This is a genomic window from Amycolatopsis stemonae (genome assembly GCF_054781455.1).
Window position 1 is genome coordinate 390,694 of the sequence record NZ_BAAGUJ010000006.1, and the last position, 112,892, is coordinate 503,585.

Consider the following 112,892-nt stretch of genomic DNA (forward strand, 5'->3'; position numbering starts at 1 on the left):
GGCCAGTGCGTCGGCGCAGTCCGCGTCGGTCGCGGGGCCGCGGTAGACCAGTGCTAGCGCGCCCGATTCCGCATTGGTGGAAAGGGTTTTCGGCTCGGCGTCGGGCGTGGTGCACCCGGTCACCGCGGGGAGCCCGCCCAGCGCGCAAGCGACCGCGATGATCTGCCGGCGCTTCAGCGTGAGATTTCCCGTTGGTCGAGAAGGTCTCGTCACGTGACGTTTCCGGACTGGTGGGGCGGCAAAGCTTCCTGCTCCTCGGTCTGATTTTTCCTGCGGTGCCAGCGGCGACGGTAGGTTATGGATCAGCTGCTGTGAGGACACTGAGAGAGTTGTGGTTATGAGACGTAAGTGACAGGCACGGAAATATGAAGGAAATTTGTGGGTGAATCGTCCGTGTCGTCTTAATGCTCACTGTCGGGAACCTCGCGCCCGCGGCTCGGCGCGCGAGGCACGGCGGGCTCGGCAAGAATCGCGGGTGTGATGACTCAACGTGACCCGGCCTCACGCTCGTCGAGGCCGGGGGCCGGATCGGGCTGGGCGCACCGCCACCGGGACGTCTCCGGCGGCTGGCTGCGGCCGACTGTGTTCGGGGCGGTGGACGGGCTGGTCACCAACGCCTCCCTGATCGCCGGCGTCGGCGGCGGCGGGGTCGCGCCGCACACGATCGTGCTCACCGGCCTGGCCGGGCTGGTCGCCGGGGCGTTCTCCATGGGTGCCGGTGAGTACGTCTCGGTCACCAACCAGAACGAGCTCGTGCACGCCGAGGTCGCCCTCGAGGCCGACATGCACGCCCGGTTCCCGCAGCAGGAGCACGACGAGCTCGTCGACCGCTTCGTCTCCTACGGCGCCGACCGCCGGACCGCTTCGACCATGGCCGAAGCGGTCGCCCGCGACCCGGAACAGGCCCTGCGCCTGCACACGCGCGAAGAGCTCGGCGTCGATCCCCACGACCTGCCGTCCGGGTTGCTGGCCGGCGGAGCGTCGTTCGTCGCGTTCTCGGTCGGGGCGCTGCTGCCGCTGCTGCCCTACCTCGTCGGCGGCCGGACCCTCGTCGCGTCGCTGGTCATCACCGCGGTCGCGCTCCTGGCCGGCGGGATGACGGTCGGCAAGCTCACGGGCCGGCCGCTCCTGCGGTCCGGGCTTCGCCAGCTCGTCCTCGGCGGGCTGGCCGTCGCGGTCACCTTCGGCATCGGCCAGCTCATCGGCGCCCCGGCGGCCTGACGTCGGCCCCGATCCCAGCGGTCAGGGCGCGCGGTGCCCCTGGTAGCCGACGACAGTCCCGGCGAAGCGGTCGGCCTCGGCGCAGGGGTCGGTGTGGGCGCTGAGTGCCGGGTCGGCGACGATCTCCGGGGACAGGACAGGCGCTGCGGGCCGGACGGAGCCGGGGTGCAGGCCGCGACGGCGGCCAGCAGGACGCCCGCGGTGAGCGTGGTCGTGACGATCCGCACGGCGGTCTCCTCTCGACGTCCGGGATCCAGGATGGCACGGCGGCGGGGCGCCCGGTGCCGGTTCCGGGCGCCCCGTCCGGTTCTCACGCAGACGCCCGACGTGCGGCCGGAGCCGCCCAGTGGGCCGGGTCGAGGGTGATCTGCCCGGAGTCGGTGTCGTAGTCGAACAGCTCGGCGTAGCGGCCCCAGTCGATGGCGGTGTTGAGCTGCTGCTGGGCGTCCTCGGGCGAGAAGCCGCGGCGGAGCAGGTCGAGGAAGAACCCGGCCCGCAGGTTCCCGTCGGCGCTGGCGGCCAGTGCCTTGTAGATGGTGCGCACCAGGGGAGCACGATCGCGGGCCTGCTCGGCGAAGATCTTCTTGCTGTCCTGGATGTCGGCGGTGGTGAACGTTTCCCCGGTAGGGGTGAGGTGCAGGTCGCCGCCGGCGACGAACAGGAAGTCGAGCATGGCCGCGGCGTCGACCAGGGGAAGCAGGTCGTCGACTTCGAAGCCGATTTCGGCGGCGATGTCGGGCAGGTCCGCGCGGCCCCCGCGGGCGTAGACGATCTCGACGAGCCCGGCGAGCCCGCCGACGGACGCGGCCGGCAGGGGGCGCGCGGTGGGGGTGGCCTGGGTGGGCTCGGGCACGGTCTCGCCGGGCTCGCGGCCGGTGAGCAGGTCGTAGAGCCGGTCGACGAGCGCGGCGAACGCGGGGGCCTTGCGGTCGCGGGGGCGGGCGAGGCCGACGGTGACCTCGGCGCGGAGGTGCCCGGGGTTGGCGCCGAGGACCAGGACGCGGTCGGCCAGCTGGACGGCTTCTTCGATGTTGTGCGTGACGATGCAGATCGCCTTCGTGGGGAAGCCGTCCTGCGCCCAGAGCGTCATGAGCTCGGTGCGGAGGTTTTCGGCGGTGAGGACGTCGAGGGCGGAGAACGGCTCGTCCATGAGCAGCAGGTCCGGTTCGAGCACGAGGGCGCGGGCGAAGCCGACCCGTTGGCGCATGCCCCCGGAGAGTTCCTTGGGGTAGGCGGATTCGAACCCGTCGAGGCCGATCATGTCGATGGCTTTGAGCGCGCGTTCCCGGCGTCGGGCCGGGGGGATCCCCTGGGCCGTCAGGCCGAGTTCGACGTTGTCCTGGACGGTCAGCCAGGGCATGAGCGCGAAGGTCTGGAAGACCATGGCGGTGCCGGGGTTGGCGCCGTTGAGCTCGGTGCCGCGGTAGCGGACGCTGCCGGTGGTGGGGCCGATCAGCCCGGCGATGGTCCGCAGCAGCGTGGACTTGCCGGAGCCGGAGCGGCCGAGCAACGCGACGATCTCACCGGCGCGCAGGTCGAGGGTGATGTCGTCGAGCACGCGCAGCTCATCGCCGGCCGGGCCGGTGAAACTCTTGCTGACCTTCTCGACGGCGACGAGAACTTCGGAGCGGGACACGGGGAACCTCGTTTCAGGACAGGGAGAAGCGGCGTTCGGCCAGGGCATACAGGCGCCGCCAGAACAGCCGGTTGACGCCGACGACGTACAGGCTCATCACGGCGACACCGATCAGGATCTGTCCGGCGTTCCCGGCGCTGGTGGCATCCTTGATGTACGCGCCCAGCCCGGTCGCGGTGAGGGTGAGCCCGTCGTAGGAGACGATCTCGGCGACGATGGAGGCGTTCCACGCCCCGCCGGCGGCGGTGATGCCGCCGGTGACGTAGCTGGGGAAGATCGCGGGCAGGACCAGCCGGCGCCACCACAGCTTCCGCGGGAGCCGCAGGTTGGCGGCGGCTTCGCGCAGATCGTTCGGAATCGCCGACGCCCCGGCGATGACGTTGAACAGGATGTACCACTGCGCGCCCAGCGCCATCAGCAGGATGCCGCCCCAGTCCAGGGAAATCCCGGTGGCCACCAGCACCGCGGTGATGAGCGGGAACAGGAAGTTCGCCGGAAAGCTCGCGAGCACCTGCACCACCGGCTGCGCGAGCCGGGACACCTTCGGGTTGAGCCCGATCCACACCCCGACCGGCACCCACACCACCGTCGCGACCGCCACCAGCACGAGCACCCGGCCGAAGGTGATCAGCCCGAGGAACAACGCGTGCGCGACCTCACCGAATCCGGCGGTGTGCACGACGAAGGTGACGGCCTGGATCAGGCCGTAGGTGATCAAGGCGAGGATCGCGACGGCGAAGACGACGTCGCCGGTACGGCGGCGCACGGGGGAGACCCGCAGCGGGTGTTCGGCCAGGCCGAACACGGCCATCATGCGGTCGAGCGGAGCCACCAGCGGCCCGAAGGCCCGGCCGAGCAGTGCCGGGATGCGGGAGCGGCGCAGCAGGTCGAGGGTGACGCTGCGGGGCGCGTGCGCGGCTTCGGACTGCTCGATGCGGAATCGTTCGGACCAGGCGGTGAGCGGGCGCCAGAACAGGGCGTTCACCCCGACCACCATGACGATCATGACGGCGATGGCGAGCAGGACCCTGCCGAGGTTCCCCTCGTCGGAGGCGGCGGCGACGTAGGCACCGATGCCGGGCAGCGCGTAGGAGCGGTTGTTGACGCTGAGGGCTTCGGAGGCGGTGAGGAAGAACCAGCCGCCGCCGAAGCTCATCATCCCGTTCCAGACCAGCGGGATCATCCCGCTCGGCACGTCCACCCGCCAGAACCGCTGCCAGCGGGACAGGCGCAGGTCGCGGGCGGCCTCGTCCAGTTCGCGGGGCTGCGACACGAGCGAGTGGTGGAACGCGAAGGTCATGTTCCAGGCCTGGGACGTGAAGATCGCGAAGACCGACGCGCATTCCAGCCCGAGTTCCGAGCCGGGGAACAGGGCGATGAACCCGGTGATCGTCACCGACAGGAACCCGAGGATCGGCACCGACTGCAGGATGTCCAGCACCGGCAGCAGGACCTTCTCCGCGCGCCGCAGCCGCGCCGCGGCGGTGGCGTAGGCGAACGTGAAGAGGATCGACAAGACCAGCGCGGCGAACATCCGCAGCAGCGAACGCCCGGCGTAGTAGGGGAGTTCGGCTGGATCCGTGGACACTGTGGACGGTGCGGTCGCCGGTGTCCACGGAACCGCCGTCCCGTGGGCCAGCCGCACGATCAGCCACAGCAACGCGGCCGCGCCGAGGAACACGGCGACGTCGGCGAGCGTGCGCCGCGGCCGCGCGAGCACGCCTTCGGTCGGGAAGGTGCGGAGCAGGGTCATCGGTTCACCTGTCCTCGGTGTCGTCGTGGTCGGGGGTGGTGACCTGCCAGCGGACGCTGGTCACCGAGGGCTCCAGGGAAAGCCGGCTGACCGCGGACTCCATCTGCTTGTCGTCGCGCTGCTCGGCCGACAGCGCGGCCCGCACCTCCACCTGGCCGTCGGTGGCGGCGTTGAGGCTCTCGATGGACTGCAACGCGAAGTCCGTGCGGGACAACGACTGCACGAGCAGGTTGCGCACGTGTGCCTCGGCGTCGTCGCGGGTCACCGCGCGGAAGGTGTACGTGGCGGGAGTTTCGGTGCGGGTGTCGGGGCGCCGGTCGACCACGCGCCCGAGCGGGCGCAGTGCCACGTTCACCGTCACCACCACCGCCGTGCCCGCCAGTGCGGCGGCATACAGCCCGGCGCCGGCGAGTGATCCCACCGCCGCCGAGCACCACAGGGTGGCCGCGGTGTTCAGGCCCCGCACGGTCAGGCCCTCGCGCAGGATCACCCCGGCGCCGAGGAACCCGATCCCGGACACGATCTGCGCCGCCACCCGCGTCGGATCGGCGCCGGCGCCGGTGAACCCGTGCGCGGACAGCAGAACGAACAACGTCGCCCCGGCCGCGACCAGCGCGTTCGTGCGCAACCCGGCCATCCGGGCCCGGTACTGGCGCTCGAACCCGATCACCGTGCCCAGGCCGACACCGGCTCCCAGGCGCAGCAGCATCTCCGCAGTCGTCATCTGCGCTCACTCTCGTTCTGGTCAAGCAGGAAAGGGGTTCGTCACCAGGCGGGGCGGCGGCGGGCACAGCGCCTTTTGACCAGCTGCGCGGCGAGGGCGTAGGTCGCGAGCACGAGCACCAGCCACAGCCCGTAGCCGCCCGGCAGCGGACGCATCAGCAGCGGCCCGGACAGCGGGGACATCGGCAGCAGCAGACCGATCAACCCGGCGGCCGCCGCCGCGGCCACGACCACACGTGCCGGGCGCGCGCCCCGGCCGCGCAGGACCAGCACGACGAGCAGCTGCGAGAGCAGGCCTTCGACGAACCAGCCGGTCTGGAACAGCAACGGGTCGGTGCCGGCGCCGAACACCTGCCACAGCACCGCGAACGTCGACAGGTCGAACACCGAGGACAGCGGGCCGAACACGAGCATGAAGCGGGTCAGCCCGCGCGCGTCCCACCGGCGCGGCGCGCTCAGGTACTCCTCGTCGACGCGGTCCCAGGCCAGCGCGAGCTGGGCGAGGTCGTAGAGCAGGTTCGCGACCACCAGCTGGATCGGCAGGATCGGGAGGAAGGGCAGGAACGCGCTCGCCGCGAGCACGGTCAGCACGTTGCCGAAGTTGGAGGCGGCGGTGATGTAGACGTACTTCAGCGTGTTGCCCAGCGTCCGCCGGCCCTCGGCGACACCGCAGGCGAGCACGCCGAGGTCGCGTTCCAGCAGCACCAGGTCGGCGGCGTCCTTCGCCGCGTCGGTCGCGGTGTCCGGGGCGATGCCGACGTCGGCGGTCCGCAACGCGCTGACGTCGTTGACGCCGTCGCCGATGAACCCGACCGCGTGGCCGTTCGCCCGCAGCGCCGCCACGATCCGCGCCTTGTGCGCGGGGGTGAGCTTGGCGAACACCGTCGTGCGCTCGGCGAGCGCGCGCAGATCGGCGTCGTCGGCCGACTCGACGTCGCCGCCGAGCACGACCTCCCCGACCGGGACCCCGGCCTGCTCCGCCACGCGCGCCGCGGCATGCCGGTTGTCGCCGGTCAGGATCTTCACCGCGATCCCGTGCCCGGACAGCCTCGCCACGGCCTCGCCCGCGTCCTCGCGCACCGGGTCGACGAACCCGACGAACCCGACCAGGACCAGCCCGGTCTCGTCGTCCTCGGTGTAGCGGCCGGGCCGGGCCGGCGTTTCGCGGGCCGCGACGGCCAGCAGCCGCATGCCGTGCTGGGTGTGGGCCCGGACCAGATCCGCCAGCTCGGCGCGGGCGGCGCCGGTCAGCTCGACGACGTCGCCGGCGCGGCGGGCGTGGCCGCAGCGGGGCAGGACCTCGTCCGGATCCCCCTTGGTGACCAGGAGGTGGGTCTCCGCGCGGCGGACGACCACGGTGGCGCGGCGGCGCGCGTGGTCGAAACCGAGCTCGCCGACCTTGGTGAACAGCGCTTCGGTCACCAGGTCGTCGTCCGGCTCGGCCAGCTGCGCGACGATCGCTTCGTCCAGCCGGTCGTGCTGGTCGGCCTGGAAGTGCACGGCGAGACCGGCGTACTCGGCGGCTTCGCCGTCCGGGCGGCCGTCGGGGTCGATGCTGTGCGCGAAGGCCACCCGGTCCTCGGTGAGGGTCCCGGTCTTGTCCACGCACAGCACGTCCATCGCGGCGAGGTCCTGGATCGCGTTGAGCCGCTTGACGATCACCTGCCGCCGCGACAACGCGGCCGCGCCGCGGGCCAGGTTGGTCGTGACGATCACCGGCAGCATCTCCGGCGTCAGCCCGACCGCCACGGCGACCGCGAACATAGCCGCCTGCGCCCAGTTCCCGGTCACCGTGCCGTTGACCACCAGCACGATCGGCACCATCACCAGCATGAACCGCACCAGTGTCCAGCCCACCCGGCGGACCCCGGCGTCGAAGCTGGACTCCGTGCGCGGGGCCGCGGCCTGCGTGGCCAGGGAACCGAAGCAGGTCCCGGCGCCGGTGGCGACCACGACCGCGGTCGCGGTGCCGCCGACCACCGACGTGCCGGCGAACACGACCGCCGGCGCGTCCACGAGATCCGGCGACGAGGCCGGTCGTCCTCGACGCGGTGCGGGCAGCCGCTTCGCGACCGGCAGCGCCTCGCCGGACAACGCCGACTGGTCCACCACCAGGTCGGCGGCCGCGACCACCCGGACGTCCGCGGCCACGACGTCGCCCGGGCCGAGCAGCACGACGTCGCCGGGGACGAGATCGGCCGTCGGCACCTCGCGCTCGGTGCCGGGGAACCCGGCGCCGGCCCGGCGCCGGACGGTGACCGTCGTGGTGACCCGGGCCCGCACCGCACCGACCGCCCGCTCGGAGCGCGCCTGCTGCCAGAACCGCAGCAGCACGTTCAGCGCCACCATGACCGCCACGGTCACCGCGCCACGCCCGTCGCCGACCACTGCGAAGACCACGCCGAGACCGGCCAGCAGCGCCACGAACGGGCTGCGTGCGGCGGTCCACGCACGCCGCACCGCCCCGGCCGGGACGACCGGATCGAGGTGGTTGTCGCCGTAGCGGCCGAGCCGGTCCGCGGCCTCGGCTTCGGTGAGGCCTTTCGGCGAGCTCTCGAGCCGGCGGAAGACCGTGATGACGGGTGCGTCGCCCAGCTCGGGCGGCACGCCGGGGAAAGGGGTCATGGGGAGGTCCTGTCCATCGAGGTCACAGCTGTGCGAGACGACAGCGGCACGACCACGCGGACCAGGTCCTACCCCAGCGTGGCCGGGGCGGGCCGGACGTCCCCGCGGTCGCGGCGACTACTTCCTTCGCCGGTCACCCGGCTCACCTCCCCTCCACCTGGACAGACCACATCGCCCGGCGGGCGACGGCCGGACCCAGTACACCGCACCCGCCCACAACAGTCAAACACTTGTCGAAGTGACGGGTCTTACGTCAGACTCGGGGCAGACCCGGAAGGATGACCCCGTGCCCGCGCCAGCCGACCCCCCGCCACCCGCCCCCCTGCCGCCGGACCTCCTGCAGGACGCCGCCGTCACCTTCGGCCTGCTGTCGGCCACCGTCCGGCTGCACCTGCTGTGGCTGCTCGCCCACGGCGAACGCGACGTCGGCACCCTCGCCGAGGAAACCGGCCAGAGCGTCGCCACCGTCAGCCACCACCTCGGGAAGCTCAAGCTCGCCGGCCTCGTCCGCGCCCGCCGCCACGGCAAGCACCAGATCCATTCCATCGACGACCCCCAGGTCGCCGACATCGTCCAGCTCGCCGTCCGGCACCAGCAGGAACTCCGCGCCGGTTCACCCCGGACGCGCCGTACCCGGGGCGCCTGAGGTCTCTCAGTGTCCTATCAGGACACATCTGAGCGTCTCCCGACGCCGGTCCGACGGGAACCGATCGACAGCCGGGCGGCGGACGTGGTGGCCGAGGGGAGCGGTGGCCGGGTGCACGGCTGTGTTCGGGTGGCTTTCTCGTCCGCCGACGTCGTTCCACCTGGTGTTGTGCCTGTGCGGGCTGTTGACGTTGCTCGGCGCGGTGATGGTGCTGTCGGCGTCCTCGGCCCTGCTGATGTTCGCGCTGGTGATGGCCCAGCCGAACTTCGGCGGCACGATCACGCTCGGGATCGTCCTGATGGCCCTGCTGTGGTTCGCCGGCGCGCCGAAGCGGCTGTTCGCGGCATTGCTCCTCGGGGCCGGCTCCTGCGCCTGCCCGCCCCGGGGCTCTCGGCACCACGCAACCCGCCACGAAGCGAACGGCGGCGTGGGCGAACCGATCGTCGTCCGGTCGTGCCGACCGGCGAGCGTGGCAGCGGGCGGCCGCCCAGGTAGTGCGCACCGACCGGGGGATGCCGGCTCGGGTTCTCAGCGTTTTGCCAGCACCAAGCGGATACGATCGCGCGTCTCGGGACCGCTGACGCCCCCACGCGCGGATGTTGTTCCCGGGGATCACCGTGAGGAGCGCGTTATGTCCGAAGTGGACCGCAGGGCATGAGGCTTGTCGTGTGGGCGGTGCTGTGCGTCACTTGCCTCGCCTCGGACCACGTCGTGCTCGGCGTATTCGGATTGCTCGTGCTCGGCGCCGCTCACGGGGGCTCCGCCGATGTTCGCCGAGTGCGTCGCGGCATGACCGGCACTGTCCAGCCGGTGTCCGGCCCGCCGTGCCCCGAACCGCGACGCGTCGGCGCGCCGAGCTGACCGCGCTGCGCCTCGGAACCACCGCCCGCATCCGCTCGATCCTTCTTCCTGCTTGAACTGGCGATTCCGGCCCCGTGTGACGACACTCCGGAGAGAGCGCGCCGATGAACCTGTCCACACTGGCGCTGGTCCTGCTGGCCGGACTCGCACCGGGCCGGGCTTCGCGCTCGTCATGCCGGTTGCCGGCAGTCACGTGCCGCAAGGCCGCGGACATCCTGCGGGCCGGCCGCCTGGAGCTGCTGGACGCAAGGCCCTCTCGCCGGTCCTGCTCGTGCACGGACACGGCCAGCCGGGCTGGGAGACCGCCGACGGCTATCACCGCCTCTCATCACCTCGGCGAAACTCCGACATCCCGTGCAGGCAGATCTGATCCGGCGGCGTCGCTCGGCTTCTCAGCGATTTGCCAGCGAACGGTGCCTAGGATCGGGAACCAGCTCGGCTCCGGCTGTCCGTGTTCTTCGTGACGATGCAGGTGCGCCCGGGCCGTTCAGGTATGTCCACACAGGACACCACGTCCGCTGGCTCCGGTGAGGTTCTCGGGATCGATGATTCCCCGTCCGAAAAGGACGGTGACGGGCAGCCCGCCCGTAGCGCCGTCCCGGCAGTCCATGACGCGTCGTGGTACCGAGCTGCTGATGCTCGTCTTCGCCGCCGTCATCGTGGTGTGCGCTTTCGTTCTCGTGGAAAGCAACCAGGACCACGAGCTCACCGCGGCCGTGGCGTGGTACGGGCTCGGGTACTTCGCGATCTTCGCGATCGCCCACTTCGCCGCCCGCCGGTGGGCACCCCACGCGGACCCGCTCATCCTGCCGTGCACGGCCCTGCTCAACGGGATCGGGCTGGTGATGATCTACCGGATCGATCTGGCGCAGGCCGCGAAAGCCGCCCAGAACAACGACACCGTCGCGGCCGAGGCACCGAAGCAGGTCCTGTGGACCGTCCTCGCGCTGGCGCTGTTCCTGCTCGTGCTGATCGTGGTCAAGGACCATCGGCGGCTGGCCCGGTTCGGGTATACGGCCGGACTGGCCGGGATCGTCGCCGTCGCGCTGCCGGCGGTACTGCCCAGCTCGATCTCGGAGGTGAACGGGGCGAAGGTGTGGATCAAGCTCGGCCCGTTGTCGATCCAGCCCGGCGAGTTCGCCAAAATTCTGCTGCTGGTGTTCTTCGCGTCGTTCCTCGTCACGAAGCGCGAGCTGTTCATGTCGGCGGGCAAGAAGGTGTTCGGCGTCGAACTGCCGCGCGCCCGCGACCTCGGCCCGATCCTGATCGCCGCGCTGGGCTGCATGGCGATCCTGGCGTTCGAGAAGGAGCTCGGGGCCGCGCTGCTGTTCTTCGGGATCGTGCTCGTGCTGATCTACGTCGCCACCGAGCGCGGGATCTGGGTCGGGCTCGGGCTCGTCGTGTTCGCGGCCGGCTGCGTGCTCGCGTACCTGCTGTTCAACCACGTCCGCCAGCGCGTGATGAACTGGATCGATCCGCTGGCCACCTACGACCAGCCCGGCGGGGGTTACCAGCTGGCCCAGGGGCTGTTCGGGATCGCGACCGGCGGGGTCGGCGGCACCGGCCTCGGCGCGGGCCGGCCGGACATGGTGCCCGAGGCCAGTACCGACTTCATCACCGCCGCGATCGGCGAGGAACTCGGGTTCGTCGGTCTCGCGGCGATCCTGATGATCTACTTGATTCTGGCGATGCGTGGCGTGCGGGCGGCCCTGTCGGTGCGGGACACGTTCGGCAAGCTGCTCGGTGTCGGCTTGTCCTTCGCCGTCGTGATGCAGATCTTCGTCGTCGTTGGCGGGGTCACGAAGCTGATCCCGGAAACGGGGATCACCGCGCCGTTCCTGTCCAAGGGCGGCTCGTCGCTGCTGGCGAACTACATCCTCGTGGCCCTGCTGATGCGGATTTCCGACACGGCCCGCCGGCCCGCGGCCGTCCCGGCGGCGTCCCGGCCACGCCAGGCCCCGCTGGCCGACGCGCACACCGTGCTGGTCAGCGCCCCACCGGGCTCCTGGTCCGGCCGCGCCGAGGACGGGACGCCCGGGCCGTGACCGCCCACGCACGGCAGCGCGGTCGCGCCTTGCCCCAGGGCGGCGAGCTCACCGTCCGGCCGGGGGCAGTCGGTCAAGACAGCCGGACCAGTCCCCGGCCGGGCAGATCCCGACATCGGTGATCGTCGTGTCGAGCGTGACGCGGTGCCCGGGGTCCAGGCAGGTACTCCAGGATTCCCGGCCGACGCACGCGGTGTAGGCACCGGACTCGAACACCGTGACCACGGTGGCCGGAATGACCACGGCACCGACGCCGCCCGCGAAACACAGGTCGGGCCGGGGAGGATCGACCCGCACGACGACCGGAGCCGGATGCTGGTCGGCGCCGCAGTCGCGGCGGACGATGGCCGAGCCCGTGCCGGGCGTCGCACCGCATCCGGTGAGCAGGCTGATCGTGATCCCAGGGGCCACCAACAGCGCCGCGCATCGGCGGAACTCATTCACCACAGGCCCTTCCGCCCTCGGCCGGCCCGTGACTGTCGCGTTCGACCATCGGGAGGTTTCCTGTCCGCTGCGGGCGAGTGTTCGAACCGAGTGTGCGACCGAGTCGTTGAGAGGACGTTGAGACGCTCCGGTTTGCCCGGATCGGTTGCGAGACAGCGCGGAATTCACAGGGCGTTCACTCATCAAACCCTCAGCACGTTCCGGGTACGGTCGCGAAGCGCCGCGCGCGGCACAGGTCCCGGGCAGGGGCGCCGCGCGCGGCGTACTGGAGTGTCCCAACAGGACCGGAGGTCAGCTCCGAGCGCGGCGACGGGGGTTGACAGGTGGATCACGAGCAGCGATCGACGCCGTCCGCCCGTCGCCGGCCCACCCCGCAGCGATCGGTGACCGCCCGTCCCACAGCGGCTGATCGTCCCGTGGCCCGGGAGGCCCGCACGGTACGCGTTGCTGCCGTGTCCACGGCCGCGGCACGTCGCCGGCGGCGTCCGGCCCTGGTCGTGGGCCGGGTCGCGGTCGGGCTGGCGTCGGTGCTGGTGCTGACCGGCACCGGGGTGGCCTCGACCATGCTGACCAGCCTCGTCAACGGCCTCAACACCTCCGACGCGCTCGACGCCAACGGCCCGAAGTCCATCGGCAGCGACCAGAACATCCTGTTGATCGGTCTGGATTCCCGCAAGGACCAGGACGGCAACCAGCTGCCCAAGGACATCCTCGACCAGCTCCACGCCGGGGACGGCGCCGAGGGCGGCTACAACACCAACACGCTGATCCTCGTGCACATCCCCGGCGACGGCGGCAAGGTCTCCGCCGTGTCGATCCCGCGCGACGACTACGTGCCCGTGTCCGGCATTCCCGGCTACACCCACGCCAAGATCAAAGAGGCGTACGGGCTGGCGAAGTTCTACGCCGAACAGAATCTGGCCAAGCAGGGCGTCTCCGGCGCCGACCTCGAGCACAAGGGCCGCGAAGCCGGCCGCAAGAAAACCCTCGAAACGGTCCGGAACTTCCTGGACGTGCCGATCGACCGGTTCGCCGAAATCAATCTGGCCGGCTTCTACGACCTCGCCACCGCCCTGGGCGGCGTGGAAGTGTGCCTGAACCACCCGGTGAAGGACAGCTACTCGGGCGCGGACTTCCCGGCCGGCCACCAGACGTTGAACGGGTCACAGGCGCTGTCGTTCGTGCGGCAGCGGCACGGTCTGGACAACGGGGACCTGGACCGCACGCACCGGCAGCAGGCGTTCATCGCCTCGGCCGCGCACAAGCTGCGCAGCGCCGGCACGTTCACCGACCTCGGCAAGCTGCAGGACCTCATCGACACCGCGAAGAAGGACGTGGTGATTTCGTCGGGGTGGGACATTCTGGCGTTCGCGCAGCAGGCGCAGAACCTCACCGGCGGCAACCTCGAGTTCACCACCCTGCCGATCGCCGGGTACGACAAGGTCGACGGCCAGGACGTGAACAGGGTCGACACCGGGCAGGTCCGCGCCGCGGTCCGGGCCGCGTTCGGCATCGCGGCGCCGCCGCCGGCGACCCCGCAGCCCAAGGCATCGGCCACGATCGACGTCCGCAACACCACCGGTAAGCCCGGGCTGGCCTCGACCGTCGCGACGGCGCTGGCACCGTACGGGTTCCACACCGGACAGCTGGCCAATTCCGCCGCCGCCGCATCGTCGGTCGCGTACGGCGCGGGAGCGAAGGACGATGCGGCCACCGCGGCGTCACTGCTGGGCGGTCTGCCGGTCACCGCCGACTCCCACCTTCCCCAGGGCCGCCTCCGGATCATCCTCGGCACTGGGTTCAGCTTGCCAGCAGCCCTCGGCCCGCACGGAGCCGGCGCTCCCGCAGCCACCGCGACGGCAGCCGTGCCGACGTCCCCGGCCGCGCCGCCCCCGGCCGCCGGGCCGCAGGGAGGCACGGTCGACGGCAGCGGCATTCCCTGCGTCAACTGATCGCTCCGAACGCGGTTCGCGCGTGTCCTTGCCCTCGCGCTCGTCGCCGGCTGTTGCCTTGCTCGCCGGCCGCCGCTGTCGAGTGGGGACGGCGGCCGCGCAGGACTTCCCGGTGCCTGGAAGCCCGCGTTCGCGTCGTACCCACGCGCGGGCACGCTGCGATGTCGGGGTGAGGTTGCGGAAAGAGCCTGGGGCGGCGGCGGTCTCGGGGGAGGAAAGCTGCCGCCGGTCCCAGGCCCGCGGCGGAGGCCGCAGAGCCGATGTCGACCGAGCGCTGCCGGTTGTTACGACCTCGGGTCAATGCTGGGAGTGCCCGCTCGGGGCGCCCAAGATCCTCGGTGCTGAGCGCTCGTCGCCGTCACGCCAGGCGGTGGGCCGGGCTCGCCCCCTACGCGAGCCCGGCACGCCGCATCCCCTGGTGGTGCCCTCCGGCTCCCCAGCCGTCGGTGAGGACTCCGGTCCCCGCGCGGTCCCGACAACCGCACGCGCCGGTGAAACCTGCACGACGGCGGTCCGTGACGAGATTGCAGATCATGAACACCCGACTGGGGGATATCCGGCGCCCCCATGCGCCGCCGGTCCGCGCCGATAACTACCGACTTCTGCAGGTGGGCTGGCGTAAGGTTTTGTCTGGTGGCTGAGAAACAAGGACGACCGTTCTCCGATGCCCGCTCGATGGTCGAAGGGATCATCTGCCGGGTATCGGTGCGGGATTGCCTGGCGGGACGTGCCGGAGGTGTTCGGTCCGTGGCGGACGATCTGGACCTGGCACCGCCGGATGGCCGGCGACGGCACCTGGGACACCGTCCTGCAGCGCTTGCACGCCGAGGCGGATGCAGCGGGCTTGGTGGATTGGTCGGTGTCGGTGGATGCCACGATTGCGCGGGCGCATCGCACGCCACCAACATCACCCGCCCCACAGGGGGCTGGGTCGAACTACAAGATCTGCGTGCCGAGCCGCCTGATCATGCGATCGGCGACTGGAGCACCAAGGTGCACCACATCGTCGACGGGAACGGCCGGCCGCTGGTGACGTTGGTCGGGCCTGGCCAGGCCGGGGACGCACCGATGTTCCCGCACCTGGTGCGGCACCTGGCGATCCGTCGGGCGGGGCGTGGTCGCGCCCGCACCCGGCCTGATCGGCTTCGAGGCGACAAGGCGTATTCGTTGCGTGCGATCCGTCGGCATCTGCATGACCGCGACGTCACCGCAGTGATCCCCGAGCCGGCCGATCAGATCGGGCACAGCAAACGGCGGTGACACCTCGAACCTGCCGACCCGGCTGCAGCAGCTCAACACGCAGGTGCTTCCGGCGGCCAGGTGCGCCGACGCGCAGCAGTCCGCCGGGAAGATCTGCACCGACAACCCGTACGGCACGGACGGTCCCGGCGGAGGTGACTCCGGCGGCCCGGCCGTTAAGATGACGGACACCGTGCCGCAGCTCGTCGGTACGTGCAGTCGGGCGGCGGCGCAGACCCCGGCGAGGCCCCGACCGTCTACACCAGCTCACCGGACTTCCGGAGCTGGCTCTACGACACGGCGCGCGGGGTCCCGGCAGCGGCATAGCTGAGGTGGCGCTGGTCGTGGCCGATGGGCCGGTGGCGACGCGGACCGGCCCGAAGATGGCCGGCCAAAGCCGGGTCAGGTGCTCTCGTAACGGCGCACGCCACCGGTATCGCCGAACTTGAGCTTTTCCTGTTGTGCGAGCAAGTCCAGGTGCGCGCCGGTTTCCAGGACGGCCAGCATCTGGTTGAACGGGTCCAATGTGGCGAGCCGGCGGTTCCGTTTGGTCCAGCTCATGCGGGTCGCCGCTTCGAAGGCCGTGCCGGCTCCGGCCTGGACCTGAGCGAGCATCAGGTCGAGCCGTTGCCGGTGGTGGGCCAGGAGTTCGTCGATCCGGGCGTGGCCGCTGGCGGAAACGGGGCCGTGGGCTGGTAGCAGGCGCCGGTCGGGCATGGCGCGGACCACGCGCAGGGACTCCAGGTAGTCCTTCAACGGCAGGTCGGGAGGGGCCGCCTGAAACCCGATGGACGGGGTGATGTGGGGCAGGATGTGGTCGCCGGAGAACAGGAGATCGGCGGTGCTGTCGACGAAGACGACGTGGCCCTCGGTGTGGCCGGGGGTGGCGACGACGGCGAACTCCCGGTTCGGGAGGACGCGGCGGTGGCCGGGATTGAGCCATTCGTCGGGCTGTTCCCAGATTTCCGCCTCCTCGTCGTCCATGACCGCCGTCAGGCTGGGGATGAGGTGTTCGGCGCCGCCGAGGCGGAGCAGGTCGAGCTGGGTGCGAATCGGATCCTTGGCGGCGTCCGCGACGATCCGCAGGCTGGGGCGTTCGCCCGACCCGAGGGAGACCTTGGTGCCGAACTCGCGCCGGAGCGCGACCGCCTGGGTGTAGTGGTCGCGGTGGATGTGGGTGACGAGGAACTCCCGGACGTCGCCCAGTCCCGCGCCGAGGGCGCCCAGTGCGTCGGCGAGCAGTTTCCGTGACTCCGGCAGCGCCCAGCCGGAGTCGATCAGGACCAGTTCGCTGCCGTCGGTGACGGCGTAGACGTTGACCGCGCGGAGCCCGTCGCCCGGCAGGGGCAGCGGAATCCGGTACACGCCGTCGGCCACCTCGTAGATGCCCGGGGCGCTCCAGTCGGGATTCTCACCGTCCGGCGTCGGTGCGCGGGTGCTCATCGGGCGCTCCATCCGCCGTCGACGTACAGGTCGGATCCGGTGGTGTAGCCGGAGTCGTCGCTCGCGAGGTGGGCCACGGCCGCGGCGACTTCTTCCGGCCGCCCGAGCCGGCCCATCGGGGTGTTGGCCAGCATCGCGGCGTGGCGCTCGGTGTTCTCGAAGCGCTCCAGCAGGTGCCGGGTGCCGATGAAGCCGGGGACGACGGTGTTGACGCGGACTCCGGCGGTGGCCCAGTGCAGGGCGGCGTTCATGGTCATCGAGCGCACCGCGCCTTTCGCCGCGGCGTAGGAAAAACTGTTCGCGAGGCCGCCGGTGTGCCCGAGGATCGAACCGACGTTGACGATCGCTCCGCCGCCCGCGCGGGCGATGGCGGGGCCGGCGTGCTTCATGCCGAGCCAGGTGCCCGCCTGGTCGACGGACACGACCTGGTCCCAGCGGTCCTTCCCTTCGGTTTCGACCGTGCCGGTGCTGCCGATGCCGGCGTTGTTCACGAGGACGTGGAGAGCTCCCCAGCGCTCCTGCACCGCGAGCACCGCGGTCCGCCAAGCGGATTCGTCGGCGACGTCGAGCGTGACCGTCAGCGTGTCGGCGTCGAGGCGGGCCGCCAGTTCCGCGCAGGCGTCCTTGTCGACGTCGCTGAGTGCGAGGGATGCGCCTTCGCCGGCGAGGCGGGTGGCGATGGCCGTGCCCAGCCCGCCGGTGGCGCCGGTGATCAGCACCCGGCGGTTGTCGAAGCGTCGCACGCGGTCTCCTCGGTGGTGAAGTGGTTTCCGCCGGTCATGACGGCGACCCCGACTTCTCCGCGGGGCTGTCGTCCCGGGGGCGGCCCGACAGTTTCGAGGACGCGGTCTCCTTCATGGTCGCGACCACGAGCAGGCCGACAAGAGCGGCGAAGATGATGTAGAACGCCGGGGCGATGGTGATCCCGGTCGTGGAGACGAGCCAGGTCGTCACCAGCGACACGATCCCGGTGCCCAGCACACCACCGATGTTGAAGCCGAGGGACACGCCCGTGTAGCGCACGCGGGTCGGGAAGAATTCGGCGTACTGGGCGTAGACGACACCCTGCTGGACGCTGAACGGCACGTTCAGGATCAGTGCGGCGACGATCGCCAGCGGCAGGGATCCCTGCTGCATCACCCAGAAACAGGGGACGGCGAGCACCACGAAGCCCGCCATGGCGGCGGTCAGCACGCGACGGCGGCCGAAGCGGTCGCTCAGCGAACCCGCCCACGGGATGATCGCCAAGGGCATCAGGACGATGAGGACGATCAGCCACAGGGCGCCGGTCAGCGGGTAGTGCAGCACCGCGGAGAGGTGGACCAGGAGGTAGACCGAGGCGATGCCGCCGGTCGTCTGCGTCGAGTAGGCGATGCCGACCAGGCGCAGGAGGCCGGCTTTGTGCTGGCGCAGCACTTCGGTGACCGGGGCCTTCGGAGGCGCCTGTTCCCGCACCATCTGCAGGAAGAGCGGCGAGTCCTCCACCCGCATGCGGTAGAGCACGGCCAGCACCAGCAGCGGCGCGGCGATGAGGAAGGGGATGCGCCAGCCCCAACTGCTCAGCTGTTGCGCCGAGGTGAACGCGCTCAGCGTGCCCACCGACGCGGCGGCCGTGGCGAGGCCGAGGGAGATGCCGATGGCGGTGGCCGAGCCGAACAGCCCCCGGCTGCGCGCGGGGGCCGACTCCGTGGACAGTGAGGCGGCGCCGCCGATTTCGCCGCCGGCGGAGAGCCCCTGCAGGATGCGGAGCGCGGTCAGCAGGACGGGGGCCGCGATGCCGGCGCTGCCGTAGGTCGGGAGCAGCCCGGTGAGCGTGGTGGCGACGCCCATCAGGGTCACGGTCGTCATCAGGACGGTCTTGCGGCCGCGGCGGTCGCCGAGCCGGCCGAAGATCAGCCCGCCGATCGGCCGGGCCAGGAAACCGCTGGAGACGACCCCGAGGGTGCTGAGCACCCCGAGCAGTCCGTTCTGGCCGGGGAAGAACAGCGGGGCCAGCACGACGGCCAGGTAGCCGTAGATCGCGAAGTCGTAGTACTCGATGGCGGTCCCGACGGCGGCGGCCACGCCCGCTCGTCTGGCGACTCGATCCTGATCGGGAAGCGATGGTGTCGGCATCGGCGCTCCTTTGCGCTTTCGCAGCTCGGCTGCCGCGGGGTCAGCCGCCGCGACGGGGCTCACAGTAAGCATGAACTGAGGTCAGTTCAAGTAGGCGAAGCCATTTCTTGACTTACGCTGAGCTCGCGTGTCAAGGTGACCTGAAGTCAGTTCAGTTTGGGAGGATTTCATGGCAGTCGAGGACGACATCCAGTTCGAGCGTGACGGGCACATCGCGCGGATCTGGTTCAACCGGCCGCACAAGCGCAACTGCATCACCGTCCCGATGCTCCACCGCCTCGACGAGATCATCACCGAGATCGAAGCCGACCCGGAACTGCGCGTCGTGGTCGTGCGCGGGCGCGAGAACACCTTCTCTTCGGGGTTCGACCTCGACAGCCTGCAGGCCGACTTCATCGGCTCGAGCACCGCGATGGACGTCGCGGTCGTCTCGGCGAAGGTCTGCGACCGGCTCTACAACATGTCGAAGCCGTCGGTGGCGGTGCTCGAGGGGTACGTCACCGCGGGCGGGTTCGAAGTCATGATTTCGTGCGACTTCGCGATCGCCGACGAGGACGCGAAGATCGGCGACTTCCACATCCGCCGCGCGCTGTTCGGCGGCGCGGGCCCGATCTACCGGCTCCCGCGGATGCTGGGCATCCGCAAGACGAAGGAGCTCATGCTCACCGGCAAGCTCCTCTCGGGTAAAGAGGCGGACGAGTTCGACCTGGTCAACGCCAGCGCGCCGGCCGCGGAGCTCGACGCGACGGTCGACGAGTTCATCAGCCACCTCACGGACAAGAGCCCGTTCCAGCTCAAGCTGACCAAGATGGCCGTCGACCGCGGCCTGGACGCCGACATCGCGTCCCTCATGGTCCTCGAGCACCTCGCCGTCGGCGTCACGCTGAACTCGCAGGACGCCGCCGAGGGTGTCGCCGCGTTCCTGGAAAAGCGCGAACCGAAGTGGACCGGCCGCTGACGCGGAGAAGACGAGATGAGCACCTCGACAGTGGAGACGGACGCCGACCCGCAGCTCGGCGCGCGCGTGCGCACGGCGCTCGGGCTCACCGGGCCGTTGACCGTCCTGGACGGCGGGCGCTCGGGCCTGACCTACGCCATCCGGGGCCCGGAAGCCGGGTACGTCGTCAAAGCGGTGCCGCCGGGCCGGCGGGCCGCCGGGCGCCATGACGTGCTGCGCCAGGCCGCGATCCTCGAAGCGGTGGCGGGGACGGGGGTGCCCGTCCCCGCCGTGCGAGCCGTGGACGGGGGAGAACCGGCGTGGTTCGCGATGGACCTCGCCGACGGCGAGGCCGTGGAGCCGGTGCTGGAACCAGGCCGGGCGGTCGATCCCGGACTGGCGCACGCGCGCATGATCACCGCCGCCCGGATGCTCGGTGCCCTCCACACCATCCCTGTGGCGAGCATCGGCCGATCGCTGGCCGCGGCGGCACCGGACCCGACCCCGCTGGACGCGGAGGTCGAAAAGTGGGCGCGGACCATGCACGCGGTGCCGGACGACCTCCGGCCGGGCGGAGCCGACCTGGTCAGCGTGCTGGCGGACGACATCCCGGACGCGATCGAGCCCGTGCTCGTGCACGGTGACTTCCGCCTCGGGAACGTGGTGTTCGACGGTCTCGTGCCGACCGCGCTGATCGACTGGGAGATCTGGAGCATCGGCGACCCGCGGGTCGACCTGGGCTGGTTCGGGGTGTTCACCGACGGCACGCTGTTCCCCGGCGCCGGGCACGCGGTCGACGGGCTGCCGACCGGAGACCTGCTGGCCGAAACGTATCGCGAAGCGTGCGGGCACCGCGGCGACGTGCTTGCTGCGACGGAGTGGTTCGCGGCGTTCGGCCGGATGAAGATGGCGGCGATCATGGCGCACAACCTGGTCCGGCACCGCACCGGAGCCCATCACGATCCGGTCCAAGAACAACTGCCGCCGACGATCGCCAAGATGATCTCGGATGCCCGGGGTCTGCTGGCCGGAGGCGAGCGATGACCGTCCGCGCTCCGGCTGAGCTCTTCGACTTGACGGGACGCACCGCGATCGTCACGGGCGCGTCCTCCGGGCTGGGGGAGCGGTTCGCCCGCGTACTCGCCGCGGCGGGGGCGACGGTGTGGGCGTCCGCCCGTCGCAAGGATCGGCTCGACCGGCTGGCCGCCGACGTGCCCGGCGTGCGGGCGGTGCCGTGCGACGTGTCGCTGGCGACCGACCGTGCGGCGCTGGTCCAAGGCGCCGTGGCCGAAAACGGCCGCGTCGACATCCTGGTCAACAACGCCGGTACCGGCAGCAAAGCACGTCCGCACGAGGAGACGCCGGAGGCGTTCGCCGACGTGCTCGAAACGAATCTCGTCGCGCCCTTCCACCTGGCCCAGCTCGTCGCCGCGGCGGCGGCCGGGCGGCCGGTGTCGGTCGTCAACGTGAGCTCCATCGTCGGCGTGGTCTCGACCGCGCCGCGGGGCGGCGCGAGCTACGCGGCCGGCAAAGCCGGGCTCATCGGCCTGACCCGGCAGCTCGCGGGGCATTGGGGCCGCAATGGCGTCCGGGTCAACGCCCTGGCGCCGGGGTGGTTCCGCACGGAGATAAACGACGCGATGTTCGAGGACGAGGCGTCTCTGCGCTGGATCGAGCGGAACACCATGGTGCGCCGGCCGGGCGGACCGGACGAGCTCGACGGTGCCCTGCTGTTCCTCGCTTCGGCGGCGTCCACGTACTGCACCGGACAGGTGCTGGCCGTCGACGGGGGGTGGACCGCACGATGACCGGAGAACTGGAAGAGTTCGCCGAGAATGCGCGCGTCTGGTTGTCCGGACGGCTGCCACGCCGGGACGGTGCGCCACGCCGTTCGGTCGCGGTGTTCCACGACCTCGCCCACGACGACGAGCGCGCCCTCATCGACCGCATCCGAGACTGGCAGCGCACGAAGTTCGACGCCGGGTACGGCGCCCTGTCGTGGGCCGTTGAAGACGGCGGAGCCGGGTTGACGCCGCTGCACGAAGAAGCCTTCGCCGATGTGGAGCGGGAATTCGAGACACCGGGGCAGCACGAGCTGACTTCGGTGAGCACCGCGCTGATCGCCCCCACCGTGCGGATGTTCGGCACCGCGGACCAGAAAGCGCGCCTCGTGCGGCCGCTGTTGCGGGGGGACACCCTGGCCTGTCAGCTGTTCTCCGAGCCCGCCGCCGGCTCCGATCTGGCCGGGCTGGGCACCCGCGCGGTGCGCGAGGGCGACGAGTGGGTCGTGACCGGGCAGAAGGTCTGGAGTTCGGGCGCCCAGTTCGCCGGCTGGGGAGAATTGATCACCCGCACCGATCCCGAGGCGCCGAAACACCGGGGCATGACGGCGTTCCTGCTGCCGGTGGACACGCCCGGGGTGGAGGTGCGACCGCTGCGGCAGATGTCGGGCGGCTCGTCCTTCTGCGAAGTCTTCCTCGACCGGGTGCGGATCCCCGACGCACTGCGCCTCGGCGACGTCGGCGGCGGCTGGGCGGTGACCCTCGCGACCCTCGGGTTCGAGCGTGGCCACTCCGGGGCCAACGCGGATCTCGGCGGCGGGTTCGCCGAGCTGCTCGACGACGCGCGCCGGCTCGGCCGGGTGCACAACCCGGAGGTGCGCCGGCTGCTGGCCGAGGTGTGGGCGGCCGAGCAGGTGGCCGCGGTGTCCGCCCAGCGCGATCGCGAGTCGCGACAGGCCGGCCGTGACCCGGGGCCACTCGGCTCGCTGCGGAAACTGGCCTGGGCGCAACGGCTCAAGCTGGTTTCCGAAGCCGCGGCGGCGGTGCTGGGGCCCCGGCTCGTCGCCGATTTCGGCGACGGCAGCTACCGCTGGACCGAGCACGTGCTGGGCGCACCCGGCTACCGCATCGCCGGCGGCACGGACGAAGTGCAGCGCACGATCATCGCGGAGCGCCTGCTCGGTCTGCCACCGGAACCCCGAGCCGATCGCGGCATCGCCTGGAAGGACATCCCGAAATGACCACGAGCATCAAGGAAGCCGTAGCCCGGGTGCGGGAAAACGGGCAGCCCCTTGACGGGCGGACCGCACTGGTCACCGGTGGCTCGCGGGGCCTCGGCCGCGAGATCGCCATCGCCTTCGCGGCGGCCGGTGCCGACGTCGCGGTGGTTTCCCGCAAACTCGACAGCTGCGCCGCCCTCGCCGACGAACTCGCCGCGGAGACCGGGCGGAAAGTCACCGCGCACGCGGCGCACGTCGGTGACTGGGACCGGCTCGGCGGCCTGCTCGACGAGGTCGAGGCGGCGCTGGCCCCCGTCGACGTCCTGGTCAACAACGCCGGGATGGCGCCGCTCTACCCGAGCCTGGCCGAAGTCGGCGAAACCTTGTTCGACAAGGTCATCGCCGTGAACCTCAAAGGGCCGTTCCGCCTGATGGCCCTGGCGGGCGCGCGCATGGCGGAACGCGGCGGCGGGGTGATGCTGAACATCTCCTCGATGGCCTCGGGACGTCCGACCGCAGGGGATCTTCCCTACGCCGCCGCGAAAGCGGCGCTCAACACGCTCACGGCCGGCTTCGCCCAGGAGTACGGCCCGTCGGTCCGGGTCAACACCATCGTCGCCGGACCTTTCCGCACCGACATCAGCAAGGCGTGGGACATGGCCGCCGTCGACGAGATGGCCCGGAGCTGGCCGTCGCGCCGGATCGGCGAACCGGGCGAGATCGTGGGCGCGGCCCTCTACCTGTGCGGGCCGCACGCGAGCTACACGACCGGTTCGCTGCTGACGGTCGACGGCGGAAGGCTGGCCGCGCCGTGAACTTCGTCGACGACACCCTCGTGATCGACACCCCCGAAGGGCCCGCGTTGCGGGGAAGCGAGTGCGGGGACTGCGGCGCCCACACGTTCCCCCGGCAGGACGGCTGTCCCCGGTGCACGGGAACGGCGATGCGCGAGGTCGCGCTGGCCCGCCGGGGCACGCTCTGGTCGTGGACCGTCCAGGGGTTCCGCCCGAAACCGCCGTACACCGGGTCCGCGGCCTACGAACCCTACGGGATCGGCTACATCGCCCTGCCCGGGCAGCTGATCGTCGAGGCCCGGCTGGCCGAGTCCGACCCGGCGAAGCTCGCGATCGGTACCGAAATGGAGCTGATGTTCGTGCCCTTCCGCGACGACGCCGAAGGGCGTCCCGTCCACACGTTCGGTTTCGTGGCGGTGGACCATGCCTGAGGTCGCGATCGTCGGGATCGGCATGCACCGGTTCGGCCGCACGGACGGGGTGTCCGGCCGGGCGCAAGCGGTGCACGCGGCGCGTGAAGCACTGCGGGACGCCGGACTGAAGTTCTCCGACATGCAGTTCGGGTTCGGCGGCTCGCACTCCGCGGGAGACGCGGACACGCTGGTCTCCGAGCTCGGCCTGACGGGGTTGCCGTTCGTCAACGTCGCCAACGGGTGCGCGACCGGCGGCAGCGCGCTGATCGCCGCCGACGCCGCCATCCGGTCCGGGAAGCACGACGTCGGGATCGTGATCGGCTTCGACAAGCATCCCCGCGGCGCGTTCACCACCGACCCGGCCGAACACGGGATCGGCGCCTGGTACGGCGAGACCGGGCTGATGGTCACCACCCAGTTCTTCGGCATGAAGATCCAGCGCTACCTGCACGACCACGACATCGACCCGGCGGTGCTCGCGTTGGTCGCCGAGAAGTCCTTCCGCAACGGCGCGCGCAACCCGATGGCCTGGCGCCGCAAGGAGATCAGCGCCGAGGAGATCGCGGCCGCGCCGATGATCTCGCACCCGCTCACGCAGTACATGTACTGCTCGCCCGGGGAAGGCGCGGTGGCGCTGGTGCTGTGTCGGGCGGACCGGGCCCGGAGCCACACCGCCCGCCCGGTCTTCCTGGCCGCCGCGGAGTTCCGCAGCCGGAAGTACGGCTCGTTCGAGGTGTTCGCTCCGTGGATCGCCGCCGAGCGTGCCTCGTCACCGACGGTCGAGGCGTCGGCCGCGGCGTTCGGGAGCGCCGGGATCGCACCGTCCAATGTGGACATCGCGCAGATCCAGGACACCGAGGCCGGCGCGGAGCTGATGCACCTGGCCGAAACCGGGCTGTGCGCCGACGGTGAGCAGGAGGCGCTGATCCGGGACGGGGTCACCGAGATCGGCGGCCGGTTGCCGGTGAACACCGACGGCGGGTGCATCGCCAACGGCGAGCCGATCGGCGCCTCGGGGCTGCGGCAGGTCTTCGAGAACGTGCTCCAGCTGCGCGGCGACGCCGGGGAGCACCAGGTCCCGGGCGACCCGCGAGTCGGGTTCACCCACGTCTACGGCGCACCGGGCATCTCCGCCTGCACGGTGCTGACGCGTTAGGAGCGGTTCATGAGCTGGGGATTCGAGAACGATCCCGAGATCCAGGAAGAGCTGGACTGGGTCGAGGACTTCGTCCGGTCCGAGGTCGAGCCGGTCGACCAGGTCATCGCGCACGCCTGGAACCCGCGCGACCCGGTGCGCAACGCGCTCATCAAGCCGTTGCAGCAGCGGGTGCGGGAGCGGAACCTGTGGGCGGCCCACCTCGGTCCGGAGCTCGGCGGCAAGGGTTTCGGCCAGCTCCGGCTCGCGTTGCTGAACGAGAAGCTCGGCCGGACCCACTCCGGCCCGGTGGTGTTCGGCTGCCAGGCACCCGACTCGGGCAACGCCGAGATCCTGGCCCACTACGGCAGCGAGCACCTGAAGGCCACGTACCTGAAACCGCTCGTCGACGGCGAGATCGTGTCGTGTTTCTCGATGACCGAGCCGCACGGCGGGTCCGATCCGACCGGCTTCCGCACCACCGCGCACCTCGACGGCGACACCTGGGTGATCAACGGCGAGAAGTGGTTTTCCAGCCACGCCCTGTTCGCCGAGTTCCTCATCGTCATGGCGGTCACCGAACCGGAGGCGCCGGCGCACAAGTCGATGTCGATGTTCGTCGTCCCGGCCGGTACGCCGGGGGTCGAGCGCGTCCGCGACGTCTCGGTGTGGGGCCACGAGGAGCCGGTCGGCACCCACCAGTACCTGCGCTACACCGACGTCCGCGTCCCCGCGGAGAACCTGCTCGGCGGCCGCGGTGAGGCCTTCGCGGTCGCGCAGACCCGCTTGGGCGGCGGCCGCATCCACCACGCCATGCGGACCGTCGGGCTGGTGCAGACCGCCTTCGAGATGATGAAGCGCCGCGCGGTCTCCCGGACCACCAAGGGCGGCAAGCTCGCCGACAAGCAGCTGGTGCAGGAAATGATCGCCGACTCCTGGATCCAGCTGGAACAGTTCCGGCTGCTCGTGCTGCGCACCGCGTGGCGGATCGACCGGTTCAACGACTACAAGAAGGTCCGTGCCGACATCTCCGCGGTGAAGGCCGCGATGCCGAAGGTGCTGGCCGACATCGCCGGCCGCGCGATCCAGATCCACGGCTCGCTCGGGATCTCCCAGGAGCTGCCGTTCGGCAAGTGGGTCATGGAGTCCTTCCACATGGGACTGGCCGACGGCGCCACCGAGGTCCACAAGGTCAACCTGGCCCAGGCCCTGCTGCGCGGCACCGAACCCGACGACGGGCTCTTCCCGCCCTACACCCGGCCGAACCTGCGGGCCGAGGCGCGGCTGCGGTTCGCCGACGTCCTGGAGGCCGGAGCATGAGCCCGCGCATCACCCCCGACGCCGAGGCCGAAGAGCTGCGGGCGGTCGTGCGCGAGTTCTTGGCCAAGCACGCCGAACCGGCGCGTGATCCGGACCAGGGCTGGGATCCCGCGATCTGGCGGCGGTTCGCCGCGGAACTCGGCGTGGCCGGACTCGATGTGCCGGAGGAGCACGGCGGCGCCGGCGCCGGTTTCCGTGAGGTCGCGGTCGTGGCGGAGGAGCTGGGCCGTTCCCTGGCGAGGCTGCCCTGGTTCACCACCGCCGTGCTCGGGGTCGGGGTGCTGCTGCACACGAGCGGCGCCCGGCGGCACGACTTCCTCCCGGCACTGCTCGACGGCACGGTCACGGCCACCCTCGCCTACCGTGAGCACAGCCAGACCCGTGCGGTCCCGGACGCGCGGGGGGAGTGGTTCGTCTCCGGCGAGAAGGTCCTGGTGCTCGAAGGGGCGACCGCGGATCTGCTGTTCGTCACGGCGGAAACCACCGAGGGCCCGTCGCTGTTCGCCGTTGAAGGCGCGCGTCCGGAAGTCAGCCGTCGTCCGGTCCGGGCCATCGATCCGAACCGGCAGCCGGCGAGCGTGGCCTTCGACGGCGCGCCGGCCGTCCTGCTGGGCGCCACCGGCGAGGCCGCGCCGGTGCTCGAACGGGTGCTGCTGCGTGCCTCCGCCGCGCTCGCCGCCGAACAGACCGGCGGGGCCGCCGCGGCCATGGAGCTCGCCGTGGACCACGCGGCGAACCGGCTGCAGTTCGGCCGGCCGATCGCCACGTTCCAGGCGATCAAGCACCGCTGCGCCGACATGGCCGTCCAGGTGGAGGCGGCCCGGTCGGCGTCGCTGTGGGCGGCCGCCGAGATCGCCGGGGACACGGCCGAGGCGGCCCGCGCGACCGCGACGGCGGCGCTGGTGTGCGGGGACGCCTACCGCTGGGTCGCCGACGAGAACGTCCAGGTCCACGGCGGAATCGGCTTTACCTGGGAACATTCCGCCCACCTGCACGTCCGGCGCGCGCTCAGCAGTGCGGTCCTCTTCGAAGGGAGTCGTCGTGATGCCCTCCTCGACGCCATCGGGGTCTGACGCCGGCGGCGACCCCGGGCCGGCGGTCGCGGAACACGCGGTTCGGCGAATGACCTGAAGCCGGTTCAGGTGACCTTTAGAGTGTGGTGGTCACCAGCCCAGGGAGCCCAGCGTGAGCATTGAGTCATTGACCGAGTCCGACGACGGCCCGCGGTCCAAGCGGCCGGCGATCCTGGCCGTGGCCGTCGAGCGTTTCGGGGAGGTCGGCTACGAGGCCACCAAGTGGTCGGAGATCGCCGAACGGGTCGGCATCGGGCACACCGCGCTGTACCACTACTTCGAGTCCAAAGCGCACTGCCTGCTCACGATCATGCGGCTCGGGCTGCGCAACTCCGACACCGCGTTCCACGAGGCGACGAAGGAGACCCCCACCGCGGTGGCGGCCCTGCGCGCGGCCGTGGCCGCCGCCTGCGCGATCCCGCCGTGGGAAGTGCAGCAGAACCGCATTCTGCAGGCCAATATCGCGTTGCTGGCCAACGAGCGGGCGTCGGAACGCGAAGAGACCGAGCGGCTGGCGTGCCGCGCCCTGGTCGTGAAGATCGAACACAACTGGGCGGAACTGCTCGAGCGGGGGATCGCCACCGGCGAGTTCCCGGACCGTGATCCGCTGCTGATGGCGCGCAGCATCCTCGGGATGATCGTCGGGGTGTGGCGGTGGTACCGGCCCGGCGGAACGCTGGACCTCGACGCCATCGCCGGGTTCGTCGAAGGGTGCTGCGTGCGCATGGTCGCCGGGACCGATCCGGCCCCCTGAGCCCGGCCCCGCGGGGGACGCCACAAAGTCTTGCTCTTCGCTTCGAGGCTGCTTAGAGTCCATGAAGACGAACTGACTTCATGTCAGTTTGGAGTCCGTCAAGGAGGACGGTGCAGTGATCATCGAGGACTACTACGCCCGGCTCGACGGCCCCGAGCCGCTGAGCGCGCTCGACCTGGTCGAACCGGAGGTCGAGTTCCTGATCGCCTTGCCTGGGAAGGAGATCCGTGGCAGCGGTCCGGCCGATCTGAAGGACTACATCGCGGCCCGGCCCGATGTCGGGCGCCGGCACCACGTCCGGCGCCGCGGCGTGGACGGCGACCTGGAGCTGGTCTACGGGATCATCACCGAAGGCGACGGCCGGGGAACCGGCTCGTTCTCCGCGGCCGCCGAGGTTTCCCCCGCCGGACGGGTGCGGCGCTACCAGGTTTTCTTCCACCCCGAATTCAGCTTGTTCCCCCTGCCGCAAGGAGGTGTCGCGTGAGTGACGCCCCGACGCTGGATCGCTGGTTCACCGCGATCGACTCGGACCGCCCCGAAGGCATCCTGGACCTGATCGCTCCCGCGTTCCGGTTTTCGATCGTGTTCGGCACCGGCGGCGGCCGGGCGACCGACTTCGCCGGCGGCCGCGCGGCCATGGAGGAATACCTCGCTCAGCGGGAAAAAGGCGTGCTCACCCACCACGTCCTGACCGGCTCGACGTGCGGCCGCGACGAACTCGTCCTGGGGCTGACCCGCCGCGGAGCCGAGTTCGAGTCCACCTTCGTCGCCGCCGCCAGGCTCGACGAAGACGGCAACGTCGTCTCACTGATGATCGGGCGCTCGCCGGAGCTGGAGCTCGACGCGGTCTGACCCACCCGCACCCGCAGGAGGCTGTGATGTTCAACCTTGTTCTGCTCGCCGCTCGCCCGCCCGAGTGGACCCACGACCGGTTCATCGAGTGGTGGCGCGGCGAGCACGCCGAACTGACCTACCCGCTGCCCGGCCTGCGCGCCTGGCGGCACACCGCCGTGTCCAGCGCGCTCGAACCCCGCTCGGAAGGCTGGGACGGACTGTCCGTGCTGAGCTTCGACGACGAAGCCGCGGCCCGTGCCGCGCTCGCCAGCCCCGAGTGGGACGCCGCGGTCCGCCACGTCGGCGACATGCGCGGCAAGCGGATCGCGCTGCTCGGCGACGAACGCGAGATGTTCCCGGCATGAGGAGCCCGCGATGAGGGAACTGGTCGCGGAGCTCGACGCACGCGTGGTCACCGAACCCGGCGCGGTCGTGGCGATCGACGCCGATGGCGCGCACACCTTGTCGGCCGTCCTGAGCGCCGCCGACGACTTCGCGAAGGTACTGGCCGAGGTGGCGGGTCCGGGGAGCACGCTGCTCGTCCAGGCCGACAACACCTGGCGCACGGTCGTCGCCGCGCTGGCGGTCGGCCGGCTGGGCGGAACCCTCGCGCTGATCAGCCGGCACAGCACCCGCGAGGAGTTCGCCGCCGCCCACGAGGACATCGCTCCCGATGCCGTCGTGGCGGCCGCGGAGGTGCTGTCCTCTTGGGACACCGAGCCTGCTGGCGGCCCGGTCCTCGAAGGCTGGGGGCTCGCCGCCGCGGGGCGGTCCGCGCCGGACCGCTGGGCGGGCGGGGTCGTCATTGGGCTCACCTCCGGTTCGACCGGCCGCGCCAAGGGAGTGGTGCAGAGCGAGGCCGCCCTCCGGTACGCGAGCCGCCGCACGATCGAGGCGGTGGGGCTGCGGCCCGGCGACCCGGTCGGCGCGCTGGTGCCCCTGTCTTCCGCCGCGGCGATCTGTTTCGGCCTCTACCTGCCCCTGATGCTGGGCGGGCCGATGCTCCTGCTGCCGAAGTGGGAACCGGGCGCGGCGGTCCGGCTCATGGCCGAGCACGCGGCGCGGTGGACGATGTGCGTGCCCACCATGGCCCTGCAGATGGGCTCGGCGGAAGGCGCCGACGGCGCGCTGACCGCGATGACGGCGATGACGGTGGGTGGCGGTCCGATGGACGCCGGCGCGCTCGGGCGCGCCGAACGACGGCTGGGCACGCGTCTCCTGCGCGTGTTCGGCATGTCCGAGTGCCTGGGGCACACCACGTCGTCGCCGTCGGACGCGGCGGATCATCGGCTCGGCACCGATGGCCGGCCCTTCCCCGGGACCGAACTGCGCGTCGTGGACGAGCTGGGCGCACCGCTGGGGACCGGCGTGACGGGCCATGCCCAGGTCCGGGGTCCGTCGCTGTTCCTGGGCTACGCACGCCAAGGGACGGTCGAGCGCCCGCCGCTGACCGAGGACGGGTTCCTGGCCACCGGTGACCTGATGGAAATCGCGCCTGACGGCTCGGTGAGCGTGAAGGGGCGCGAGAAGGACATCGTCATCCGCGGCGGTCGCAACATCGACATCACCGAAGTCGAGAGCGCGATCGCCCGGCACCCGGAGATCGACCAGGTGTGCGTGGTCCCGGTCCCCGACGCCGTGCTGGGCGAGCGCGTCGCGGCCTTGCTGGTCACCGCGCGCGAGGACCTCGACGTGCCGGCGCTCCAGCGGCACCTCGACGGCGAGGGACTCGCGAAGGGAAAGTGGCCCGAGTACGTCTTCCGCGTCGACGCGCTGCCGCAGAACCGGGTCGGCAAATTGGCGCGACGCGAGGCCGCGGCGATCGCGGATCGCCTGCGTGGTGCGGAGGACCGTGATGGATGAGGTATCCGTGGTCGTCGACGGTCCGAAGACGACGATCGCGTTTTCCCGGCCGAAGGCGCTCAACGCCCTGACCACGTCGATGCTCGACCACGCCGCGGACGCCGTCGAAACCGCCGCGAGCGGCACCCGGGTCATCGTGCTCACCGGCGCCGGACGGGCGTTCAGCGCCGGCGCGGATCTCGCCGCCGAACCCGGCGAACGCACGATCGCGGCCGCGAACCGGCTGACGTCGGCAATCGTGCACAGCCCGAAGATCGTGGTCGCCGCGGTCAACGGCCCTGCCGTCGGCGTCGCCTGCTCGTTCGCGCTGGCGGCCGATGTCGCGGTCGCGGCGTCGTCGGCGTACTTCCTGCTCGGGTTCGCGACCGTCGGCCTCATGCCCGACGGCGGGGCCACGGCCCTGCTCCCGGCGGCGGTCGGGCGCGCGAGAGCGGGACGCATGATGTTCCTCCAGGACCGGATCCCCGCACGCCTGGCCGAAGAGTGGGGCATGATCGCCCGCGCGGTCCCGGACGACCAGTTCGCCGGCTTCGTCGATGAGTTCGCCGAGCGGTTCGCGAACGGCCCGGCGCTTGCCCACGCGCAGGCGAAGAAGGCGATGAACGCGGCCGTGCTCGACCGGCTCGACGACGCGCTGGAGCGGGAAGCGGCCGGGCAATCCGCGCTCTTCGCCACCGGCGACCATCGCGAAGGCGCGGCCGCCTTCCGCGCGCACCGGCCGCCCCGGTTCACCGGGAGGCCGTGATGCGGGCGTTCCGGTTGACCGGACCGAAATCCGCGCGGATGGAAGAGGTCGAGACCCCGGCGCCCGGGCCCGGGCAGGTGCTGCTCGACGTCCTGGCGGCCGGGGTGTGCCGATCCGATCTGGCGGTCCTCGATCGGGTGCAGGCGCTCGGGTATCCCGTCCCGTTCACGTTCGGCCACGAGATCTGCGGCCGGGTGGCCGCCCTCGGTCCCGGCGTGGATGGGGTCGAGGTCGGCACGGAGGTGGTGGTGCACGCGCCGGTCGGCTGCGGCCGCTGCCGTCGGTGCGACCGCGGCGAAACCCAGTACTGCGACACCGGGCACGAGAGCGGGGTCGCCGGTTTCGGCCTGGGCCTGGACGGTGGAATGGCGGACGCCGTCGTGGTCGATGCCGCCCGGCTGGTGCCGAGTGCGGGCCTTGCTCCCGCGCACGCCGCTGTCCTGGCCGACGCCGGGCTGACGTCCTACCACGCGGTCGCCGGGTCGCTCTCGCGCTTGTCCGACCCGGACGCGGTGGCCGTCGTGATCGGTGTCGGCGGCCTGGGGCACATCGCCTTGAGCATCCTGCGCGCCCGGACCGCGGCGACCGTGGTGGCGGTGGACATCCGTGAGCCGGCGCTGGAACTGGCTCGCGCGCTGGGCGCCGACCACACCGCGACCATCGACCGCTGTGCCGAGGTGGTCCGGGCCGTCACCGGCGGGCGCGGCGCGGACGTCGTGTTCGATTTCGCCGCGGCGCCCAGCACCGCGGAAGTGGCGCCGTCGCTGCTGCGCAAGGCCGGAGACCTCGTGATCGTGGGCAGCGGGGGAGGCGTGCTGCCCGTGACCAAGCCGGGCCCGCTGCCCTCCGGCACCCGGATACGCCTGCCGTACTGGGGATCGAAAGACGAGCTGGCCGAGGTCCTCGACCTCGCTCGCCAAGGGGCGCTCCCGGTGCGCACGGAGGAGTTCGCGCTGTCGGAGGCACCCCGGGTGTTCGACCTGCTGGCCGCAGGAGCGGTGGTCGGTCGCGCGGTGCTCGATCCGCGTCTCGGTTGACCGGCCCGGGGTGCGGAGCGAGCACCCCGGGCCGGTCCGCGCGGTCAGGACCAGGCCGGATCCGACAGCGCACCGATCCCGGCGGCCAGGAGGCGCGGTACGGCGTCGCCGACGCTGTCGAACCCGGTTCCCACCGTGAGCCCGCCGCGGTGCCGGGCGTGGATGCCCTCCGCGATCACTGCGGCCTTGAAGTAGCCCAAGCCCAGGTAGAACGCCATGGTGGGAACCTCGCGCCCGGTCGTCTTCGCGTAGCGTTCGACGGTGGCGACGGCGTCAGGTAGCCGAGGGCTCGTCGATGCCGCCGCCCCGCCGAGCACGGGATCGAACGCGGGGTTCGAGTACGCGACGTGCAGCCCCAGATCGGCGAGCGGATCACCGATCGTCGCCATCTCCCAGTCGACCAGTGCCCTGACGACGCCGGGATTCCCCTCGGCGAGGATCGCGTTGTCGATGCGGTAGTCGCCGTGCACGATCGAAGCCCCGCTCTCGGCCGGGCAACGGTCCTCGAGCCGGCGGTGCAGCGTGGCGAGGTCCGGCAGGTCCCTGGTCGCCACGTGCTGCCACTGATCCCGCCACCGGCGCAGCTGCCGGGCGAGGTAGCCCCGCGGCTTGCCGAACCGCCCGAGCCCGACGTCGTCGACGTCGACGGCGTGGAGGCGGCCGAGAACGTCGATCAGCCCGGACGCGCACCGCCGGATGTCCGCATCCGCGAGTTCGTGCAGCTGGTCCTGCGACCGGATGACCGGCCCGGGCACGAACTCCACGATGGAGAACGGGAATCCCAGTACCTCGGTGCTTTCTTCGAGCGCGACCGCCGCGGGCACGGGCACGCCGGTTCCGGACAGGGCCGCGACGACGCGGTACTCGCGGGCCACGTCGTGCGCGGACGGGGTCAGCCCGCCGAGCGGTGGGCGGCGCAGCACCCAGGAGCGGTCTCCGTCGGTGAGCCGGTAGGTCAGGTTGGACCGGCCGCCTTGGATCAGGGTCGCGGTGAGTTCGCCCGCCTCGGGGACCAGCCGCGCGAAATACCGGTGCAGGGCGGTCAGGTCGAGGTCCGCCGGGCCGGTCATCGGCCGGCTTCGCTGTGCCGCAGGGCCCGGCGGGCGATGGACCAGCGGTGCGTTTCCGAGGATCCGTCGTAGATCCGGAAGGGGCGCACCTCGCGGAGGAACCGGCTCAGCAGGACGTCGCCGGACACGCCGAGCGCGCCGCAGATCTGCAGCGCCCGGTCGACGGTGCGCCACACGGCTTCCGCGGTGAAGGTCTTGGCGATCGAGGTCGCCTGGCTGCCCGACCGTCCTTGGTCGATCTCCCAGCAGGCTCGCAGCACGAGTCCCCGGGCGGCGGCGATGTCGATCTCGCTGTCGGCGATCATCTGCTGGACCATGCCGAGATCGCCGAGCCGGGAGCCGAAGAGGCGGCGTTCCCCGGCGCGCCGCAGCGCGATGTCCTGTGCCCGGCGGGCGATGCCGAGCCAGCGCATGCAGTGGGTCATCCGCGCCGGCCCGAGCCGCACCTGTGCGTAGCGGAACCCCTCGTCGACCTCGCCGAGAACCGCGTCGTCCGGCACGAAGCAGTCGTCGAACAGGATCTCCATGTGGCCGCCGTAAAGGCTTTCGTCAAGAGTTTCGATGTGCCGGACCAGCTTCATGCCGGCGTTGCCGGCGTCGACGAGGAACATCGTGGCGCCGTTCTGGTCGCCGGGGGAGCCCGACGTACGGGCCATGCAGATGGCGAACCCCGCGCCGTCGGCGCCGGTGATGAACCACTTGCGGCCGCTGATCTTCCAGCCGCCTTCGGTCCTGGTCGCCGAGGTGGTCAGCGCGGCGGGATCCGAGCCCGCACCGGGTGCGGGCTCGGTCATCGCGAAACACGAGCGGATCTCGCCGGCCGCGAGCGGAGCGAGGTAGTGCTGCTTCTGCTCGGGTGTCGCGATGCGTTCGAGCAGGTGCATGTTGCCCTCGTCGGGCGCCGCGATGTTCAGCGCCAGCGGGCCGAGCAGGGAGTACCCGGCTTCTTCGAAGACGACCGCCCGCGATCGCATGTCGAGCCCGTGCCCGCCGTACTCCTCGCCGACGTGCGGGGCGAAGACCGCGGCGTCCTTGGCCGCCCGCTGAAGTTCCAGCCGGGTGGACTCGCTGCGCACGACCCCGCCGTCGCGCTCCTCGATCGGGATGACGACGTCGCGCACCAGCGCCGCGGTGCGCTCGGCGAGGGCCGCGACGGCCGGCTCGGGGGAGAGATCAATGGCCATCAGGACTCCAGTGGCTAATAGGCATTAGCCTAATGGAACTGTTTGCCGCCAGCCATGTCAAGTACGATGTGACCGATTCGGGTACAAGTCGCTAGCCAGCTGAGGGGGTGCCGTGGCCGACGGCATGACGGCGCGTCAGGCGGAGATTCGCGAAGCGGCGCTGGAGCTGTTCACGCGACTCGGGTACGAAGCGACGACGATGGCCGACATCGGAGCGCGGGTGGGCATCCGCGGCCCGAGTCTCTACAAGCACGTCGGGTCCAAACAGGAGCTGCTGGCGGGCATCATGGCGGGGACGATGGACGCGCTGCTGGCGGAGCACGCGCGGGCGACGGCCGGGATCACCGATGTCGGCGCGAGCCTGCGCCGGGCGGTCGAGGCCCATGTGCGGTACCACGCGCGGCACCGTCTCGAAGCCTTCGTCGGCAACCGCGAGCTGCGCAGCCTGGAGGAGCCGCACCGAACCGAGATCCTCGCGCGCAGGTCGGCCTACGAGTCGGCGTTCCGGCGCCTGGTCGAGGCCGGCGTGACGGCCGGCCGGTTCCACGTGCGGTCGGTGAAGCTGGCTTCGTACGCGCTGCTCGACCTGGGGATGGGCGTGGCGACCTGGTATCGGGAAGACGGCGAGCTCACCGAAAACGAAGTGGTCTGGGAGTACGTCGAGTTCGCGTCACGGCTGGTCGGCGCTTGACATTCCCACCAAACTGAGTTTGGTTCAGTTCATGGATGCCGACGAGATGCTGGCCACCACCCGCGCCGTGCGCAAGCGGCTCGACCCGGGCCGCGACGTCCCCGAGAGCCTCATCCGCGAGTGTGTCGCCCTCGCTCTTCAAGCGCCGGCCGGGTCCAACCTGCCCCGGACGAGGTTCGTGGTGATCCGCGATCCGGGCCGGCGGGCGGCGGTGGCGGAGATCTATTCCGAGATCTACCTCGGCTCCTACCGTGCTTCGGCCGGCTACATCGGCCGGGTCGAGGTGATGGGCGACGAGGCCGCCGGCGCACAACAGCGAACGGCACGGTCGGCGGACGCCCTGGAGCGGGCGTTGCACGAAGTCGGAACGATCGTGATCGCGTGCCTCGACGGCGTGCGGCTGGACGGCAGTTCCGCGTTCACCAGCGCGTCGATGCTCGGCGGTGTGCTGCCGGCGACGTGGAGTTTCATGCTCGCCGCCCGGGCGCGCGGGCTCGGAACCTGCTGGACGACGATGCACCTGGCCCGGGAGAAGGACGTCGCCGACGTGCTGGGCATTCCGTACGAGCGGGTCCAGCAAGTCTGCCTGACCCCGCTCGCGTTCACCCGAGGGGAGAAGTTCGGTCCCGCCGCGCGGCCGGAAGCGGATGAGGTCATCCACTGGGATGGCTGGGACACCGCCAAGCTCACCGCGCCTCCGCTCGGCGGCATCGCCGCCTCGCCTGCTTCCTGACCGGTGATCCCTCCACGCCGTGATTTCGGCGCGTTGTGGTCCGTGGCCCGGGCTGACGGATCCGCGGCTACTCACGCCTGGCGTACACCGAATCCCTGCCTGATGAGAAAGCCTGGACCGCGACCGGACTTCGCCACCGTCCTGCGGGGGCCGGCACAAGCGGATCACGCCCCACCGCACCGCAGTCCTGGGCACCGGGAACAGTCACTACAACGACCATCGACCACTGCCGCCGGAAATCAGTTACCAGTCATCCGGCTCCACCGAGGCGCCGCGGCGCACCGAATCGGCCGGGCAGCGGATAGTGCAGGTGGCAGGTGTGATGAACGCGCCGCGACCTGGTCGGGCGGACAGGTGTGCTGATCGAGCCTGTCCGCTATCGCAGAGGCGACCCATCGGGACGGGGCGAAGCGGCGGACGTCGGGGATGACCGCGACGTATGATCACGAGAAGGACGAAGCGCCACGACGAGGTCGCAGCACTGGCGGGCGGAAGAGGGGGCAGGGTGTTCGGTCGGAAGAGGAAGGTCAACGGTCTGAACGATCTGATGGCGCAGCTCGGGCCCGACCTGACTCGGGAATCGCTCGGCGTCGGGCCCGAATTCCCAGGCGTCACCCCGAACCCGTTCCTGAGCCGCGACGCAGGCAAGCGGAACGCGGAACTGCGTACCGGGGAGCTTGCGCTCGGCGTTCTCGTCGATTGGCGGGAGATCAACAGCAATCCGCGCGTGGTCCTGATGTTCGACGTGGAGACCTCCGACGGCAGCACGTTCCGAGGTATCGCAGACGAAGACCTCACGCTCACCGAGCTCACCCGACTCGTCCCGGGACAGACGTTGCCCGTGCGCTACCGACCGGCCGTCATGGACCACTACGTCGCTCTTGCCCGGGACGCAGACCCGGCCCGTGTCCGGCAGCTCGCCGACGAGATCGCGAGCCGCAAGCAGACCTGACTCGAGGCCATTGGCCGCATGCGGCCCGCGTGCTCAGCACGGCGTCGAACTGGTCTCCGCGGAACGCTCGCTCGTACTCTCCAATCACGACCGCGTCGAACGGACCGTTCGGCTGTTTCGCGGCCGCGATCAGCTGGGCTGCGGCCGGGCGTTCGCGCCAGGGCGGTCGGCGTGAGCATCCGTAGTCGAAGTACTCCGCCACGATCACGCCGCGCCCGTGGTATCTGCTCGGCGCGGGGAGACTGCGCGTGTCATGGTGTCGAGGGCGGACCGCGGTCGCCCTGAACAGATGACGAGACCGGGGTTGACCTGCACCCGAACGGCCGCATTGCCGCCCGTATCACCCATGTTGGGCTGTAAGTGGCCGCCCTTTGTCCGCGGATAGCCGCCGGCCGAACTCCTCCGGGTGCCACGAGGCCCGGGTGCGGCGCCGGCCGGCGGTCAGGACGGTGGCATGGCGGCGGCCAGCACCCGCAGGGCCAGATCGAGTGCGTCGGACAGCCGCCGGATTGAGCGCGAGGCCTGCATGAGGACGAATCCGCCCTGGACGATGGTGAGGATGTTCTCGGCAAGGGCGGTGGGATCCGTGTCGGGCAGCAGGTGCCCGTTTTCCCGCATGCGGCTCAAGCCGCGTGCGAGGTACCCGGTCCACTCGTGGAACCCGGCGTCGATGAGGCGACGTGCTTCGGGATCTTCCTCGGCGAGCTGAGCGGTCAGTGACCCGAGCGGGCACCCGCCCCTCGCGCCGCGCTCGGTGTGCACCGTGAGGAGCCGGTCCTTCCAAGCGAGCCAGGACTCCCACGTGTCCAGTTCTTCGAGCGGCGGCTGCTGGTCCTCGAGCGCCTGCCGGGCCTGCCGTTCGACGACTGCCTGCAGGAGCTGCGCGCGTCCGCCGGGGAAGTAGTGGAAGACCTGCCCGTGGCTGGTCGAGGTGGCCTCGCGGATGTCGTTGATCCCCACCTGATCGATGCCACGCTCGTACAGCAGCGCCGCCGCGGCGTCGATGATCCGTGCCCGGGTCGCCGCGCCCTTCGACGTCCACGCCCCTGTCTCCATGGTGCTTCCTTCTTCGTCGTCGATGACCTGCCGCCAACTTTGGAGTTGCGTCTCCATTCTACCGGGGCGTAGTTTGGAGAGAGCGCTCCAGAAAGGCGCGGAAGGAGAGACCTCATGACGAAGATCGACGTCCACACCCACTTCCTCCCGGACTCCTACGTCGAGACGCTCAAGCGCCACGGCATCAACTGGACCGGCGGCGTCGGGATGAGTGCCTGGACCCCGGAGAAGCATCTGGCGTTCATGGACGAGTGGAGGATCGAAGTCGGGGTACTGTCCTGCCTGGCCGAGACGGGGATGTACTTCGGCGACCAGCAGGAAGCGAACGAGCTGGCGCGCAACGTCAACGACTACGGCGCGCAGATCGTCCGCGCGCACCCCACGCGCTTCGGCATCTTCGGCGCCCTGCCGTTGCCGAGCGTCGACGCCGTCCTGGCCGAGGTCGACCACATCTACGACGGGCTCGGTCTCGACGGCGTCTACCTCGTGTCCAATGTGGCGGGTACTTACGTGGGCGACCCGGCGTGGGAACCGCTGTACGCCGAACTCGACCGCCGTCACGCAACCGTGCTCGTGCATCCCGTCGAGCCGCGGGAGACCCCGGACCTGCCGTGGCAGCACTGGATCGGCGAGTACGTCTTCGACACGACACGGGTGTTCATGACCCTGGTCTTCAACGGGGTGCTCGACCGCTATCCGGGGATCAACTGGATCATGTCCCACGGAGGCGGGACCGTGCCTTACATCAGTGGCCGGCTCGCGACGGCGCCGCGGGTCAACGAGCAGTACCGCGCGGCCGGGAAGCGTCCGATGTCGGAGTACCTGCGTTCGGTCTACTACGACATCGCCGTGGCCGATGCCCCGGTCATGGTGAACACCATGGTCGATGCCGTCGGGGCCGACCGGATGCTGTTCGGTACGGACTGGCCGTACTCGCACGATGTGTTCGACATCCCGGAGCCCGGCGAGCACGACCCGGTCAAGCTTCTGGGCGTCGAACTCGGCGCCCGGGTCGGGCGGTCCACGGCCTTGCGGCTGCTGCCGGGCGTCAGCCGTCGGCTGGGGCACGCCGACAACCCCGCCGCCGTCGCCTGATCCGGGGACTGGCCGCCTGAGGCATGCCGCCCAGCGCAGGGCCGTCGCGCTACCCGTGCTGAGCGCGCGCGTCCGTCATTGGTGCGACGGGCTCTTGTGCCAGCCCTTCCGCCGCGTACGCGTCTCCGCCGAGATTAGCGCAGGCGGCCCAGCGTCACGTCAGGTCTGGTCGCGTCGTTGGAGTCCATCCTCGCCATCGAGGTGTCGCTGCCGGTGGATTCCCCGTGCCCGTACGGGGATGGCAGTCACGCGAACATCTGCATGCCGCCGAAGAACAGCACCAGAAGCGCCCCGATTCCGAAGCCTGTCAAGAGCGCGCCGCCCAGGCCGGGGCGAATCCGGACGCCCCCGTAAGCCAGGCCCAGCACGAACATCATCCAGGCGCCGACGAAGGCGAGGTGCGTCATCATGGTGGTGCTGAGGTCGAAAGCGGCTTTAGCGCCACCGGCGACGATCAGGGCAAAGACGATCGAGATTCCCGCGCGGGTCCACCGGTTCTTGGCAACGCTGCCGGTCGAGGCCGGGTGTGACTGACTGCGGGTCATGGTGTCCTCCTCGTCGGGTCACTCCAGTCTCACACGCACCGCGACCGGTGATCCTTACCGTGCGGTTACCGGTGTTCGGGAATCCGGGTCACGACGACTCGCGCGGGCCGGCGTCTGCGGGCAAGTACCGGTCAGGGGAAGTCACGAGGGGAGCGGCCGATGCGAGTTCGACGGGATTCGGCGCAAAAGCCGGTCCATGGAGAGCCTGGCCGCCGTACGGGTTGTAGGTCCATTTTGTACTGCACGTGCTCCACCGCTGGTCGCTCCATCTCCATCACGGGGCCAGGGCCGGCGTGGCGAGTCAGGGCTGCCAGGTGAGTGGCGCGCCGCCGTAGTCGGTGTTGGGGGCGACGCTGGTGTACTCGCTGTTGTCATAGCCGGCGCCGCTGACCGGGGTCGTGCCGGGAGCGAGCACCAGGACGCAGGTTTGGTAGCCGGCGCCGGTTGTGGTGAAGTCCCGTCCGGCGCCCGCGTTGTCGCATTTGTCGAAATGGGTGAACACCGCCACCTCTTGGGCGTCGGAACCGTCGGGGAGGAGGCCGCGCAGCGGTGGCGCGGCGGTGTAGGCGAAGTTGCCGCCGGAGTCGTCCGTCACGGTGACCCGCAGGTAGTACGGCGTCAGGCCGTTCGCCTTGTCGCCGAGTCTGAGCGGCGCGAGGTCGGAGGGTGCGCCCTTGTCGATCCCCGTCACCGCGAGGCCGAGGGTGCCGGTGACGTTTTCGGACTTGAACGGCACATCGGCCTTTTGCCCGAAATGGAACTTGGCGCCCGGCTGTGCGTAACCGACGGAGGCGGTGCTGCCGGTCGTGGCCGGCGCCGCGGTGCTCGACGTGGGGACCGGTGCGGTCGACGGGGGAAGCGGCTGCGCTGCGGGGGTCGCGGCCCCCTGGGTGGTGCTGGAGCAGGCGGTCAGCAACAGCAAGCCCGCTGCGGCCGCGGTGTAGGACTGCATCCGGCGAGACATGGCGGAACTCCTCGGGTTCGTACGGCTGGGTGCTTGGTCCGGAAGCTTGCCGGTGGCCGGTATCCGGCTGTTTCCTTTTCGGTAACCCCGCACGCCCGGGCGCTTTAGAATCACTTTCGGCGGGCTGAGTCACGGGGGGATGAAATGGCGGCCGATGCGGCGATGGCGTTCCGGGTGCTCGGCCCGGTCGAGGTCCGGCGGGCCGGGGTGCCGGTGCCCCTGCCCGAGGGGCAGGTGGCCCAGCTCCTCGGGGTCCTGCTGGTCAACGCGAACCGGCTGGTGCCGGTCGACACCCTGATGGCGGTGCTGTGGCCGGACGAAGCTCCGGCGACCGGGCGCAAGATGGTGCAGGTCCGGCTGTCGCGGCTCCGGGCGCTGCTGGCGGGCACCCCGGCCGCGATCATCGGCGGCCGCGCCGGGTACCGGCTCGACGTCCGGGCGGACGCGGTCGACGTGGCCGAGTTCCGCGCCCGCGTCTCCGCCGCGCGCAGCGCACCGCCCGCGGACGCGCTCGGCCTGCTCGGCTCGGCGCTGGACCTGTGGCGCGAACCGCCGTCCGGCTGGTTCGGCGAAACCCTTGCCGGGCAACGGATTGCGGCTTCGCTCGAAGGCGAACGACTGGCGGCCGTCGAGGCGCACGTCGACGCCGCGGTGGCCGCGGGGCGCCAGCAGGAGGCGATCGACCGGGCCGTGGACACCCTGGCCGCGCATCCCTTGCGGGAAAGCTTGCGCGCCCGGGTGATGTCGGCCCTGTCCACCGCGGGGCGGCAGGCCGAGGCACTGGCGGTGTTCGACGAGGGCCGGCGGCTCCTGGCCGACGAGCTGGGCGTCGACCCGGGTGCGGAGTTGTGCGCCGCGCACGCCGCCGTGCTCGCCGGGACTCCGCCGGAGCCGCCCGCGCCCGCCGTTCCCCGGCAGCTGCCCGCACCGCTGACCCGGTTTGTCGGCCGCGAAGCGGAGATCGCGGCGCTGACGACGATCGCGCACCCGGCGGCCGACGAGCCCGCGACGGTGGTCGTGCACGGCCCCGGCGGGCAGGGCAAGTCCGCGCTCGTCGTCCGCGTCGCACACCGGCTGGCCGGAGAATTCCCGGACGGGCAGCTCTACGCGGACCTGCTCGGCGGGACCGCGGGCGCCGTGCCGCCGACCGCGGCGGACGTGCTGCGCCGCTTCCTGCGGGCGCTGGGCCTGCCGCTGCCCGCGATCCCGGACGATCCGGCCGAGGCGGCCGCGGTCTACCGGTCGGCGCTGGCCGGGCGCCGCGTCCTGGTCGTGCTGGACAACGCGGTCGACAGCGGGCAGGTCCGGCCCCTGCTGCCGGCCACCCCGGGTGCCGCCGCGCTGGTGACCAGCCGGCGGCTGCTGGCCACCGTGGAGGCCCGCCACGTCGCGCTGGAGCCGCTGCCCGAGGAGAACGCCGTCGACCTGCTGGCCCGCTACTCCGGCCGTCCGGTCGACGACATCCGGGACGGCGACAAGGAAAGCGTGGCCGCGATCGCCCGGGCGTGCGACCACCAGCCGCTGGCGCTGCGCATCGCCGCGGCGCGGCTGGCCAGCCGTCCCGACTGGACTCCGGCGACGCTCGCCGCGCGGCTGGCCGACGAACGGCATCGCCTCGACGAGCTGCACTTCGACGATCTCGCCGTGCGCTCGAGCGTGGAACTGGGCTACCGGGACCTCGATCCGCCGACCGCCCGCGCGTTCCGCCTGCTGGGCCTGCTCCACCTGCCGTGGCTGGGCGGGCCGGTGGTGGCGGCGCTGCTGGGCACCGACGCGGCCGGCGCCGACGACGCCCTGGACCGGCTGGTGCGCGCCACGCTTCTCGACGTGCCGGAGCCCGGTCGTTACCAGCTGCACGACCTCGTCCGGTTGTTCGCCGCCGAACAGGCCGCCCGCGAGGAATCGCCGGCCGCGCGGGAGGCGGCGCTGAGGGCCGCGTACGAGCACTACCGGGCGCGGCTGGCCGCGGTGCACGCCCGGCTGCGTCCCCACGCGTACTCCGCGCTGACGGACCGGGAAGAGCCGAGCGGGGAGTTCGCCGACATCGCCGCCTGCGTCCAGTGGATGGACGACGAAACCGACAACCTCATCGCCGCGGCGCGCTCGGCCGCCGATGCACCCGAGTTCGCCCCGTACGCCCTTGACATCACCGAGCGCCTCTATTCGTACCTGTGGAAGCAGGACGCGCGCGCCGACCTGCTCGAAGTGGGCCGCATCGCGACCGCGGCCGCCCGCCACGTCGGCACCGACCAGGCGACGGAGCGGGCGACCGGCATCCGCGCCGCGGCCCACCGCCGGGTGGGCCGGCTCGACCAGGCGCACGCCGAGTTCCTCGCCGTGGTCGAGAGCCGGCGCCGGCGCGGCGACCTGTTCGGCGAAGGCCGCGGTCTGACGAACGTCGGCATCGTGCTGAAGGAGCTCGGCCGGCTGGACGAGGCGGTGGCCTGCCTGGCGGACTCGATCGAGCTCGTCGAACGGCACGGCCCGGCCGGCGCGTCCCGGGTCGCGCTGTGCTGCATGGCGGAGGTCCACCTGCAAGCCGGCCGCTACGCCGAGGCAAGCCGCTACGCGGGGCAGAGCCTGGCGCGCTCCCGGGCCCACGACGACGTCACCGGAGCGGCGTACGGCCTGGCGGTGCTCGGCCAGGCCCAGTACGGCCTCGGTGACCTGGCGGCGGCCGAGAACGCGCTCGGCGAGTGCATCGCGGTCTGCCTGCAAGCGCACGAGCGAAGCGATGAATGGGAGGCGCGCCTGTCGCGTGCCCAGGTGCGGCTGCGGCGGGGAAACCCGGACGGCGCCGCCGAAGACGCCCGCCGCGCCTTGGAAATCCTCGGCGACCACGGCGACGCCTACGGCCGCGGCGCGGCGCATCGCCAGCTCGCCAGGGCCCTGCACCTGCTCGGTTCGCCGGCGGCCGGGACCCACCACCACACGGCCGCCGCGCTGCTCGGCGCGTCGGCGACCGTTCCCAACGCCACCTTGGAAACCCTCCTGGGCCGGGCGCCGTAAGCCGAACGGGAAGCTGTTGCGCGGAAAGAACCGTGCGAGAACCGGCGAGATACCGGCGTGGCCCAGGCTGTTGCCTCATGACCGGAGAAACCGACGGAACGGACGTGCGTGCCCGGTACCGGGCACGCGCCATCGAGCTGGGGGCGCTGCTGGCCCAGGCCCGGTACACCGGGCGTGCCGACGAGGCGGGCGTGACCGCGGTGGTGGACGGGCGCGGCACGCTCCTGGACGTGCGCATCTCGGCGGACGCGGTGCGGGGACCGAAACCGCAGCTGATCGGCCCGGGCGTGGTCGAGGCGGTCGGGCGAGCCCGCGCGGTCGCCGCCGAGCACGCCGCCGGGCTGGTCGCCCGGACCGAGCCGGCCGCGGACGTGTTCGCCGGCCTGCACGACGAGGAGGCGTGGTGAATCCGTACGACCGGTTGTACGCGCGGGTGGCCGAGCTGGAGAACGGGTTGGCGCGCAGCCGCGCCACGATCACTGGTTTCGCCGATGTCCGGCTCACCACGCCGATCGGCCGGGACCTGGGCACGGTCGTCATGTCCGGCGAAAGCCGGTTGCTGGCCGTGGATCTCGACCCGGCCGCGGTGCGTTACACCACCGCCGCCGCGCTCGGCGAGGCCGTGCTCGCGGCCATCCGGCAGGCCGAAAAGGACAGCAAGGATCATCGGGCCGAAGCACTCGCACGGGCGCGGGGAAACACGTTCATCTGACCGAAGGGAGCAGCGCATGCACGAGGCGCCGGGTGGCGGATTCGAGGTCACCGCCAATCAGCTGGAGAACGCGGCGGTCGCGTTCGAGGACGCGGCGGCCGACTGGGGACGGTTGCACATCGACATGTCGGGCTGGGCATTGGCGGACGACGCGCTGGGCTTCCTCGGCCGGCAGGCGGGCGTGGTCCAGGAGTACAACGCCGCGCTGTCAGTGGTTCAGGGCAAGACCGCGAACGGCGTGGCCGGCCTGCGCCAGGCCGCCGACGAACTGCTCCACTCGGCCCGGAAGTACACCGCGGCGGAAAGCTCGATGCGGGAGGAACTCACCCGGGTGGGAACCACGATTCCCGAGGGGCGGGGACGGAGATGACCAGCGGTCTGCAGCCGTCGGCGCTCGTCCGGCAGCCATACCCGGTGGACAACGACAAGCTCGTCCGGAACTGGGCACAGATGTGGTTCATCGGCAACGACGACGCGGTCAGCACGCTCGACCGGATTCGCGACGAAATGTTCGGCAACGCGGATCAGGTCTACGCCCTGGCCGAACAGTGGGTGGCCAACCCGGTGATGTCCGCGGACAAGCAGAGCATCACCACCGCGACGGTCAACCTCGCCGGTTACTGGCAGGGACCGGCCGCGGAATCGTTCAACACCTGGGTCGGCTCGAACGGCGGAGGCGTGTTGTCGGTGTTCGAGAGCAACGGCTCGGCCATGACCGACATCGGCACCACCCTGGGCAACTGCGCGGCGGCGGTGTACGAAACCTATGGCAACGCCATCAACGCGATCGGCCAGTGCGCCGGCGCGCTCGCCGGGATCGCGACCGACCTGATGCTGACCCCCGTGCCGATCATCGGCGAGATCGCCGACGCCGACGCGGTCGACAAGGTGTCCAGCGCGCTGGACACGTTCGTGACCGCGGTGGCCGGTTTCGTCGCGGACGCGGTGAAGCAGATCGGCGTGTACAAGGCGCAGGGCGTGACGGTGACCGCCGCCGCCAACAACGGCTTCACCGCGGTGCCCCCGCCCGGCACCCTGCTCGGTGACCCGGACAAGTGGTGGAGGGAACCACAGCAGCAACAGCAGTGACGCCCCCCGGACCACGTCACCCGTCGGCTACGGTCTGGGGTGTCAACGGCCCTTGCTGAGGCTTGGGCTCGCGTTGCGATCCGGGGAGCACGTGCCGGATCACCAGGCTGCTTCGAGTGTTCAGCCGAGGGAATTCCGGCCACGGTGGCGGCGTCGGGCGATCATCGCCGCAGCGCCGGGACACCGGCGGCGCTGTCGGCGGAGAAACCGGTGCCGTGGAACCCGTTGACGCGCCGTCCGCGGCCGGCACCATTCGTCGTTCTGCTGGACCTGCTGGCTGTAGTTCAGGTGCGTCAGCGTCAGGCCGTTCGGCACGGAGCGCCGTCACCGTTCACCGTCGCCGCACCGGCCGCCGGGCTCAGCGCCGTTCCCATCAATTTCCTGCCGAGAGCAACGGCCACGTCATGCCTGGTCAGGGCGCGTGTTCGGGTGATTTTTGCATGCCGATGTCATGGCAGGAGTTATGCCGCCGATCCGGCTGTCCTTCTCGGCTCTCTCCGTTCGTCCACTAGGTGAATGACCAGAGGCACGAGGAGGGACTCGGATCATGCGACTCCACACGATGGCCATCGTCGCGGCCGTGGCCGGCGTCGTCATCAGTACGACCGCCGCCACCGCCTGTGATGTGACGGTGTCCAACCCCCACGTAGTGGCGCACCTCGACGAGGGCGCCGGGCAGACGCCGGAAGCCGTCGAGGTCGAACCCGACGGCTCGGCGGACGTCTCGTTCTCGGCTGCCGGCCAGGTCGCCCGGGTGACGCTCGGCGGCCAGGTCCAGGTGCTGGGCCGGCTCCCGCGCACGGGCAACTGCCCGGTGGCCGGCGCCCCCAGCAGCATGGGGCTCGCGCGCTCGTCGGACGGCGTGCTCTACGTGCTCGACTGCACCGGTGACGCGAACACCGGCGTCTGGCGGATCAGCCGCGGCCGGGCGCCCGTCCAGCTCGCTGCGCTGCCGCCGAGCGGGTTCCCGAACGGCATGGTCCTCGATCAGCTCCGCGGGCAGTTGTACATCGCCGACTCCACGCTGGCGACCGTGTGGCGTGTCCCGATCGGCGGCGGAACGCCCGTGGCCTGGGCGACCGACCCGGCGCTGGCGAGAACCTCGTTCCTGGGCGCTAACGGCATCAGCCTGCACGGTGGCGCCGTGTGGGTCGGCAACACCGACCACGGCACGATCCTGAGGATCCCGGTGCGGCCCGACGGCGGTGCCGGAGCCGTGCAGACCGTCGCAAGCGGGCTGGGTGCCGTCGACAGCTTCACCTTCGTGCCCGGCACCGACCTCGTGCTGATGGCGCTGCCCCTCGCTGATCAGGTCGTTCTCGTCCACCCGGACGGCCGGGTCCGCACGCTGCTGACCGCCGCCGACGGCCTTTCCGGTCCGACCGCGGTCAAAGTGCGGAACGGCACCTTGTATGTGTGCGACGGGGCGGTGCTCAGTCACCTCGACCCGAACCTGCTCGTCGCGCACATCGACTACTACTGACGCCTGTTCCCGGCTGTGGACGCGGGGAACAGGTCCCGGGAGGATCAGTTCGCCGGATCCGGCACGCGTGACTCCGCTTTCTGTCCCAATGGGATTGCCGCCGCTGAGTGACCTCCATGCGTCGGATGGTCCGCGGCTGTCGATCGCGCTGATGGACGGGGGGAGGGCGGCTGCAGGATCGCGGCCCTCGGCTGGAACGCGGGCGGCCGCCTGCTGGTCACGCTGATCCGGACCTCGGTGGTGATCCGCCGGCCTCATGCCCCGCAAACCCGACGTCGCGCTCCCGGCTCCGGTGCGCCGCGGCTGCGGAGCGCTGGCAGGCAGCCGCCTGGTGCTGACCCCGTCGACGACGGCCGAGTCGGCCGGCGACTTCCGCGTGGGCCGTCCGGCTCGGAGGACGACGTCTTCGTCGTCTACTGCCCTTGGTTTCACTATGTGAATCCCAGGAACCACGATGTGACAAGAATGGCCTCACGGGCATTGACCGTGGTGAGCGCTGGTGACTATCTTCGATAGATAATGGAATCGAGGAGTCATATAGTGAAACCAACGGCCGCCTTGGCGGAGTGGGTGCGGGTTCTGCGGGCCGAGGATGTCCCCGAGCGGGTACGCGCCCGCGCGAAGCACCTGCTGCTCGACGGGTTCGGGGCCGCGCTCGTCGGTGCCCGGCTGCCGTGGTCCCGCGTCGCGACCGATGCCGTGCTGGCCTTCGAAGGCCGCGGTGACTCGGTTGTCGTCGGCACCGGCAAGACCACTGCCGCACCCGCCGCCGTACTGCTGAACAGCACCTTCATCCAGGGTTTCGAGCTCGACGACTTCCACCCGATCGCGCCGCTGCACAGCACCTCGCTGATCATCCCGGCGATCCTCGCCACCGCGCAGAGCGGCCAGGTCGTGACCGGGATCGACGCGGTGACCGCCGCGGTCGCGGGGTTCGAGGTCGGCCCGCGCGTCGGCCGCGCGCTGCACGGCGCCCAGATGCTCTCGCGCGGCTGGCACTCCGGGCCGGTCTTCGGTACGCACGCCACGGCCATGACCACGGGCAAGCTGTGCGGCCTGACCGCGGCCGAGCTGGAGGACGCGCTCGGCATGGCGGGTACACAGTCCGGAGGGCTGATGGCCGCGCAGTACGAGGCCATGTCCAAGCGCATGCAGCACGGGTTCGCCGCGCGCAACGGCTACTACGCCGCGCACCTCGCCGCCGGCGGCTACACGGGGATCAAGGCGGTTTTCGAGCGGGAGTACGGCGGCTTCCTCGCCGTGTTCGGCGAAGGCCACGACCCGGTCCCGGCAGAGATCACCGCGGAACTCGGGCAGCGCTGGGACACCGAGCTCATCATGGTCAAGTCGTTCGCCGCGATGGGCGGGCTGCACGGCGCCATCGAGGCCGCGCTGAAGCTCCGCGCGGACCACGGCGTCGACCCGGCGGAGGTCGCGGAGATCGAGGTCGCCGTCGGCCACACCGTGTACCACCACGGCTGGTGGGAGCCCGAGCGCCCGCTGACGCCGATCGGCGCGCAGATGAACATCGGCTACGCCGTCGCCGCCGCGCTGTGCGATGGGCAGGTGCTGCCCCCGCAGTTCACGACCGAGCGGCTCGACGCCGACGACATCTGGGCCCTGGTCGCCAAGACCCGGGTGCGGCACGAGACGGCGTTCGACGATCCGGCCAGGCGCGGCGCCACCGACCTGCGCCTGACGCTGACCGACGGCACCGTCCTCGAGCGGCACGTCGCGATGCCGCACGGCTCGCCGTTCGACCCGGTCACCGCCGAGGAGATCGTCGCGAAGTTCCACCACCTCACCGAGCGCGCGGTCGACCCGCGCGACGCACCGCCATCGAGGCCGCTGTGCTGGGCCTCGACGAAGCCGCCGATCTCACCGAGCTGCTCGACCTCCTCGCGGCGCCTGTCCAGAGCGTCCTCGACTGATCCCGATTGCGAGAACCATGACCACGGCACGTAAAGCCCTGCGCCGCAGGCTCGATTCCGGGGAGCTGATCGTGGCACCCGGGGTGTACGACGGGATCTCCGCACACCTGGTGGCCCGTCTCGGGTTCGCGGCTGGGTACCTGACGGGTGCGGGTGTCGCGGCGTCCGGCTTCGGGCTGCCCGACATCGGTCTCGTCACCCAGACCGAGATGACCGAACGCGCCCGGATGGTCGCCCGCGTGCTCGGCGACATTCCGCTGATCGCCGACGCCGACACCGGTTATGGCGCCGAGCTGAACGTCGTGCGCACGGTCCGGGAGTACGAAGCCGCCGGCGTCGCCGCGATCCAGCTGGAGGACCAGGCGTTCCCGAAGAAGTGCGGGCACCTGCCGGACAAGGAGCTGATCCCGGCCGGGGACTTCACCCGCCGGCTCGGCGCGGCACTCGACGCCCGCACGGACCCCGACCTCGTGCTCGTCGCGCGCACCGACGCCCGCGGTCCGCTCGGCATCGACGCCGCGATCGAGCGCGCCAACGCCTACGCGGCCGCGGGCGCGGACGTCATCTTCGTCGAAGCGCCGCAGGGGGAAGACGAGATCGAACGCATCGCCCGCGAGGTCGAGGCGCCGCTGCTGCTCAACCTCGTGATCGGCGGCCTGACCCCCGTGCAATCCTCGGAACGCCTGCGGGAACTGGGTTTCGCGATCGCGATCCACCCGTCGGTCGCCCTCGGGGCCGCGGCTTTCGCGATGCTCCACGGCCTCGCCGACTTGGCGGGTGAAGATCCGAAGACGCTGATTCCCGGAAAACCTGCGGAATTCTTCAACCTCGTCGGCCTCGCCGAGTGGTCCGAGATCGGCGACCGCCACCGCGTCGCGGAAGGAGCCTGAACCATGGGCATGACGATGATCGAGAAACTGCTCGCCCGCAAAGCCGGGCTGACGCAGGTGAAAGCGGGCGACACGGTCACCGTGGACGTCGACATGTGCGTCCTGATCGACCTGCAGTTCGCCACGCTGTGGCTTCCCCCGTCGCGGATCCACGACCCGGACAAGGTCGCCGTGGTCATGGACCACGCCGTTCCCGCGCCGTCGCTCAAGGACGCCGAGGGCGGTCCTCGTGCCCGGAAGTTCGCCCGCGACTTCGGGATCGAGCGGTTCTACGACGTCGGCCGGCACGGCATCTGCCACCAGGTGATCGCGGAGAACGGCCTCGCCCGCCCCGGCGAAGTGCTCGCGTGCACCGACTCGCACACGTGCGCGGCCGGCGCGTACAACACCGCCGCGCGCGGCCTCGGCCCGGCCGAGGTGTACTCGATCATGTGCACCGGCAAGACCTGGTTCCAGGTCGCACCGACCATCCGCTACGAGCTCACCGGCGGCAAACCCGACGCCGTCGGCGGCAAGGACATCTTCCTCTACATCGCCGACAGATACGGCGACGCCACCAACATGAACCTCGAGTACGGCGGCCCCGGGCTCGCGAGCGTCCCGATGAACGACCGCCGCACCCTCGCCACCCAAGGCGCCGAGGTCTCCGCCGACTTCAGCACCTTCGGCGTCGACGACGTGCTTCGCGAGTTCCTCGCCGAGCGCGGGGTCGAGGGCTACGAGGCCGCCGACGCCGATCCTGACGCGTCGTACCACGCCGTGCGCGAGGTGAACCTGTCGGAGCTGGAGCCCTACGTCGCGCGGCCGGGGACGGTCAGCCACAACGGCGTCCCGGTGTCGGGCATCGAGAACCGCCGGATCGACCAGGCGTTCATCGGCTCGTGCGCCAACGGCCAGCTCGAAGACCTGCGCGTCGCCGCGGAGATCCTGCGCGGCCGGACCGTCGCGCCCGGCGTGCGGCTGCTGGTCACGCCCGCGTCGCAGCAGGTGTACCGCGACGCGATGCGGCTGGGCTACCTGCAGGACATCGCCGATGCCGGGGGCGTGGTCACCAACTCCACGTGCGGCGCCTGCTTCGGCTACCACATGGGTGTCGTCGGCCCGGGCGAAGTGTGCCTGACGTCCTCGACCCGCAACTTCACCGGCCGCATGGGCAGCACCGAGGCCGAGATCTACATGGCCTCGCCCGCGACCGTTGCCGCGTCCGCGATCGCGGGCGTCATCTCCGACCCGAGGAAGGTGACCGCGTGAGCACGGTTTCCGGCCGCGTCTGGGTGTTCGGCGACTCGCTGAACACCGACGCGATGTACCCCGCCTTCGCGATGAAGATGGACATCCCCGAAGCGTCGCAGCACGTCTTCTACGACGTCCGCCCGGAGTGGACGAAGCAGGTGCGGGCCGGCGACGTCGTGGTCGCGGGCCGCAACTTCGGCGTCGGGTCGTCGCGGCCGGTCGCCGCACTGTTCCGCCACCTCCGTGTGGCCGCGCTCGTCGCCGAGGAGTTCAACTCGCTGTTCCTGCGCAACGCGGTCAACGCGGGCCTGCCCGCGATCACCGTCCCCGGCGTGACGGAGGCGTTCGAGGACGGCGACACCGGCCGGTTCGACTTCGCCGGTGGACACTGGGCGAACGAGACGAAGGGCACCAAGGGCGACTTCGCGCCCCTGCCCGAGCTGGTGCGGGAAATCCTGGCCAGCGGCGGGGTGCTGCCGCGCCTGGCCGAGCAGGGGTACCTGCCCATCGAACTGCTGGACGTGCTCAAGGCCGGCGCGATCCCGACGGAGGCAGGCGCATGAGCATCGAGCGGTTGGCCGAAGGAGTGTGGCGGATCCCGACCACGGCCCGCGACAACGCGTTCCTCGTCGAAGGCGATGGCGGCTACACGCTCGTCGACGTCGGCTGGGCCAAGGCGCCGGCGGCGATCCTCACCGCGTTCGAGGAACTCGGCCGCAAGCCGCACGACATCCGGCGCGTCGTACTGACCCACGCCCACCCGGATCACGTCCAGGGCGCGGCCGAACTGCGCGAACGCACCGGCGCCGAGCTGCTGATCCACGCCGCGGACGCCGAGTGGCTCAAGGCCGGCCGGGTGCCGCCTTCCGGGCGGCAGGGCACGCTGGGCAAGCTGATCGACAAGCTGCCCAAGCTGCACTGGCGTCCGTTCACCGCGGACCGCACGCTGGCCGACGGCGAGGTCGTCGACGGCCTGGAAGTGATCCACACCCCGGGCCACAGCCCCGGCCACATCGTGCTGCGGCACGAGGTGACGCGGACGCTGTTCGTCGGCGACGCCGTGTTCCATCGCGGTGCGGAGCCGGCGCAGGGACCAGCCGCGCTGTCGGCGGACGCCGGGGCGCGCGACGCGAGTCTGCGCCGGTTGCCGACCGACGTGGCGGCGGTCGGGTTCGCGCACGGCAGCCCGCTGTCGGGTGCGGGGGTCGAGACCTACCAGCGCTGGGTCGCGGCCACGGCTCCGGCATAATCCGGACCGCGACTTACCAAAAGGGAGCAGTGGGTGGAGGACGAAACGCCGGGGCACACCGAAGGCGGGGAGACCGCGCGCCGGGCACTGCGGCTGATCGACGCCGTGGTCACCGCCGGCGAGCCGATCGGCCTCAACGACCTGGTGGACCGGATCGGGCTGTCCAAGAGCACCTGCTACCGCCTGCTGCGCGTGCTGCAAGAGGAGCGGTACCTCGACCGGGGCGAGGCCGGCGGCTACACCGTCGGCAGCCGCCTGGTCGGGGTCGCCGCCGCGGTGCTCCCGCAAGCGGCGCTGTACCAGGCAGCACGCCCGGTGCTGCGCGCGCTCGCCGACAGCGCCGGCGAGACCTCGACCCTGCACGTCCGCAGTGGCCATCACGCGGTCCTCGTGCTGGGCGCGGAAAGCACAGCCCAGGTCCTGCGCCGCGCGGCGACGATCGGTGAAACCACACCACTCACCCGTGGCGCGGCGGGCCGGGCGATCCTCGCAAGCCTCTCCGCGGCCGAGGCCGCTTCGGCCACGGCCCACCTCACCGACGCGACGAGTGTCCTGAGCGGATTGGACGAAATCCGTCAGGACGGCTTCGTGCTGTCGTTCGGTGCCAACCACCCGGGCGTGGCCGGCATCGCGGCTCCGGTCACCGGTGGCGCCCACGGCATGTCCGTCGCGGTGGCCGGCCCCGCGGAACGCTGGACCGAGCAACGGATGCGCGATTTCGCCCCGAAACTGGTGGCCGCATGCGAACAACTGGCCGGGCTCTTCACCTGAGCCGCGAGAACAGTGGCCGTTCGGGACAGTTCGCACTGCACCACGCCCTGGAGCACGCGGGCACCAGCGAACGTGAGCGCAGCTTGCTACACCTGCAGATCAGCTTCGATGCGTCTGAGCTCGTGGCGGGCCAGCGCGAGATTGGCCCGTTCCCGGTTCAGTACCAGGTAGAGGAACAACGAATTCCTCGAGGAGTTCAGCAACCGGATCAGGTGGTACTGGCGGTGCAGCGTGATCAGGAAGTCCTCGATGGTCTCGTTGAGCGACAGCGACGACATGACCCGCAGTTTCGACCGTACGACCTCGGTGTTGCCGGCGGCGGCGACTTCCAGGTTCAGCCAGTCGCCACCCCCGCTGGTGCCGAGCGACATCCCGCTCTCGTAGTCGACCAGTGCGACGCCGACGGCGCCGGTGATCATCATGGCTTCTTTCAGCGCGGTCTCGATGCTCATCATGATGATTTCTTCCCTTCCCCTCAATTTGCGAAGTCCGATACTCTCCGGCACTCCATGAATTAATCAATCATTTCAGGATCACTTTCGGAGTCCGACCTTACTGGCGTCATTGGTTAGGGACAATCAAGGCGTCTAGTCAGTTCCGAGCATCACACGATAGAGTGAAACATAGTGGATCTCGAAACGGGCGAATTCGATCGACGTTCTTTGATCACGTGCATTTCGGTGTTGATGTTCCCGATTCCTGGCCGCTGGTGTGACGTGCCGCGACGAGACTTGTCCGCGGACAAGCGGCTTGGGGGACCGCCGACACGGAACCGTTTCCGCCCGGCGGGACGCCGCTAGACGGCGGATACGGTGCGCGACGGGACTGCGGCCGTCGTCGCCTGTTCAGCTCACCACGGAGGGTCATCGACCTTCAGGGCACGCTGAACCCGGGCTCCCGCTCCTCTGTGCTCGCGGCTCCGTGCGAAGGAGGAGATCAGCTCGGCGGATTCGGCCGGATCAACTCGAGGTCGTAGGCGAAGATCACCGCCTGGACGCGGTCGCGGGCCCCCAGCTTCGCCAGCACCCGGCCGACGTGGGTCTTGACCGTGGATTCCGAGAGCACCAGACGTTCGGCGATCTCGCCGTTGGTCCACCCGTTGCCGATGGCGAGCAGGATCTCCTGTTCGCGTTCGGTCAACGACAGCCAGCGGGGATCGGTCCGGGACGGCGGATCGGCACTGCCGGCCGGAAGCCGCTGGGCGTAGGTGTCGAGGAGCCGCCGGGTCAGCGCCGGGGCGATGACGGCGTCGCCGCTCGCGACTGCCCTGATGCCGGCGAGCAGCTCTTCGGGATGGGCGTCTTTGAGGAGGAACCCGCTCGCTCCGGCGCGCAATGCGGCGTAGGCGTACTCGTCCAGGTCGAACGTCGTCAGGACGAGGACGCGGGACCGGCCTCCGGCAGCGAGGATCCGCCGGGTGGCTTCGATGCCGTCCATGCCGGGCATGCGGATGTCCATGAGGACGACGTCCGGTCGCAGTTCCGCGGTCCGGCGCACGGCTTCGGCCCCGTGGGCGGCTTCGCCGACGACTTCGGTGTCCGGCGTGGCGTCGAGCAGCATCCGGAAGCCGAACCGCTGCATGGGCTGGTCGTCGACGATGAGGACGGTCGTCACAGCGCGCCGCCGGGCGGGACGGGCATCGGCGTGAGGTCCAGGACGGCCTGTACGGCCCACCCGCCGCCGGAGGTGGGGCCGACGGTGAGCGTGCCGCCGTAGAGGGCCGCGCGTTCGCGCATCCCGGCGATCCCGTGCCCTTCCGCGGCCGGTGGCTCGCGCGGCGTGGCGGCGTCGGGCGGTCCGGTGTCCTGGACGCGGATGCGCAGCGCCGGCCCCTCGACGGCGATCAGGACGTCGGCCCGGGTGCGCGGGCCGGCGTGCTTGAGCGTGTTGGTGAGCGCCTCCTGGACGATCCGGTAGGTCATCAGCTGCACTCCGCGATCGAGGGTGTCCAGCTCGCCGGCGGAGCGGAGGAGGATCTCCGGTCCGGCGGCGCGGATCCTCGTGCACAACGCGTCGAGGTCGCCGATCCCCGGTTGCGGGTTCAGCTCGGGTGCGTCGGTTTTCTCCCGCAGGACACCCAGCATGCGCCGCAGTTCGCCCAGCGCCTGCCGGCCGGCGTCGCCGACCAGCTCGAGCGCTTGCTTGCTGCGTTCGGGGGTGACGTCGGCCGCGTAGGCGCCGCCGTCGGCCAGCGTGATGATGACCGACAGGTTGTGGCCGATGATGTCGTGCATCTCGCGCGCCATGCGGGTGCGTTCGGTGGCAGCGGCCAGCCGGCTGCGTTGGTCCCGTTCGATCTCCAGCTGCCGCGCGCGCTCGCGCAGGCTCACCAGCTGGGCCCGGCGGATCCGGACGGCCAGTCCGAGCGCGACGGCCGCGGTCACGGCCGTGAGCAGGAAGAACAGCGCCTCCCAGAACGACACCGCGCGCGAAACCCGGGCCGCCACCGGCAGCAGGAGCGCGACCACCCCGGCACCCGCCCACGGCAGGTGCCGCAACCGGCCGTGCAGGGTGACGCTGTACAGCGCGACGAGCAGCGCGACGTCGGCGCGCAGGAACACCCCGAGCGACCACTGGACGACGAACACCACCGCGGTCAGGGCCAGTGCGGCCGAAGGCGCCCGGCGCCGCCAGAACAGCGGCAGCAGCAGCCCGGCCTGCAGCGCGAGCGTGCCGGCCGCCGGCAGGCGGACGAACGCGAGCTGCAGCTCCTCGGGCCCGCGCCCGTCGTCGTGCGGGACCAGGTCGGGCACGCAGAACAGCAGGAACAACGCGGCGATCACCGCGAGGTCCAGCGCCCACGGGTGGCGCCGGTCCCACTGCCGCAGCCGCTGGCCGTACGCCGTCAAGCGTGCGACCAGTGGAGATCCGGTCCACGACGGCGCCGCGGCGGGGAAGTCGTCGGGCACGGGCGTCACCTGCTCATCGTCGCGGAAAACCGCCGGCGCGGCACCAGGGCCGCGCCGGCGGCGGTGTCAGGCGTCGGAACGCACGAGCCGGTACGCGGCGCCGCCCAGCGCCAGGACCGTCCAGCCGACGAAGACCAGCATCCCGGCCGTCGGTGCCAGTGTGGTGGCGTCGTGGGTCAGGGCGAACATCGCTTGCCCCGCGTTGCTGGGCAGGTACGGGCTGATGTCGCCCTGCCACGACGTCGGCAGCAGGGAGACCAGGCCCGGGATCAGCATGAGCACGGCGACGAGGACCGAGATGCCGCCGGCGACCGAGCGCAGGAGCGCGCCGAGCGCGACCCCGATCACGCCGACCAGCCCCAGGTAGAGCCCCGTGCCGAGCAGGCTGCGCACGACCCCCGGGTCCGACAGCGACATCGCCGCGGGCGTCCCGGCCACGATGGCGTTGCCGAAGACGAAGGCGAGGAACGCGCCGACCGTGCCGACGAGCAGCGCGACGACCCCGAACACGGCCGACTTGGACCACAGCACCGGCAGCCGGCGCGGGACCCCGGTCAGCGTCGAGCGGATCATGCCGGTGGAGTACTCGCCGGCGGTCACGAGCACGCCGAGCACGCCCAGCGCCAGCTGCGCGAAGTTCGTGCCGAACAACGAGAGGCTCAGGGCGGTCGCGTGCGCGAAGTCCGGGTCGAGCGGCTGGCCGGAGCTGATGTTCGACTTGTACCGCGCGGCGGAGATCAGCCCGAACGCGACCAGGAACACCAGACCGAGGACCAGGGTGATCCAAGTGGAGCGCAAGGACCAGAGCTTGGTCCACTCCGAGCGCAGGACGTGACGTCCGGTCACCCGGTAGACGGGCCGGCCGGTGCGGGCGGGGGCGTCCGGGGTCAAGGTGGTCATGCCGCCCTCCCGAGCGCGTCGATGCCGGTGGTGACGCCGTGGTACTCGACGGCGTCGCGGGTCAGGTCCATGAAGGCCTCTTCCAGGGAGACGGTCCGGGCGGACAGCTCGAACAGGGCGATGCCGTGCTCGGCGGCCTTGGTGCCGATCGCACGCGCGGAGAGTCCCTTGACCTGCAGTTCCTCGGATCCGGAGCGGCCGGCGATCTCGACGCCGGGACCGGCCAGGACCTCACGCAGGCGCGCGGGATCCGCGGTGGCCACGTGGACGGTGTCGCCGCCGGCCTCGCGGACGAGGTCGTGCACGGTGGTGTCGGCGAGCAGGCGACCGCGGCCGACGACGATGAGGTGCTCCGCGACCAGCGCCACCTCGCTCATCAGGTGCGACGAGACGAACACGGTGCGCCCGTCGGCCGCGAGCCCGCTGAGCAGGTTGCGGATCCAGAGGACGCCCTCGGGGTCCAGGCCGTTGACCGGCTCGTCGAGCATGACCGTGGCCGGGTCGCCGAGCAGCGCCGCGGCGATCCCCAGCCGCTGGCCCATGCCGAGGGAGAAGCTCCCCGCGCGCTTCTTCGCCACCGACTGCAGCCCGGTCAGCTCGATCACCTCGTCGACCCGCCGCCGTGGGATGCCGTGCGTCTGGGCCTGCGCGAGCAGGTGGTCGAACGCCGACCGTCCGCCGTGGACGGACTTCGCCTCGAGGAGGACCCCGACCTCCTGCAGCGGCGAAGCGTGCTCGGCGTAGCGGCGGCCGTTGACCTTGACCGACCCGCTGGTCGGCGCGTCCAACCCGACGATCATCCGCATGGTGGTGGACTTGCCGGCACCGTTGGGCCCCAGGAACCCGGTGACCGTACCCGGCCGGACGGTGAAGTCCAGGTGGTCGACCGCCGTCTTTTCCCCGTACCGCTTGGTCAGCTGGTGTGCTTCGATCATCGCTCATCCCCTGGATCCGCGGACCGGTCACCCCGGCCCGTTCGTCGTCAACGGTAGGAAGGAAGCAGCGCCGGAACGTCGTACCGGGGGAGCCCATCGGCGGCGGCGAGTAGTACCGCGGTACCACTGGCGCCCGCCGCCAGGCGTGCGGGGCAGGACACAGGAGAGCGTATTCACGGACGGGCGCAGCCGCGGACATCCGGAGGGCTGGTGAAGCCGTGCTGCTCGGGCGCGAGCGCTGGGCGGTTGCCATATCCTCGCGTCGTGGTTGCCAAGTCGAACTCGGTCGTGACGGAGCTGCGCGCGGAGATCATCGCCGGCACGATCCCGGCCGGAACGCGCCTGAAGGAAGAGGCCATCGCCACCCGCTTCGGGGTCTCCCGGGTGCCCATCCGCGAAGCCCTGCTACAGCTGGAGAGCGAAGGCTTCGTCACCACCGAGAAGTACAAAGGCGCGACCGTCTCCGCCCGCTCGCAGCACGACGTCGTCGAGCTGATGCAGATCCGGCGCGGCCTGGAGGTCCTCGCCGCTTCGCTCGCGGCCGAGGCACACGGGGGTGATCAGGCCGAGGCGCTGCGGGCGGTCGTGGCGCGCGGCCGCCAGGCCGGCGAGGACGGCGCCGTGGCCGACCTGCCGCCGCTGATCATGGAGTTCCACGAGGTGGTCGCCCGCGCGTCGGGCAACACCGAGCTCGCCCGCATGCTCGACGCGCTGCTGCGGCGGATCTCGTGGGGCTTCGAGCTCGAGATCGAGGACCGCATCGACACCTCGTGGGCCGACCACGCCGCGATCGCCACCGCGATCCTCGGCGGCTCCCCGGTGCAGGCGGGCTACCTGATGGGCGAGCACATCCTCAAAGATGAGCTGATCTACCGGCGCCGGGCCTATGCAGCACACTGATTCGTATACAAAAGATCGACATTGTTGACGCTGTTCACGTGATTGGCATGGTCTGTAACGTCCGAGCAACACTTCTCGTATACAAAACAGGGGTTCGTTGCTTGGCCGTTTCTCCCGATGGGAGCCCAGCCCATGACCTCGACCCCCACCCCCGAGCGCACCGCGTCCGGCACGCTCGCCCTCCACCTCGACCGCATCGGCTTCACCCGTGCCCAGTTCTGGGTGCTGATGCTCATCCTCGCCGGGATGTTCTTCGACACCCTCGAACAGAACTCCGTCGGCGCGATGGGCGCGAACCTCAAGGCCGCGCTCGCGATCACGGACACCCAGCTGACCGCGATCAACACGGCCACCGTGCTCGGCGGGCTCGTCGGCAGGCTCGCCGGCGGGTGGCTCGCCGACCGGTACGGCCGCCGCGCGGCGCTGTCGCTGAACCTGCTGCTCTACACCCTCGGCGGGCTGCTCAGCGCCCTCGCCGTGGACTACGACATGATGCTGGCCAGCCGGTTCGTCGTCGGCATCGGGCTGGGCGGCGAGTTCACCATCGGCATCGCCATGCTCGCCGAGATGGTTGCCACCCGCCACCGCGGCGCGCTCGTCGCGACACTCAACATCGGCTCCGGCGGCGTCGGCAACTTCCTGTCCTACGGCCTGTTCTTCCTGCTCCTCGGCCCGCTCGCCCCGGCACTCGGCGGCGACCACCTCGTGTGGCGCTGGACGTTCCTGTTCCTCGCGCTGCCGGCGTTGCTGGTCATCCTCTACCGGCGCCGACTCCCGGAGACCCCGCGGTTCCTGCTCTCCCGGGGCCGCGTCGAGGACGCCAACCGGTCACTGGCCATCCTGGCGTCGGGTTCCCTCAAGTCGTCGCCGGCGACCGCGACCGGCGGGCCGCTGACGGCGGCGGACATCCCCGCCCGTCAGCTCAAGTCCTCCCCGGCGGCCGTGTTCGCCCGCGCCGTCCTGCCCCGCACGCTCTCGATCGGCGCCGCGTCCTGGATGGCGTTCGGCGCGCAGGTCACGCTCAACTTCCTGATGCCGACCCTGCTCGTGGAGCGTGGTTACTCCATTTCGGACAGTCTGCTGTTCACCATGATCATGAACGTCGGCTCGCTGCTCGGCGCCTGCGCCGCGGCGTGGCTGGCCGGCCGGGTCGGCAGGCGCGGCGTGGTGGGCGGCGCGGGCGCGCTCGGCTGCGTCACCGCGGCCGCGTTCGCGGCCTTCGGGGACTCGACGGCGTTGATCCTCGTCCTCGGCGCGCTCTTCCAGTTCTTCACGATGATCACCAACACGACGCTGGCGGTCTGGTCGCCGGAGCTGTACCCGACGTCGATCCGCGCGACCGGCACCTCGATCGTCAACGGCATCGGCAACATCGCCGGCGCGGTCATGCCGTTCCTCGCTGTCGCCCTCTTCGCCGCGTTCGGCCTCGCCGGAGTGTTCGGCATGGCCGCGGCCATGTACGCCCTGCTCGTCCTGGCCTCGCGGTTCGCTCCCGAGACCCGTGCCCGGACGTTGGAACAGATCAACGAAGACGCCTGACCACGAACCGGAGGATCCCTTGGAAACCCTGCGCATCTCCGCGACCGCCAACGGTCTCAACTACCTGCCCGAGTACCTCGCCGACACGACCGGCCTGTTTCACGACGCGGGTCTGTCGGTGACTGCCCGCGCGTGCGACCCGTGGACCGGTGTCCTGGACGACCTCGCCTCCGGCGACGCCGACCTAGCGCTCGGCGGGCTCTGGGTGCCCGGCATGTACGCCGGCAGCACCCGCGCGCTGACCGTGGTCTGCCAGCTCAACCACCAAGCGCCCAAAGCGATCGTGCACCGCGGCGCCCCGGATACCTTCGCCCTGGGCGACCTCGCCGGAAAGGTGGTCCTCGCACCCGGCATCGGGGGCAGCGCGCCTTACGCGGTCACCGCCGGGCTGATCCGGGAGGCGGGCGCCGACCCCGGCGACGTCACGTTCGTCCGGGACCTCTCGACCCCGATGCTGGTCGAGCTGTTCGGCAGCGGGCTCGGCGACGCGATCATCCTGGACCTGGTCTCGGCGCTCGAACTCGAAGCCACCGGCCAGGGGCGGATCGTGTTCCGCAATCTCGACGAGGGCGGGGTCATGCCCAACAGCGTCTACTACTGCCGTACCGACCGAGTCGAAGAGCTGCGCGATCGCTTCACCCGTTTCGTCGCCTGCATCGACGCGGCGATGACGCGCCTTCCCGCCACCCCGGCCGCGACGATCGACGGGATCCTCGCCGCGCGCTGGCCGGGCAAGGACCTCGGGATCCTGCGCGAGGCCACCCGGCAGATGACCGACAGCGCGGTCTGGGAGACCGTCGCGATCGACCCCGCGGGCAGCGACCGCTGGATGCGGATGCTCGCCGAAAGCGCCATGCTCACGCGAATCCCCGCCTACGACGAACTGGCCGACGACAGCTTCACGAAGGCCTACCGGTGACCTTTGTGCTCCGCGACGACGCCCTGGCCGAACTCGTCGACCTCGGCGACCTGATCGACGCCGTCCGCGCCGCGCACACCGACCTCGCCCTCGGGCGGGCCGAACAGCCGGTCCCGGCGATCAGCCCCACGGCGGGCGCCACCATCGTGCTGCCGATGGTGGCGACCTCCCACCGCCTCGGGCTGACCGTCGTCAAGGTCCTCACCGACGCGCCCGGCAACTCCGACGTCCCCGTCCAGCAGTCCACCCTGGTCGTGCTGGACGCCCGGACCGGCACCCGGCTGGCCGTCATGAACGGCGGGACCGGCACCCGGATGCGGACGGCCGCCGCCAGCGCCGTGGCCACGGATGCCCTGTCCCGCACCGATTCGCGGGTCCTCGGTCTCGTCGGCGCCGGACCGCTCGCCGTCGAGCACGTCGCCGCGATCCGCGCCGTTCGGGCGATCGGCGAAGTCGTCGTGTGGTCTCGCTCGGCCGCCCGCGTCGCCGAGTTCCGTCGCGCGCTGCGGCGCCGGGAACACGCTGACGGCGTGCCGGCCCTCGACGTGACCACCGCCCTTGAACCGCGCCGGGTGGTCGAAGCGGCCGACGTGCTCTGCACCCTGACACCGTCACGCGTGCCCGTTGTCGAGGGCGCGTGGTTCCGGCCGGGGCTGCACGTCAACGCCGTCGGCGCGCCACCCCGGCCCGACCACCGCGAGATCGACTCCGCGGGAATGGCCCGCGCGACGGTCTTCGCCGACAGCGCCGCCGTCCAGCTGCAGAAGTCGGGCGAAGCCGTGCTGTCGGTGCAGGACGGCACGACGACAGAAGACGATTTCCGGCAGGAGCTGGGGGCGGTGCTGGCCGGGCTGACGCCCGGCCGGACCGAACGCGACCAGATCACGTTGTTCAACTCGATCGGTATCGCTCTGCAGGACCTCGCCTTCGCCGCACTGGCCCTGCAAGCCGGCTCCGTCGAAACCCGGTTCCGACCGACCCTCACCTCGCCGGAGTATCGAGCGACGTCCGTGGAGAACGTCAGCCCACCGGCACATCGCTCACCCACGCCGTGCGCCACCACGACAGGACTCAATCGACAGTGAGGTCGCCGGACACGACCCAGCCCGGATCGGTCCTGCAGACCGTAGAGCTTGTCTCCTGCCGTCAGGTACACGCATCCACGGGCATCGGGTGACGGCGGCCTGCTCGCCCCGCTCGGCGATACCCCGGCGCCGCTCCCTGCCCGATGGTTTTCGGCCTTGGCCGCGGCGAGGCCGGGAGCGTCTGGCCAGGAATGCAGGGCTAGGCGGCAAACGGGGGGCGTTCTGCCGCCTAGCCACGCTGCCGTGATCAGGACGGTCGGGGGGCGTGCCGGACCAATCACCTCAGCACTTGGACAAGAGGTGGGGCCGCGCTCGAAATGACGGCCCGGACCGCAGATCACCGAGATGGGTGACGCCGGTGCCCGGGAGGTCGGCGGGACGCCGGCCCCCCGACCCTGCCGAGCCGCCCCGGGCACCGACCGGCCTCTTCTACCGTTGACCGGCAACGCATCCGCAACGCCCAGCAGCGTCGTCCCTCGAACGCGCGCCGGAGTTCACCCGGTCGTGACTCCGTCGCGGCGGCACGATGGCCGGCGGCGGGTCCACGGCTCTTCGGCCCGTGCCCGGTCCATGCCGAACACGAACACGCCTGCATCCGCTGTCCCGTCCTGCGCGTCGACCCGCGCCGGCGCGAGTGGCCGGCTGAGGTGGTGCACGATCTCGGCCAACCGGCGTCACCGGAGCTCGGATGAACAGCCGGCTGGGCGAAGATGAGGGCCTGACTGTCAGCCTGCGCGCCGCAAACCACCGCAAGTGCGCCCGTTGCGGGGTGGTCACCGGATGCGGCGACGCCATCCCGTGAGCCCGTCGTCCGGATCCACTGGGCCGGCACCGAGACCGCCACCCGCTACCTCGGCTACTTCGAAGGCGCCCCCTGGAATCGGACGCGGCTGACCCGGCAGCACGGATCGGCAAAGGTCCGTCGAGGCCGAGACCGCTGGGCGCACACCACACCGTGGACCCGACCTGAACGGCGAACCCAACCGGGAAACCCAGGTCAAGGGGTTCGCGCGCCACGACCGGCCATGACCCGCTCGGCGCGCAAGGCGATGCGGAGGTTGAGGCGTTCTCCGGGCTCGTCCAGGCGCGGTCCGAACAGGGCGCGCAGCCGGTGGAGGCGATTGCGCGCGGTCTGCGGGTGGATGCCCAGCCGCGCCGCGACTTCGGGGGCGCCGCCGCGGGCGTCGAGCACCGCGTCGAGGGTTTCGGCGAGCTTGCCGCGCTGGGTGCCGGACACGGTGGACAGCGGCTCCAGACTCCGCGCGGCGAGCACGCCGGTCAGCAGCTCGTCGGCGAGCAGCCAGTGGGTGACCAGGTGATCGGACCAGCGGATGAGGCCGTCGCGGGGGAGCAGGCCGCCGCCGCGCAGGTCCCACGCTCGCCGGGCCCAATGCAGTGAAGTGGCCGCTTCGGCGGGGGTGACGGCCGGTCCGGTCGCGGCCGGACCGCGGCCCAGCAGCCGCGCCAGGTCGGTCTTCTCCGGCACCAGCAGGTACGGCTGCTCGGCGACGAGGTCGGCGAGCACCGCGGAATCCGGCTGCGCGACGCGGGTGCCGGGCGCCACGACGACGGCCACCACACGATCCGGTGGGTGCCACCTCGCGCGCGTCGCCAGCCCGGTCCACGGCCGCCCGGCCACCAGCTCGTGCAGCAGCTCCCGGCGCAGCTCGGCGACCGACGGCGGGTGCGCGGCCCGGAACGCCTCGGTGGAGAGGCGGATCAGGACCTCGACGCACCGCAGCACCGCGTCCACCCCGGTGGCGACGACACCGGGCTGCCCCCGGCGGCCCAGCTCGGCCAGGATCGGCAGCGCGCACCGGCCGCCGGCCTGGTACGCGCGGGCGAGGCGGTCGGGCTCGCCGCCGGCCGCGTGCTCCGCGACGCCGGCGCGGCGGAAGGCGTCCGCGCCGGTGGCGATGCCGAGCGGGACCGGCCGGCAGCCGCTCAGCAGCGCGGCCACGAAATCCGTGGCGCTCGCGTCGAAGAACGCGGCGTGCTCGGGAACCGCGTGCCGGACACCGGCGACGACCGCGCGGGCGATCACGGCCGCGGCGCCGTCGGCGAGGGGCTGGGGGACGGTCATCGTCGACCTCCGGAGCGGGCGGGCATCGCTGGCGCGTCGAGTCTGGTCGGCCGGGTCCGCAGTCCGCGTCGATGAAAAGACGTATCCGGGCTACGTAGCCGCCGTCCGGTCGGCGCACCGGCGCTGGGCCACATGGACACCGGCGCCGCGACCGATCAAGATGGGGCCGGAGGCACGGCAGGTGAGGGATGACGGCGGCGCGGCCACGCGACGGGACCTGACGAGTTACGTGGGCCGCATCGAGGACGAAGCCCGGGTGCGGCGCCTGCTCGGCGAGGCCCGGCTGGTCACGCTGACCGGACCCGGCGGCGTGGGCAAAACCCGGCTCGCCGGCCGGGTGGCCAGCTCGGTGACCAGGGCTTTCCCCGGCGGCGTGGCCACGGCCGGCCTGGCCGGGCTGCGCGACGGCAGCCTGGTGACCCGCACCCTGGCCGACTGCCTCGGGCTGCACGACACGGCCGCCCGGACCGGGCTGGACACCCTCCTGGCCCACCTGCGCGACCGGCGGGCCCTCCTGGTGCTGGACAACTGCGAACACCTCGTCGCCGACTGCGCCGAGCTGGCCGACGTCCTGCTGCGGCAGTGCCCGGACCTGGTGGTCCTGGCGACCAGCCGGTGTTCGCTGGGGGTGGCGGGGGAGCGGATCACGCCGGTCGCGCCCCTGGCCGTTCCGCCGGAGAACGTCAGGACCGTCGACGCCGCGATCGGCTACGACGCGGTGCGGCTCTTCGTCGACCGGGCGGCGGAAGTGCTGCCGTCGTTCCGGTTCGCCGAGGACGACGTGGCGGCCGTGGTGGGGTTGTGCCGGCAGCTGGACGGCCTGCCGCTGGCCGTGGAGCTGGCCGCCGCCCGCATCCGCGCGCTCTCACCCGGGCAGATCGCCGACCGGACGAGCCGCAGCCTGGCGCTGCTGACCACCGGGGCGAGGTCGCTGCCGGAGCGCCACCGCAGCTTGCGGGCCACGATCGAGTGGAGCCACGCGCTGTGCACGGACGCCGAGCGTGCGGTCTGGGACTGCTGTTCGGTGTTCGCGGGCGCCTTCGACCTGCCTGCCGCGGAGGAGGTCTGCGCGATCCCGGGGCTCGGCGGCTTCGCGGTGCTGGACGCGGTGGACGGCCTGGTCGACAAGTCCGTGCTGCTGCGCGTCGAAGGGCAGGCCGGTGTCCGCTACCGGATGCTGGAGGCGCTGCGCGAATTCGGTCAGGAGCGGCTGGCCGCCACCGGGACCGCCGAGGCGGTCGCCCGGAGGCATCGCGACCACCACGCACGGCTGCTCGAGCAAGCCGACGCCGACTGGTTCGGTCCCCGGCGCGACGACTGGTTCGCCCGGCTGACCGAACGGCACGCGGACGTCCGGGCGGCGCTGTCGTGGTCAGTGCGCGACCCCGGCGAGGCCGCGGTGGCGCTGCGGATGGCGGGCGGCGTGATCGAGTACTGGCTGGCCCGCGGCGCCGCGTGGGAGGTCCGGGAGTGGCTCGACCGCGCGCTCGCCGTCGCCGCCGAGGACGCCCCGGGGCGGGCGACGGCGCAGGCGCGGGCGGCCCTGTGTGCCGCCCTGCACGCGGATCTGGACGGAGCCAGGCAGCGGCTGGAGCTCGCCGAAGCCGCCGGCGACGAGCACGCCGTGCCCTACATCCGCCACGCACGGGCGTTCGTGGCGTTGCTCGCGGTCGAGCCGCACGCGCTGGAGAACGCCGCCGAAGCCGTGCGGATCTTCGACGAGCGCGGTGCGCTCCGGCAGACCCTGCACCCGATGTTCATCCAGGCGGTGGCCACGGCCTACCGCGGCGATCTGCCCGGCGCCCGGCACCTGCTCGAGGAGATGTTGCGGCGGTGTGCGTCGGCGATGGACGAGTCCTACCGGTCCATGGCCCTGTTCGGGCTGGGCACGGTCGAGATCTTCTTCGGCGGTGACCTCGACGCCGGCGAACGGGCGATGCGCGACGCGCTGGAGATCGACCTGCGGGGCCCCGACGTGCTGTCGGCGGCGTACCGGGTGGACGGGCTGGCGTGGGCGTCGGCCCGCCGGGAGGACTGGGCGGCCGCGGCGAGGTTGTTCGGCGCGGCGGCGACGTTGTGGGACCGGTGCGGCGCGGAGCCGGACATCGCCGTGTCGCTGGCGCACCGGCAGCTGCTCGCGGCCACCCGCGCCGCGCTCGGCGAAGCGCGGTTCGAGCACGCGTTCACCGAGGGACGGCGGTGGAACCCGCACGACATCCTGGCCCCCGCGGCGGCCCCGGGAGCGGCGGAGCCCGAGGAAGCCACCGGCTGCGCGGTGCTGCCGCCGCTGACCCGGCGCGAGTCGGAGATCGCCCGGCTGGTCGCGACCGGGCTGAGCAACCGGGAGATCGCCGTCCGCCTGGTCATCGCCCAGCGGACCGCGGAAACCCACCTCCAGCACATCCTCACCAAGCTGGACCTGGGGAACCGGACCCAGGTCGCCGTGTGGGTCAACGAGCAGCTCGTCGCCCGGACGGGACCCGGATCCGGCCGGCGGTGATCAGCCCAGCGGGCAGGTGCCCCGGTAGGCCGCGATGGCCGGATCGCCCGTGGGCAGCGGGCAGAGGAACTGCTCGTACCGGGTGTCCTCGTCGACGAACCGCTTCAGCCAGGAGATGCTGTACTCCGCGATCGTCGGGTTCGGCTTGGTCGGCGCCAGGTGCCCGACGCCGGCGAGCAGCAGGTACGCTTTGTCCAAAGAGGACGGCAGGCTTTGGTAGAACGGCCGCGAGAACGTCCCGTCCGGGGCGATGAGGTCGTTCTGGGCGCTCACGACGAACGTCGGCACGCTCAGGTCGGAGAACGTCGTGTTCGGGCTCCAGCCGGCCAGCGGGATCGCGGCCTTGAGCGTGGGCGCCTTCCGCGCGGCGATCAGGGTTCCGCCGCCGCCCATCGAATGGCCCATCACGGCCAGCCGGGTGCGGTCGACCCGGTCCTTGACCTGGCTCGAATCCGTGACGTAGCGCAGGGCCGCGAGCAGTTCTTCGGAGCGCGCGTCCGGCGTGTCCCACACGCTGGTGGTGGCGATCGTGATGACGACGAAGCCCTGCGAGGCGAGCCGCGGGCCGTACCAGGCGACCGCGGCTTCGGACTCGAGGAACCCCGGCGCGACCGCCACGGCACCGAACGTGCCCTGGCCGGTGTCGGTCGGGTAGGAGATCGTGCCGCCGCCGAACCCCTGCCCGGCGCCGACCTTTTCCGTGCTGATCGCGAAGGGGCCGCGCTCGGCTTCGACGGAGGCCCGGGTCGGGGCCGGTCCTCGCGCGTACGGGTTGTCTCCGGTGAAAGCCGCCGACGCCGACGCCGGGCTCGGGCCCGAAGCGGCGAGGAGAACAGCGGTCAGGGCGCCGGCGATCAGTGGTGCCCATCGTGGTTTCCGCGTCATCGCGAATGTCCTCTCGGGAATCTCCCGCCGAGCACGGGAGGACCCAGGTATAGCGACGGCGTCGGCGATCCCGCGTCGGGGAAACCACGTATAGGGGGGTCGAGAAATCCGTCACCCGGCCGCGCGGCGCCGGAGGGGGCGCAGGCCGGTGCGGATTTCGCGGACCAGGATCCCGGGCTGTTCCAGGGCCGCGAAGTGCCCGCCTTCGTCGGCTTCGCCGAAGTGGATGAGCGTGCTGTAGGTATCTTCGATCCAGCTTCGGGGCAGGCGCGGGATGTCCCGCGGGAAGGTGGTCACCGCGACCGGAAGCGCCAGCTTCGGGCCGGCGAACGTGGCCCCTTTGTTCTCCCAGTAGATGCGGCCGGACGACGCCGCGCTGTTGGTGAACCAGAAGAGGGATATCACGTCGAGCATGTCGTCCACGGCGAGGGCGTCCTCGGCGAGCCCGCGGTTGTCGGTCTTGGACTGGAACTTCTCGTAGATCCAGGCCGCCTGACCGGCGGGGGAGTCCGCCAGGGCGAATCCGACAGTCTCCGGCTTCGTGCCCTGAAGGTGGTTCGACCCTCCGAGATCGCCGGTGTAGCGGGCGAGGGTCTCGACGGCGTGGCGCTGTTCGGGTGACACCGTGTCGGGTATCTGCGCGGGAAAGGCGTACTGGGTGTTCAGGTGGATTCCGAGAAGGCCCTCGGGGCGCATGGCACCGAGGGCGGTGGTGACGACGGCACCCCAGTCGCCGCCCTGGGCGGCCCAGCTCGGGTAGCCGAGACGCGTCATCAGCTCCACCCACGCGCTCGCGATGCGCGATACGTCCCAGCCGGTTTTCGCGGGCTTGTCGGAGAACCCGAACCCGGGCAGCGACGGGACGACGACGTCGAACGAGTCGGCGGCGTCTCCCCCGAACGGAACGGGGTCGGTCAGCGGGCCGACCAGCTTCAGGAAGTCGGCGTTCGAGCCGGGCCAGCCGTGGGTGAGCAGCAGCGGCATCGCGCCGGGGTTCTCGGACCTGACGTGCAGGAAGTGGATGTCCAGCCCGTCGATCTCGGTCAGGAACTGGGGGAAGCGGTTGAGTTCGGACTCGAAGCGCCGCCAGTCGTAGCCGCGCTCCCAGTAGCCGACGAGAGCTCGGGCGTTCGCCACGCGCACTCCTTGCGACCAGTCGCCCACCGTTTCCGGGTCCGGCCACCGGGTTCTGGCCAGCCGCTGCTTCAGGTCGTCGATCTCCGCGTCCGGGATCGAGACGGTAAACGGGCGGACGAGGGTGTCGGTCGGTGTGGTCATGGCTTTCTCTCTTTCCCCGGTTTCGCGCCTTCGTTGCACACTGGTGTGCAGCCTACGTCGTTGCACACCCGTGTGCAACAATGAAGCGGTGCCTGCCGAGTCGTCCCGCGTGCGCTCGATGAACGAGACACGCGACCGCATCCTCGACGTCGCCCTCGACGTGCTGGGGGAGAACCCCGACGCCGGGATGGGTGACATCGCCGTCGCCGCCGGGGTCGTCCGCCGCACGGTCTACGGCCATTTCCCCGCACGCCTCGAGCTGATCCGGACCCTCACGGAACGGGCCGTCGCCGAGATGACCGCGGTGCTCACCGAGATCTCCGCCTCCGGCGCGGACGCGGACACGGCGTGGGTCGAGTTCATCGCCCGCGTCTGGCCGGTGGCGCACCGGTACCGGGTGCTGCTGGCGCTGCGGCGCGGCGAGTACGGCGAGGAGATCCACGGCCTGCTCGGGCCGGTCGATGACCTCCTCGCCGACCTCGTGCACCGCGGCCAGGACGACGGCGTGTTCGCGCGGCACCTGCCGGCGGGCGTGCTGAGCCAGATCGCCTACGGCGTCGTGTTCGCCATCGCGGACAGCGACGTGTCACCCGGTGCGCGGGCGGCGACGATCACGACCCTGCTGATGCTGGGCGTTCCCGAGGCGCGCGCAATCGCTCTCGTGGGCGACCGGTCCTGACCGGTCCGCGGCTCCCCGGTGGTGGCGGGCGGTCAGCGGAAGAGGCGGAAGAACCCGCGTACCTGCTCCGCCAATGAATCCGGCTGCTCCAGTGCGGCGAAATGGCCGCCCCGGGGCATTTCTTCGAACCAGCGCAGGTCGCTGAACCGCAGCTCGGCCTCGCGACGCGAGGGGCGGGTGATGTCGCGGGGGTAGATCGACAGGCCGGCCGGTGCGGTGACCTTGTCCCGGAAGTTCGCGAAGCTCTCCCAGTACAGGCGCGCCGATGACGTGGCCGACGCGGTGAACCAGTAGACCGAGATCTCGTCGAGGATCTTCTGTCGTGTCAACGCGTCCTCGGGGTGGCCGGTGTTGTCGGTCCAGGCCCAGAACTTCTCGGCGATCCAGGCCGCCTGGCCCGCCGGGGAGTCGGTGAGGCCGTAGCCGAGCGTCTGCGGCCGGCTCGACTGGATGGCCGAGTACCCCCGGCCGGTGCGTCGCATCTCCTTCTCGGCCTCGAGGTTCGCCAGCTCCGCGGGTGTCGGGTCGTCGAACGTGCCCGCCGCCACGGACGCCAGGTTCAGGTGCACGGCAGCGACGCGCTCGGGCGCCACCTCGCCCAGCGTGCCGGACACGGCCGAACCCCAGTCGCCGCCCTGCGCGCCGTACCGGTGGTATCCCAGCGAGACCATCAACGTGTCCCAGGCCCGCGCGATGCGCCGGAGGCCCCACCCGGTCGTCGACGGCTTGTCACTCCAGCCGTACCCGGGCAACGACGGCGCGACGACGTGGAACGCGTCCGCCGGGTCCCCGTCGTGCGCGCGCGGGTCGGTCAGCGGGCCGAGGACGTCCAGGAACTCGAGGACCGAGCCCGGCCACCCGTGCGTGAGCACGAGCGGGAACGCGTCCGGCTCGGGCGAGCGGACGTGCAGGAAGTGGATGCCCAGCCCGTCGATCACGTCCCGGTACTGCGGGAAGGCGTTCAGCCGGCCGGCGAACCCGAAGTCGTAGTCCTCGGCCCAGCTGCGGCAGAGCTCCTGCGTGTAGGCCAGCGGAATGCCCTGCGACCAGTCGTCCACCGGCTCGGGCTCGGGCCACCGCGTCCGTCGCAACCGGTCACGCAGGTCCGCGATCTCCGCTTCGGTGACGCTGACCTCGAACGGCTCGGCGGCCATGGCGGGGCTCCTTTCGTCGGAGGGGGCGAGCGGTCACCGGCCTCGCGCGGGAGGCGCCGCCAAGGAGGTGAAGAAGTGTTCGGCCGCCGCGTCGACCTCGGCGGCCGGGGTCAGCAACCGCTGCAGCAGCAGTCCTCGCATGCCTGCGACAGCGATGACGCTTCGCTGCTTCGCGTCCGCCGTCGTGGCCCCCTCGCGCAGAGCCGCCGCTTCGAGGAGGCGTGCCAGATCGTCGAGGTCGGCGATGAATTCCTGAAACGCGTCCGGTTCGTAGACGGCGAGTCCGGCCAGGCGGAAAAAGGCCCGGGTTCGGTCGTCGTGTGCGGCGTTCGCATAGAAGTTCCAGATGATCCGGCACAGGGGCACGAACCCGGGTTCGTCGTCGGCCGCGGCGATGACACGGTTGTCGCGGCGGCGGGCTTCCGAAAGCACGGCGCCCAGGAGACCCGGCCGTGATCCGAAATGGTAGGTCAGCAGCGTGTGGTGCACGCCGAGCCGCTCCGCGACCTGGCGCATCGACAGGTTCGGGGCGGGGCCGCCCTCGCCGAATTCGTCGAACAAGGCCTGCAGCAGGCGTTCTCGTCCTTCTCCGACCGGCGATCTCACGCTGCCTCCCTTGACGAGTTCACCACTGTTGAGTACGTTACCGCACATCGAATTCACCAGTGTTTAGGACGCGGCGGGAGGCTTGTTGACCGACATTTGGTTCGCCGGCGGCGTGGTCGCGGACGGATCGGGTGGCGACCCGTCCGCGGCCGACGTGTGCGTGACGGACGGCATCATCACCGCGATCGGACCGGCGCCGCCCGGGGCGACGACGGTCGACCTCGACGGCATGCTCCTCACCCCGGGACTGATCGACGCCCACGTCCACCTGGGCCTCTCGAGCCCGATCCGAGCGCAGTTCGGGTTCCAGCTCTCGGCCGCCGAACTCGCGGCCGACATCTTCGCCACCGCGGGCCACACGCTCGACGCGGGTTTCACGACGGTGCGCGACACCGGCGGCATCGACGCCGGAGTCGTCGACGTCATCGCGCACGGCAAGGTGCGGGGGCCGCGGGTCCTTGCGTGCGGACCCGTGCAGTGCCAGACCGGCGGCCACGGCTACTACGGCGCCGCGTGGGAACCGACCGAGCTGTGGACCACGCACCACATCCCCGGGCTCTGCGCCTTGTCGCTGATGTCGGGCAACGCCGACGAGCTGCGGCGCAACGTCCGCGAGTCGTTCCGCCGGGGCGCGACGTTCGTGAAGCTGTGCGTCACCGGCGGTGTCGTCGGGGGACACGACCGCCTCGCCGACACCCAGTTCACCCCCGAAGAGATCGCCGTGGCGGTGGAAGAAGCGGCGGCGCGCGGCACCTACGTCACGGTGCACGCGCACAACGACGCGGGCATCCGCAACGCGGTGCTGGCCGGCGTCCGCTGCGTGGAGCACGGCACCGGGATCGACGAGCCGACGGCCCGGTTGATGCGGGAGCACGACGTGGCGCTGGTGCCCACCTTCGCCGTGGTCGAGCAGCTCATGGACACCGAGAGCATGGACTTGGATCCGGCGACGCGGAACCGCGTCGCCGGCGTCCGGCAGCGCATGGCCTCGGCGCTCGGGTTCGCCCGGGCCGCGGGGGTGAGAATCGGCCTGGGCTCGGACCTCATCGGGCCGGACCAGCGGCGCCGAGGTGACGAGCTTCGCCTTCGCGCCGAACTGGAGTCACCCATGCAAGCGCTGGTGTCGGCCACCAGTGTCAACGCCGACATCGTCGGTCTGGGCGAGACCACCGGGACGATCGACGTCGGGAAGCGGGCCGATCTGGTCGCGTGGCAACGGGATCCCCTGCGGGACGCGAAGGTGTTCGCAGATCCGGAGATGGCCGTCCTCGTGGTGAAGGACGGCCGGATCGTGAAAGGAAAAGCTCGATGAGCGGAATGCTGCACGGCTGCTTCGCGGACACGGAGTACCTCGAAATCACGGCGCGGTCGGGACACCGCTACGGCGCCTGGGTCACCACACCCCCTGGCTACGCGGAATCCGCGGACCCGTTGCCGCTGATCTACGTGGTGGACGGCAACTGGGCCGTCGGCCTCACCGCGCCCCTCATCGTCACCCAGGCGGACCCCTACCTGAGCATCGCCCCGTACATCCAGGTGAGCGTCGGCTACGCCGGTGAGGAGGCCGCCGACTGGGCTCGGCTCCGCAACCGCGATCTCGTGCCGCCGGGGGAGCCGGTCAGCGACCAGATGGTGGCGACCCTCGCGGCGGCACGCGAATCGGGCGTGATGACCCAGGAGTACATGGACGCCTACCTCGCCGAGCTGGCGGACACCCACGCGGACACCTTCCTCGGCTTCCTGACCGACGAGCTGCACCCGCACCTGCGGTCACGCTTCCGGATCAGCGAGTCCGGGCACGGCCTCTTCGGCTACTCCTACGGCGGTCTTTTCGCCCTCTACGCATGGCTGCGCGAAGCGGTTCCGTTCGCGACCTTCGGTGCCGGGAGTCCCGGTGTCGTGGTTGCGGACAGCCAGGTTTTCGGCCTGGTAGAAACCCTGCCGGCGCCCCGCGAAGACTCGCCCGCGCGCCGGCTGCACGTCACGCTGAACGAAGCCGAACTATTGGGAGCCGTCCCGGTCTACCGCGAACTGGCCCGCAACGCACTTGCGGTCGTGGAGCACCTGCACGGCAAAGGACGGTCGCGAGACGTCTCGAGCGCGATGATGCACGAGACACACCTGACCGGGCTTCAGGCCTCGTTCCTGAGTTACCTGAAGACCTGCCACTCACGCTGAACGCCGGCGGCCGTTCTCACGGCGTGCCCGGTCGGCACCCCGGTCCACCGGCGTCGGCGGTGACGCAGACAGCGCGCCGGATTGCTCGTCGTGGTCTGTCGGATCCCCCGCGGCCCGTTCGTAGATGATGTGAAGCCCGGCGCCAGGCCGGACCGCGGGGAAGGGGCCTCACCATGACGGGAAACTCGACACGCCGGAACAGGCCGTTGCGGTTCGGGGCCGTCGCGCCGATCACCGCCGACCTGCCTGCCTGGCGCGACCAGTTGCGTGGGCTCGCTGACAGTGGGTACTCGACGATCTTGCTGCCCGATGTGCCGCAGTGGCAGCCGGCGCCGGGCCCGGCGCTCGCCGTGGCGGCGACGATCACCGGCCTGCGGGTGGGCACCTGGGTGTACGCGTCCCCGGTCCGGCCCGCGTGGATCACCGCGTGGGAGGCGCACTCGCTGTCCGTGCTGACCGACGGCCGGTTCGAGATGGGCATCGGCACCGGCCGGCCCGGGCTCGCCGGCCAGCTCCGGGAACTGGGCCTGCCGGTCATCCCGGCGGACCGGCGGCCGAGCCAGGTGCGCGAGGTCGTCGCGGCCCTGCGCGAGCTCGACGGCCCGGACCGGCACACTCCGGTCGTCATGGCCGTGGCCGGCCCGAAGGCGCAGGCGCTGGCCGCCGAAGTCGCCGACACGGTGACCTTCGTGACGCCGCAGATCGAGACGCGGGCCGCGACGACGCAACGGGTCCAGCGCTTCGACAACCCCCGCGGTGCGGAACTGGCGTCGCACGTCCCCGTGATCGGCGACTCGGTCGCCGCGTTCATGGCCGGACCCGACACCGACCCCGCCGCGGTCCGAGCGGCGGACTCACTGGCCTACCTGCCCACCGATCCTGCTGCCGCTGCCGAGGAGATCCTGCGACGGCGCGAGGAGATCGGGTTCTCCTACTTCGTGTTCGGCGCGCACGTCGCCGGCGCTCTCGCACCGGTGGTCGCCGAGCTGGCCGGACGGTGAGACGTCACAGAGTGCGTGGAGTTCCGGTGGGCCCGAGTGGCCAGCCGTTCGCGCTTTGAGGAGGATCCGGGCGCCGGTGCCGTAGTCGCGGGAATCGACCGCGTCCGGCACTGTCCGGAATCCCATGTTCCGTCCCCGTAGTCGCCGAGTCACACTACGGGTCTCCAGCGGGCCGTCTCAACGTTTCGCGGTCACCCGGCAGGTCGATAAGGGCAGGTCAAGTGATTGCTCAGGGCGCGGGGAGCGCGTCGGCGATTGTGTCTAGTAGTAATGCGAAGGTAGGGGGCGTAGTGCCTGGGGCGAGGGCAGCGGAGTTGGCTTCGGCTTCGAGCGTCGGCACCCAGTCGAGTGATCTGCCATACAGCCACGCAAGGCCGCGGCGACTACCCGCACCGTAGTCCGAGCACGGCATCGAAGCGATTCTGTGGATCGCCGCCCGGGAACTCGCCCGGCAGGGTGCGGGATTGAGGTTCGCGGGCGTTGACGGTTCGCCCTGCCGAAACCGCGCCGTGGATCCGCCGAAAACGGACATTCGGGATTCGAAGATCTTGATCAACGGTTGCGGTAACTCGATCTCGGCGGTCACGGTGTGGTTGTTCCGAAGGGGAGTAGCCCGCGAGTCCACTGTCGACACACCGAGAGCCCGGCTCTCCGGCGGTGGCACCCACTCCACGTGGGTGGGCAAGACCTTCGGCCGGTTGATCATGCCTGGCCGGGGCTCCTGGACGTCGCGGCGGGGCGTGCGCGCGTCCAGGAAGGAACCACTCCGTGCTCGCCAAGTTGCTGCGCCCGATCGGGCTCTGCGTGGCCCTCGTCGTCCCGGCTGTCGCGCTCCGGGTCACCGGAGCCGAGCTGAGCCCGGTGCTCGGGTTGCTGCTGTTCGGCATGGCCGTGGTGGCCGCGTCGTTCGTCCTGGCCTGGGCCGCCGAGGCCGCGCAGGTCGACATCTCCGGCGGGCTGGCGATCGCGATCCTCGCCGTCATCGCCGTGCTGCCCGAGTACGCGGTGGACCTGTACTTCGCTTACACCGCCGGGTCGAACCCCGAGTACGTCGCCTACGCCGCGGCCAACATGACCGGCTCCAACCGGTTGCTGCTCGGCCTGGGCTGGTCGCTGGTGGTGCTCGTCGGCCTGGCGATCGCGAAGAAGCGCACCGGCAGGACGGTGCGCGAGCTGACCCTGGACTCGCCCTACCGCGTCGAACTCGGCTTCCTCGCCATCGCTTCGGTTGTCGCCTTCGTGATTCCCGCGATCGGGCAGATCCCGCTGCTGCTGGGCTTCGCGCTACTCGGGTTCTTCGCGTTCTACCTGTGGAAGGTCTCCCGCGCCGAGGCGGAGGAGCCGCACCTGGTCGGCCCAGCCGCGACGATCGGTGCCCTGCCCCAGCGGTCCCGCCGGATCCTGGTCGTGACACTGTTCGTGTTCGCCGCGGCGGTCATCCTCGCCTGCGCCGAGCCGTTCGCGCACAACCTGATCGCCGCCGGCACCCAGCTGGGCATCGACCGGTTCCTGCTGGTGCAGTGGCTGGCTCCGCTGGCCTCGGAAGCACCCGAGTTCATCGTGGCGATCCTGTTCGCACTCCGCGGCAAGGGCGACGACGCCATCGGCACCCTGATCTCCAGCAAGGTCAACCAGTGGACCCTGCTCGTCGGCAGTCTCCCGATCGCCTACCTGGCCGGCGGCGGAGGCGCCGCCCTGCACCTGGACGGGCGCCAGGTCGAGGAGTTCCTCCTCACCGCTGCGCAAACCCTGCTCGGCGTCGCGGCGCTGCTGGCTCTGCGGTTCCCCCGCTGGGCCGCGTGGACGTTGCTCGGTTTGTTCGCGGTGCAGTTCGCGTTTCCCGGGCAAACTGCCCGATACGTCCTGTCCGCGATCTACGCGGCGATCGCGCTGGCCGCTCTGCTGCGCAATCGACGCCACATCCTGCCGACGCTGGCAGCGCCCTTCCGCCGCACACCCGACGGCCGCGAGGACGGTGAGCGCCCGTCCGTCAGCTCGGAAACCGCCGGCGCGGCCGGCCGCTGACAGGAGCCGAACACCCCTTCCGAGCCATGTCCGGGCGACCACCGTCGCGACCGCCACCGAGCCGCACGACGCCGGGGCCGCAGACACGCCGAGCGACGAAGAAGCCGGGCGCACGTTCCTGCAGGAGTTGCGCGACGCGCTGCCGCCGGCGCTGCTCACCGCACTCCCGCAGATGCCGGTGAGCCTGTTGTTCGTCGTCTACAGCCAGGCCAAGGCCAGTGTGGACACTGAGACGCTCAGGCGAACTGAGCGGCCCGCCCGGCGCGCGAGACACACGGCGCCCTCGGCAAGAATCGGCCTGTGATGTCTCAACGTGACCCGGCCTCACGCTCCTCGAGGCCGGGGACCGGGGCGGGCTGGTCACCAATGCCTCCCTGATCGCCGGGGTCGGCGGTGGCGGGGTTGCGTCGCACACGATCGTGCTGACCGGCGGACCGCTTCGACCATGGCCGAAGCGGTCGCCCGCGACCCGGAACAGGCCCTGCGCCTGCACACGCGCGCGAAGAGCTCGGCGTCGATCCCCACGACCTGCCGTCCGGGTTGCTGGCCGGTGGGATGACGGTCGGCAAGCTCACCGGCCGGCCGCTCCTGCGGTCCGGGCTTCGCCAGCTCGTGCTCGGCGGGCTGGCGGTCGCGGTCACCTTCGGCGTCGGCCAGCTCATCGGCGCGCCGGCGGCCTGATGCCTGGGCCGACGCTGGGCCGAACCAGGCGGTCAGCCGCGACACGCGCTACGTCGGCATGCCGTTCCACGAACGGCGACCTCCTCCAGGCAGGCGCCCAGTTGTCGCGCCGACACCGCCTCCGAGCCGACGGGAGCCGGCGCCGTAGCCGAGCCGGTGGACGTCGACGCTGTTCATGGGTGTACCGCCGGTGAGAGCGGTACACCCATGGTGTCAGTCTGCGTGGTGGGGACGGGAATTCTGTTGCCGGGCTTCGTGCAGCTGGTCTTCGAGGGAAATGATGCGGCACGCGGCGTCGATGGCGGTGCCTTGGTCGACCAGTTCCCGTACTCGCGCCGCGATGCGCAGCTGGTGGCGGGAGTAGCGGCGGTGCCCGCCGGCGGACCGTTGCGGGGTGATCAGCCCGGCTTCGTCGAGGCTGCGCAGAAATCCTTGCGTGGCGCCGAGCAGGTCGGCGGCCCGGCCCATGGTGTAGGCGGGGTAGTGCTCGTCGTCGAACTTGTCGGCCGCGCTGGGCGTGGCCGGTCCTTCTTGGTCAGGGATCATGTGGCCTCCGCGGCACGAAGGACCCCGGGTGCCGCGCACGGCACCCGGGGTCCTCAAGGGTAGGGAATTTTCACCATTGTCCACCGGCGCGACCGCCGGTGTACTGCACCCGCGCCCGGCGTGAAACCGGACCGTGCGGGGATCGCTCATTCGTGACCGAGCACCACCTCCGAACTCGATGGGACTGCGGCACCCGCGCGGCGCTACCTGGCCGCTGCGGGCGATCCAATGATGTGCCCTTTCCCTTCTTTCCGGTTTTCTCTTACTGGGTACTGCTACTTCACTTGCCGCGAACGCCACTGCGGGAACCCTTCTCCTGATCGGTCCCAGCACGATGACGCCGCTAGTCACTGCCCGGAGCCCCGTTCACTGATCGGCTCCGGCCACCTGACCGGTCCTGCCTACTGCACTTGTGAAAACAACTACTGGCACTGCTGATCTCGCGGGTAGTTACGTCCTCTCCCGCGCCTGCTTGACGTTGTCTCTCTCGCTACGACCAGAAGATTACACGCACCTGCCGTCGAATGTCTACTCCAGTCAGCATAGATTTTCTGGCCGTGCACGCGGCCGGGAAGGTGACGCCGGAGCTGAACCGGTTCCAGCGCGAGCACCGGCAGCCGTCGTGAAGGCTGGATCACTCCGAGCCGGACTGACGAGCCCGGTCACGCCCGAGCGCGGAGGAGTCGCGCTCAGCTCGCGGTGCGAGAACCGGCGAATGCGTCGAGGTCGGGGAGGGGCAGTTCGCACATTTCGCGGGCTTCGGCAGCCGGGAGTCCCAGCATCCGCAGCACGTCCTCGGTCACCTGATCGGTGGCCTCGGCGTCGTCGCGGCCGGGCTGGTGGTGGAGCAGGCGGCCGAGGCCGAGAGCCGCGCCGGCCACCGTCAGCATGGTCAGTTCGGGGTCGCGGACCGTGAAGCGGCCGGCTTGCGCGGCGGCTTCGATGTCGCGGCGCGCGCGGGGGGCGAGTCCGTGGTCCGCCGTGGCCAGTTCGAGCCCGTGGTGCAGGAGCACCTTGCTGAGTTCGGGGTGGCGACGGTGCAGGCGTCCGGTGAGCCGGAAGCTCTGCGCGAACACCCGGGCCGGATCGGCCAGGTCCGTGGTCAGCTCGTCGAGCAGGGCGCCGTGGGCTTCGAGTGCGGCTTCGACGGCCGCTCGGTACAGCTGTTCCTTGGTCTCGAAGTGGTTGTAGAACGACCCCAGCCCCACGTCCGCGGCTTGGGTGATCTCCAATACCGACACGGTGGTCCTGCCGTCGGCGATGAGGGCTTGGGCAGCCCGGACGAGGGCCGCACGGGTGCGGGCCTTGCGCCGCTCCAGCCGGCTCGGGGCGTGGTCGGGCATCCGGGTTCCTGTCTTCCGCTGGCGGTGGCATCGCATCGTACCTCGCCTCGTCAAAAATGATGAAATCATCAGAAACTCTTGACTGATGAGATCCTCGTAGCTGACGATGTCGTCATCAACTGAGGTGGAGGGAGCAGCCGTGCCGGATCTGGACGACCCGCACGCCGGTCTGCACAGCGAGCACGGTGCGCTGGCGGGCGAGCACCCCGGCCGGGCGCGCAACCCGGTGATCAAGGTGCACGACGTGGCGTGGCTGGAGTTCGAAAAGCCGAACCTCGAGCGCGCGGAGGTGTTCGCCCGCGCCTTCGGGTTCGTTCCGACGCTCAGCAGCGCCCAGGAGCTGCACCTGCGGGGCACCGACCCCGGTGCGCCCTGCGTGCTCGTCCGCAAGGGCGCCCGGTCGCGGTTCGTCGGGCCGGCGTTCCGCGCTGCCGCCGGCAGCGACCTGCCGAGGCTCGCCGGATCCACCGGCCGGCCGGTCACCCCGCTGCCGGACACGCTGGGCGGGATCGCCGTCGACCTCGACGACCCGAACGGCCTGCGCGTCCGGATCGTCTCGGACACGCACGAGCTGCCCGCGCTTTCGCCGCAGGAGCCGCACGTGCTCAACTTCGGGCACGAGGTCCGGCGGGTCAACGCCACGCAGCGGCCGCCCTCGGCGCCGGCGCGGGTGCAGCGGCTGGGGCACGTCGTGCTGCAGACGACGAAGTACCGGCAGACGCTGGACTGGTACCTGCGGCACCTGGGGATGATCGTCAGCGACTTCCTGTACCACCCGGGCCGTCGCGGGCGCGGGCCGGTGATGAGTTTCGTCCGCTGCGACCGCGGCGCCACCCCGGCCGACCACCACACGCTGGCGCTCACCCTCGGCCCGGCGAACCGCTACGTGCATTCCGCCTACCAGGTCGCCGACCTCGACGCGCTGGCCGCCGGCGGGGAATACCTGCGCGACCACGGCTACCACCACTCGTGGGGCATCGGACGGCACATCCAGGGCAGCCAGCTCTTCGACTACTGGCGCGACCCGGACGGCTTCATGGTCGAGCACTACAGCGACGGCGACCTGTTCGACAGCACCCTCGAACCCGGGTGGGCTCCGATGACCGCCTCCGGCCTGGCCCAGTGGGGGCCGCCCGCCACGGCCGACTTCCTCGGCGTCAAGCCCGGCAAGGAATCGCTGCGTGAACTGCGCGCGGTGTTCTCGGCGCTGCGCGAAGACAACGAATTCGACGCCCAGCGCTTCCTCGGCCTGCTCAAGGTCGCCCGCTCCTGAGCGGACGACAACCCAGCCCACCACGCCTCCCACGGAGAACCCTGTGAGCACAGCCATCCTGCGCACCGCCGACGCCTGGTACGTCGCCGACGGCGCTGACGCCACGAAGGTCGGCACCCGGGCCACGACCACCGGCGAACTGCTCGCCGACCGGGCGGCGGTCACGGCCGCCGCCGCGGGCCCGGCCACGGACCGGGTCGAGGACCTCGTCCTGGTCTCGCCGGTCACCGCGCCCTGCCGCGTCGTCGCCCAGATGACCAACTTCGCCTCCCACGTCACGGACGCCGGAATGGACCCGGAAACCGTGCCCCTGACGTTCTTCCGCAAGACGTCCGGATCGATCAGCGGCCCGTTCGACGACGTCGTGAAACCGGCGCACGTGAACCTGCTCGACCACGAAGTCGAGATCGGGCTGGTCATCGGCCGCGAGATCCCGGTCGGCAGCGAGATCAGCGCCGACACCCTGCACGAGTACGTCGCGGGCCTCGTGGTCACCGATGACGTCTCCGCCCGCGACATCCAGCTCCCCAAGACCCAGTTCTACGAGGCCAAGTCCTACCCGACCTTCACCCCCGTCGGGCCCGCGCTGGTGCTGCTGGACGCGGGCGAACTGGAGCGGTTCCCCGACCTGCGATTGACCCTGTGGGTCAACGGTGTGCGCCGCCAGGACGCGCTCGTCGGCGGCGACATGATCTACCCGCCGCTCGAAGCCCTCCGGGCGTTGACCCGGTTCCAGCGGCTCGATCCGGGCGATCTGGTGCTGACCGGCACCCCCGCCGGAACCGCCCTGTCCGCGCCGCCGAAGATCGTGGAGAAGATCGCCGCGCTGCTGCCGCCGGCGCTCAAGTGGAAGCTGTTCTTCACCGGCCAGGCCAAAAATCCGAAGTACCTGGCCGACGGCGACGTCGTCGAGGCGACGGTCGCCACCGACGACGGCACGATCGACCTGGGCACCCAGCGCACGATCGTGAGGGACAAGCGATGACCACCACCGCCCCCTGGTGGCCCCGCTACGCCGAGCCCGCCGACCTGGCCGCGATCGAGGCCGTCCCGCTCGCCGACCGAGGTCTGCCGGAGTCGACCTACGCGCTGCTCCTGCGGGCCGCCCGGCGGTGGCCGGATCGACCGGCGACCACCGTGCTGCCCGAAGCCGCCCGGTGGCGCGAACCGGTCCGGCGCGGTTTCGCCGAGCTGCTCGCCGACGTCCACCGCTACGCGAACCTGCTGCGGGCACTCGGTGTCCGGCGCGAGGACGCGGTGGCCCTGATGGCCCCCAACTGCGCCGACCTCATCCCGGCGGTCCTGGCCGCCCAGCTCGCCGGGATCGCCGCGCCGCTCAACGGCGGCCTGGCCCGCACCCACCTCACCGAACTGCTCCGCCTGTCCGGCGCCCGCGTCCTGATCACGGCCGGCCCCGAGCTCGCGCCGGAATCCTGGAGCACCGCACGGACGCTCGCGCCGGAGCTGGACGCGATCCTCGTGCTGCGCCCGACCGGCGCAGCCGGCGAACCCGCCCCGTTGCCGGCCATCGACGGCGTGCGCGTGGGCTACCTCGCCGACCTCGCGGCCGGGTTCGACGCGTCCGGTTTCGACGGTGAACCGCCCTCGGCGGCCGACCTCGCCGCGTTCTTCCACACCGGCGGCACCACGGGAGCGCCGAAGCTGGCCGCGCACACCCAGGCCAACGAGGTCGCCGACGCGTGGATGATCGCCGCCAACTCACTGCTCGACGCCGGCTCGGTCATCTTCGCCGCCTTGCCGCTGTTCCACGTCAACGCGCTGCTGGTCAGTGTCCTCGCGCCGCTGTTCAAGGGCCAGCACGCGGTGTGGGCCGGCCCGCTGGGTTACCGGGAACCCGCGCTGTACGGGCAGTTCTGGAAGATCGTCGAACACCACCGGATCGCGGCGATGAGCGCGGTACCGACCGTGTACGCGGTGCTCGCGCAGTGCCCGGTCGACGCCGACATCGCCAGCCTCCGCTACGCCATGGTCGGCGCGTCACCGCTGCCCGCCGCCGTGCGTGCGGGCTTCCAGGCCCACACCGGCGTCACCCTGGTCGAAGGCTACGGGCTGACCGAAGCCACCTGTGCCAGCGCCCGCAGCTTCCCCGGCACCGCGCGCCCCGGCACCGTCGGCCAACGCCTGCCCTACCAGCAGATGAAGGTCACCGACCCGAGCACGGGGGAGGAACTGCGCCACGGGGAAACCGGGGTGCTGGCCATCAGCGGCCCGACCGTGTTCCCCGGTTACGTCGTCGGCCGGGACGAGAGCGGGTACCTGCTGGACGGGCTGGGCAAACTGCGTGACGGCTGGCTGGACACCGGCGACCTGGCCCGGCTCGACGGCGACGGGTTCGTGCACCTGACCGGGCGGGCCAAGGACCTCATCATCCGCGGCGGCCACAACATCGACCCCGCGATGATCGAGGACGCCCTCCTGAGCCACCCCGACGTCACCGCGGCCGGCGCGGTCGGCCGTCCCGACGACCACGCCGGGGAAGTGCCCGTCGCCTACGTGACCCTCACGCCCGGCGCCACCGTCACCGAGGACGGCCTGCTGGCCTGGGCGACCGGCCGCGTGCCCGAGCGCGCCGCCACGCCGAAGGCCGTCACCGTGCTCGACACCCTGCCCGTGACCGACGTCGGCAAGCCGGACAAACTCGCCCTGCGCGCCGACGCCACCCGCCGCGCGATCACCGAAGCACTGGTGGCGTTCGACGAAGTGACCGTCGAAGCGGTGATCGAGGACGGCACCGTGATCGCCGCCGTCACCCTTCCGTCCGAAGTGGACGAACCGAAGGTGGCCGCAACGCTCGCCCGCTACACCGTTCCCAGCCGTCTGACGTTCCGGGGAACCTCATGACCGCCCCGATCGGGCTGACCGTGCCGGTCGTCATCGTCGGGGCGGGCCCGACCGGGCTGACCGCGGCGGCGCTGCTCGGCCGGTACGGCGTCGAATGCCTGGTGCTGGAGCGATGGGACTCGGTCTACCCCCGGCCCCGTGCCGTGCACCTCGACGACGAGGTGCACCGCATCCTCGGTTCCCTCGGGCTGGCCGGGGAGTTCGCCGCCATCTCCCGGCCCGGTCACGGGCTGCGGCTGCTCGGCCCGGACCGGCGGGTGCTGGCGGAGTTCCGCCGGTCCCCGGGCGCCGGCCGCCACGGCTACCCGGAGGCGAACATGTTCGACCAGCCCGAGCTGGAACAGCTGCTCCGCACCGGCCTGGACGGGCTCGGCCACGTCACCCTGCGCGGCAACGTCGACGTCACCGGCATCGTGCAGGACGGGGCCGGCGCGCGGGTCGAGGTGACCGACCGCGTCAGCGGCGAGCACGAGACGATCCACGCGGACTACGTCCTGGGCTGCGACGGCGCCAACAGTCTCGCCCGGGCCTCGATCGGTGCCCGGATGACCGACTTCCGGTTCGACCAGCGCTGGCTCGTGGTCGACATCGCCACCACCGCCGACCTCGGCGAATGGGAGGGCGTGCACCAGGTCTGCGACCCGGCCCGCGCCGCGACCTACATGCGCATCGGAAAAACCCGCTACCGCTGGGAATTCCGGCTGCTGCCCGGGGAAACCGGCGACGGCTTCCACCACCCGGACCGGCTGCACCCGCTGATCGCGCCGTGGACCAAGGACATCCCCGCCGACGAACTGGAGATCGTCCGCGTCGCCGAATACACGTTTCGTGCGCAGGTCGCGGACCGGTGGCGCGAGCAGAGGGTGTTCCTGCTCGGCGACGCCGCCCACCTGACCCCGCCGTTCATCGGCCAGGGCATGGGAGCGGGGCTGCGCGACGCGGTCAACCTCGCCTGGAAACTCGCGGGCGTCCTCGACGGGACGCTGCCCGTGGGCGCGCTCGACTCCTACGAGGCGGAACGCAAGCCGCACGCCCGCGCCATGGTCCGGCGAGCCGTGCTGATCGGCAAGGCCATGACCGAGGGCGGCCGGTTCGGCGACCTGATCCGCCGGGTGGTCGCGCCGCGCCTGGCCGTCGTCCCCACCGTCGCCCGGCACGTCCTCGACAGCGAGACGCCCGCGCTGCGCCGGTCGAACCTGCTCGTGCGGCCCCGCCTGCGGCGCACCTTGGCGGGGCGGCTGTGCCCCAACGCCGTGCTCGGCGACGGCAGCCGCTTCGACGACGTGGCCGGCGGCCGGTTCTCGGTCGTCACCGCGAACCGTCCGTCGGAGGCCGAACGCGCGGTCCTCCAGGACTGCGGTGCGGTCCTCGTCACCGCCCGGCCGTGCGGCGAGCTGCACCGCTGGCTCCGGGACGGTCGCGCCGGAGCCGCTCTCGTTCGCCCGGACGGCACGGTGCTGAGCGCGGCCGGCAACCTTTCCCGGATCCTGCCGCGGCTCACCGCACCTGCTGATTGATTCGCAGCAGCTCGACCCGGCCGCACCGAGCCCGGCACTCGCGCGGAACGGCGCAAGGCGCACACGCGGCAGAAGCTGATCGACGCCGCGGACGTGGGTTTCGGGTCCCTCTACAACCACTTCTCCAGCAAGACGGAGTTGTTCGAGGCGGCCGTGCCGGAGGTGCTGGAGGAACTCGGCCTGCTGCTGGACGAGCTGGCCGGCAGGGTCGGCGATCCGGCGATGGCGTTCGCGCAGTCGGTGCGGTTGACCGTGCGCCTGGCGGTGGCGCGGCCGGAGATGGCCCAGGTGCTGGTGCGGCACGGGATGGCCTACATCGACGCCGACGAAGGTCTCGCTCCGCGTGCCCTGCGCGACATCGAGGCCGGTGCGGCGTCGCGTCGGTGACCCCCGGATCGCCCTGGCGACCACCGCCGGCGCGCTGCTGGCCGTGGTGCACGTGTCGCTGGTGAATCCGCACGGCGTCACCGACGCGACGTGCGACGAGGCGGCCGAGCAGCTGCTGCGGATGCTCGGCGTCCCGCCCGAGGAAGCGCGCGAGATCGCGACGGCGCCGCTGCCGCCCGTCGACCAGGTCTGACGACCGGCACGACACCGGCCAGGCGGGCAGTTCGGCGATGGTCGCCCGCTTGTGCTGCTCGCCACGGCGTGCCACGGGTCGAACGACGGGACGTCGTCGGCGTGGCGTCGCGACGACCCGGTGCGGCGACAGATCGTCCGGCCACCGCGGATGCGTTCTCGACGGGCATCGTGTCGAGGTCGGTGCACAGCTGGCCGCGGAGTTCGTACTCGGCGTCGTTGCCCGCGAAGCAGCCGACGACGAGGTCGCGCAGCGTTGGCGCGCGGGGTGTCGCTCTCACGCCGTTCCCGTGGCGAGGTCGGCCGCGGTCCAGGCCAGGGCGATCGCGCCGTCGAGCACCGCGCGGTCGGCGGCCGGGGTGACGCAGGCGGCCGCGAACTCCGGCTGGTGGTTGACCGCGGGCGCGCAGCCGAGGCCCAGCATGGGGTGGATCGTGCGGACGACGTGCGAGACGTTGCCCATGTCGGTCGCGGCACCGGTCACCCCGCGCGGCAGGTCGGGGAAGACCCGGCCCAGTGCCTCGGCGTTGGCCCGGTACGCCGCCAGCAATGCGGCGTCGGGCCGCAAGTCCGCGTAGTCGGGGGAAACCGGGGTGATCGACACGGTGCAGCCGGTCGCCAGCGCGCCGGCCTCGAAGCACCGCGTCACGCGCTCCTTCAGCGCGGCGAGCTCGTCCAGGTTTTCGGTCCGGACGATCCAGCTGCCCCGGCTGGCGTCCGGGATGACGTTGGCCGCGGAGCCGGCCTCGGTGACGATGCCCTGGATCCGGTCGCCGGCCGCGGTCTGCTGGCGCAGCAGGCCGACGGCCACCTGCGCGACGGTCATCGCGTCGGCGGCGTTGACCCCGAGCTGCGGGTAGGCGCCCGCGTGGGCCGGTTTTCCGCGGTAGGCCACTTCGAACTGCGCGACGGCCGAGCCCGGCATCGCCGCCATCTCGACGGCGGCCGGGTGCACCATCATGGCCGCGGTGACGCCGTCGAACGCGCCGCGGTCGAGCAGCAGCACCTTGCCCCCGCCGCCTTCCTCGGCCGGTGTGCCGAGCACGGTGACGGTCAGCCCGAGGGCGTCGGCCACGCCCGCCAGGCCGAGTCCGGCGCCGACCGCGGCCGCGGCGATCACGTTGTGCCCGCACGCGTGCCCGATGTCCGGCAGGGCGTCGTACTCGGCGCAGAGCACGACGTGCACCGGTCCCGAGCCCACCGTCGCGCGGACCGCGGTGGGCAGGTCGTAGCAGCCGTGCTCGACGGCGAATCCCGCGTCGCCCAGCGCCTCGGCCACCCACGCGCTGGCCCGCACCTCCTCGAACGCGAGCTCCGGGTGCGCGTGGATCCGGTGCGACAGGCCGACGAGGCCGTCGCCCGCCGCCCGCACCCGCCGCTCGATCACGTCCTTCACGAGCCGGCCGCCGCGAGGTGCACCGACGCCGGCCGCGTCGCGGCGTCGAAGGCCGCCCGTGCCCCGGTGGCGCCCATGCCGCTTTCGCCGGCAGGCTCGTACAGCCGCTCGGGACCACCGCCCTGCCACTGGTTGACCCAGGTGACGCCGGCCGGGATCCGGGCGGCGGCCTCGGCGTGGCCCGGGTCGGCGGTGTAGACGGTCGCCGCGAGGCCGTACCGCGACCGCGAAGCCCGCTCCAGCCCTTCCTCGAACGAGTCCACGACGACGACCGGGGCGACCGGGCCGAACGTCTCCTCGGTCATGACCAGCATCGAATCGTCGACGCCGGTGAGCACGGTCGGCGGGTAGAAGAAGCCCTTCCCGTCCGGGACGACACCGCCGGTGCGGACCTTCGCGCCCTTCGCCACGGCGTCTTCGACGTGCCGCGCGACGACGTCCCGCTGCCGCCGGTCGACCAGCGGGCCGAGCACGACCCCGTCGTCGAGGCCGTTGCCGACCGGGAAGGCTTCGGCCGCGGCGACCAGCGCCTCGACGAACGGCTCGGCGACGTCGCGGTGGACGTAGATCCGTTCCATCGACGTGCAGATCTGGCCGGTGTTGACGAACGCGCCGAACGCCACGGCGCCGGCGGTCGCGACCGGGTCGGTCCCCGCGTCGACCACCACCGGGTCCTTGCCGCCCAGTTCGAGCACCGCGCGGCACAGCCGTTGTCCGGCCGCCGCGCCGACGCGCTTGCCGGTGGCGACCGAGCCGGTGAAGTGCACCAGCCCGATCCGCTCGTGCCCGGCGAGCGGGACCCCGGCCCTGGCGTCCCCGAGCACGAGGTTCACCACGCCCGGCGGCAGCCCGGCCAGCTCGGCCAGCCGCGCCACCGACAGCGGCCCGCGTTCCGACGGCTTGACGACCACCGTGTTCCCCGCCGCCAGCAGCGGGCCGATGCCCGCGAGCACCGCGGTCACCGGGAAGTTCCACGGCGTGATCAGGGCGGTCACGCCGAGCGGGTGGCGCAGGATCCGCGTCCGGCTGCCGTCGGGGTGTTCGACGAGCTGCTCGAAGTCGTAGGAAAGCGCTTCCTCCGCGGCGGCGCGCAGCCCGGCCACCACACCCGCGAGGAAGGTCTGCCCGATCCCCAGCGGCTTGCCCATCTCGCGGCATTCCAGCTCTACGAGCTCGTCGGCGTGGGCGGCGACGGCTTCGGCCCACGCCGAAATCCGCGCGACGCGCTCGGCGACGGGGGTCGCCGCCCAGGCCGGCTGCGCTCCGGCCGCCGCGGCCACCGCGCGCTCGACGTCCTCGGCCGAGCCCGCGGGGTGCCGGGCGATGACCTCCTCGGTCGCCGGGTTCACCAGGTCCAGGAAGTCCTCGCCGCGGGAGTCCGTCCACCGGCCGCCGATCAGGTTCTGCAGTGTCCTCAAGGGTTTCCTCAGCTTTCAGTCGAGCCGGTCGGCCATGAGCTCGCCGGCCATGATCGCGGCGAGGTTGGTGTTGGCGCGGGGGACGAAGGGGAAGATCGACGCGTCGACCACGCGCAGGCCCTCGACGCCGAGCACGCGGCAGGCGGGGTCGACCACCGTGCTCGCCAGCCCGGGGTCGCCCATCCGGCACGTGCTGGTGGCGTGCTGCGAGTCGCCGACCGTGGCCAGCAGGTGGTCGTCGAGCTCACTGTCGTTGTCCAGCACGGCGAAGAGCGCTTCGTTCGCGCTCTCGACGGAGCCACCCAGGATCGGGGCGGTCTCCTCGGCGCGGGCGAGCTCGGCCAGCGCACGCACGCCGGCCCGCAGCCGCGGGAGGTCGAGTTCGTCGGACAGCATCCGCTGGTGCACCAGCGGCTGGACGTCCGGGTCGGGCGAGGTCAGGCCGACTTCGCCGCGGGAATGCGCGTGGTTGAGCCAAACCCCGTACGCGCCGGCCCCGGCACCGGTGTTGGCGAAGGCCATGGCGAGCACGCTCTGGTTCATCGAGACGAACATCAGGTCGCCCTCGGGCGCGCCGGGCCCGCTGGTGAAGCGGACGCAGACGTTGGTGTGCCGGTCGTCCGGCGTCTTGATCGCGACCGCCGCGGTCAGCGGCAGCTGGATCATCGCGATCGGGTGGTCCTGCAGGCCGAGCCCGACCGGGAGGTCGGCGCGCACGTCGATGCCGAGCGAACGCAGGTGCCCGGCCGGGCCGATGCCGGAGCGCAGCAGGATCGCCGGCGAGTGGATCGCGCCGGCGCTCAGCACCACGGTGCCGGCGAGCTCGGTCGTCGCCGTCCCGCCGGTGACGACGCGGACGCCGACCGCCCGGCCGCCCTCGAAGAGCACCCGGTCCACCAGCGCGTCGCCGCGGATCGTCAGGTTCGCCAGCTCGCGGCCGGGTTCGAGGTAGGCGTCGTTGACCGACACCCGCCGGCCGCCCCGGGAGTTGATCGGGTACGGCGAGACGCCGGTCGCGCCCGGGGCGTTCACGTCGGGTGCCCAGCCGTAGTCGGCCGCGAGGGCCGCGCGGTGCAGTGCGGCGTCGACGGCGCCCCATTCCTCCTGCGGCGTCCGGTGGATCGGCGTCGGGCCGCCGCGGCCGTGGTAGGGGGCCTCGCCGAACGCCTCGTCGTCCTCCAGCTTCGCGAAGTACGGGAGCACGTCTTCGGGCGCCCAGCCGGGCAGGGCCCAGTCTTCGAAGTCGGCCATCGGCGGGCGGATCGCGATCTGCCCGTTGATCGACGAGCTGCCGCCGACCCCGCGGCCGCGCCAGTACGGCGCCGGCGGCTGCTTCTCGGTCCGCGTCGAATCCAGACCGGGCCACACCATGCCTTCGGCCGCCGTCGGGTGCAGCAGCGCGACGATCGGGTTGGGCGAGCGCCACGCCTCGGGCATCTCGGCCGAGCGGTAGTCGCGGCCGGCCTCCAGCAACAGGACGCGCTTGCCCCGCTCCGCCGACCGCACCGCGAGCGCCGAGCCGGAGGATCCCGCGCCGACCACGATGAGGTCCCAGCCGCTGTTCGTCATCTGCCTGCTCCTTCGCCGGGTCGCCGTCGTGGCTAGAATGTGCCCCAGCCGTATGTTCAGTCAAGAGTGAATATTCAGTTTTTCCTGAGCTATAGTGAGAGGTGCCGATGACCTTGTCCGCGGGCGGCGAGCGCGCGCTCATCGAGGACTTCGGCCTGCGCATCGGCCGTGCCATGGGGTGGCCGCCGATGGCCGGGCGCACCAGCGGCGTGCTGATGCTCAGCGAGAAACCCCTTACGCTGGACGAACTCCAGGACGCCCTCGGCGCGAGCAAGGGGTCGGTGTCGGAGATGACGCGGCTGCTCATGGTCAACGGCGTCGTCGAGCGGTACAAGGAGCCCGGCAGCCGCCACTTCGTCCACCGCTGGCGCGACGACGCGTGGATCGGCTGCCTGCAGCACCAGGTGACGATGAACCGCGAGCTGCTGGAACTGGCCGAAACCGCACAGGACCAGGGAAAGCACCTCCCGCCCGAGCAGCGCGGCCGGCTGCGGCAGATGCGCGACTACTACGTGTTCATGACCGAACAGCTCGAAGCGCTGCTGGCCGAATACACGCGACGGGCGTCGGGCTGACGAATCCGTTCGACCGAGATCCTTCGCCCGTGATGCGGAAGAAACGTCGATGAGCGCTGGAGCCGGGATGGGGATCGTCTGGCTGGCGATCTGCGTTCTTTTGGTGACGACGGTGTTCGTCGTGTATCGGCGGCGGGAGAAGACCGGAGGTCTCGGCCAGGTCCCGCCGCCGGTTCCTGAGCACGCGCGCCAGATTGCCGCGCTGCGGGACGAGGACTACGACCTCGTCCTGCGGGGCGGAGCCTGGGTGAACGGCGTCAACGTGACATGGCCGTTCGCGGAATTGCTGGTCAGCCGAAACCAGATCGAACTGCGCGTTCGGGCTCTTGTGCCGATCCGGATCGCCCGCGCCGAGGTGACCGGCGTACGTCGGGTGCGTGGCCCGTTCAGTCGCGGCTTCAAGTTCCGGACCGATTCGGGCCGGTTGGACAAGGTGACCTTCTGGCCCACGGGCAAAGCCGCGAAACAGCTGGCCGAGCTCGGATGGCGGTGAAACGGCCGTTCGCCACCGGACGGCTCTGAAGGGACGCCGCGGCCGAGAAGTGGCTGCGTCCCGGCTATCGCGTTTTCACCTGACCGCCGGGCACGAGGTGGACTTCATCGTGGAGGGCGTGGACGACTGACGGCGAACGTCCGCGGTCGGTGCGGTAGCAGGCACCACCACGAAGCCGGAACCCCGGGCTACTGATCTCGGCGGCCCGCGGCGGCAAGGTTGCGCCGGAGGGCCGCGGCCGGCGGCGTCACCACGACTTCGGTGGAGGAATCCCATGACCGTTCGGACGATGCCCTGGGCGCCACGCACGGCCGGCTCGCCGGGTGTCCGGGCACGGCCCCGGGGCAGCTGGGCGCCCAGGGTGCTCGGCGCGGTCGCCGCGGGGCTGGTGCCGTGGGTGTTCGTGCTGGGGCGGTCCCTGCCCGCGACCACGCAGGTGCGGCACTGGCCGGCCGTGTGGATCGGGCTCGACCTGGCGGCGGCGCTCGGCTGCGCGACCACCGCGCGCCTGTTCCACCGCGGCGACGACCGCGCCCGGTTGTCGGCGTCGGCGGTCGCGGCGCTCATGGTGATGGACGCCTGGTTCGACGTCCTCACCGCCCAGGCCGGTGCGGAATTTGCCCAGGCCCTTGCCTGCGCCGTCCCGGAGCTGGCCCTGGCCGGGCTGTGTACGTGGCTTGCCCTGCGCAACGCGGAAGGGCCTGTCGATCACCCGTAGGCGCGGAGGCAGAGCTGGTACCAGGTTCACCACGAGGGCGGGTACAGGCTTCATGGCACGGCCCTCGTGCCGTGCCCTAGCGTCGTGTCATGACGATTCCAGCCGGACTGAGACGCACGGTCCTCCGGGTACGGCGGGACACCGGCTTCCTCGCCGCCGGTGTGCTGCCGCACCTGGGGCTGGTGCCCGTGTGGGCCTGGGCTGCGGCGACCACAGCCCGGACGGGGGACTGGCTCCTCACGGTTTCCGTGTCGGCCGCGCTGGTCCTGCTCGGCACCCCGGTGCTGACGGCCGTTCAGCGGGCTCGCTACCGGGTGCTCATCGGTGTGGACGTCCCCCGGCTCACCCGCGCCGCGCCGGAACGAGGGACGTGGGCCTCGACCGCCCGGAGGGTCGCGGCGACGCGGCCTTGGCGCAAGATCGGCTACTACCTCCTGCTGGGCCCGCCGCTCGCGCTGCTGGAGCTGCTGGTGCTCGCGGTGGCGGCGGCATGCCTGGCGGGCGTCACCGCCTACGCCTGGTCATGGGCGCTGCCGGCCGGCATCCGCCAGGACTGGTTCGGCTCCCTGACCCAGCTGCCGGTCTACACAGCGGCTGGACTCCTCCTCCTGTGCGCCCTGCCCTGGACCGCGCGGGCGGTGGCCTCGGCCGAGGCGCGGCTGGCGTCGGGCCTGCTCGGGCCCAGCCGGGCACAGCGACTTCAGGAGCGGGTCGATCAGCTGGCCGTGAGCCGGACCGACTTGATCGAGGCCGTCGACGCGGAGCGCCGCCGGATCGAGCGCGACCTGCACGACGGAACCCAGCAGCGGCTGGTGTCCCTCGCGGTCAACCTGGGGCTGGCCATGGCCACCCGCCCGGACCTGCCGGGTGCTGCCCGCGAGGTGATCGCGAAAGCGCACTCGGAGGCGAAGGAGGCGATCGCCGAACTCGACGACCTGGTGCGGGGGCTGCACCCGGCCGTGCTCGAAGACCGAGGTCTGGACGCGGCGTTGTCCGGGCTGGCTGCCCGTACACCCCTGCCGGTGCGGCTGCGGGTCGATCTGGAAGAGCGGGTGGCGCCCACCGTGGAGTCGGTCGCGTACTTCGTGATCTCCGAGGCGCTGACCAATGCCACGAAGCACGCCAACGCGATGCGTGCAGAGGTGATCGTCCGCCAGGTCGGCCAAGTGCTGCGCGTGCGCGTGACAGACAACGGGCTGGGCGGTGCCGACGCCGCCGCCGGCACCGGGCTGACCGGGCTGGCCAAGCGGGTCGGCTCCCTCGACGGGGCCTTCCACGTCAGCAGCCCCGCCGGCGGGCCCACCACCATCACCGCGGAGCTGCCGTGCGCGCGGTGATCGCCGAGGATTCGGTCTTGTTGCGGGTCGGCCTGACCAAGGTGCTGGAGACGGGCGGGTTCCAGGTCGCCGCGGAAGCCGGCGACGCGGAGGGGCTGTTGGCGGCCGTGGCGGAGCACCGGCCCGAACTCGTCTTGATCGACGTCCGGATGCCGCCCGGCTTCACCGACGAGGGGGTGCGGGCGGCGATGGAGATCCGCCGGCGCTGGCCGGGGACGCCGGTGGTGCTGCTTTCGCAGTACGTGGAGGAGCGGTACGCGGCTGACCTGCTCTCGGCGAACACCAGCGGTGTGGGCTACCTGCTCAAGCAGCGGGTTGCCGACGTCGCCGACTTCGTGGCCGCGGTCCGGCGGGTGGCGGACGGGGGTACGGCCCTGGACCCGCAGGTCGTCGCCCAGTTGCTGCTGCGGCGCGACAGCGACCCGCTCGCGCGGCTGACCCCTCGCGAACGGGAGGTGCTCGGCCTGATGGCCGAAGGGCGCTCCAATGCCGGCATCGCGCAGGCGCTGGTGGTCAGCGAGAGCGCCGTGGCGAAGCACATCAACAACATCTTCGCCAAGCTTGACCTGCCCGTGGTCGACGCGGACCACCGCCGCGTCCTGGCCGTGCTGCGCTTCCTGGGAGCGTCCCGGGCCTGACCTTCCCCTCGGTGAGCACGATCTTCGGCCGGAGCATCAGGCCGGCCGGACCCGGGACGTCCGGCCGGCCCGTTTCGGCGGGTGGGCGCGCTGCCGGGCCCGGTCGGTGAGCACGTCGAGGATCCGCTGCCACGCCGGGGACGCCTCGGCGACCCGGACGGACACCAGCGTCATGCTCCCCGGCCCGTCGCCCTCGCCTTCCTGCTCGATCTGCCAGGCATCCAGCTCGTCGATGAGCCGGTCCACGCGCGGATCGCGCGGGTCCCAGTCGATCGACTGGTCGCAGAGGAGGTACTGGTGCGTCTTCGCCGGGTCGTCGAACCTGGCGTTCCGGTCCTCGATCCACTGCGGCATGGCGCACGGGTCCAGCGCCTGCATCAGGATCCACGTGTCGCGCTCGAGGCGTACCGTCCGCTCGCTGACCCCGAGCGCGCGCATCCGGTCCAGGATCGCGACCACCTCCGGCGGCAGCACCAGCCCTTCGCCGCCGGCCAGCGCGGCGATCCGGCGCCGGTGCTCGGTGAGCTGGTCGACCTTGCGCCGCAGTTCGGCGTCGATCTCGGCGATGGCCGCCGCGAACTCGGCCGGCTGGGCGTGCAGCACCGCGTCGATGCGGGCCAGCGGCACCCCGGCGTCGGCGAGGGCCCGGATCCGGATCAGGTCGACCGCCGCCTGGGCGCGGTAGCGGCGGTAGCCGGAGGCGTCGCGTTCGGGCTCGGGCAACAGGCCGACGTGGTGGTAGTGGCGGACGGTGCGCACGGTCACGCCGGCGGTCGCCGCGAGCTGGCCGATCGTGAGCACCGGCTACCTCCGCTCCTCGGAAAGGCGTGGCCGCGTCGAGTCTAGGTGCGACCCACCCGCTCCACGACGGCGCGGATCGCTTCGACCACGACGTCGGGCCGCTCGAAGCACAGCTGGCTGTGGCCGACGCCGGGCACGACCCGCCGCTCCCCGTGCGAGACCGCGCTCACCACCGCCGCGACCATCTTCCTCCGGCCTTCCGCGATCGCGCGCAGAGTCCGCTCCGAGATGCCCTGCTGCGCCTGCTCCGACGTCAGCGCCTGCTGGGCCGGGTCGACCCCCTCCGTGGTGAGGGCGATCAGCGGGACGTCGGGAAGATCCGGCCCGGCCCGCAACTCGTCGGCGAGAGCGACCAGGTTGCTTCGCTCGGCGAAGCCGCTCCGGAGCCCGTGATCGCTCACATGGGCGTCGATCAGCGACTGCCGCACGTGTTCCGGGTACTGGACCAGGAGTTCGGCGTACATCCGGCGGAGGTCCGGGCGCCGGACGTGCGCCAGGTCGGGTGCCATCCGCTCGCCCGCGGACAGGCCCGCCTCCGCGGGCATGAACTCGTCCCAGTCCCGGTGGAAGGCGTCCAGCCACACCAGGCCGGCCACTTCCGGCGGGTACAGCTGCGCGAACCGATGCGCGTAGGCGCCGCCGAGGGAGTGCGCGACCAGGACGTACGGGCCGTCGATGCCCTGGCCGTGCAGCACCTCGTGCAGTTCCGCGGCGACCGCGGCGGCGGTACGCGGCAGCGGCACCGGGTCGCTGTAGCCGGTCCCGCCCCGGTCGTACACCACGGCGGCGGTGAACCGTGCTACTTGCCGCTGGACGAGGAAGTAGTCCAGGCCGACCATGCCGGCGCCCGCCAGGACGACGACGGCCGGCCCGCCCTCACCCGACCGGTGCACGAAAACGCGGCGCCCGCGAATCTTCCGGAACTCGCCGACCGGCGGAACGAGGACGGTGCTGTTCGTCATGCCACCAGGTTCCGACCCTGACGCACGGTCAGGGTCAACCCCCGGCGACGCGCCCGTTTCGACGAGACGCGCCCCGATGCCCTAGCCCGAGACGCTGGTCCGGTAAAGAGTCTCGATGTCGGAGTCGAAATAGCTGCTGTAGGACACGTCATCGTCTCCGCCGGACTCGAAACCGCCGATGACTCCGATGACCGTGCCGAGGTTCGTCGCCGGGTCGGGGTCGAGAACCCATGGGGCGCCGCTGGTTCCTTGCGGAAAACCGGGACAGGAGATCTGCATCTGGTGCGCGCCTTGCCGGGTCGTGACGTTCTGGCAGGTCACCGGTTGCTCGGCGGAGTCGGGGTATCCCGTGAGCTCGACCGTGGTGGCGTAGCCACGATCGGTGCCCAGCCGGTCGGCTCCGGTGAGGCTTTGCAGCGTGGCGGGGTTGCCGTCCTGGTGAACGAGGAGAAAGGCGAAGTCGAGGTCGGGGTCGGACGTGGCTTCCCAGCCGGGAGCGACGAAGATGTCCGTGACGGCCCACGCGCCGAACGGCGCGATCCCGTCGTGGTAGCCGGGTTCGAACAGCACGTTCGGGTAGGGCCCGCCCCCTGCGCCTTCGTGGACGCAGTGCGCCGCGGTCAAGACGAGGTTCCCGTGCGGGCTGTCCACGACACTGGCCGAACAGTAGTGACCGTCGCCGGAGAACAACGCACCTACGGCGAGCCGGCTGCCGGCGTCCACCGCGTGCGCGCGGGCGCCTCCGGTGTCGGCCGACGGGGCCGGTGCGTCGGAGCGACGGGGTGTGTCGGCCGGCGACGACGGGGGAGGCCCGGTGGTGGCCGGCGGCGAGGTCAGGATCGCCGTGGCGACTCGTTCCGGGGCCGGAGCGGAAGTCCTGGGGCTCGGCCGGTCGTATCCGGGAGCCCGCGGCGCCACCGCGACCGCGTCCTCTGTCTCGTTGCAGGCCACCGACGCCGTGGCAGTGAAGGAAACCGTGGCGAGCAACGCGAACATCGCCGACACGCGAGCCCAGACCATGCTTGCCGGTTCCTTCCCTCCGTTTGCGAACAGAATACTGATGCCCGGCGAAGGCGGTCGCCGAGCCGGGAATGGGCCCGTCGTGAGGGAATTGTCTGTCCTGAGAGGAGCCTGAGAGCGAACGAGAATCTCGTTGGCCGATCACGGCCGTGCGGCCCGAGGCACGGTTTACACTGCCTCCCTCCATGAAGAGAGGAACCACCCGCGATGCGCGCGTCCTGGCGGAACCGGCTGCTCCGACCGATCCAGGTCCGGCTGGCCAACACGGTGACGGACGCCGTCGCTCCGCTGCTGGCGCGGCAGGAGCAGCAGCTCGCCGAACTGCGGGCGGAGAACAAGCGGATCTACGATCGGCTCATCGAGTTCGAAATCCGGACGCGCCGCGACATCGTCTACGCCGCCGATCGGCAAGCCACCCTCGAATCGGCCGAATTCGTCCGCGACCACATGCCCGCGGCGCCGCGCTTCGACGATCCGCACCGGACACTCGAACACGCGCTCTCGCTCGCCCCCACGGGTGGCATGGCGCTCGAATTCGGGGTCTACACCGGCACGACGTTGAAGATCATCGCCGCGGCGCGGCCCCTCGGTGGCGTCTACGGCTTCGACTCTTTTCAGGGCCTGCCCGAAGACTGGCGCATCGACTTCCCCGCGGGCAGGTTCAGCGTCGACGGCCGGCCCGAGGTCGCCGGAGCCGAGCTGGTCGTCGGCTGGTTCGCCGACACCCTGCCCGGCTTCCTCGCCCGCCATCCGGAACCGGTCGACTTCGTCCACATCGACGCGGATCTGTACAGCTCCGCGAAGACCGTGCTGGACCTGGTCGGCCCCCGGCTGCGGCCGGGCGCCGTGCTGGTGTTCGACGAGTTCTTCAACTTCCCGGGCTGGCAAGAGCACGAGTACCGGGCGTTGCGGGAGTACGCCGAGCGGACCGGCGTGTCCGTCGCCTACGAGGGATACTCCTACGCCAACGAGCAGGTCATCGTCCGGATCACCGGGTAGTCCTGGCCAACTCGATCGGGATGGTGCACCGGGCCCGAGGAACCGGGCCCGGCGCGTTCGGCTGCCGTGCCGCTCAGAACCGCCCTTGCTTCTTGCCCCAGAAGTACTCGTTGGCCAGGTTCTTCTTGATCTGGTCGGAGAGCCCGGCGTAACGCGGGTCGGTGTTCAGGACGTTCTCGATGTCCTTGACCGCGTTCTGGGTCTGCGTTTTCTTTTCGGGCGGCAGGTTGTCGAGGTCGTTCTGGAAGTCCTCCCAGGTGTGCTTCGTCTTGTTCGCCCTGCCGGGGATGTCGTCGAGGGTGTACGAGGTCCGCGGCGGATCGTTGAGGTTGAACTTGTTTTCGTGGTGCAGCACGTTGTGGTACTCGATGACCGACTGGTTGGTGTTGGACCCGTTGTAGCCGAGCTGGTCCTGCTTGATGTGGCCCATCTCGTGGTACAGCGTCTTGTCGGGCTGGCCGGCACCGAGGTTGATCGTGCCGGAGTGGTGGTTGTACCCGCCGCCGCCCTGGAGGTCGAGAGCGTCGTGGGCCTTGTTGTGCCCGAACTCCCCGGCGACGGTGTCCGCGTCGTAGCCCATGTAGTGGCCGACCGTCTTGCCGTGGTCGGCCGGGCCGAAACCGTGGGCCACGCCGGGCGGCAGGTCTTCGATCTTGGTGTTCAGCTTGACGTTCGGGTCGTCCGGGATCTTCAGGGTCTTCTGCGGCCCGTCGATACCCAGCTCGTTCTTGTAGCCGTCGTACTTCTGGTCGAACGGCCGGCTGTCGTTCGGCGGCCGGTTGTGCCCGGGGTGGTCGGGGCCCGCGGGCTGGTAGTCGATGGGCGTGTGGTCGTTCCGGCTGCCGCCGGCGTGCGATTGACCGCCGCCGGAGCCGGTGTGGCCGCCGCCGGGCGTACCCGTGCCGTGGCCCGGCGGGGGAGGCGGTGGCGGTGGCGCGCTGTGGCCCGGGGGCGGCGGAGGCGGTGGCGGCGCGCTGTGGCCCGGCGGGGGCGGCGGTGGAGGTGGTGCGCCGGTGGTGCCGTGGCCCGGTGGGGGAGGCGGTGGCGGCGGTGCGCTGGTTTGGCCGTGCCCTGGGGGCGGCGGGGGAGGCGGCGGCGGTGCGGGCTGCGAGGACGGGTTGGAGCTTTGGACGTGGGTGGCGTCGTTGCCGGCGTTGGCACGGGGCGGTGGCGCCGGGTGCGGTTGCGGCGCGGGCGTGTCGGTGTCGTCGGCCAGCTTGCTGCTGGTGCAGCCGAGGCCGAGCGGGTCGGCCTCGAGCAACGGGTTGGGCACGTAGGTGATCGGGTTCGGCGCCGGCGTGAGCCCCAGCGGGTCCTGGCTGAGGTAGCGGCCGGTACCCGGGTCGTAGTAGCGGAAGACGTTGTAGTGCAGGCCGGTCTCGTCGTCGGCGTACTGGCCGGGGAACCGCAGCGGCGTCGACACGCTGCCCGGGCGGCCGGGCGTCACACGGCCCCACAGCGACGTGGTGGCGTGCCAGGCCACGACCCCGTGGGCGTCGATCAGGTCGACCGGCGTGCCGATCTGGTCGGTGACGAACGAAAAGAACCGCACCCCGGTGCCGAGGTGCTCGGTCTGCGTGACCGGGCGCGTGCTGGCGGGGTAGTGGTCCCAGGTGAGCACGAGCTCGCGGCCGTGGGCGTCGCGGTGCACCTGCTCCACGAGCAGCTGGCCGCTCCAGGCGAACGTGACTTCCTCGGCCACGCCGCCGTCCGGTGCCAGGCGCTGCTTCGCGGTGCGACGGCCGAGCGGGTCGTAGCGGTAGCGCCACTCGGCGCCCTGGGGCGTCCGGACGCCGACGAGGCGGTCGAGCGGACCCCAGCGGTACGTCCAGGTGCCGCCCGGGTCGCTGCGGGTGGTCAGGCGGCCCTGCGCGTCGTAGCCGAACCGGACCGCGCCCGCGGCGACCAGCGTGTTGCCGGTGTAGTGGCGCGGTCCGAGCTCCTGTGCGTCGACGATGTTTCCGGCCGCGTCGTAGCGGTAGCTCTCGGTACCGCTGCGCGCGGCGACGTCGGTGACGCGACCGGCCGGGTCGAGCCGGAACCGAGCCGGCCCGGAGAGGGCGTCGTCGACGCCGGCGAGGCGGCCGTCGGACTGGTAGAGGTAGCCGCGCTGCTGGGTCACGCGGGCGGTGTCGCGCGTGGTCACGGCCTGCTGGGTCAGCTGGTGCCCGGCGTCGAACGCCTGGGTCAGCGTGGCGCCGGCGGTGGTGCGCTCGATCTCCCGGCCGGCTTCGTCGTGGCGGAACGAGACCACCTGCCCGGCGACGAGCAACGACACCGGTGTTCCGCCGGCGTCGCAGGTCCACGCACTGTCCACTCCGGACGGAGTGCGGCGCCGGACGCTCGTCCCGTCGTAGGAGTAGGCGATCTCCCGGCCGTCGACGGTTTCCCGCACCACGCGGCCGAACTCGTCACGCTCGATCTCAGCCACGCTGTCGCCTTCGGTGGCGCGCACGAGAAAACCGACCGGATCGTAGGTGTAAGTGGTCACGCCCGCGCCGGTGCGGCGCTCGACCACGTTGCCCAGGACGTCGTAGGTGAACGTCGTGGCCGCGCCGAGGCCGTCGACCGACTTCACGAGCTGGCCGGCGCTGTCGTATTCGAAGTGCAGGACGCGGCCGTCGAAGTCGGTCTCGGAGACCGTGCGGCCGGCGGCGTCGTAGGTGTAGGACCAGCTCAGGCCCGCGGGGTTCGTCACGCGCGTCAGGCGCAGCTCGGTGTCGTACTCGTAGGCGGTCCGGGCTCCGGTGGCGTCGATCGTCGCGACGGTGAGGTCGAACGGACCGTACTCGTAGCGGTCGCCGCCGTGCTCGACGACGTTGCCCTCGGGGTCGTAGCGCCACCTGTCCTGGCGGCCCGTCGGCCCGATCCGGAGGGCGCGGCGGCCCTCGACGGTCCAGTCGAGCCGGGTCCGGGCCCCGGAGGCGTCGGTGACCACGCGCGGACGGCCGAACAGGTCCCGCTCCACCGGGTCCGCGACCGGGGCCGGCGCGACCTCCGCGCCCCACTGCCGGTCCTGCCGGAACTCGACGTCCGCCGCGGAGCGCACCGCGAGCAGATCGGGTGCGGTCCCGGCCGGGTACACCCGCCGGTAGGTCCGGGCGCCGTCGGCGACCGTGAGCGTCAGTGAACCGTCCACTCCGGACTCGACGCCGGCGCGCGTCCCGTCCGGGCGCACGATCGCCGTGAGCAGACCTTCCGTGGTGTACTCGAACGCCGTGGTGCGGCCCAGCGGGTCGGTGCGGGACAGGAGGCGGTCGTAGCGGTCCCAAGTGGACACCGTCGTCCCGCCGAGCGGGCCGACCTCGCGCACGACCTGGTCGGCCTCGTTGACGTGGAATTCGGTGCGGTGGCCGAGCGAGTCGGTGTAGGTGGTGACGCGGTTTCCGCGGTCGTAGGCGAACTGGCCGTCGTAGAACCCGCGGTCGCCGACGGTCCGCACGCAGCGACCTTCGGCGTCGTAGACGTAGCGGTACCAGACGCCGTTGCGGTCCTGCCAGCCGGTGATCCGGCCGTCCACGTCGTAGTCGTAGGTCTCGGCCAGGCCCGAGGAGTTGATCACCCGGGTCAAGCGGCCGAGCTCGTCGTAGCCGAAGGTGCGGGCGAGCACGGTGAGGTTCTTCTTCGGGTCGACCACGCGGATCGCCGTGATCCGCCCGGCGGCCGAGTCGAGCTCGACCAGGTAGCCACTCGTGTGCCTCAGGAGCCTCGGAGCGCCGAACCGGTCGTACTCGACGTCGACCCGGTCGCGTCCGGCGCCGATCATCGCCGACACCGGAAGGTGCTGGCCGCCCCGGCCTGGCAGCGGCCTGAACAGCAATTCCGTGCCCCGTAGGGGGTCCGTGATCGAGTACGTGCCGTCTTCGTCGATGCTCAGCGGTCGACGCGGACCTTCCGCCGGCTGTGCCGGGGAACCGGCCGTGGGGAGCGGGTAGACGAGGATCGTGCCGTCGGCGCAGTAGAAGGTCGCGTTGCGCGCGTCGAGTTCGAGCCGTTGGTCCACAGTGGACGTCCAAGTAGGACCGAACCACCGCCCCGCGCGGTAGGTCGAGAGGTGCAGCCGCTCCAGCACGAGCGGGTCGGGCAGGCGCAGGTCCTCCTGCTCCAGCACGACGGCGCCGCGCACCACGTCGACCGGGTCGGACTTGCAGACCAGGTTGTCCTTGCCGACCGCGGTGTCGCGCGGGTTGTCCGGCTTGGGCGAGGGCGCCGGTCCCCTGGTACCGCCACCGCCGGGCGAGCCGTTGCCCGGCGATCCGCCGTGGGCGGGTGGCGGGGTGCTGTGGTCGCCCGAGGGGGTCGCGGAGTCGCTACCCCCGGTCTTGCCTGGCGGCGGAGTGGTGTCCTTCGGCGGGCCTTGGTACCCCGACGTCGACGTGCTGTCGTTGCCGCCCGGCTTGCCCGGGAGCGGGGCGCCCTCGTGTCCGCCACCGGGGGTTTTCACCGGTGGCGCCTTGGGGGTTCCGCCGATGTCGCCGACCTTGGGCGGCGGGGCGGCCTTGCCGGCCTTGAGGTTCTTGAGCGCCTTGCCCGCGTCCTCGAAAAGCGTTCCTGCCCGCTTCAGCAGTGGCACCAGGGCCTTGAGCGCCTTGACGAGCTTGGTGACCAGGTCGGTGATCTTCGAGGCGGTTTTCGCGACGGCGGCGACGACCTGGGGGACGACCCAGGTGAGGCCGATGCCGAGGGTGAACAGGACCTGCAGCGCCCAGCTGATCAGGTGGCCGACGAGTTCGGAGATGATGTCGCGCACCAGCGTGCGGACCGCGGCCACGACCTCACCGGCGGTCTTGACACCGCTTGAGGCACCCTCGCAGCCCTTCTGCGCCGCTTGCAGGGTGGTGGACACGTCCTGTCCGCGCTGGCGATAGGTGTCCGAGGCCGGTCCGGACCACGACTGGAGGTCGGCTTTGATGGCGTCGGTCAGGTCCGAGGAGACGCTGCCGAGTTCCTTGGCGACGTTGGCCCAGGTCTCGGACTGGGCCTGGATCTCGTCGGCGTTGCCGGTGAGGGCGTTGAGCGCGTCCTTGAGCGGGCCGACGTGCTCCATCAACCAGCTGACACCGGCGGCGAGGATGGCACCGAACGGGTCCATGGCCACCGACAGGGCATCGAGGGCCGTGCCGACCGCGCCCATCGCCACCGAGGCCCAGTCGCCGCTCTTGATGGCGGTCGAGAGGTCGTTGGCGGATTCCAGGAGCGAGATGCCGGAGTAGGCCTTCGTCGAGTCCTGGGGCTGCGCGATCAAGGGGTTGCTCACGTCGGCACGCTAGCAGCGGGGGTCACCGGCGCGGGCCCGATCCACGGTGTTGCCCGAATAGTCCCGTAGAGCCGGATCGGAGTTCGCAGCACCGTCCCGTACGGATGCCGAACAGGGCGGCTGCCTGTCGCGCCACGGTGCTCGTCGAAGGCCGTCGCGCAGAACGGGATCAGTGCGGCTGCGTGACGTCGTAGAACGCCTGGGCGATGGTCTTCGCTTTGTCCTTGCAGGCTTGCCTGTCGTCCGCGGGCAGTTTCCCGTCGGAGACGCCGATCTTGAACGTCGCATTGCTGTCCAGGACGACCAGGTCGCACATCGTGCCCCGCGGGGCGGGTCCCCATGCCGCGCTCTCGCCCAAGTGCACCGTCGGGTCGAGCACATAGCCGCCGGAGGAGGTGTAGACGTCGAACCCGGTGCGCTGCCGCCGCACGTTGTTCACCTCGAGGTCGAGGTGAACCGTCGCCGCGTCCGCCGGATTCGTGAACGTGCACAGCCAGCCCGCGCTGCCTTGCAGCCGCGTGTCGGAGGTCTTCGGCGGCAGGTTTCCCGCCCGCCCGGCGACGTCGTCGCAGCTCGCCAACCGTGTGGTCCCGTACTTGCCGGCGACCTCGTCGTACCTGCTGCCGCCGCGCAGCGCGGCGAACACGCCGACGGCGACTCCGACCACGACCACGATGCCGACGGCCACGAGCGCGATGATCCAGCCGGTCGCGAGGCGTCGTTTCGGTGGCCGACCTCCGCCGTGATGCCGGGAGAAACCCTGGGGGAGTGGTGCGTTCACGGCCGAGCTGTCCACTTGAGCCGGATGGTGATGTCGGGCAACCGGCGTCGAGCGCCGACCACGATCCTCACTGCCCCGGTCGAAGTTGCTCTCGCGGACACGCGACTCAACGAATACAAAGCCCGGGACTCCCCTTGCGGCCATGGCTGGCTACACCGTCGCGAAGATCATACGGGAAGTTGGATATCTTTCGCCCGGTTTCGCCGGAAAGAGTGGCTTCGGGGGACTTGCGGTGTCTGTGACGGCATCAGTCGCGCGGCCATGGCCAGACCAGCGGAACTGGGGATGGCGTCAGGGAAGGGCGGCCGCCAGGCGGGTGCGGTGGGCGGCTTCTGCCGCGTCCGGGGGAAGGGTCGGGTAGACGTCGGCTTCGAAGAACCGGGCGAACGGCAGCGTGGCCAGCGTTTCCGCGACTTGGTCCTCGTTGTCGGCGACGACCTCGACGAACGTGGCCCGCCGGGTGGGGGAAACGTAGTGGGCGCCGACCTTCCCGGCCGAGCGCAGCACTTCGAGCTGCTCGTGCTCGGCCTCTCTCAACGCGGCGAATTCCTCGAGGTCGGTGTCCTCACGGAGGAACGCGACCACCATGAACGTCTGCGGCGAGGGCGGGTTCGGGGCTGGTGACATGGCCTTCCCTTCGTCGAGGAGCGAGCGGCGGTGACGACGTGGTTCTGATGTCAGTCGATGACATCACCGTACCACGGCAATGTCATCGACTGACATCACTGACCGGGCCGACGTGACCTCTCGAACCCACGCCAGGCAGCGGCACGAGGTGTCCGTGACGACGAGCGCGACCTGGCCGCCGAGGTCGGCTCGGCGGCCAGGTCGCGTTCCAGCGCTGGGTGGACGGCACAGAGAACCTCGGCCTGCACGAGGCGATCCGTCGATCGTTCGTCCCTCTGCGCACCCTGACCGAACCCCGTCGGCCGTGTGTGCGGGCACCGGATCGCCGGTGGCGGCCGGGCCTTGGCCGGCTTCAGACTGCCGGTGCGGTCCCTTCGATCTCCGCCGTCAGGAGCTCCGCTTCCTCCGCGGCGACCGTGGCCTGCACCTTCTCCGGGGCGAGCGCCGAATTGACCGCCCAGTAGAAGATGACGAGCGCGAAGACGACGACCGTGGCGAGGTCCCACCATTCCGGGAGGATGTTGCGCGGGGTCACGTTCTGCGCGTACCGCCCCAGGAAGCCGATGATCCCGGAACCGACGAGCCAGGGGATGACCCAGACGGCGGCCTTGAGCTCCAGCGGGCGCCGCTTCTCGGCCGGGGCGGTGGCGTAGCTGATCGCGAAGATCAGGAGACCGACGACGATGGCGGCGAGGATCTTCCACGTCGTGTCGTAGCCGCCCCAGTAGATGATCAGGTTGGCGCTGACGAACCCGATCGGGGCCAGCACCTTCGCGTAGGGCGTGCGGTAGGGGCGCGGGCGGCCGAGGTCGCGCTTGCGGAGCGCGGCCAGGGAGACCGGGGCGAACGCGTACATCACCGCCGTCGCCGAGGTGACCACGTTGACCAGTTCCTGCCAGCTCGGGAAGGGCAGGAAGGAGAACTCGCCGACGACGAAGGCGAGGATGATCGACCACAGCGGGATGCCGCGGACGTTGACCTTGCCGAGGATGCCGGGCAGCAGCCGGTCGCGGCCGAGCGCGTAGGTCAGGCGGGCCGACGTCGCCACGTAGACCAGGCCGGTGCCGGCGGGGGAGACGAACGCGTCGGCGTACAGGACGTAGGCGAGCCAGCCGGCGCCGGCGGCGAAGGCGAGCGTCGCGTACGGACCGAAGTCGCCCTTTTCGATCGGGTTGGCCCAGCCCTGGATCAGGTTGTGCGGGTCGATGCTGCCGATGAAAGCGATTTCCAGCAGGATGTAGACCAGCGCGCCGACCGCCATCGCGGTCAGCACCGCGCGGGAGAGGTCGCGTTTCGGGTTCCGCGCCTCGCCGCCGAGCTGGATGGCTTGTTCGAAGCCCTGCAGGGCGAACACGACACCGACCGGCAACGCCGCGAAGATTCCGTGCGCCCCGTACGGCGCGAAACCGCCGCCCGCCGTGAAGTTGCCGGCGTGGAAGCTCGTCGGGATCAGCACGAACACGGTGACCAGCGGGACCGCGGTCTTCCACAACACCGCGTAGGAGTTGCTCTCCGACATCAGCTTCACCCCGACGATGTTGATCAGGGTGAAGACCACCATCAGGAGGCTGGCCCAGCCGAACCCGCTCGCGGTGAGCGTGCCGTCGTCGGGGTGCAGGAGGTTCAGGTTGTCCTTGACCCACGCGATGTTGTTCAGGTACTCCAGACTCGCTTCGACCTCGATCGGCGCGATGGCCACGGCCTGCAGCCACGCGGACCAGCCGGCGACGAACCCGGTGACCGTGCCGTAGGCGAACAGCGGGAACCGCGCCGTGCCGCCGGCGACCGGGTAGGCCGCACCGAGTTCGGCGTGGATCAGCGCCAGCACGGCGAGCATCGCGGCGGCGAGCAGCCACGAGATGATCGACGCCGGGCCGGCGACCTTGGCCGCCTTGAGCGCACCGAGCAGCCAGCCCGAGCCGATGATCGAGCCGAGGGAGATGAACGTCAACCCGTAGAAGCCGACCGCTCGTTTCAGCTGACCGCTGCCGTCGTTCGAGGTCACGACGGTTCGCGAGGTAGCCATGCACACTCCTGTCTGCGAAATCCGGGAAATCCTCCGGTGGCGTTCCGGAGCACTATGGCGCACGCGTGCGCCGAACCAAACCGCTGTGGTGGCAACGATTCGATACTTAAGGGCGACTTAACATGGGACTCGGACATTCGCCGCTTATCGGGGTCGTCGAAGGGATGCGGACGCGCATTCCGGGTGATGCGCAGCAAAGGTGTTCCAGTGACAGGAAACGGACATTGCGGAATCGAAAGGCCGGAGTCGGGTCCGCGTATTCCGTGAGTGCCGATAGGACGGTAGTGCCCTCGTCTTCGAGCCCGGCCACCTAAACTGGGGGTATGACCGACTCGAGGCGGGGTTCCGGTGAGACGCCGGAGGAATTGGCGATCGCGGTGCGGGACCAGGCCAGGAGCGCCGCCACGCTGGCGCTGCGCAAGGGGCTGGAAGACGTCGAAGACCGGTACGGCCAGCACGTCGCCGACGAGGTCGCCGGACTGGTCGATGTGGACGGTGTGTTCGCCGGCCTGAACGAGCCGGTCGCCGCTCGTCGGGAGGACGATGACGAGCCGTACGAGTTCAAGCCGGTGGGGTCGTTGTAGGGGTTACTTCCGCCAGTCGTAGCTCAGTGTGGGCGGCTGGTCGGTTCCCTTCGTGACGGTGAGCTGGTCCTTGGGGTGCGCGGCGGCGTACCGGACCATCTCGTCGTACATGCGGTCGCGCATGCCGACGTCCCGCAGCTCGATCGTGGCGCGCTGGGCCAGGTGCAGCTCGCCGGCTTTCACGTCCGGGTCGGTGCGGATCGCCAGGTTCCAGAAGTGCTTCTTGTCCGTGCCGTCGGCGCCCTGGCCGTCGTTGGTGAAGTAGACCTGGCCGGTGTCCTTGTCGTAGATCGTCTGGGTCACCTTGATCTGGTCGTCACCCTGGGCGGCGTCGAAGTGCCCGTTGTTCGGCGAGTCGCTGGTGTAGAACCCGACTTCTCCGCCGAACGCGTGGTTCGCGTACTTGCCCTTCCACACCTCCAGCCGGTACGTCTTCCCGGTCTCGGGGTCGGTGAACTCCATGTTGTCGCCGTCGTCGCCGGTTTCGTCGAGCCTCATCCCGAAAGCCTCTCCGACCTTGTCGTAGAGGTCTTTCCAGCCCAGGTAGCTCTGCACCGAATGCTCGCCGGTGGTGTAGAAGCCGCCTTCCTCGTCGTACCGGAAGCCGAGGTAGTCGTAGATCTTCTGCGCGACCTCGGGATTCTGCATGATCTTGTTCCAGTCCTGGTGGAGCAGGGCCTCCCGTAGTTCGGGGTACTTCTTCAGCAGCGCGAGGAGTCCGGGTATCTCACGGAGCAGGAGCGCGCCGATCTCGGCGAGATTCCGTTTCTCGGAGCCGGCCAGCTCCCACACCTGACCCGTCTTGAACCGGAGTTTCCGGCCCTCGACGAGCAGGGTCGCGTCGTAGGTGGTGGTCACCCGCTCCAGATCGGCCAGCAGGACGAGGGCCTGGGCCTTCACGGCCTTGTCCTGCGCCCACGCGACGGCGAGGTCCACCTGGCGGATCCCGAAGCCGTGCCAGCCGTCATCGAGCTTCTTCTGGAGGCTCTGGGCGTCCGCGCGCTTGTTCCGGGCCTCCTGCTGGGCCTTCGCCAGCGCGTCTCGGATCGTCTCGAACGACTTGGCCGACTCTTCGAGGTCTTCGGCCTGGTCGTCGCGGTTCTTCTTGAACGCTTCCAGCGACGCGAGCGCTGCTTCGCCGGCCCCGCCTTGCCAGGCCTCGCTCAGCTGGACGCGCACGCTCTCCAGCAGGGCCTTGGTGTCGGCGACGGTTTCCTTGGTGGCCCGGCAGGCCCGGGCGCGGTCGTCCAGCTCGGTGGTGCTGCCCTTCTCCACCTGGTCGGCCAGCGCGTGGATCTTGTCGAACACCGACGTCACCGATCGATCCTTTCGAAGCTGCTGTCCAGCGCTCTCATGAAGGCTTCGCGGGCCCCGGAATCGGTGCTGTGATAGCTCTTCGCGGCCGTCTGGATGCTTTCGACCAGGTTGTCGACCTGCTGCTGCGCGGCTTCCAAGTCGTCGGTGCGCGTCGCCAGCCAGACGTCGTAGTCCCCGGCGAAGGCGGCTGCGCGCTCCGTGCTCCCGACGTTCGACGAGCCGCCGATGGACAACGTCGGCGACGTTCCCGCGCTGAGCTTGGCCGCCGCGGCGTTGATGTCCGCGACGTCGACCTCGAAACCCACCGGAACTCCCTCTCCGCCGCCCGAGTGACAGGCCCCGTCGGCAACGTAACAGTCGGCCGGAAGCCGGGTTGCCAGGTTCGGGCTCCGGTCAGTGGCCAAAACCGGACACGGGGCGGCTCGCGAGAGAGGCTCGTCCGGTTCCTCCGCTCAGCAGCTCGAATACATCTTCAGGTGCGCGATCTGCCCCCACAGAGCGACGTCGAACGTCGCCCGAGCACGGAACCGGTACGCTTCCGCCCTGCTCGGCAGGGGCAGCACGAACTTGCGCCAGTCCCCGTCGACCGGGTGCTCGGAGGTGAGCGAGCCCAGGATCGCGCCCGTGGCGCCGTGCAGGTCGACGTGCCGCAGCACCCAGACGTCGTCGTCCTCGTGGCTGGTCACGGTTCCGTCGAAGGTCGCCGTTCCGTCGGGGAACAGGGTCCACCGGGCGCCCGCCAGCATCGTGCAGCCGCCCTTCCGGATCGTCCCCCAGGTGAACTTCCACGGCGTCCAGCCGGTGAGCCGTTCCGCCGAGGCGCTCGGCGCCTGCACGATGACCGACGGGTCCATGTCCCGCGCCCTTCCGCTCGTCCCGACGAACAGAGGGTGCGGACGACCGGCTTGATACGGGTCACCGGCCGGGAGTCGCGGGCAGGGCGAGGGAGAGGGCCAGGGTGCCGTCGAGGAACATCAGCCCGCGTTCGCCGAACCGCCGGAACGCGCCTTCGACCGCCGGAACTCCGACTGTGAGGCCGAGTTCGCGGTGCACCGCCGCGGCCGTGCGGGGACGGTCCGCACAGGCCAGGTAGATCTCGGCGAGGGTGTCGTGGAACGTGTGGGTGCCGCGGGTCTCGGCGTGCCTGCCGTCGTAGATCTGCAGGAATCCCGGGGCGCTGCGGTACACCAGCACGGGCGGCTCGGCCTCCCAGGCGGCCGACCACGCCGAAACCGCGTCCTCCAGCGGGGCGTAGACCGCCGGGGGCAGTTCTCCTTCCGGCTCGTAGCCGAAGAAGTAGGCCATGCGGTCGATGTCCACTGTGGCGGGATAGACGTGCCGGTAGCTCGGCTCGGGCCGCCTGCTGTGCAGCGGGAACCGGCCGGGCTGGGTGAACAGCGGGCTGAACCGCTCCAGCCACAGCCGGTTCGCGCCGGACGGCGGCTGGAGGTGGACCAGGTGCGGGACGACGGCCGCCTGCGCGGCGTACTCCCCGGCCGGCTCACCGGGAAAACCGAACAGGATGTTCCAGGCGACCGCGATCCCGTAGTAACGCGCCCAGCGCAGGAAGTTGACGTTCTGCGCGGCCCGGACCCCCTTGTCCATCAGCCGGAGCACCTCGGAGCTGAGCGATTCCAGACCCGGCTGCAGCTGGGTGACGCCCGCCTGGGCCAGGAGCCTCAGCTGGGCGCGGGTCAGGTTCGCCTTGACCTCGTAGAAGATCCGGTACTCCCGGCCGGCCTCGGCCAGCGCCGGCACCAGCGTCTTGAGGTAGCCCGGCTCCAGGATGTTGTCGACGGCGTCGAAGCGGAAGGTGCGGTACCGCCGCGCCTGGTGGTCCAGCTCGCCGAGCACCCGGGACGGCGACTTCGCGCGGAACCGCATGGTGGTTCCGTTGAGCCCGCAGAACGTGCAGTGGTGCTTGGCGCCCCACCAGCACCCGCGCGCCGACTCGAAGGGGAGCGCGACGTGCCCGGTCGGCAGCCCGAGCCGCGCCGCCCGCTCGAAGTACTCGTCGTAGTCCGGGACCGGGAGGTCGTCGAGCCGGTCGTGCGGCGCTTCGGACGGCGTCGCGACGACCTCGCCGCCGACCCGCCGGGCGACGCCGGGGATCGTGCCCGGGTTGCCGCCGTTCGCCAGCGCGGCCAGCAGGCGGGGGAAGGCGACGTCACCCTCGCCCAGCACGGCGAAGTCGACGCACGCGACCGACCGGACCAGCTCCAGGCCCATCTCGCCCTCGAAGTTGGCCCCGCCGAACACGGTGACGACGTTCGCGTCGCGCTCCTTGAGCAGGCGGGCGAGGGCGAACGACGCCGTGTTCTGCTGGAACGTCGAGCTGAAGCAGACCACGCGGGTGCCGGCGAGTTCCTCGGCCACGGTGTCGAGGAACGCGGGAACGTCCCGCTCCCGCACGGTCGTCAGCCAGTCCCGCGCCGGCACCGAGTCATCCAAATAGGACAGTTCGGTGCCGAGTTCCGCGAGTAGCTTCCCGTCCGGGTCCGGCGCCGCGTCCCGGAACGCCTCGACGGAGAACAGCCAGTCGCCCAGCTGCCGTCCGCGGTGCTCGGCGAGCGCCCGATAGCGGTCCATGCCGATCCGCACGGCGAAGTCGAGGTTCAGGTGCAGCGTCCGCACCGGCAGCCCGTGCTGGTCCGCGATCGCCTTGAGCAGCCCGAGCTGGATGGACGGCCGGTCGGATTCCAGGAACGGCATGGACACGAGAACGGCGGTCACGACCTGATGGAGTTCGCGTGGAACGACCGGATGGAGTGGGCGGGGTAGAGGTGCGTCAGCGAGCGGATCGATGCACTCGCGGAAGCGTAGTGCAGGATCAGGTCCGCCTGTTCCGGCGTGAACGACCCCTGAAAGCCCTTCTCGAGGTCTTCCTCTTCCACGATGGAGGCCCAGGCGTTCTTGAGGCAGGCCAGCACCAGGCCTTTTTCTTTCTCGGTCAGGCCGATCTCGGCTGCCTTGACCTTCTGCCAGAGGTGGACGAACTCCGCAGCTTTGCCGTCGGACATGGAACCCCTCCTGTTCGGTGACTATCCACTGTGTACTTTGGCCAGCCTGGTCCGCACCTCGTCGGCTTCCGGGTGGGCGAGGTGCGCGAGCAGGTCGGAGGCCTGCTGCCACCCGGCGCGGGCGGACTCGACGTCGCCCAGGTCGCGGCGGAGGTTCGCGAGATCGATGAGCATCCGCGCCTCGATCACCGGGTTCCCGTTGCGGTGCACGAGGTCCAGTGCCTTCTCGTAGCAGACGATCGCCCGTGCGTGGTTGCCGAGCTGCTGGTGGGCGTGGCCGATGCTGTGCCAGCTCTGGGTGGCGCCCAGGTGATCGCCGAGCGCGGTCTGGAGGTCGAGGGCCTGCCGGCAGTACTCGATGGCGAGGTCGTGCTCGCCGAGCAGGGTGTGGAACCAGCCCACGGCGTTGAGCGCCGTCGCCTGGCCTGCCTGGTGCCCGGCCGCGCGGAACAGGTCCAGGGCCTGTTCGGCGTGGGCGAGCGCGTCCGCGACGGCGCCCTGCCGGTCGAGCAGCCAGGCGAACTGGCGGTGCGCGTAGGCCTGGCCGACGACGTCGGCGCTCGCCCTGGACAAGGCGAGCGCGGCTTCGTAATCGGCGGCGGCTTCGGTGTGCCTGCCGAAGCGGACGTGCGTGCCGCCCAGGTGGAGGTGCGCGAAGGCTTGCTTGCGCTGGTCACGGAGGCGGTGCGCGGCGGCCAGTGCCGCCGTGAGCACTTCGCTCTCGTCGTGCCACTGCCCGCGCATCGCCAGGAACCGCTGCATCGACCAGGCGAGTTCCCAGACCCTCGCGTCGTACTCGGCGCCGGTGTGGACGGCCCGCAGCAGCACCCGGTGCTCGGCCTCGAACCACGCCAGTGCCTGCCGGGCGTCGACGATCCGTTCCGGTTCGGCGCCCGCGGGCAACGGGGCCAGCGTGGGCGGCACCTCGAGCCGGGGGTCGATGAAGCCGTCGGCGTGGTAGGCGCTGTGGGCGTAGTGGCCGAGCATGCGGTGGACGGCGGCGGTCCGCTCGGCGGGGGACTCCGCTTCGCCGGCCAGTTCGGCGGCGTAGGCGCGCAGGAGGTCGTGCAGCGTGTAGCGGCCGGGGGAGTGCTCGGCGATCAGGTGTGCGCGGGCGAGCTCGGTCAGGAGCGCGCGCGTGCGCCCGGCGGGCAGGCCGGCCAGGCTCGCCGCGGCGCGGGTGCCGACGTCCGGGCCCGGGTGCAGGCCGAAGAGCCGGAACAGCCGGGCCGCCGCGGGGTCCAGCCGGAGGTACGACCAGGAGAACACGGCCCGGGGGTCGGTCGCCGGGTCGGCGGCCGCGAACTCGTCCAGGCCCCGCGCGTCCCGCAGCTGCCCGGCCAGCGAGGCCAGGTCGAACCCGGGGTGGATCGCCGCGCGGGCCGCCACCACGGCCAGTGCCAGCGGGAGACGCGCGCACAGGCCGATGATCTCGTCGGCCGCGGCGGGTTCGGCGGCCATCCGGGCCGCGCCGATCCGGCGGCGGAGCAGCGTGCGCGCCTCGGCGGTGGCGAGGAGGTCGACGGCGATGGGGTGCGCCCCGGCCGTGACCAGGCCGGCGAGCTGGTCACGGCTGGTCACGAGCACCACGCTGCCCGGCGCCCCGGGCAGCAGCGGCCGCGCCTGTTCGGCGTCGCGGGCGTTGTCCAGCACGACCAGGACGCGCCGGTTCGCCAGCAGGGTCCGGTACAGGCCGACCTGCGCTTCCAGG

General features: G+C 71.2%; 103 protein-coding genes and 2 pseudogenes (2 of these 105 only partly in view). 63 read left to right on the forward strand and 42 right to left on the reverse strand.

All coding sequences use genetic code 11. The features are described 5' to 3' along the window. Positions 1-321, reverse strand: partial view of a BPL-N domain-containing protein gene (locus ACYVLJ_RS24520; protein WP_460440482.1) — the 5' portion only. It extends 597 nt beyond the left edge of the window; 321 of the gene's 918 nt are visible here — the first part of the coding sequence; its start codon is at positions 319-321; its stop codon lies off the left edge, out of view. A 159-nt stretch (positions 322-480) separates the two neighbouring features. Here ACYVLJ_RS24520 and ACYVLJ_RS24525 point away from each other — a divergent pair, with 159 nt between their 5' ends. Continuing rightward, a complete protein-coding gene (locus tag ACYVLJ_RS24525; protein WP_460440483.1) occupies positions 481-1,221 on the forward strand; it encodes a VIT1/CCC1 transporter family protein in 741 nt (246 codons plus the stop codon). Between the two features lie 310 nt (positions 1,222-1,531). Here ACYVLJ_RS24525 and ACYVLJ_RS24530 read toward each other — a convergent pair whose 3' ends face one another. Genes ACYVLJ_RS24530 through mgtA form a run of 4 tightly spaced genes read right to left on the reverse strand, consistent with a single transcriptional unit; the run spans position 1,532 to position 7,958 of the window. Then, positions 1,532-2,857, reverse strand: a complete 1,326-nt coding sequence (locus tag ACYVLJ_RS24530; protein ID WP_460440484.1) for an ABC transporter ATP-binding protein — start codon at positions 2,855-2,857, stop codon at positions 1,532-1,534. A 13-nt stretch (positions 2,858-2,870) separates the two neighbouring features. Beyond that, a complete protein-coding gene (locus ACYVLJ_RS24535) occupies positions 2,871-4,610 on the reverse strand; it encodes an ABC transporter permease (protein WP_460440485.1) in 1,740 nt (579 codons plus the stop codon). A 4-nt stretch (positions 4,611-4,614) separates the two neighbouring features. Then, positions 4,615-5,334 (reverse strand): MgtC/SapB family protein, encoded by a 720-nt coding sequence (locus ACYVLJ_RS24540; protein WP_451985830.1) that lies wholly within the window; start codon positions 5,332-5,334, stop codon positions 4,615-4,617. Positions 5,335-5,375: 41 nt separating this feature from the next. Further along, positions 5,376-7,958: an HAD family hydrolase gene (gene mgtA, locus ACYVLJ_RS24545; RefSeq protein ID WP_460440486.1), complete on the reverse strand. Its 2,583-nt coding sequence runs from the start codon at positions 7,956-7,958 to the stop codon at positions 5,376-5,378. A 286-nt stretch (positions 7,959-8,244) separates the two neighbouring features. Here mgtA and ACYVLJ_RS24550 point away from each other — a divergent pair, with 286 nt between their 5' ends. The 3 genes and pseudogenes from ACYVLJ_RS24550 to ACYVLJ_RS24560 all read left to right on the forward strand — a co-directional run bounded on the left by ACYVLJ_RS24550 (position 8,245) and on the right by ACYVLJ_RS24560 (position 11,510). Next, positions 8,245-8,604, forward strand: coding sequence for an ArsR/SmtB family transcription factor (locus ACYVLJ_RS24550; RefSeq protein ID WP_451985834.1), 360 nt, complete (start codon positions 8,245-8,247; stop codon positions 8,602-8,604). Positions 8,605-8,827: 223 nt separating this feature from the next. Beyond that, a pseudogene (locus ACYVLJ_RS24555) lies at positions 8,828-8,965 on the forward strand (cell division protein FtsW); the annotation flags it as partial. Between the two features lie 1,045 nt (positions 8,966-10,010). Continuing rightward, positions 10,011-11,510 (forward strand): FtsW/RodA/SpoVE family cell cycle protein, encoded by a 1,500-nt coding sequence (locus ACYVLJ_RS24560; RefSeq protein ID WP_460440487.1) that lies wholly within the window; start codon positions 10,011-10,013, stop codon positions 11,508-11,510. 48 nt (positions 11,511-11,558) lie between these two features. On the opposite strand, the gene ACYVLJ_RS24565 is transcribed toward ACYVLJ_RS24560, so the two are convergent. Further along, entirely contained in the window at positions 11,559-11,921 is a 363-nt protein-coding gene (locus ACYVLJ_RS24565; protein ID WP_460440488.1) for a hypothetical protein, read from the reverse strand. 485 nt (positions 11,922-12,406) lie between these two features. Here ACYVLJ_RS24565 and ACYVLJ_RS24570 point away from each other — a divergent pair, with 485 nt between their 5' ends. From ACYVLJ_RS24570 to ACYVLJ_RS24585, 4 genes are all read left to right on the forward strand, one after another. Further along, positions 12,407-13,906: an LCP family protein gene (locus tag ACYVLJ_RS24570; protein ID WP_460440489.1), complete on the forward strand. Its 1,500-nt coding sequence runs from the start codon at positions 12,407-12,409 to the stop codon at positions 13,904-13,906. Positions 13,907-14,570: 664 nt separating this feature from the next. Continuing rightward, on the forward strand, positions 14,571-14,939 hold the full coding sequence (locus tag ACYVLJ_RS24575) for a transposase (protein ID WP_460440490.1): 369 nt from the start codon (positions 14,571-14,573) through the stop codon (positions 14,937-14,939). Next, positions 14,900-15,166, forward strand: a complete 267-nt coding sequence (locus ACYVLJ_RS24580) for a transposase (protein WP_460440491.1) — start codon at positions 14,900-14,902, stop codon at positions 15,164-15,166. The genes ACYVLJ_RS24575 and ACYVLJ_RS24580 overlap by 40 nt, the downstream gene beginning before the upstream one ends. A 43-nt stretch (positions 15,167-15,209) precedes the next feature. Beyond that, complete coding sequence (locus ACYVLJ_RS24585; protein ID WP_460440492.1) at positions 15,210-15,476, forward strand: hypothetical protein; 267 nt, start codon at positions 15,210-15,212, stop codon at positions 15,474-15,476. A 71-nt stretch (positions 15,477-15,547) separates the two neighbouring features. Here the strand turns inward: ACYVLJ_RS24585 and ACYVLJ_RS24590 are convergent, their stop codons facing one another. The 3 genes from ACYVLJ_RS24590 to ACYVLJ_RS24600 are packed head-to-tail and all read right to left on the reverse strand — an operon-like array spanning position 15,548 to position 18,652. Beyond that, complete coding sequence (locus tag ACYVLJ_RS24590; RefSeq protein ID WP_460440493.1) at positions 15,548-16,588, reverse strand: MBL fold metallo-hydrolase; 1,041 nt, start codon at positions 16,586-16,588, stop codon at positions 15,548-15,550. Continuing rightward, positions 16,585-17,331, reverse strand: a complete 747-nt coding sequence (locus ACYVLJ_RS24595; RefSeq protein ID WP_460440494.1) for an SDR family NAD(P)-dependent oxidoreductase — start codon at positions 17,329-17,331, stop codon at positions 16,585-16,587. Before ACYVLJ_RS24595 ends, ACYVLJ_RS24590 begins: the two co-directional genes overlap by 4 nt. 34 nt (positions 17,332-17,365) lie before the next feature. Next, positions 17,366-18,652, reverse strand: coding sequence for an MFS transporter (locus ACYVLJ_RS24600; protein ID WP_460440495.1), 1,287 nt, complete (start codon positions 18,650-18,652; stop codon positions 17,366-17,368). Positions 18,653-18,872: 220 nt separating this feature from the next. Here ACYVLJ_RS24600 and ACYVLJ_RS24605 point away from each other — a divergent pair, with 220 nt between their 5' ends. The 16 genes from ACYVLJ_RS24605 (at position 18,873) to ACYVLJ_RS24680 (ending at position 32,609) form a co-directional block, all read left to right on the forward strand. Continuing rightward, complete coding sequence (locus ACYVLJ_RS24605; RefSeq protein ID WP_460440496.1) at positions 18,873-19,661, forward strand: enoyl-CoA hydratase/isomerase family protein; 789 nt, start codon at positions 18,873-18,875, stop codon at positions 19,659-19,661. Positions 19,662-19,676: 15 nt separating this feature from the next. Beyond that, positions 19,677-20,684, forward strand: a complete 1,008-nt coding sequence (locus ACYVLJ_RS24610) for a phosphotransferase family protein (RefSeq protein ID WP_460440497.1) — start codon at positions 19,677-19,679, stop codon at positions 20,682-20,684. After that, positions 20,681-21,448, forward strand: coding sequence for an SDR family NAD(P)-dependent oxidoreductase (locus tag ACYVLJ_RS24615; protein WP_460440498.1), 768 nt, complete (start codon positions 20,681-20,683; stop codon positions 21,446-21,448). The genes ACYVLJ_RS24610 and ACYVLJ_RS24615 overlap by 4 nt, the downstream gene beginning before the upstream one ends. Then, positions 21,445-22,662: an acyl-CoA dehydrogenase family protein gene (locus ACYVLJ_RS24620; protein ID WP_460440499.1), complete on the forward strand. Its 1,218-nt coding sequence runs from the start codon at positions 21,445-21,447 to the stop codon at positions 22,660-22,662. The genes ACYVLJ_RS24615 and ACYVLJ_RS24620 overlap by 4 nt, the downstream gene beginning before the upstream one ends. Beyond that, complete coding sequence (locus ACYVLJ_RS24625; RefSeq protein WP_460440500.1) at positions 22,659-23,456, forward strand: SDR family NAD(P)-dependent oxidoreductase; 798 nt, start codon at positions 22,659-22,661, stop codon at positions 23,454-23,456. The genes ACYVLJ_RS24620 and ACYVLJ_RS24625 overlap by 4 nt, the downstream gene beginning before the upstream one ends. Next, positions 23,453-23,866, forward strand: a complete 414-nt coding sequence (locus ACYVLJ_RS24630) for a Zn-ribbon domain-containing OB-fold protein (RefSeq protein WP_460440501.1) — start codon at positions 23,453-23,455, stop codon at positions 23,864-23,866. The genes ACYVLJ_RS24625 and ACYVLJ_RS24630 overlap by 4 nt, the downstream gene beginning before the upstream one ends. Beyond that, the gene (locus tag ACYVLJ_RS24635) at positions 23,859-25,004 is read left to right on the forward strand and encodes a thiolase family protein (protein ID WP_460440502.1); all 1,146 of its coding nucleotides are present in this window, start codon (positions 23,859-23,861) and stop codon (positions 25,002-25,004) included. Before ACYVLJ_RS24630 ends, ACYVLJ_RS24635 begins: the two co-directional genes overlap by 8 nt. 9 nt (positions 25,005-25,013) lie before the next feature. Further along, positions 25,014-26,303, forward strand: a complete 1,290-nt coding sequence (locus ACYVLJ_RS24640) for an acyl-CoA dehydrogenase family protein (protein WP_460440503.1) — start codon at positions 25,014-25,016, stop codon at positions 26,301-26,303. Next, positions 26,300-27,376: an acyl-CoA dehydrogenase family protein gene (locus tag ACYVLJ_RS24645; RefSeq protein WP_460440504.1), complete on the forward strand. Its 1,077-nt coding sequence runs from the start codon at positions 26,300-26,302 to the stop codon at positions 27,374-27,376. The genes ACYVLJ_RS24640 and ACYVLJ_RS24645 overlap by 4 nt, the downstream gene beginning before the upstream one ends. A 112-nt stretch (positions 27,377-27,488) precedes the next feature. Continuing rightward, on the forward strand, positions 27,489-28,130 hold the full coding sequence (locus ACYVLJ_RS24650) for a TetR/AcrR family transcriptional regulator (protein WP_451985866.1): 642 nt from the start codon (positions 27,489-27,491) through the stop codon (positions 28,128-28,130). Between the two features lie 115 nt (positions 28,131-28,245). Next, positions 28,246-28,614, forward strand: coding sequence for a nuclear transport factor 2 family protein (locus ACYVLJ_RS24655; RefSeq protein WP_460440505.1), 369 nt, complete (start codon positions 28,246-28,248; stop codon positions 28,612-28,614). Further along, on the forward strand, positions 28,611-28,982 hold the full coding sequence (locus ACYVLJ_RS24660; RefSeq protein WP_460440506.1) for a hypothetical protein: 372 nt from the start codon (positions 28,611-28,613) through the stop codon (positions 28,980-28,982). Before ACYVLJ_RS24655 ends, ACYVLJ_RS24660 begins: the two co-directional genes overlap by 4 nt. A gap of 26 nt (positions 28,983-29,008) precedes the next feature. Next, positions 29,009-29,329 (forward strand): EthD domain-containing protein, encoded by a 321-nt coding sequence (locus tag ACYVLJ_RS24665; protein WP_460440507.1) that lies wholly within the window; start codon positions 29,009-29,011, stop codon positions 29,327-29,329. Between the two features lie 10 nt (positions 29,330-29,339). After that, positions 29,340-30,827 carry a class I adenylate-forming enzyme family protein gene (locus ACYVLJ_RS24670; protein WP_460440508.1) on the forward strand — a complete coding sequence of 496 codons (1,488 nt, stop codon included), beginning with the start codon at positions 29,340-29,342 and terminating at the stop codon, positions 30,825-30,827. Beyond that, positions 30,820-31,572: a Clp protease/crotonase-like domain-containing protein gene (locus ACYVLJ_RS24675; protein ID WP_460440509.1), complete on the forward strand. Its 753-nt coding sequence runs from the start codon at positions 30,820-30,822 to the stop codon at positions 31,570-31,572. The genes ACYVLJ_RS24670 and ACYVLJ_RS24675 overlap by 8 nt, the downstream gene beginning before the upstream one ends. A gap of 38 nt (positions 31,573-31,610) precedes the next feature. Next, the gene (locus tag ACYVLJ_RS24680) at positions 31,611-32,609 is read left to right on the forward strand and encodes an alcohol dehydrogenase catalytic domain-containing protein (protein WP_460440510.1); all 999 of its coding nucleotides are present in this window, start codon (positions 31,611-31,613) and stop codon (positions 32,607-32,609) included. 44 nt (positions 32,610-32,653) lie between these two features. On the opposite strand, the gene ACYVLJ_RS24685 is transcribed toward ACYVLJ_RS24680, so the two are convergent. Both ACYVLJ_RS24685 and ACYVLJ_RS24690 read right to left on the reverse strand, forming a co-directional pair. After that, on the reverse strand, positions 32,654-33,679 hold the full coding sequence (locus ACYVLJ_RS24685) for a phosphotransferase family protein (RefSeq protein WP_460440511.1): 1,026 nt from the start codon (positions 33,677-33,679) through the stop codon (positions 32,654-32,656). Continuing rightward, positions 33,676-34,863 carry an acyl-CoA dehydrogenase family protein gene (locus tag ACYVLJ_RS24690; protein ID WP_460440512.1) on the reverse strand — a complete coding sequence of 396 codons (1,188 nt, stop codon included), beginning with the start codon at positions 34,861-34,863 and terminating at the stop codon, positions 33,676-33,678. The genes ACYVLJ_RS24685 and ACYVLJ_RS24690 overlap by 4 nt, the downstream gene beginning before the upstream one ends. A 112-nt stretch (positions 34,864-34,975) precedes the next feature. Between ACYVLJ_RS24690 and ACYVLJ_RS24695 the strand changes: the two genes are divergently transcribed. The 3 genes from ACYVLJ_RS24695 to ACYVLJ_RS24705 all read left to right on the forward strand — a co-directional run bounded on the left by ACYVLJ_RS24695 (position 34,976) and on the right by ACYVLJ_RS24705 (position 37,239). Then, positions 34,976-35,554: a TetR/AcrR family transcriptional regulator gene (locus ACYVLJ_RS24695; RefSeq protein ID WP_460440513.1), complete on the forward strand. Its 579-nt coding sequence runs from the start codon at positions 34,976-34,978 to the stop codon at positions 35,552-35,554. A 31-nt stretch (positions 35,555-35,585) separates the two neighbouring features. Further along, complete coding sequence (locus ACYVLJ_RS24700; protein WP_460440514.1) at positions 35,586-36,287, forward strand: nitroreductase family protein; 702 nt, start codon at positions 35,586-35,588, stop codon at positions 36,285-36,287. A 505-nt stretch (positions 36,288-36,792) separates the two neighbouring features. Further along, positions 36,793-37,239: a hypothetical protein gene (locus ACYVLJ_RS24705; RefSeq protein WP_460440515.1), complete on the forward strand. Its 447-nt coding sequence runs from the start codon at positions 36,793-36,795 to the stop codon at positions 37,237-37,239. A 441-nt stretch (positions 37,240-37,680) separates the two neighbouring features. Here the strand turns inward: ACYVLJ_RS24705 and ACYVLJ_RS24710 are convergent, their stop codons facing one another. Further along, complete coding sequence (locus tag ACYVLJ_RS24710) at positions 37,681-38,295, reverse strand: TetR/AcrR family transcriptional regulator (RefSeq protein ID WP_460440516.1); 615 nt, start codon at positions 38,293-38,295, stop codon at positions 37,681-37,683. Between the two features lie 114 nt (positions 38,296-38,409). On the opposite strand from ACYVLJ_RS24710, the gene ACYVLJ_RS24715 reads away from it, so the two are divergent. Continuing rightward, on the forward strand, positions 38,410-39,390 hold the full coding sequence (locus ACYVLJ_RS24715; RefSeq protein WP_460440517.1) for an amidohydrolase family protein: 981 nt from the start codon (positions 38,410-38,412) through the stop codon (positions 39,388-39,390). Positions 39,391-39,635: 245 nt separating this feature from the next. Here the strand turns inward: ACYVLJ_RS24715 and ACYVLJ_RS24720 are convergent, their stop codons facing one another. Continuing rightward, positions 39,636-39,935 carry a hypothetical protein gene (locus ACYVLJ_RS24720; RefSeq protein WP_460440518.1) on the reverse strand — a complete coding sequence of 100 codons (300 nt, stop codon included), beginning with the start codon at positions 39,933-39,935 and terminating at the stop codon, positions 39,636-39,638. Between the two features lie 301 nt (positions 39,936-40,236). After that, entirely contained in the window at positions 40,237-40,899 is a 663-nt protein-coding gene (locus tag ACYVLJ_RS24725; protein ID WP_460440519.1) for a hypothetical protein, read from the reverse strand. 144 nt (positions 40,900-41,043) lie between these two features. On the opposite strand from ACYVLJ_RS24725, the gene ACYVLJ_RS24730 reads away from it, so the two are divergent. The 12 genes from ACYVLJ_RS24730 to ACYVLJ_RS24785 all read left to right on the forward strand — a co-directional run bounded on the left by ACYVLJ_RS24730 (position 41,044) and on the right by ACYVLJ_RS24785 (position 53,266). Further along, complete coding sequence (locus ACYVLJ_RS24730; protein ID WP_460440520.1) at positions 41,044-43,908, forward strand: AfsR/SARP family transcriptional regulator; 2,865 nt, start codon at positions 41,044-41,046, stop codon at positions 43,906-43,908. 77 nt (positions 43,909-43,985) lie between these two features. Next, positions 43,986-44,315 (forward strand): YbaB/EbfC family nucleoid-associated protein, encoded by a 330-nt coding sequence (locus ACYVLJ_RS24735; RefSeq protein ID WP_460440521.1) that lies wholly within the window; start codon positions 43,986-43,988, stop codon positions 44,313-44,315. Between the two features lie 26 nt (positions 44,316-44,341). Then, on the forward strand, positions 44,342-44,620 hold the full coding sequence (locus ACYVLJ_RS24740) for a YbaB/EbfC family nucleoid-associated protein (RefSeq protein ID WP_460440522.1): 279 nt from the start codon (positions 44,342-44,344) through the stop codon (positions 44,618-44,620). Positions 44,621-44,636: 16 nt separating this feature from the next. Then, positions 44,637-44,990 carry a hypothetical protein gene (locus tag ACYVLJ_RS24745; RefSeq protein WP_460440523.1) on the forward strand — a complete coding sequence of 118 codons (354 nt, stop codon included), beginning with the start codon at positions 44,637-44,639 and terminating at the stop codon, positions 44,988-44,990. Further along, positions 44,987-45,709 carry a hypothetical protein gene (locus ACYVLJ_RS24750; protein ID WP_460440524.1) on the forward strand — a complete coding sequence of 241 codons (723 nt, stop codon included), beginning with the start codon at positions 44,987-44,989 and terminating at the stop codon, positions 45,707-45,709. Before ACYVLJ_RS24745 ends, ACYVLJ_RS24750 begins: the two co-directional genes overlap by 4 nt. A 547-nt stretch (positions 45,710-46,256) precedes the next feature. Next, positions 46,257-47,192, forward strand: a complete 936-nt coding sequence (locus tag ACYVLJ_RS24755) for an NHL repeat-containing protein (protein WP_460440525.1) — start codon at positions 46,257-46,259, stop codon at positions 47,190-47,192. Positions 47,193-47,732: 540 nt separating this feature from the next. Further along, entirely contained in the window at positions 47,733-49,157 is a 1,425-nt protein-coding gene (locus ACYVLJ_RS24760; protein ID WP_460440526.1) for an MmgE/PrpD family protein, read from the forward strand. After that, a complete protein-coding gene (locus ACYVLJ_RS24765; RefSeq protein ID WP_460440527.1) occupies positions 49,141-50,013 on the forward strand; it encodes an isocitrate lyase/PEP mutase family protein in 873 nt (290 codons plus the stop codon). Before ACYVLJ_RS24760 ends, ACYVLJ_RS24765 begins: the two co-directional genes overlap by 17 nt. Before the next feature lie 3 nt (positions 50,014-50,016). Beyond that, on the forward strand, positions 50,017-51,264 hold the full coding sequence (locus ACYVLJ_RS24770; protein WP_460440528.1) for a 3-isopropylmalate dehydratase large subunit: 1,248 nt from the start codon (positions 50,017-50,019) through the stop codon (positions 51,262-51,264). After that, a complete protein-coding gene (locus tag ACYVLJ_RS24775) occupies positions 51,261-51,809 on the forward strand; it encodes a 3-isopropylmalate dehydratase small subunit (protein ID WP_460440529.1) in 549 nt (182 codons plus the stop codon). The genes ACYVLJ_RS24770 and ACYVLJ_RS24775 overlap by 4 nt, the downstream gene beginning before the upstream one ends. Continuing rightward, a complete protein-coding gene (locus tag ACYVLJ_RS24780) occupies positions 51,806-52,495 on the forward strand; it encodes an MBL fold metallo-hydrolase (RefSeq protein WP_460440530.1) in 690 nt (229 codons plus the stop codon). Before ACYVLJ_RS24775 ends, ACYVLJ_RS24780 begins: the two co-directional genes overlap by 4 nt. Positions 52,496-52,528: 33 nt before the next feature. After that, positions 52,529-53,266 carry an IclR family transcriptional regulator gene (locus ACYVLJ_RS24785; protein WP_460440531.1) on the forward strand — a complete coding sequence of 246 codons (738 nt, stop codon included), beginning with the start codon at positions 52,529-52,531 and terminating at the stop codon, positions 53,264-53,266. An 86-nt stretch (positions 53,267-53,352) separates the two neighbouring features. Here the strand turns inward: ACYVLJ_RS24785 and ACYVLJ_RS24790 are convergent, their stop codons facing one another. The 5 genes from ACYVLJ_RS24790 to ACYVLJ_RS24810 all read right to left on the reverse strand — a co-directional run bounded on the left by ACYVLJ_RS24790 (position 53,353) and on the right by ACYVLJ_RS24810 (position 58,010). Continuing rightward, positions 53,353-53,718, reverse strand: a complete 366-nt coding sequence (locus ACYVLJ_RS24790; protein WP_460440597.1) for a hypothetical protein — start codon at positions 53,716-53,718, stop codon at positions 53,353-53,355. Positions 53,719-54,202: 484 nt separating this feature from the next. Then, positions 54,203-54,880 carry a transcriptional regulator gene (locus tag ACYVLJ_RS24795; RefSeq protein ID WP_460440532.1) on the reverse strand — a complete coding sequence of 226 codons (678 nt, stop codon included), beginning with the start codon at positions 54,878-54,880 and terminating at the stop codon, positions 54,203-54,205. Next, a complete protein-coding gene (locus tag ACYVLJ_RS24800; protein WP_460440533.1) occupies positions 54,877-56,175 on the reverse strand; it encodes a sensor histidine kinase in 1,299 nt (432 codons plus the stop codon). Before ACYVLJ_RS24800 ends, ACYVLJ_RS24795 begins: the two co-directional genes overlap by 4 nt. A gap of 66 nt (positions 56,176-56,241) precedes the next feature. Further along, complete coding sequence (locus ACYVLJ_RS24805; protein ID WP_451985926.1) at positions 56,242-57,075, reverse strand: ABC transporter permease; 834 nt, start codon at positions 57,073-57,075, stop codon at positions 56,242-56,244. Continuing rightward, entirely contained in the window at positions 57,072-58,010 is a 939-nt protein-coding gene (locus ACYVLJ_RS24810; protein WP_460440534.1) for an ABC transporter ATP-binding protein, read from the reverse strand. Before ACYVLJ_RS24810 ends, ACYVLJ_RS24805 begins: the two co-directional genes overlap by 4 nt. 264 nt (positions 58,011-58,274) lie before the next feature. On the opposite strand from ACYVLJ_RS24810, the gene ACYVLJ_RS24815 reads away from it, so the two are divergent. From ACYVLJ_RS24815 to ACYVLJ_RS24830, 4 genes are all read left to right on the forward strand, one after another. Continuing rightward, positions 58,275-58,910, forward strand: a complete 636-nt coding sequence (locus tag ACYVLJ_RS24815; RefSeq protein WP_460440535.1) for a GntR family transcriptional regulator — start codon at positions 58,275-58,277, stop codon at positions 58,908-58,910. A 132-nt stretch (positions 58,911-59,042) separates the two neighbouring features. Continuing rightward, positions 59,043-60,449, forward strand: a complete 1,407-nt coding sequence (locus ACYVLJ_RS24820) for an MFS transporter (RefSeq protein WP_460440536.1) — start codon at positions 59,043-59,045, stop codon at positions 60,447-60,449. Positions 60,450-60,468: 19 nt separating this feature from the next. After that, entirely contained in the window at positions 60,469-61,368 is a 900-nt protein-coding gene (locus ACYVLJ_RS24825) for an ABC transporter substrate-binding protein (protein ID WP_460440537.1), read from the forward strand. Then, positions 61,365-62,453: an ornithine cyclodeaminase family protein gene (locus ACYVLJ_RS24830; protein ID WP_460440538.1), complete on the forward strand. Its 1,089-nt coding sequence runs from the start codon at positions 61,365-61,367 to the stop codon at positions 62,451-62,453. Before ACYVLJ_RS24825 ends, ACYVLJ_RS24830 begins: the two co-directional genes overlap by 4 nt. Positions 62,454-63,450: 997 nt before the next feature. On the opposite strand, the gene ACYVLJ_RS24835 is transcribed toward ACYVLJ_RS24830, so the two are convergent. Then, the gene (locus tag ACYVLJ_RS24835) at positions 63,451-64,536 is read right to left on the reverse strand and encodes a CdaR family protein (protein WP_460440539.1); all 1,086 of its coding nucleotides are present in this window, start codon (positions 64,534-64,536) and stop codon (positions 63,451-63,453) included. Between the two features lie 160 nt (positions 64,537-64,696). Between ACYVLJ_RS24835 and ACYVLJ_RS24840 the strand changes: the two genes are divergently transcribed. After that, complete coding sequence (locus tag ACYVLJ_RS24840; protein WP_460440540.1) at positions 64,697-67,036, forward strand: ATP-binding protein; 2,340 nt, start codon at positions 64,697-64,699, stop codon at positions 67,034-67,036. On the opposite strand, the gene ACYVLJ_RS24845 is transcribed toward ACYVLJ_RS24840, so the two are convergent. Then, entirely contained in the window at positions 67,037-67,921 is an 885-nt protein-coding gene (locus ACYVLJ_RS24845) for a dienelactone hydrolase family protein (protein WP_460440541.1), read from the reverse strand. Between the two features lie 111 nt (positions 67,922-68,032). Then, positions 68,033-69,199, reverse strand: coding sequence for an epoxide hydrolase family protein (locus tag ACYVLJ_RS24850; protein ID WP_460440542.1), 1,167 nt, complete (start codon positions 69,197-69,199; stop codon positions 68,033-68,035). Positions 69,200-69,317: 118 nt separating this feature from the next. Between ACYVLJ_RS24850 and ACYVLJ_RS24855 the strand changes: the two genes are divergently transcribed. Beyond that, positions 69,318-69,878 (forward strand): TetR/AcrR family transcriptional regulator, encoded by a 561-nt coding sequence (locus tag ACYVLJ_RS24855; RefSeq protein WP_460440543.1) that lies wholly within the window; start codon positions 69,318-69,320, stop codon positions 69,876-69,878. 32 nt (positions 69,879-69,910) lie between these two features. Here the strand turns inward: ACYVLJ_RS24855 and ACYVLJ_RS24860 are convergent, their stop codons facing one another. Then, complete coding sequence (locus tag ACYVLJ_RS24860) at positions 69,911-71,032, reverse strand: epoxide hydrolase family protein (protein WP_460440544.1); 1,122 nt, start codon at positions 71,030-71,032, stop codon at positions 69,911-69,913. Positions 71,033-71,065: 33 nt separating this feature from the next. Then, a complete protein-coding gene (locus tag ACYVLJ_RS24865) occupies positions 71,066-71,638 on the reverse strand; it encodes a TetR/AcrR family transcriptional regulator (protein ID WP_451983550.1) in 573 nt (190 codons plus the stop codon). 85 nt (positions 71,639-71,723) lie between these two features. Here ACYVLJ_RS24865 and ACYVLJ_RS24870 point away from each other — a divergent pair, with 85 nt between their 5' ends. The 5 genes from ACYVLJ_RS24870 to ACYVLJ_RS24890 all read left to right on the forward strand — a co-directional run bounded on the left by ACYVLJ_RS24870 (position 71,724) and on the right by ACYVLJ_RS24890 (position 77,523). Continuing rightward, entirely contained in the window at positions 71,724-72,950 is a 1,227-nt protein-coding gene (locus tag ACYVLJ_RS24870; RefSeq protein ID WP_460440545.1) for a metal-dependent hydrolase family protein, read from the forward strand. Further along, positions 72,947-73,816 (forward strand): alpha/beta hydrolase, encoded by an 870-nt coding sequence (locus ACYVLJ_RS24875; protein ID WP_460440546.1) that lies wholly within the window; start codon positions 72,947-72,949, stop codon positions 73,814-73,816. The genes ACYVLJ_RS24870 and ACYVLJ_RS24875 overlap by 4 nt, the downstream gene beginning before the upstream one ends. A 173-nt stretch (positions 73,817-73,989) precedes the next feature. Beyond that, positions 73,990-74,817: an LLM class flavin-dependent oxidoreductase gene (locus ACYVLJ_RS24880; protein ID WP_460440547.1), complete on the forward strand. Its 828-nt coding sequence runs from the start codon at positions 73,990-73,992 to the stop codon at positions 74,815-74,817. Positions 74,818-75,585: 768 nt separating this feature from the next. After that, on the forward strand, positions 75,586-76,842 hold the full coding sequence (locus tag ACYVLJ_RS24885) for a sodium:proton exchanger (protein WP_460440548.1): 1,257 nt from the start codon (positions 75,586-75,588) through the stop codon (positions 76,840-76,842). A gap of 555 nt (positions 76,843-77,397) precedes the next feature. Continuing rightward, positions 77,398-77,523 carry a hypothetical protein gene (locus ACYVLJ_RS24890; protein ID WP_460440549.1) on the forward strand — a complete coding sequence of 42 codons (126 nt, stop codon included), beginning with the start codon at positions 77,398-77,400 and terminating at the stop codon, positions 77,521-77,523. 213 nt (positions 77,524-77,736) lie between these two features. Here the strand turns inward: ACYVLJ_RS24890 and ACYVLJ_RS24895 are convergent, their stop codons facing one another. Continuing rightward, the gene (locus ACYVLJ_RS24895) at positions 77,737-78,069 is read right to left on the reverse strand and encodes a helix-turn-helix domain-containing protein (RefSeq protein WP_451983564.1); all 333 of its coding nucleotides are present in this window, start codon (positions 78,067-78,069) and stop codon (positions 77,737-77,739) included. Between the two features lie 689 nt (positions 78,070-78,758). Then, a complete protein-coding gene (locus ACYVLJ_RS24900; RefSeq protein WP_451983566.1) occupies positions 78,759-79,412 on the reverse strand; it encodes a TetR/AcrR family transcriptional regulator in 654 nt (217 codons plus the stop codon). A gap of 139 nt (positions 79,413-79,551) precedes the next feature. Here ACYVLJ_RS24900 and ACYVLJ_RS24905 point away from each other — a divergent pair, with 139 nt between their 5' ends. From ACYVLJ_RS24905 to ACYVLJ_RS24925, 5 genes and pseudogenes are all read left to right on the forward strand, one after another. Further along, positions 79,552-80,685, forward strand: coding sequence for a VOC family protein (locus ACYVLJ_RS24905; protein WP_460440550.1), 1,134 nt, complete (start codon positions 79,552-79,554; stop codon positions 80,683-80,685). A gap of 43 nt (positions 80,686-80,728) precedes the next feature. After that, the gene (locus tag ACYVLJ_RS24910; protein ID WP_460440551.1) at positions 80,729-81,670 is read left to right on the forward strand and encodes a fumarylacetoacetate hydrolase family protein; all 942 of its coding nucleotides are present in this window, start codon (positions 80,729-80,731) and stop codon (positions 81,668-81,670) included. Further along, a complete protein-coding gene (locus ACYVLJ_RS24915; RefSeq protein WP_460440552.1) occupies positions 81,667-83,547 on the forward strand; it encodes an acyl-CoA synthetase in 1,881 nt (626 codons plus the stop codon). Before ACYVLJ_RS24910 ends, ACYVLJ_RS24915 begins: the two co-directional genes overlap by 4 nt. After that, complete coding sequence (mhpA, locus tag ACYVLJ_RS24920) at positions 83,544-85,064, forward strand: bifunctional 3-(3-hydroxy-phenyl)propionate/3-hydroxycinnamic acid hydroxylase MhpA (protein WP_460440553.1); 1,521 nt, start codon at positions 83,544-83,546, stop codon at positions 85,062-85,064. The genes ACYVLJ_RS24915 and mhpA overlap by 4 nt, the downstream gene beginning before the upstream one ends. Positions 85,065-85,157: 93 nt before the next feature. After that, positions 85,158-85,644 (forward strand): annotated as a pseudogene (locus ACYVLJ_RS24925) (TetR/AcrR family transcriptional regulator). Between the two features lie 276 nt (positions 85,645-85,920). On the opposite strand, the gene ACYVLJ_RS24930 reads toward ACYVLJ_RS24925, so the two are convergent. The 3 genes from ACYVLJ_RS24930 to ACYVLJ_RS24940 are packed head-to-tail and all read right to left on the reverse strand — an operon-like array spanning position 85,921 to position 90,026. Further along, a complete protein-coding gene (locus tag ACYVLJ_RS24930) occupies positions 85,921-87,039 on the reverse strand; it encodes a M20 family metallopeptidase (RefSeq protein ID WP_460440554.1) in 1,119 nt (372 codons plus the stop codon). Further along, complete coding sequence (locus ACYVLJ_RS24935) at positions 87,036-88,457, reverse strand: aldehyde dehydrogenase family protein (RefSeq protein ID WP_460440555.1); 1,422 nt, start codon at positions 88,455-88,457, stop codon at positions 87,036-87,038. Before ACYVLJ_RS24935 ends, ACYVLJ_RS24930 begins: the two co-directional genes overlap by 4 nt. Positions 88,458-88,472: 15 nt before the next feature. Then, complete coding sequence (locus ACYVLJ_RS24940) at positions 88,473-90,026, reverse strand: GMC family oxidoreductase (RefSeq protein ID WP_460440556.1); 1,554 nt, start codon at positions 90,024-90,026, stop codon at positions 88,473-88,475. Positions 90,027-90,133: 107 nt separating this feature from the next. Between ACYVLJ_RS24940 and ACYVLJ_RS24945 the strand changes: the two genes are divergently transcribed. The 5 genes from ACYVLJ_RS24945 to ACYVLJ_RS24965 all read left to right on the forward strand — a co-directional run bounded on the left by ACYVLJ_RS24945 (position 90,134) and on the right by ACYVLJ_RS24965 (position 93,787). Then, entirely contained in the window at positions 90,134-90,601 is a 468-nt protein-coding gene (locus ACYVLJ_RS24945) for a GbsR/MarR family transcriptional regulator (protein WP_460440557.1), read from the forward strand. Positions 90,602-90,668: 67 nt separating this feature from the next. Beyond that, positions 90,669-91,094 (forward strand): hypothetical protein, encoded by a 426-nt coding sequence (locus ACYVLJ_RS24950; RefSeq protein ID WP_451983586.1) that lies wholly within the window; start codon positions 90,669-90,671, stop codon positions 91,092-91,094. 274 nt (positions 91,095-91,368) lie between these two features. Beyond that, positions 91,369-91,812 carry a hypothetical protein gene (locus ACYVLJ_RS24955; RefSeq protein WP_460440558.1) on the forward strand — a complete coding sequence of 148 codons (444 nt, stop codon included), beginning with the start codon at positions 91,369-91,371 and terminating at the stop codon, positions 91,810-91,812. A gap of 89 nt (positions 91,813-91,901) precedes the next feature. Continuing rightward, positions 91,902-93,149, forward strand: coding sequence for a sensor histidine kinase (locus ACYVLJ_RS24960; protein WP_460440559.1), 1,248 nt, complete (start codon positions 91,902-91,904; stop codon positions 93,147-93,149). Next, entirely contained in the window at positions 93,137-93,787 is a 651-nt protein-coding gene (locus ACYVLJ_RS24965) for a response regulator transcription factor (RefSeq protein ID WP_460440560.1), read from the forward strand. Before ACYVLJ_RS24960 ends, ACYVLJ_RS24965 begins: the two co-directional genes overlap by 13 nt. 36 nt (positions 93,788-93,823) lie before the next feature. On the opposite strand, the gene ACYVLJ_RS24970 is transcribed toward ACYVLJ_RS24965, so the two are convergent. The 3 genes from ACYVLJ_RS24970 to ACYVLJ_RS24980 all read right to left on the reverse strand — a co-directional run bounded on the left by ACYVLJ_RS24970 (position 93,824) and on the right by ACYVLJ_RS24980 (position 96,570). Further along, on the reverse strand, positions 93,824-94,588 hold the full coding sequence (locus tag ACYVLJ_RS24970; protein ID WP_460440561.1) for a MerR family transcriptional regulator: 765 nt from the start codon (positions 94,586-94,588) through the stop codon (positions 93,824-93,826). A gap of 41 nt (positions 94,589-94,629) precedes the next feature. After that, positions 94,630-95,550, reverse strand: coding sequence for an alpha/beta fold hydrolase (locus ACYVLJ_RS24975; protein WP_460440562.1), 921 nt, complete (start codon positions 95,548-95,550; stop codon positions 94,630-94,632). Between the two features lie 81 nt (positions 95,551-95,631). Next, positions 95,632-96,570, reverse strand: a complete 939-nt coding sequence (locus ACYVLJ_RS24980) for a trypsin-like serine peptidase (RefSeq protein WP_460440563.1) — start codon at positions 96,568-96,570, stop codon at positions 95,632-95,634. A gap of 207 nt (positions 96,571-96,777) precedes the next feature. Here ACYVLJ_RS24980 and ACYVLJ_RS24985 point away from each other — a divergent pair, with 207 nt between their 5' ends. Then, on the forward strand, positions 96,778-97,569 hold the full coding sequence (locus ACYVLJ_RS24985) for a class I SAM-dependent methyltransferase (RefSeq protein ID WP_451983600.1): 792 nt from the start codon (positions 96,778-96,780) through the stop codon (positions 97,567-97,569). Between the two features lie 73 nt (positions 97,570-97,642). On the opposite strand, the gene ACYVLJ_RS24990 is transcribed toward ACYVLJ_RS24985, so the two are convergent. From ACYVLJ_RS24990 to ACYVLJ_RS25005, 4 genes are all read right to left on the reverse strand, one after another. Then, positions 97,643-102,826 (reverse strand): RHS repeat-associated core domain-containing protein, encoded by a 5,184-nt coding sequence (locus tag ACYVLJ_RS24990; protein WP_460440564.1) that lies wholly within the window; start codon positions 102,824-102,826, stop codon positions 97,643-97,645. Between the two features lie 169 nt (positions 102,827-102,995). Then, positions 102,996-103,514, reverse strand: coding sequence for a hypothetical protein (locus ACYVLJ_RS24995; RefSeq protein ID WP_460440565.1), 519 nt, complete (start codon positions 103,512-103,514; stop codon positions 102,996-102,998). Between the two features lie 384 nt (positions 103,515-103,898). Then, positions 103,899-104,234 (reverse strand): muconolactone Delta-isomerase family protein, encoded by a 336-nt coding sequence (locus ACYVLJ_RS25000; protein WP_460440566.1) that lies wholly within the window; start codon positions 104,232-104,234, stop codon positions 103,899-103,901. A gap of 352 nt (positions 104,235-104,586) precedes the next feature. Continuing rightward, entirely contained in the window at positions 104,587-106,260 is a 1,674-nt protein-coding gene (locus ACYVLJ_RS25005) for an APC family permease (protein ID WP_451983608.1), read from the reverse strand. Between the two features lie 323 nt (positions 106,261-106,583). Here ACYVLJ_RS25005 and ACYVLJ_RS25010 point away from each other — a divergent pair, with 323 nt between their 5' ends. Further along, positions 106,584-106,844, forward strand: a complete 261-nt coding sequence (locus ACYVLJ_RS25010) for a hypothetical protein (protein ID WP_460440567.1) — start codon at positions 106,584-106,586, stop codon at positions 106,842-106,844. Positions 106,845-106,847: 3 nt separating this feature from the next. On the opposite strand, the gene ACYVLJ_RS25015 is transcribed toward ACYVLJ_RS25010, so the two are convergent. The 6 genes from ACYVLJ_RS25015 to ACYVLJ_RS25040 form a co-directional block, all read right to left on the reverse strand. Continuing rightward, a complete protein-coding gene (locus ACYVLJ_RS25015) occupies positions 106,848-108,161 on the reverse strand; it encodes a DUF4474 domain-containing protein (protein WP_460440568.1) in 1,314 nt (437 codons plus the stop codon). Then, the gene (locus ACYVLJ_RS25020) at positions 108,158-108,466 is read right to left on the reverse strand and encodes a hypothetical protein (RefSeq protein WP_460440569.1); all 309 of its coding nucleotides are present in this window, start codon (positions 108,464-108,466) and stop codon (positions 108,158-108,160) included. The genes ACYVLJ_RS25015 and ACYVLJ_RS25020 overlap by 4 nt, the downstream gene beginning before the upstream one ends. A 147-nt stretch (positions 108,467-108,613) precedes the next feature. Beyond that, positions 108,614-109,015: a DUF6294 family protein gene (locus tag ACYVLJ_RS25025; RefSeq protein WP_460440570.1), complete on the reverse strand. Its 402-nt coding sequence runs from the start codon at positions 109,013-109,015 to the stop codon at positions 108,614-108,616. Between the two features lie 61 nt (positions 109,016-109,076). Beyond that, positions 109,077-110,894, reverse strand: a complete 1,818-nt coding sequence (locus tag ACYVLJ_RS25030; RefSeq protein WP_460440571.1) for a RiPP maturation radical SAM C-methyltransferase — start codon at positions 110,892-110,894, stop codon at positions 109,077-109,079. Next, complete coding sequence (locus ACYVLJ_RS25035) at positions 110,891-111,181, reverse strand: hypothetical protein (RefSeq protein ID WP_451983620.1); 291 nt, start codon at positions 111,179-111,181, stop codon at positions 110,891-110,893. The genes ACYVLJ_RS25030 and ACYVLJ_RS25035 overlap by 4 nt, the downstream gene beginning before the upstream one ends. Before the next feature lie 21 nt (positions 111,182-111,202). Continuing rightward, positions 111,203-112,892: the 3' portion of an AfsR/SARP family transcriptional regulator gene (locus ACYVLJ_RS25040; protein WP_460440572.1), read on the reverse strand. 1,082 nt of this gene lie beyond the right edge of the window; only the last 1,690 of its 2,772 coding nucleotides appear in the window; the start codon falls outside the window, past its right edge; it ends in the stop codon at positions 111,203-111,205.

What these genes read in the sequence shown, in the direction of transcription:
- ACYVLJ_RS24525 (WP_460440483.1), top strand. Translation starts at nt 481, where the DNA reads ATGACTCAACGTGACCCGGCCTCACGCTCGTCGAGGCCGGGGGCCGGA.
- ACYVLJ_RS24535 (WP_460440485.1), bottom strand. Translation starts at nt 4,610, where the DNA reads ATGACCCTGCTCCGCACCTTCCCGACCGAAGGCGTGCTCGCGCGGCCG.
- ACYVLJ_RS24540 (WP_451985830.1), bottom strand. Translation starts at nt 5,334, where the DNA reads ATGACGACTGCGGAGATGCTGCTGCGCCTGGGAGCCGGTGTCGGCCTG.
- mgtA (WP_460440486.1), bottom strand. Translation starts at nt 7,958, where the DNA reads ATGACCCCTTTCCCCGGCGTGCCGCCCGAGCTGGGCGACGCACCCGTC.
- ACYVLJ_RS24560 (WP_460440487.1), top strand. Translation starts at nt 10,011, where the DNA reads ATGATTCCCCGTCCGAAAAGGACGGTGACGGGCAGCCCGCCCGTAGCG.
- ACYVLJ_RS24575 (WP_460440490.1), top strand. Translation starts at nt 14,571, where the DNA reads ATGCCCGCTCGATGGTCGAAGGGATCATCTGCCGGGTATCGGTGCGGG.
- ACYVLJ_RS24590 (WP_460440493.1), bottom strand. Translation starts at nt 16,588, where the DNA reads ATGAGCACCCGCGCACCGACGCCGGACGGTGAGAATCCCGACTGGAGC.
- ACYVLJ_RS24605 (WP_460440496.1), top strand. Translation starts at nt 18,873, where the DNA reads ATGGCAGTCGAGGACGACATCCAGTTCGAGCGTGACGGGCACATCGCG.
- ACYVLJ_RS24610 (WP_460440497.1), top strand. Translation starts at nt 19,677, where the DNA reads ATGAGCACCTCGACAGTGGAGACGGACGCCGACCCGCAGCTCGGCGCG.
- ACYVLJ_RS24615 (WP_460440498.1), top strand. Translation starts at nt 20,681, where the DNA reads ATGACCGTCCGCGCTCCGGCTGAGCTCTTCGACTTGACGGGACGCACC.
- ACYVLJ_RS24620 (WP_460440499.1), top strand. Translation starts at nt 21,445, where the DNA reads ATGACCGGAGAACTGGAAGAGTTCGCCGAGAATGCGCGCGTCTGGTTG.
- ACYVLJ_RS24625 (WP_460440500.1), top strand. Translation starts at nt 22,659, where the DNA reads ATGACCACGAGCATCAAGGAAGCCGTAGCCCGGGTGCGGGAAAACGGG.
- ACYVLJ_RS24635 (WP_460440502.1), top strand. Translation starts at nt 23,859, where the DNA reads ATGCCTGAGGTCGCGATCGTCGGGATCGGCATGCACCGGTTCGGCCGC.
- ACYVLJ_RS24640 (WP_460440503.1), top strand. Translation starts at nt 25,014, where the DNA reads ATGAGCTGGGGATTCGAGAACGATCCCGAGATCCAGGAAGAGCTGGAC.
- ACYVLJ_RS24645 (WP_460440504.1), top strand. Translation starts at nt 26,300, where the DNA reads ATGAGCCCGCGCATCACCCCCGACGCCGAGGCCGAAGAGCTGCGGGCG.
- ACYVLJ_RS24665 (WP_460440507.1), top strand. Translation starts at nt 29,009, where the DNA reads ATGTTCAACCTTGTTCTGCTCGCCGCTCGCCCGCCCGAGTGGACCCAC.
- ACYVLJ_RS24670 (WP_460440508.1), top strand. Translation starts at nt 29,340, where the DNA reads ATGAGGGAACTGGTCGCGGAGCTCGACGCACGCGTGGTCACCGAACCC.
- ACYVLJ_RS24675 (WP_460440509.1), top strand. Translation starts at nt 30,820, where the DNA reads ATGGATGAGGTATCCGTGGTCGTCGACGGTCCGAAGACGACGATCGCG.
- ACYVLJ_RS24680 (WP_460440510.1), top strand. Translation starts at nt 31,611, where the DNA reads ATGGAAGAGGTCGAGACCCCGGCGCCCGGGCCCGGGCAGGTGCTGCTC.
- ACYVLJ_RS24685 (WP_460440511.1), bottom strand. Translation starts at nt 33,679, where the DNA reads ATGACCGGCCCGGCGGACCTCGACCTGACCGCCCTGCACCGGTATTTC.
- ACYVLJ_RS24690 (WP_460440512.1), bottom strand. Translation starts at nt 34,863, where the DNA reads ATGGCCATTGATCTCTCCCCCGAGCCGGCCGTCGCGGCCCTCGCCGAG.
- ACYVLJ_RS24700 (WP_460440514.1), top strand. Translation starts at nt 35,586, where the DNA reads ATGGATGCCGACGAGATGCTGGCCACCACCCGCGCCGTGCGCAAGCGG.
- ACYVLJ_RS24710 (WP_460440516.1), bottom strand. Translation starts at nt 38,295, where the DNA reads ATGGAGACAGGGGCGTGGACGTCGAAGGGCGCGGCGACCCGGGCACGG.
- ACYVLJ_RS24715 (WP_460440517.1), top strand. Translation starts at nt 38,410, where the DNA reads ATGACGAAGATCGACGTCCACACCCACTTCCTCCCGGACTCCTACGTC.
- ACYVLJ_RS24720 (WP_460440518.1), bottom strand. Translation starts at nt 39,935, where the DNA reads ATGACCCGCAGTCAGTCACACCCGGCCTCGACCGGCAGCGTTGCCAAG.
- ACYVLJ_RS24725 (WP_460440519.1), bottom strand. Translation starts at nt 40,899, where the DNA reads ATGTCTCGCCGGATGCAGTCCTACACCGCGGCCGCAGCGGGCTTGCTG.
- ACYVLJ_RS24730 (WP_460440520.1), top strand. Translation starts at nt 41,044, where the DNA reads ATGGCGGCCGATGCGGCGATGGCGTTCCGGGTGCTCGGCCCGGTCGAG.
- ACYVLJ_RS24735 (WP_460440521.1), top strand. Translation starts at nt 43,986, where the DNA reads ATGACCGGAGAAACCGACGGAACGGACGTGCGTGCCCGGTACCGGGCA.
- ACYVLJ_RS24745 (WP_460440523.1), top strand. Translation starts at nt 44,637, where the DNA reads ATGCACGAGGCGCCGGGTGGCGGATTCGAGGTCACCGCCAATCAGCTG.
- ACYVLJ_RS24750 (WP_460440524.1), top strand. Translation starts at nt 44,987, where the DNA reads ATGACCAGCGGTCTGCAGCCGTCGGCGCTCGTCCGGCAGCCATACCCG.
- ACYVLJ_RS24755 (WP_460440525.1), top strand. Translation starts at nt 46,257, where the DNA reads ATGCGACTCCACACGATGGCCATCGTCGCGGCCGTGGCCGGCGTCGTC.
- ACYVLJ_RS24765 (WP_460440527.1), top strand. Translation starts at nt 49,141, where the DNA reads ATGACCACGGCACGTAAAGCCCTGCGCCGCAGGCTCGATTCCGGGGAG.
- ACYVLJ_RS24770 (WP_460440528.1), top strand. Translation starts at nt 50,017, where the DNA reads ATGGGCATGACGATGATCGAGAAACTGCTCGCCCGCAAAGCCGGGCTG.
- ACYVLJ_RS24780 (WP_460440530.1), top strand. Translation starts at nt 51,806, where the DNA reads ATGAGCATCGAGCGGTTGGCCGAAGGAGTGTGGCGGATCCCGACCACG.
- ACYVLJ_RS24790 (WP_460440597.1), bottom strand. Translation starts at nt 53,718, where the DNA reads ATGAGCATCGAGACCGCGCTGAAAGAAGCCATGATGATCACCGGCGCC.
- ACYVLJ_RS24805 (WP_451985926.1), bottom strand. Translation starts at nt 57,075, where the DNA reads ATGACCACCTTGACCCCGGACGCCCCCGCCCGCACCGGCCGGCCCGTC.
- ACYVLJ_RS24810 (WP_460440534.1), bottom strand. Translation starts at nt 58,010, where the DNA reads ATGATCGAAGCACACCAGCTGACCAAGCGGTACGGGGAAAAGACGGCG.
- ACYVLJ_RS24820 (WP_460440536.1), top strand. Translation starts at nt 59,043, where the DNA reads ATGACCTCGACCCCCACCCCCGAGCGCACCGCGTCCGGCACGCTCGCC.
- ACYVLJ_RS24835 (WP_460440539.1), bottom strand. Translation starts at nt 64,536, where the DNA reads ATGACCGTCCCCCAGCCCCTCGCCGACGGCGCCGCGGCCGTGATCGCC.
- ACYVLJ_RS24840 (WP_460440540.1), top strand. Translation starts at nt 64,697, where the DNA reads ATGGGGCCGGAGGCACGGCAGGTGAGGGATGACGGCGGCGCGGCCACG.
- ACYVLJ_RS24845 (WP_460440541.1), bottom strand. Translation starts at nt 67,921, where the DNA reads ATGACGCGGAAACCACGATGGGCACCACTGATCGCCGGCGCCCTGACC.
- ACYVLJ_RS24850 (WP_460440542.1), bottom strand. Translation starts at nt 69,199, where the DNA reads ATGACCACACCGACCGACACCCTCGTCCGCCCGTTTACCGTCTCGATC.
- ACYVLJ_RS24855 (WP_460440543.1), top strand. Translation starts at nt 69,318, where the DNA reads ATGAACGAGACACGCGACCGCATCCTCGACGTCGCCCTCGACGTGCTG.
- ACYVLJ_RS24860 (WP_460440544.1), bottom strand. Translation starts at nt 71,032, where the DNA reads ATGGCCGCCGAGCCGTTCGAGGTCAGCGTCACCGAAGCGGAGATCGCG.
- ACYVLJ_RS24875 (WP_460440546.1), top strand. Translation starts at nt 72,947, where the DNA reads ATGAGCGGAATGCTGCACGGCTGCTTCGCGGACACGGAGTACCTCGAA.
- ACYVLJ_RS24880 (WP_460440547.1), top strand. Translation starts at nt 73,990, where the DNA reads ATGACGGGAAACTCGACACGCCGGAACAGGCCGTTGCGGTTCGGGGCC.
- ACYVLJ_RS24890 (WP_460440549.1), top strand. Translation starts at nt 77,398, where the DNA reads ATGACGGTCGGCAAGCTCACCGGCCGGCCGCTCCTGCGGTCCGGGCTT.
- ACYVLJ_RS24895 (WP_451983564.1), bottom strand. Translation starts at nt 78,069, where the DNA reads ATGATCCCTGACCAAGAAGGACCGGCCACGCCCAGCGCGGCCGACAAG.
- ACYVLJ_RS24900 (WP_451983566.1), bottom strand. Translation starts at nt 79,412, where the DNA reads ATGCCCGACCACGCCCCGAGCCGGCTGGAGCGGCGCAAGGCCCGCACC.
- ACYVLJ_RS24915 (WP_460440552.1), top strand. Translation starts at nt 81,667, where the DNA reads ATGACCACCACCGCCCCCTGGTGGCCCCGCTACGCCGAGCCCGCCGAC.
- mhpA (WP_460440553.1), top strand. Translation starts at nt 83,544, where the DNA reads ATGACCGCCCCGATCGGGCTGACCGTGCCGGTCGTCATCGTCGGGGCG.
- ACYVLJ_RS24940 (WP_460440556.1), bottom strand. Translation starts at nt 90,026, where the DNA reads ATGACGAACAGCGGCTGGGACCTCATCGTGGTCGGCGCGGGATCCTCC.
- ACYVLJ_RS24945 (WP_460440557.1), top strand. Translation starts at nt 90,134, where the DNA reads ATGACCTTGTCCGCGGGCGGCGAGCGCGCGCTCATCGAGGACTTCGGC.
- ACYVLJ_RS24950 (WP_451983586.1), top strand. Translation starts at nt 90,669, where the DNA reads ATGGGGATCGTCTGGCTGGCGATCTGCGTTCTTTTGGTGACGACGGTG.
- ACYVLJ_RS24955 (WP_460440558.1), top strand. Translation starts at nt 91,369, where the DNA reads ATGACCGTTCGGACGATGCCCTGGGCGCCACGCACGGCCGGCTCGCCG.
- ACYVLJ_RS24960 (WP_460440559.1), top strand. Translation starts at nt 91,902, where the DNA reads ATGACGATTCCAGCCGGACTGAGACGCACGGTCCTCCGGGTACGGCGG.
- ACYVLJ_RS24975 (WP_460440562.1), bottom strand. Translation starts at nt 95,550, where the DNA reads ATGACGAACAGCACCGTCCTCGTTCCGCCGGTCGGCGAGTTCCGGAAG.
- ACYVLJ_RS24980 (WP_460440563.1), bottom strand. Translation starts at nt 96,570, where the DNA reads ATGGTCTGGGCTCGCGTGTCGGCGATGTTCGCGTTGCTCGCCACGGTT.
- ACYVLJ_RS24985 (WP_451983600.1), top strand. Translation starts at nt 96,778, where the DNA reads ATGCGCGCGTCCTGGCGGAACCGGCTGCTCCGACCGATCCAGGTCCGG.
- ACYVLJ_RS25000 (WP_460440566.1), bottom strand. Translation starts at nt 104,234, where the DNA reads ATGTCACCAGCCCCGAACCCGCCCTCGCCGCAGACGTTCATGGTGGTC.
- ACYVLJ_RS25005 (WP_451983608.1), bottom strand. Translation starts at nt 106,260, where the DNA reads ATGGCTACCTCGCGAACCGTCGTGACCTCGAACGACGGCAGCGGTCAG.
- ACYVLJ_RS25010 (WP_460440567.1), top strand. Translation starts at nt 106,584, where the DNA reads ATGACCGACTCGAGGCGGGGTTCCGGTGAGACGCCGGAGGAATTGGCG.
- ACYVLJ_RS25025 (WP_460440570.1), bottom strand. Translation starts at nt 109,015, where the DNA reads ATGGACCCGTCGGTCATCGTGCAGGCGCCGAGCGCCTCGGCGGAACGG.
- ACYVLJ_RS25035 (WP_451983620.1), bottom strand. Translation starts at nt 111,181, where the DNA reads ATGTCCGACGGCAAAGCTGCGGAGTTCGTCCACCTCTGGCAGAAGGTC.